This window comes from Actinomadura sp. GTD37 (assembly GCF_041951365.1).
In the GTDB taxonomy this organism is placed as follows: Bacteria; Actinomycetota; Actinomycetes; order Streptosporangiales; family Streptosporangiaceae; genus Spirillospora.
In genome coordinates this window covers 171859-285822 of the sequence record NZ_JBGNUS010000003.1, presented here as the reverse complement: position 1 = coordinate 285822, position 113964 = coordinate 171859, and the positions used below count along the sequence as shown (strand labels likewise).

The window sequence follows — 113964 nt, the reverse complement described above, 5'->3', positions numbered from 1 at the left end:
AGCAGGCGGCGGCGCCGGAGGCGTCGTCCAGCGCGAGAAGTGCCTCACCCTGCGAGACCAGCGCCATCGCCATGCTGCGGCGGTCACCGAACCGTTCGAAGGTCTCGACCGCGCGCCGCAGCCGCGGCTCGGCGTCCAATGCCCGCCCTTGGACGAGCAGGGCGGACCCGAGTGGGAGCGCCCCCCACGCTTCACTCCACTGGTCGCCCAGTTCAGCGAAAACGGCCAGGGCACGCTCACCGAGTTCCACAGCCTCACCGGCATCGACTGCGCAGCGGCCCAGGCTCAGCAGTGCCATGCCCTCGCCACGCCGTATCCCGTGCTCCTGGAAGACCCGCAGGGCCGACCGGAAGTGCTCGGTCGCCACCTCGGTCTCGTGGCGTTGCTCATGAATCAGGCCGATGCCGCGGGATGCGAAGCCCTCGAGCCATGCATCGCCGAGTTCCCGGCTCAACTCGACGGCCCGCCGATAGTCGGCGAGCGCCTCCTCGTACCGGCCGCCGCGCCAGTCCGCGTCACCGAGGCACAAGAGATTGGACGCCTCGCCGAGGGCGTCGCCGAGCTCCTGCGCCGCCCGCAGCCCGAGCCTGTGCACGTCCTCCCAGTCGGACCAGTATGAGCCGAGCTCGAAAAAACCGTCGGCGACCACGGGCAGTTTCCACGCGATGTCGTACTGCCCGAGGTCGACAGCGAGGCGTAGCGCGGCGAGGACGTTGGGCCGCTCCCGCTCGAACCACTGCGCCGCCTCCTGCGCTGAGGCGAATTCGGGCACGTCCATACCTTCGGTGGGGACGAGCGGAATCGCGTGGGAGTAGGGCAGGATGAGCCGCCGTCCGGCGTCGACAGTGAGCAGGTACCAGGCGAGCATCCGCCTTACGGCACGCGTCCTCTCCTGCTGGGGGTCCTCTGCGGCGGCTCGTTCGCGGGCGTAGGCGCGCAGCAGGTCGTGGAGATGGAAGCGGCCGTTCGAGGTCTCGCGCAGCAGGTGGGCGGCGGTGAGTCCGCGCAGCCGGCGGCCCGTCGCGGCCGGGTCCGCGCCCAGCAGCGCCGCGGCGGCGCCGACGCCGATGTCGGGCCCGGCGTGCAGGCCGAGGAGCCGGAACGTACGGCGCAGGGGTTCACTCAGGGCGCGGTAGGACCAGGAGAACGCACCGCGCACGTCGCTCAGCTCGTCTTCTTCGGTCGCCAGGGCGTCGAGCCGGTGCCGTTCGTCCTCCAGTTCGGCGACCAGCCCTGCGAGGGACAGTTCCGGTCTGCCCGCCGCATGCTCGGCGACGACGCGCAGTGCCAGCGGGAGGTGGCCGCTGAGTTCGGCGACGCGGAGGGCCGCTGGGGGGTCGGCCGCGACCCTGCCGGTGCCGAGCACGGTCGCGAGCAGGTCGACGGACTCCTCGGGCGACAGTACGTCCAAGGTCACTCGCGCCGCTCCCTCTCTGGCCACCAGCCCCGCGAGTGTACTTCGGCTGGTGATCAGCGCGAAGCACCCGCGCGACCCGGGGAGCAGCGGCCTGATGTCGGCGGGCGACGCGGCGTTGTCGAGGACGACCAGCATGCACTTGCCGTCGAGAAGCGTCCGGTAGATGGATGCCCGCTGGTCCGCGTCGGCGGGGATGGCCTCCGGCGGCGCGCCGAGGGCGCGAAGGAACCCGTCGAGGGCCTCGCCCGCCGTCATCGGACGACCGGGGCCGTGGCCGCGCATGTCCACGTAAAGGTCGCCGTCGGGGAACCGCGATCTGGACCGGTGCGCCCAGTGCAGGGCGAGCGCGGTCTTGCCGATGCCTGGCGCACCGGACACGGCGGACACCACGACTGCGGGGACGACGTCGGGGGCCGTGGCCGCCGCCTCCGTCGTGGTGTCCGTGAGCAGGGCGTCCAATGCCCGGAGACTCGCCTCCCTGTTGACGAAGCCGGAGACGTCCAGCGGCAGTTGCCGCGGCGGTGGCAGAGTGCGGCGCCCGCCGATGCGGATACCGCCCTGGACGCTCTGAGCTTGGACGACGGTGCCGGCGTCTCCCTCGAACTCGTTCGCCGCGATCGGGTTCTCGCCGGACATCAGCCGGACGCCGGCAGGAACCGGCCGCCGTACCGGGCGGCGAACTCGCGGTACCGGACGGCGCGGTTCACCGCGAGGTCCCGCCAGTAGTTCGCCTGGACGATCTTTTCGGGATCGTCGACGATCTCCGCCGCCGCGAACGCCCCGTCGTCCTCGTAGTGCATGGTGACGAGGCGGCAGGAGTCGAAGAGCCAGTAATCGTAGTGGGGCAGCCCTTCAGGCCACTCGCCCCGCCGCACCGGGATGATCCGCACGTCCTCTCCGGCCGGCACGGTGTGCTGGTAGGACCAGGCGCACTCGAACCGGACGTAGTCTGACAGCGGCTCCTCGACGATATGGACCCGGCGCATGCGCTTTCCGGCTTTCTCCGCCGGTCGCACGCTGCTTTCTATCCAGTCGGCGATTCCTGGGAATTCTCCACGCTCCTGGCCGGCGAGGAAGAGTGCGAACTCGTCCTTCTCGTAGGAAACGTCGTAGCTTTGCAGAGACTCCAGACGGTATGCGGTGTACTGAAAGTCCTCGAAGAGCTGGTTGAATCCCTTGTCGGCGAGTGAGTGGAAGATCCGTCCCACCTAGCACTCCTCCCGCACGGCGCGCAGCCGCTCGATAGCGCCCTTGAGGACGTCCGGCGCGATCCGGACGGCGTTCTCGCCCGGCAGCACGTTGGCCAGCTCGGCGAAGGTGTCGTCGTCCACCGCGTGCCCCTGGACGACGAGGTCCCCGTTCTCCGCCAGATAGACCGATGGGCATCCGTTCCCACCGGAACCTTGATCTTTGTAAAGCATGACCAATTTCATGATCTGCCCTCCCTGGGAAGTCTCCTCATAGGATGCCCTCTGCCAGGTTAGCGACGCATCTATGCCCCTGCCACACAGATGAGATAACGGCACGACCTGGTGTCGATTTACCGATGCCCAATAATCGGGCCATGCACAGCTATGTGGAAAAGTAGACACATGTGCGCGAACTCACGGATTACGCGGAGGAGCGGTTGCCCACCCTGCGAGCTCGTCGCAAGCCCAACACGCGGCGGGTGATTCAGTTCTTGCCACCCGCGGCTGCTCGGCCGTTTCCTCAAGCGCGGAACACATCGCGGCGCCCTACGGATCAGCAGGTGTTGATCGGCGGCTCGAGGCGGCTGAGGCGGGCGGGGTCGGCGTAGATGTCCAGTTCGGCGATCTTGTCGTTGACTACGGTGAAGGCCATGACCGCGATCGGTTCGTCTTCGGTGGCGACGATCAGGCCGGCGGTGCCGTTGATCAGGGCTGGGCGGGCGAACTCCGCGCGGAACGAGAAGGCGATCGCGCGCTGGGCGATCTCTTGGGCGCCGCGAATGTGCAGGAACTCGCCCTCGGCCTCGGCGCGCAGGACGATGTCGGGCGCGAGGGTCGCGACCAGGGCCTCCAGGTCGCCGTTCTTGGACGCGGTCAGGAAGGCGTTCACGACGGCTCGTTGGCGGCTCATGTCCGGGTCCGGGACGGGGGCCGAGCGCACGCGGCGGCGGGCCCGGCTGGCGAGTTGCCGGGTCGCCGTCGGCGTCCGGTCGAGGATGCGGGCGATCTCGTCGAACGGCATCTGGAACAGGTCGTGCAGGACGAAGGCCAGGCGCTCGGCCGGTGTGAGGGTGTCCAGGACGACGAGCATCGCGACGCCGACTGCGTCCGCGAGCAGCGCCTGTTCTTCGGGGTTCGAGCCGTCCTGGCTGATCAGCGGCTCCGGTAGGCGTTCGTCGAGCGGGTCTTCGCGGCGGACGTCCGGGTCCGCAACATGTCTATGCAGATGTGAGCGACGATCGTCGTCAGCCACCCGTTGAGGTTCTCGATGCGGTCGGCGTTGGTTCTGGACAGGCGCAGCCACGCCTCCTGGACGGCGTCGTGTGCCTCGGTGGGCGAGCCGAGCATCCGGTAGGCGAGCGCGGCCAGGCGCGGACGATTGGCCTCGAACCGTTCGGCGAGCTGCTCGTCGTCCACGGTCACATCCTTCCCCCGGGGTCCGTCGTGTCTATGACGGACTGTTCGGGGCAAATGTGACCGCATCGGGAGGACACATGACTGCTTTCATGAACACCATCGAGATCAACCGGTCGGCGGACGAGGTGTTCGCCTACGTGGTCGATCCGGCGAAGTTCCCGGAGTGGCAGCGTGATGTGGCGAATGTGGACGTCCATGGGGCCGAGGTCGGGTCGCGCTTCACCACCGTCCGGAAGATCGGCGGTACGGAGCGGACCATGACGCAGGAGATCACCGAGAGCGTGCCGCCGCGCGCGTGGGCGGCCCGGGGCGTGGACGGGCCGATCCGTCCGAACGCGACCGTCGACATCGAACCGCTCGCCGCCGACCGGTGCCGGGTGACCTTCGGGCTCGACTTCGACGGACGCGGGATGGCCGCGGCCGTGGTGCCGATGGTCCGCCGCATGGCCGCGAAGGTCGCGCCCGCGAGCCACCAGCGCCTGAAAGAGCTGCTTGAGGGCGACAAATAGGAGGACGATAACCGGGTTAGCGATTCGGGGGCGCCCTCCGCAGCCGACGTCTCTACCGCCTGGCAGCAAGGGTGAGCGCCGCCAGCCCGCCGCTTCGGCTCGGTGGCGCTACGCCTTCCCTTGCAGCCATCCAACGGCTCTTAAGGTTGGGACGGAGGTGGGTGTGGTGCTGACGCCTGAGGAGGTGCGGCGGCTTTCGGCCGAGCAGCGCACCGAATTGTTGCGGACGCTCATCGCGGCAGAAGACCTCGACCCCCTGGAGGAGCCCCGGAACCGGCGGCGGCGTGTGCTGGCCATCGTCCTGCTGGTCGCCTGCTGCGTCTGGCTCATCCCTTGGACGGTTGTGCTCGCTTTCACGCTGCCGCAACACTTCACCGCCGGGCAGTGGGCGGTCGCCTGGATCGGCTTCGACGTCGGATTGACACTGGCGATCGCGGCCACCGCATTCGCCATCTGGAAGCGGCTGCAGATCGCCATTTTCGGGCAGATCGTCGCCGGGACGCTCCTCATCTGCGATGCCTGGTTCGACGTCTGGCTCTCCTGGGGATCGGGAGAGTTCCCGCTGAGTCTCGTCACAGCGCTGTTCGGAGAACTTCCATTGGCTGCGCTGCTCTTCTTCGGGGCTCGGCAACTCGTGCTGCTGACCGTCCATGCCCTCTGGGTGCGCGAGGGGCGGATCGGCCCTGAACCCAGGCTTCGGCAGGTGCGGCTCTTCGCCGCCGACCGGCCCGCGCGACATCGATAAGGCCATCTCCGGGCAGGTGTTCAGCCCTCCTCCGTTCACATGCTCGTTCATTCGTGTCGATAGCCAGGGAGTGTGCGGCACTTTCTGATAATTTCGGCCCTCGTCATTGGCCTTGCGGGGTGCGCGACCGCGAGCGCGTCCATTCCCGGTGGGGACGTCATCGTGGTCGGGGTCAAAACCGACCAGCCCGGACTCGGCCGCGAGGAGAACGGCGTCTTCCGCGGCTTCGAGGTCGATGTCGGCTACTACATCGCCCGTCAGCTCGGCGCTTCACGCGTGACCTTCAAGGAGGTCAGGTCGGACGACCGCGAGGAGAAGCTCAACGAGCACTCGGTCGACCTCGTGCTCGCCTCCTACTCGATCACTCCCGATCGAGCGCATCTCGTCACGTTCGCCGGCCCCTATTACGTCGCGCACCAGGACGTCATGGTCCGGCGCGGCCGGACCGGAATTCGGAACGTCCGCGACCTGGCCGGACGGCGGATGTGCCAGGCGAGCGGGTCCGTGTCCACCGAACGGGTGGTCAGCGGCCTCGGCATTGCCGCCAGACTCGTCCCCGCCTCGTCCTATAGCGATTGCGTGGCGAAACTGCGCGCGGGCACGGTCGACGCGGTTTCCACCGGTGATCTGGTGCTGGCCGGGTTCGCGGCACCGGACCTGGAAATCCTCAACGCGCCGTTCACCGACGAGCGTTACGGCATCGGCCTGCGGAAGGGCGACATCGACACCTGCGAGAAAGCGAACCGGGCCGTCACCACCATGTACCAGGACGGGACGGCGAGCCGGCTGCTGCGCAAGTGGTTCGGGTCCAGCGGGTTGAAGCTGGTCGAGGAGGTCCCTCAGTTCGAGGGCTGCTCGTAATGTCACTCCCCCTCCCTACAGTGGACACGTGGCTGAAGACCGGGTTGCTTGGGACGAGCTCTTGGCGGCGGGTTTCCTGCACGGGGTGCGGGAGGCGCACCGCGAGGCGACGCGCGCCCTGTTCAACGGATTGAGCCGTGAGGCGGGCTTCAAGGAGCGGACGTACGGCGTCGGCGCGTTCGAAACGCTGGCACACCACCTCGACCGCGTTCTCGGCCGGGGCGAGATGGCGAAGCAGGTCGTCCGGGACGACCTGAACGGCTCGCCCGGCTGGCGCTACGGGCGTTATCGCGTCCTGCTCAAGCGGCACGAGTTCGGCAACGTCCGTGGCATCCGGTGGGACCGGGCCAGCCCCACCAAGCAGGCCGTCGCCCGCCAGGGATACGTGGACGACCCGCAACTGACGCTGCCGCTCGGCCTGGAGGCTCACGACACGCCCGGCGTCGTGACCTTGGTCCTCGCGCACAGCGCCACCGAGGACCCCTTCGAAATGGAGCTCTTCCTGGGCCGTCCCAGGTGGAACGCGGACGGCGGGACGGCCTGGCACTGGGTGAAGCAGCTGGACGACACCATCGGGCCCGATCCACGCCGTAAGCTCGTCGAGCGGACGATGCCGCTCTGGGACGACAAGGAAGACGACGTCCCCATGCGGCTCCGCGGGGAGACGAAGACGGCCTAAGCAAAGGGTGGCGCAGGGTGCTGTTCGACTGCGAGCGGCTGACGCTGGCCCGACGGCTCAGAGGCTTGCGGAAGAACCAGCTCGCGGACGCCGTCGGGACGACGCCGAAAGCGATCGGACGGTACGAGGCGGGCGTCCAGCCGCCGGACGAGCTGGCGCTGAAACGGCTCGCCATCGCGCTCGGCGTCCCGGTCGAGTTCTTCCAGGCCGGCCGCAGCCCCGTTTCCATGGACGGCGCCCATTTCCGTTCGCTCAGGTCGACCAGCCAGATCGAGCGGGACCAGGCGCTCGCCTACGGACGCATCGCCACCGACGTCGTCGCCGCCCTTGAGGACCTCGTCGACTTTCCCGAGGTCGACCTGCCCGAGTACCCGGTGTCGCCGGACGAGATCGCCGGCCCCGGCCCCGTCGAGGCGGCCCGGCTGACCAGGAAGTCGCTGCTGGCGCAGGCGGGGCCGGTGCCGCACGTCGTCCGGCTGCTCGAAACGCACGGCGTGATCGTCCTCGTCCTGCCGCAGGCGGCGGAGCGTGTGGACGCGTTCAGCGTGGGCGTCCATCCGAGGCCGATGGTGTTCTTCAATCCGGCCAAAGGCGACTACTGGCGTAATCGATTCGACGCGGCGCATGAACTGGGGCATCTGGTCATGCACGCCGACGCCGAGCCCGGCGAAAAAGTCGTCGAAGACCAGGCGCACCGATTCGCGGCCGAATTCCTCATGCCGGAGCAGGATATCGCTGGCGAATTGCCCGGCACCGCCGATTGGGAGCGCCTGACCCGGCTCAAGACGACGTGGGGCGTCAGCATGGCGGCACTTCTCTACCGGGCCCGCACGCTCGGGATCATGCAGGAGACCGCCTACCGGAACGCGATGGGCGCGATGGGCTCACGCGGCTGGCGGCGGCACGAGCCGGGGCCGGCGAAACCCCTGGAACAGCCCACGATGCTGACCCGGGCGATCGAGATCGTCGGCCAGGCCGGCACCGACCGCGACCGCGTCGCCGAGTGGGCGCGGGTGCCGCGGGCCGATCTGGATCTGCTGGTGCCGCGGCGGTGACGCCTTATTTGGAACGGTCCACAATGCTCCTGCGGGGCATGGCCGAGTGACATACCTCTGTCCGGAGGTTTCCTGCGCGTCCGCCATTGCCTGTGAGACCCTCCGATGGTTGTCGGGACGTACGAGAAGCGCTGGAGATCTTGTGCTGGACAATCGTCAGGCAGATCCGAGTCCGACGGCGCTGCGCATGCAGATAGGGGCGCGGCTCCGGCGTATGCGGGAGGACAAGGGAATCGGACGGGCCGAGGCCGGGCACGCGATTCGCTCCTCGGCGTCCAAAATGAGCCGGCTTGAGCTCGGCCGGCACAGCTTCAAGGCCCGGGACGTTCTCGACCTTCTCGACCTGTACGGCGTCCACGACGAGGACGAGCGCGCGAGCTTCCTGCAACTCGTCCAGGAGGCGAAGAAGCCCGGCTGGTGGCATGGCTACGGCGACGTGGTGCCGAGCTGGTTCGAGCAGTACCTCGGGCTGGAGCAGTCGGCGACGACGATCCGCAGCTACGAGGTGCAGTTCATCCCCGGCCTTCTGCAGACACGCGACTACGCGCGGGCCGTCATCGGGCTCGAACACCACGACTCCGCGTACGGGGGCATCGAACGGCGGCTCGCGCTGCGGATGACCAGGCAGCGGATCCTGCACCGGCCGGTCGGCGCGGCGACGCTGTGGGCGGTCCTCGACGAGGCGGCGCTGCGCCGGCCCATCGGCGGACCGGACACCATGCGCGGCCAGATCGAGCACCTCATCGCGGTGTCGGAGAGCATGGCCAACGTGCGGTTGCAGGTCCTGCCGTTCTCGGCGGGCGGGCACCTCGCCCTCGGCGGGCCGATCACGATCGTCCGGTTCGCCGAACACGACCTGGACGACGTGATCTACCTGGAGCAGCTGACCGGCGCCCGCTACGCCGAGGGAGCAGAGGCCGCCCGCTACCAGAAGATCATGGATCTCGTCGCGATCCGCGCCGCCCGCCCCGCCCGCACCACCGCCTTCCTGAAAGACCTGCTCAACGACCTCTGACCCCCCTCGTCGCACGCGCCGGACCGCCGCTCCCCGCCACCGCCTCACCCCGCCCGGCTGCCCGCACCGGGCGCCGCCCGTGCGGGCGGCGCCTCAGCCGGACCCGGCGTCAGAAGTGGTTGAAGCTGCGCCAGGTGCCGATCTTCCACGAGGTTTGGCCTACCGGGAGCGGCATGCCTTTTCCTTTGCAGTTGTACTGGGGATAGACGATCTGCTTCTGGTTGGTGTAGTTCACCGCGCTGGTCCAGGGCGCCCGTTCCAGGTTGTAGCAGCGGTACGTCGCGTGGTGGACCAGTTGATCGTTCGACGGTTTGTGGAAGCAGATGAGGCCGTCGCGGCACTGCTCCCGTGCGGATGAGGGCTGGGACGCGACCGAAGCGGGCGCCGCCGCGACGGTCAGCGCGACGACACCGAGTATCGCCCCGGGAAGGGTTGCGATGCGCATGAATTCTCCACCTTTTCGCAGTGGGTCAGGAAGGTCCGGGAACGCGCTTGCCGACGATCCCGGTACTGTGGTCTAGGTGTGGCTGAAGCTGCGCCACGGGCCGGGGAATACCGAGGTGTGACCGGGCTTGATGATTTCGCTGGTGCCGTGGCAGTTGTGCTGGCTCCACAGCACCTGGTTCTGGTTGGTGTAGTTCTCCACGTTGGACCAGGGCGACCGTTCCAGGTTGTAGCAGCGGTACGTCGCGCGGTGGACCAGTTGATCGCCCGATGGCTTGTAGAAGCAGATGTACCCGGCGTCGCAGCGCTCCTTCGCCGCGCGCGATTCCTGCGCGTTCGCCCGTGCGGTGTGGGTGCGGCCGGTTCCCGGCGATGCGGTGGCCGACGCCGCGGCCGGCGCGCTCGCCGTTCCGGCGACCGAGGTCGCCGCGACCAGGGCGCCGACGCTTGCCCTCAGGACGGTTTTTCGTGTGAAATTCACCAATTCCCCCCGTGTTGTGGGTTTCGCGTTCTGCTGACTCTCCCGAGGGTCGCAGTGAATGAACGGCCAAGGCCAGGCATTTGCGCGCTGACGCAATGACGTTGACAGATCTCGTAAGACGGGTACGCAAGCAGTCGTGAGGTTGCGTATCTTCTTCGGGCCCGAAGATATGAAGCGGACTCAGGTCTCGGCGCGTCCCGATGCGCTCTGGGAATTGGTGCTGAGCCTGCACCCGCTGCGGGGGCCCCGCCCCGGATTCGGGCCGCCCGCGGACGTCGCGCGATGGCGCTCCGACACGCTGACCGTCCTGTCGAAACGGCCGCTCGGCGCGGCCGTGGGCCGGTGCCTGCTGCCGCTGGTGCCGGTCTCCTCGTACTGGCCCGACTTCCTCACCCCGCACACCGGAACCGACGGCCTGGAACCGGCACTCGACACCCTGCTCTCCACCCCGCGCGCACGGATCGGCCAAGAGCTGGGCAAGCTGACCAGCCGCAGCGGAGCACCGAGCTGGGGCGCCGAACTGGCGACCGGCGACTCCAGCGCACTGGCCGTCCTGCGCGACCATCTGCGGTCCTACTTCTCCGCCGCGCTGGCCCCCCGCTGGAGCGACATCAGCAGACACGCCGCCACCGAACACACCCGCCTCACCGGCGTCTCAGCGAACGGCGGGCCCGAGGACCTTCTGGCGAACCTGCCGTGCGCCGTCTGGCACCGGGCCGACCGGATCCTGGAAGCCCGCTACCCCGTCCCTGTCGACGTCCACCTCGCGGGCCGGGGCCTGCGCCTGATCCCCTCCTGGTTCTGCGCCACCACACCCGTGGTCCTGGCCGATACCGACCTGCCGCCCGTGCTGGTCTACCCGGTGGCCCACCGGCCCCCGCCGGCCGCCGACCCGAACGCGCTGGCCAAGCTCCTGGGCCCCACCCGCGCCCGCATCCTCGCCACCATCACCGTCGCCACGCCCACGGCCACCATCCACCGCGAGACCGGAATCTCCCCCGCACAGATCTCCCGCCACACCACCGTGCTGGCCGCCAACGACCTCGTCCTCCAGGCCCGCCACGCCGGACGCACCTTCTACACCCGCACCCCACTCGGCGACGCCCTCGCCACGCGGCGATGACGCACCCTCGGGACGTTCGAACACATGTTTGACCGAGAACGGTACGATGACGGCATGTTCCAAGGCTCGCTGCTGGACTCCACGGACGAGAGCGACCCGCGCCCGCTGACGTCGGCGCGGCGGACCCGGCTCGCCCACGGCGCCTGGGTGGACGTCCTCCCCGGCTGGATCCCCGGCGCGGACGCACTGTTCGAACGGCTGCTCACGTCCGTCCCCTGGCGGGCCGAGAGGCGGCGCATGTACGAGCGCGTCGTGGACGTCCCTCGCCTGCTCGCGTTCTACGACGAGGACGCGCCCCTCCCCGATCCCGTCCTGAACCAAGCGAAAGCCGTGCTGGACGACCACTACACCGACGAACTCGGTGAGCCGTTCCGTACCGCGGGCCTCTGCCTGTACCGGGACGGCCGCGACAGTGTGGCGTGGCACGGCGACACCATCGGACGTGGCGCCACGCACGACACGATGGTGGCGATCCTGTCGGTCGGCACGCCGCGGAGCCTCCTGCTGCGTCCGCGTGGGGGCGGCCAGACGATCCGCCATGAACTTGGGCATGGCGACCTCATCGTGATGGGCGGGAGCTGCCAGCGGACCTGGGAGCACGCCATCCCGAAGAGCGCCCGAGCGACCGGCCCCCGCATCAGCATCCAGTTCCGCCCCCGCGGCGTCCGCTGACCCAGCCCGACGACGCGAGACGCGCGGAGACGAGCGAGTAGATGCCGATCGATGACACCCCGGACTTCGCGTGATCGCCCTCGACGAGATCACCGCGGCCACCCGGGCTCTCCTCGCGTCCGCCGCGCGGCTCGACGACGCCGACGTCCGCGCGCCGTCCCTGCTCCCCGGCTGGACGCGCGGACACGTCCTCACCCACGTCGCCCGCAACGCCGATGGCGGCGCCCGCCTCCTCACCTGGGCCCGCACCGGCGTCGAGTCCTACGAGTACCCGAGCCTGGAGGCCCGCGCCGCCGAGATCGAGGAGGGCGCGAACCGTCCCGCCGGCGCCCTCCTGGACGACGTCCGGCAGAGCGCGGACAGGTTCGCCGACGCCTTCGCCCTAATGCCGGACGAAGCGTGGGGGCGAACCGTCCAATGGACGACGGGCGCCCGGCACCCCGCCGTCCGAGCCGCCGACGCACGCCTCACGGAGGTCCTCATCCACCACGTGGACCTCGACGCCGGTTTCACACCCGGCGACTGGCCGACCGGCTTCACCGCCCGCATGCTGACCAGCGTCACCGCCTCCTTCGCCCGCCGCGAAGGCGGTCCCGACCTCCGCCTGCACGCCACCGACACCAACACCCACCACGGCAACGGTGATGTCCTCGTCACCGGCCCGGCGACGTCCCTCCTGGCCCGGATCCTAGGCCGCTCCTCCGGCGCCGCCCTGACCGGAGCCGACGAAGTCGAAATCCCCTTCCTCTACTAAGGCTCGGAGGTGGCGGCGGTCTTGTGGAGGCGCGGCAGGGATCCGATGCGGAGCGTCTCCGGGTCAGCTCCGAGACGGCGAGGCCCCACTGCGCGGCGCTGGGCGCGGCGCAGCGGGGCCATCCTTAGAGAGGCGGGGGGCGGCGGGGGCGGTTGTCAGAGATCGCCGGTAAAGGCGTCAGGGAGCCGCAGTGGTCGACAATTCTTCAGAGAAGCGGTGGAAATGAGTCTCGTGACTCAGCGTCGATCCAGATCGCCGTCCCGGATGGCGTCCACGAAGGCATTCCACTGCGCGCGGCCGACGGCGATGACGCCGGCGGAGTGGTCGCGCGAATCGCGGACGAGTATCGACGGGCCTAGCGCCGCCACTTCGACACAGGCGCTATCGTCGCCGCTCACGCTACTCTTTCGCCAGCTCAACGCGGCTTCGCGAGTCGACCGGTAGACCATCCAGCAACCTCCGTCCATTGCCGGCGGGGACCGTCTCGCCAACCGATCGGCCGAGAACACCCACCGGACGAGCACCGAGCAGGGCACGACAAACCACGACCTTGTGGATAATTTCCCGATCACGAGTGTAAACGGTTCTAGTTACCCCGCCTACAAGGGAACACAAGATCACGCTGCGTGTTATGACGGCCACTCGCCTTGTCGGATGTTCGCCGCGGCCTTCACCTCCGGTCGAGTTGCGGTGCCTGAGTCAGCCCATGAGGTCTTCGGCGGCCTTCCGGATCAGCGCGACCGACTGGTCGGCGGGCAGCGCCTGCTCCAGCAGGAGTTCGAAGGTGTCGCGGTACTCGGTGATCTTGTCGTCCTCACCGGTGATCATCACGCTGGCGCCCGGCCGCCCCTCCAGGTAGAGGACGTCGTCGAGGTCGCCGTCGAACTCCAGGATGGTGAACGGGCCTTCGAGGCCGAGGTGCGCCCCCGTGTTGAAGGGGATGATCCGCACCGTCACGAGATCGTCCCGCTCGGCGAAGTCGGCGATGTGGTTGAGCTGGGCCGGCATGATCGCCGGGTCGACCTTGATGCCGACGTGCCGGCGGATGACCGCCTCGTCGATGATGTAGTGCTGGCGCGGCGGGTTCTCGCGCTTGGCGAGCTCCTGCTGCCGCTGGATGCGCAGTTTCGCCGCGAGCACCTTCGCCCTTTCGGACGCCTTTCCGGTCGAGAGCACCTCGGCGTACTCGGGCGTCTGGATGAGCCCGGGAACGACCGTCCCATGGAACTGGCGGATGAAGGCCGCGCCCGCCGAGTAACCGACGTAGTTGAGGAAACTGGGGTCGAGTTCACCCCGGTAGGTGTTCCACCAGGCGGGTTCGCGCGCGCCGCGGGCCAGCGTCTGCAACCGCTCCTGACGCCCCTCCGAAGTGACGTCGTACACGCCCAGCAGAGCCTGCAAGTCGGTCCGGGTGATGGCGTTCTTTCCGCCCTCGACCCGGATGAGCTTGGACGGGGACCACTCGAGCTGCCGCGCCACCTGCTCCTGCGTCAGCCTCTTCTCCTTGCGCAACCGGACGAGCTCCGCCCGCAGCAGCGCACTCTGAACTATCGGCCCCTGGTCACTGGACATCGTATTCGCTCACTCTAAGTAGTTAACGCCACCAGCCTGGATGCTACATGGCATACCGGGACCTGACATCCCACTTGCCACCACTGCGCTACATGTCTTGGTCATGCGATCTTCGCTCCACGCGCCAGACCCCGCCATAACGCCCAAAACCCGCTCCGGAAGCTTCCAGACTGCTGCATCCCTCGGGACTATGTTGTAATGTGCTATGTAGCAGATTACCAGACGCCGACTTGCAACAGGACGCGGTGCCACCTGGGAGCAACAACCGGTCTTGACGCAGGGTGAGGGGCCTGGACGGGACGCGTGTCCCCCCGGCCGGGCACTCGCCGCCGGCGGACACGGGCGGCCGGGCCACGGGGCACCGCCGGCCACCGGGAAGGACGAGGCGGGGCACGCATCGAACGGGGAGGCCAGCCGCGACGCGAAGACTTCTGCATTGCCAGCGAGAACGACCAGAACCGGCCACAACGACAGAGTCGCCCGCCACTTCCACCGATCACCGGTTGGCAGCCAAGACGATCGACGGAAAGTGGAGAGCGACTTCCGGAGCCGCGCGACAACGCGCCGGCGGGTCTGCGCAGAACACCTGCGAAAACGCAGAAAGATCGGGCTGACCTGCCAAAACGTTTTCTGCGGACTCACCCAGTCTAACCGCGATCACGCGGTACGGGCTATAGGTGATGTGACTTCGGCCACCCGAATTCGGCGCCGGGCGATCCCGGCGCCGCACCCGGAACCGAAGTCGCGAATCGAGACATGGGGTCCCTGACATGTCAAGACAGCAGATTCTTCTCCCGACCTTCGACGTCCACCCCGCGCACACCACCGCCCCCGCGAACGCCGTCCGATGGATCACGGGACGGGTGAGCTGATGGACGAACACGCCCACCGGCACGACCCGGACCAGATCGTCCGCCCGGCGAGCCGGGCCGTCCGTCCCAGGCGGGCGCACGGCGAACCCCCGGCCGAGGGCACGGGCCTCGTGAGCAGGCACGCGGCACCCACGGCGCACGTCCAGCAGGCCGGACCGTCCCAGGGGGGCGGGTTCTGGAACTCCCTGACCACCGTCGAAAGGGCCGAGTTCCTCGCGACCGCGCGGGAGGTCGTCTATCACGCCGGCGCCGTGCTGTGGGAGGAGGGCGACCCCGCCGACCACACCGTCGTGCTCAAGTCGGGCTCGGTGCGGGTCTGCGTCGAGCGCGACGGGCGCGAGCGCATCATCGCCACCCGCGGCCCCGGCGACATCATCGGCGAGCGCGCCGCCCTGATGCTGCGCCGGCGCTCGGCCACCATCGTCGCGATGGAGCCGCTGCACGCGCTGTGCCTGACCACGCAGCAGTTCTTCACCTATCTGAGCAACCACAGGCGCGTGATCGCCGTGATGGAACGCGAGATGTACGAGCGACTCACTGAGCAATCGGGATTCATGCACGACCCCCAGTTCGCCGAACCGGGAATGGAGCAGTACCGGGCGGCGCACTCGTATAGGGCGGCCGTCCAATACGGCACGGCCCAGCCCTACGCGACGGTCTACCTTCCGATACCGCCCCCAGGGCCGTATCCCCCGTACGCGGTGCACGTCGCGAACACGATGGACCGCCCATACGCGCCCGCCATCCCGTACGCGACGTCAGGCGCACCGGGAGTATCCGGCCCGCACACGGCAATCAGCCCGCGAGTGGACTCCAACCCCTACGCACCGTCCAGCCCCTATACGGCCTCCAGCCCGTACGCGATGTCCACCCCGGCGATCTCCACCCCATACGTGATGTCCGCCCCGTACGCGGCAACCGGGCCGCAGGGGGCGCCCGAGGCGTATGCCGCACCCGGTTGGCATGCGGCCAGTGGCGGCTCGTCGCGGTTCCGGGCGATGGCCGTCTCCTCGACCAGTGCCGCCGAGCCCTCGTGGACGGGGCGCAACTGCACCGTCGTGTACACCGACATCGCCGGTTTCAGTTCACGCGTCCGCGGCGAGAACGACCGGATCGCGGTGCGGCGCGCCATGTACGCCGTCCTGCGGAAGTCCTTCGAGGAGTCGGGTGTCCCGTGGGACGCCTGCCACCTCGAGGACCGCGGCGACGGCGCGCTGATCGTCATCCCGCCGGAGACGCCGACCGCCGCCGTCGTCGACCCCATGATCGCCCTGCTCGGCATGCGGCTGCGGCGGCACAACCACCGGTCGAGCGAGGCCGTCCGCATCCAGCTCAGGATCGCGGTGGACGTCGGCCCGGTGGCGTCCGACCCGCCCGGAGTGTCCGGCTGGACGATCATCAACGCGGCACGGCTCCTGGACGCCGCGCCGCTGAAGAAGAGACTCGCCGCGACGGGCGCCGACCTCGGCTTCATCGCGTCGCGTTTCGTGTACGACTCCGTCATCGCCCACAGCCCCGGCTACGTGAACGCCGACGAGTACGAGCCCATCGGCTGCAAGGTGAAGAAAATGGACGTCGAGGGCTGGATCCACCTGCGCGGCCTCCCCGCCAGATCAGCTACCTGACCATTGCCCACCGCCGATGGCCCGTCCCCCGCACGGGCCCCGCAAACCCCGTCGCGACCCCGCGCGCACCGAAGCCGCGGGGCTTTTCGCGTCCCTCCGCCGCCCGCCCCCGCCCCGCCCCGCTCAGGGACGCCGGCCGGCCCGTTCTGGAACGTTCCGAGGGATGCGCAGGACGAACCGCGCGCCGCGCTCGCTGTCCTCGATCGTGAGCGTGCCGCCGTGCAGCCGCGCGATCTCCCGGGCGATGGGCAGGCCGAGGCCGGTGCCGCCGGGGTCGCGCGCCTTGCTGGCGTCCAGCCGCGCGAACCGCTGGAACACCAGGTCACGGTGCTCCTCCGCGACGCCCGCCCCGTCGTCCAGCACCTCCAGGACGGCGTGGCCGTCCACGCGCGCCACCGTGATGTCGATCCGCGACACGGCGTGCCGCTCGGCGTTGTCCAGCAGGTTCGTGAAGAGCCGGACGAGCCGGAGCCGGTCCCCGCGCACCGTGACGCCCTCCTGGAGATGCGGGACGACCCGCTTCGTCCGGTCCGACCTCGCCATCTCGATGGTGACCATGGCGGCGAGGTCGATCGTCTCGACCTCCTTCCAGGCGGCGGCGTCCAGCCGGGCCAGTTGCAGCAGGTCCGTCACGATGGCCTGGAGCCGCTCCAGGCTCTGCAGGACGGCGCGTCCCGTCTGCGGCCAATCGACCTCGTCCGGAAAGAGGAGCGCCTCCTCGATCTGGGTGCGGGCCGCGGCGATCGGGCTGCGCAGGTCGTGGGACGCGTCGGAGGTGAAGCTGCGCTGCCGTTCCAGGGCGCTGTCGAGGCGGTCGAGCGTCGCGTTCGCTGCCTCGGCGAGCCGCCTGATCTCGTCCCGGTTCTCCGGCACCGTCACCCGCCGGCCGGACTGCTGCGCGGTGATCTCCGCCAGTTCGGCGCGGATCGCGTCCACCGGGGCGAGGGTCTGGTCCACCGTCCCCCAGGCGCGCAGGCACGCCAGCAGGATCATCAGCAGCGAGACGCTGACCAGGAGCATCATGAGGCCGGGATTGACGTACCAGGGGACGCTCGGGGCGGCGGCGTAGACGAGCCAGTCCCCGCCCGGCTGGTAGATGCGGAAGGCGACCACCCAGGCGCAGCCGCGGAGGTTCGCCGACGAGCACACGTCGCGGGCGGAGTACACCTCGGCCCGGGACGGGAGGAACCGTGCGATCGGCGGCCCGTCCAGCGACGGGCCCGGCGTCCCCGCGATCACCGCCCGTCTCGCGTCCATGACCTGGAGGACCACGTCGCCCGGCGCGTCCAGGTGGCCCCGCACCTCGCCGCGCCGCATCTCGTAGGAGACCCGCAGCGCCGCGGCGGTCGCCTGGCTGTGCTTGGACTCGGTCTCGGAGCCGCGCACCTCCGCGAGGATCAGCGTGGTCACGATCACGCAGATCATCGCGGTGACCATTCCGGCAATCACGGTCATCCGCACCCGTATGGACCATGTGCGCCGTCCGAACACCCGACCTCCCGCAGGTGGGGTACTTACCGCCCAGACCGGAAACAGTCCTCTGAACAGCAGCGACGCACCCAAGAGAGTCCAAAGAAATGGTTTCCGGCACTCTCTGCCCCCATGCGCGCGCAGCCGGCCCGGCGGCGTTGCGGCAGAAGCCATCGCGCTGGACAGGTACGCGGCTAGCATGGCCGGTTATGGAGCTTCGCCAGCTTGAGTACTTCGTCGCGGTCACCGAAGAGGCGAGCTTCACCAAGGCCGCCGCCCGGCTGCACGTCGCCCAGCCGGGCGTCAGCGCCCAGATCCGGCAGCTGGAGCGGGAGCTGGGCCAGCCGCTGCTGGACCGGTCCGGGCGGACCGTCCGGCTCACCGAGGTCGGCGCCGCCGTCCTCCCCTACGCGCGGGCGGCGCTCGCGGCCGTCGACGGCGCGCGGCTGTCGGTGGACGAGCTGACCGGGCTGCTGCGCGGGCACGTGACGGTCGGCACGGTCGACTGGATCAGGTCGCTCGACCTCCCCGGCATGATCGCCGAGTTCCACCGCGACCATCCGGACGTGGAGATCACGGTCATCCAGGAGGACACCGCCACCCTGACCGAGGGCCTCCGCACCGGACGCGTCGACCTCGCGTTCCTCAGCCTCGGCGCCGAACCGCCCGAGGGCGTCGCGACCAGGGTCGTCATCGAGCAGGACCTCTACGCCGCCGTCGGCCGCGACCACCGCCTGGCGCGGCGCTCCACGATCACGCTGCGGGCGCTCGGCGACGAGGCGCTGATCAGCCTGCCGAAGGGCACCGGGCTGCGCGCCGTCCTGGACGCGGCGTTCGCGGACGCCGGGCTGCGCCCGCGCATCGCGTTCGAGGCCGGCGAACCGCCCGTGCTGGCCCAGATCGCCGCGCACGGCCTGGGCGTCGCCGTCCTGCCCGAGTCCGCCGCCCGCGGCCTGCCGGACGCGCTGCACGCTATGCCGATCGTCCGGCCGCGGCTGAGCGGGCGGATCGCGCTGGCCTGGCGGGCGGAGGGGCCGCGCAGTCCGGCGGCGCGGGCCCTCACCGCCCGCGCGCGCCGGCTGCTCCCCTGATCAGGCCGCTTCGGCGGGCCGGGTCGTCCGGGTCGTCCGGGTCGTCCGGGTCGTCCGGGTCGCCGTGAGCACGGTGCGCAGGACGTCCGGCCTGTTGGTGATGATCCCGTCCACGCCGAGGCGGACGGCCTTCTCCATGTCGCCGCGGTCGTTGATCGTCCAGGTGAGGACGTCCATGCGGGACGCGTGCACCTGCTCCACGTACGACTCGGTCAGGTCGCCGAACGTCGGGTTGATCTGGTCGGCGTAGGAGGCGAGTCGCGGCAGGTCCCCGGCCTTCGGGGTGCCGAGCAGGCCGGTCGGCACGCGCGGCATGGCGGCGTGGAAGCGGCGCACGGACTCCCAGTCGAACGACTGGACGGCGAGGCGCCGCTCGCGCGGGTCGTACCGGAGCCAGGACGGCGAGCGCCGCAGCGCCGCCGCGATGCGGTTCTCGATGCCCGGGTAGAGCGCCGGGCTCTTGATCTCCAGCAGCAGGCCGAGCCCCTGGCCGCGCATCGCGGTCAGCACCCGGCCCAGCGTCGGGACGCGCTCGCCCTCGTACTTCGCCGCGAACCACGACCCCGCGTCCAGCTGCTGGATCTCGGCGAGGGTGAAGTCGGCGACGTTCCAGGGCGACCGGTCCGGGTAGAGCTCCTCGGCGTCCGTCGTCCTGGCGAGCGTGGTGTCGTGCATGATCACGAGCTGGTGGTCCTTGGTCTCCTGGACGTCCAGCTCGAACACGTCCGCGCGCTGGGTCTTGGCCAGCTTGAACGCGGCGAGCGTGTTCTCCGGCGCGTACGCGGACGCGCCGCGGTGCGCCACGTTCACGATCGCGTGGTTCGCCGCGGTCTCGGCGCGCGGCCGCGGATCGGGGGTGGCGGCCTGCGCCGGGCGGGGCGGGGCGGGGTCGGCGGTGGCCGCCGCGGCCGGGACGACGATCGCCGTGGTGGCCGTGACGGCGATGAGCGCGAGACGATTCCGTCGGTGCATCTGTCACCTCTCGGGAGCCGGGGCTGTCCGCCCCAACCCTGGAGCCGTCCGGTGACACCGAAGTTACGGGCCGGTAGCAGACCGTGTACTGTCGGCGACGATACGCATCCGGACCGTCCGGGACGGGGACGACACGGCGGCGGCGCGGCGCTTTCGGCGCAACGGCGGCGACGCTACTCGGGCTCGTCGGACTTGTCCGGCATACTCGCGCCCTCCGCCGCCGTGGCGCCCTTCTCCGGGGCGCTCGCGCCCTTGTCCGGGGTGCCCGCGCTTCTGGCCGCCTTCGAGAGGATCAGCGCGCCGAGCATCAGCCGCCTGCTCCGCCGCAGCGGACGCGGGATGCGCACCCGGCGCACCGACCGCCCGACCTCGGCCGCCGGCGCCGGCGCCGGCACGGACGGACGGCGCGGCGTGCCGAGCCGCGTCGGACGGCTCCGGCCGCGCAGCGTCACCGACCGGCCGACGTCCCACTCGTCCGACTCGGCCAGATGCGCCAGGTCGAGGACGGCCGCCGAGGCCAGCACCCGTCCGTCCTCGCCCTTCGCCAGGTCGCTGAGCCGCGCCGCCTCGTTCACCGGATCGCCGATCACCGTGTACTCGTACCGCTCCTCCGCGCCGATGTAGCCCGCGACGACCGGGCCCGCGGACACGCCGATCCCCGCGTCCAGCATCGGCACCTCGGCGCGCAGCCGCACCGCCAGCTCGCGGGCCGCGCCGAGCGCGCCGCCGGCCGAGTCCTCCAGCTGCGTCGGCGCCCCGAAGATCGCCAGCGCGGCGTCGCCCTCGAACTTGTTGATCCAGCCGCCGTGCTTCGCCACCACCGTCACCACGACGCCGAAGAACCGGTTGAGCAGCCCGACGACCTCGTCCGGGCTCCGCGTGTCGGCGAGCCTGGTGGAGCCGGTCAGATCGACGAACAGGACCGCCACCTCGCGCGTCTCGCCGCCGAGCGTGATGTCGCCGCGCTCCAGCGCCAGGTCGGCGACCTCCTCGCCGACGTGCCGTCCGAACAGGTCGCGCAGCCGCTCGTTCTCGCGGAGCCCGGCGACCATGTGGTTGAAGCCCGCCTGGAGCTGGCCGACCTCGCTCGCGTCGTACACCGCGACCTCGGCGCGGAGATCGCCCCGCTCGACCTGCGCCATCCCCGTCCGGACGGCCTTGATCGGGTCCGCGATCGCCTGCGTCGCCATATAGATGACATAGACCCCGGCCAGCAGCGCCACGCCGCCGAGCCCGAGGATCGTGACGGCGAGTTGCTTGACGTTGATGTCCGGCGCGGCGAGGGCGGCGATCGCGACGCAGATCAGCCCGAACACCGGGATCGCCGTCCCGAGCGCCCACGCGAGCATCATCCGCGTCGTCACCCCCGGCAGCCGGAACCGTTTCGGACGTTCCGCGCCCAGCACCAGCGCCGCCGCCGGCCGCAGCAGCCGCTCCGACAGCAGGTACACGATCGTGCACGTCGTCGCCGCGCCGAGCAGGCAGGTCAGGCCCGTCTTCACCGCCAGCCGCCCGGTGAACAGGACGATGTCGAGCACCGCCCAGCCGAGGGCGCCGACCGCCCACAGGGCGCCGACGAGCAGGGTCAGCCGCAGCGGCCCCAGCAGGACGGCCCGCCGCTGCCGCCGGTCGGGGTCTCCCCCGTCCCGGACGAAGGTCACGACGGGCCGCCACAGCCACAACCCCATGAGCAGCGCCACCGGGGCGGCCACCACCGGGTAGCCGAAGAACGCCACCGCGTTCACCGTGCGGGCGTAGTCGCGGTCGTCCAGCGGCGGATCGGGCAGCACGAACGTCGCGAACAGCAGCACGACCAGCGAGCCGATGGCGTTCGCGACGCCCACGACGACCAGCAGAACCCAGCGCACACGGATCTCTAGCCTGCTGGTCACGTGCGCCTCCGGAGGGATGGAACCGCCTGGAGGAATCATCCCATGACGGTCAGGCGCTGCTGCTCTCCACGGCGACCCTCATCTCCGCCTCCTGCGAGTTCCGCCGGACGAGCGGCCAGCCGAGGACGATGAGCGCGCCCCAGGCGGCCATCGCGTACAGCGCGATCCGCGTATCGGCCTCCCACGCGATCGTCACGGTGACGAACGCGAAGAACGCCAGGACGAGCCAGCTCGTGTAGGGCGCCCAAGGCATCCGGTAGGGCGACTTCGGCAGGACCCCGGCCGTCGCCCTCCGCCGGTAGACCATGTGCGAGACGAGGATGACCGTCCACACCAGGAGCGCACCGCCGGTCGACACCGAGGTGATGTACTCGAACGCCTTGTCCGGAACGAGCGCGTTGATGACGACGCCGACGCCCATGACGAGCGCCGAGATGACGACCGTCAGAACGGGCACGCCGCGCCCGTTCAGGCGTCCGAGCACCTTCGGCCCGTCGCCGTTCACGCCGGCCGTCCGGAGCATCCGGGACGTCGAGTACAGCCCGCCCGCGTTGCAGGACGACAGGGCCGCGGTCAGCACCACGAAGTTGACGATGTCCGCCCCGCCCGGAATGCCGATCTTGTCGAAGGCCAGGACGAACGGGCTCGCGCCGCCCTTGAACGCCGTCCAGGGCACCACGGCCAGGATGACCAGCAGCGACCCGAGGTAGAACAGCGCGAACCGCAGCGGCAGCGCGTTGATCGCCCGCGGGATGTTCTTCTCCGGATCCTTGGCCTCGCTCGCCGTCACCCCCACGAGCTCGACGCCCAGGTAGGCGAACATCACCATCTGCAGCGTCATGATCGTGGCCGAGTACCCCTCGGGGAACACGCCACCGTGATCCCACAGGTTCCCGACGCTCGCCGTGTCGCCCGCGTCGCTGAACCCGAAGGCCAGCACCCCGATGCCGACCAGGATCATCATCACGATGGCCGCGATCTTGATCATCGCGAACCAGAACTCCAGCTCACCGAAGAGCTTCACCGAGATCAGGTTCACCACGAACAGCACCAGCAGCGCCACCAGCGCCGTCTGCCACTGCTCGACCCCCGGCCACCACTTCTGGATGTACGTGCCGGCCGCGGTCAGCTCCGCCATGCCGGTCGTCACCCAGATGATCCAGTACGTCCAGGTCGTGGCGTATCCCCAGAACGGGCCGAGGAACTCCCGGGCATACCCGGCGAACCCGCCCTCCGTCCGCCGGTACGTGAGCAACTCGCCGAGCGCCCGCATGACGAAGAACAGCGCCAGCCCCGCCACGGCATACGTCAGGATCAGGCTCGGCCCTGCCTTGGCGATGTTCTCCCCGGCGCCCAGGAACAACCCGGTCCCGATCGTCCCGCCGATCGCCAGCATCTGGATCTGACGGGTGCCGAGTCCTCGCTGGTAGCCCTCGGCGCTCTGGTCTGGGAGCTTTGCGACCACGCCGGCCTCCCTTCTATGCCACCCTCTGGTCACGCACAGTCGCGCAACCCGGACAGACTAGGACCCCCGGCCACAAACTCGCAGCATCCAGCATCACTCAGTACTGGTCCGATATCTCTCCGTTACGCTCTATCCCCCACCGCCTCCCGCCTTAACGAGTTGGCGCGTCCCTCGGGCATCGCGTATGCTCTCGGACGTGCCGAAGGCCGGGTCACCACCGGCCGAGACACCCTCCCGGAGCCACTAGGCTCGGAGCAGCAAGGTCCTGTGGAGCAGCTAGGAGTGCTCGCCACCCTGTCAAGGTGGAGGCCGCGGGTTCAAATCCCGTCAGGACCGCCAGACGCGCCGACGCGCGTCCTGGGCAGGTAGCTCAGTCGGTACGAGCGTCCGCCTGAAAAGCGGAAGGTCGGCGGTTCGACCCCGCCCCTGCCCACACCTATCACCAGCACAAACGCCCCGGAGCCAACAGGCCCCGGGGCTTCGTTCTTGACAGCAACGAGCGATGCCCCACGGCGGACGATCGAGGGTTCGCAGCCCCCCGACCAGGGCCATCCACGTATCCAGGCTGGACAGACTCGGTTTCGAGACTTACCGTCGATGGTATATATCATCAATCGTATGTTCGAGATCGAGATGGAACCTGAGGTCGTCACGTGGCTGGACACGCTGACGTTCGCCCAGTATCAGCGCGTCATGCGCAACGTGGACGACTACCTGGTCGACCGAGGTGACATGCTCGATGGAGACCACACCAAGGCACTACGCGACGGCGTCCGCGAACTACGCCTCCACCTGGAGGACACGGCCTGGCGAATCACGTACTGGCTACCGACCGGGCCTGGCCGCCTGATCGTGTTACTGACGGTGTTCCAGAAGGTTCGCAACGACGCTCAACCGCGGGACGTGGAGCGAGCAGTGAACGCACGACGGGTCTGCGAGACGGCCCACACAGGACCAGCAGACCATGCCTACGAGAGGAGCGAGTGATGGCCGGGCACACCCGTTGGAAGCTTGACCGTGAGCAGCGGCTGCGTGAGGGAGCACCCAGCCACCCCGAGTACGACCTTGCCGGCCTTGACCTCCGGCTCGGCGACATGATCCGCGAGCGCCGCAGAGAACTGGGGCTCACCCAGGCAGAGGTGGCCGAGCTCGCAGGCATCACACAGCCCGCGCTGTCGCGCATCGAGGGCGGTGGAGGTGTGCCGACCCTGGCGATGCTGGACCGGATCGCCAAGGCCATGCACACCACGTTCACCATCACCGTTGGCGAGCACGCAGCAGCGTGACCCAGCCACCTCAGGATGGGCTCCGAGTCGGCCCGGTGTCGCAGAGCCAAGCCAGGTGACAGCAACTGTGACAGCGGCAACCAACCGCGCCCCTCGGCACACCTCACCCACCGTCCAACCTCGGCCAACCTTGGCCCGGAAGGGGTGATGTCATAGCTGAAAAGCGGAAGGTCGGCGGTTCGACCCCGGAGCTGCAACCTCTCGCGCCGCCGAGAAGCCAGGATCCGCGCCGGAATTCTCGCAACGTCAACTTCAGAACGTGATCTGAGCATGATGGCGGCATGAGCACTACCGCGGACGCAGTGACCTTCTCCGACTTGTCCCGTAACCCGAAGTCCGTAGCCGAGCGCGCCGCGCGCCTCGGCCGGCTGCGTGTCACCCACCGCGACGCTCCCGATTTCTACCTCACGGCCGCCGACCGCGAAGAGCAGCGCGATGAGAGTCTGACGACCGCATCACGGATCTTCCTGCGCTCATGAAGCATGATCCGAGCGCTCGGGCATTGCTCGTTGCCATGCCGGACGTGTTCCCCTGGATCCGACAGCTGAGCACCGACGAGGTCCGCGCCTTCACCGTGGAACTGGTCGACGTCCTGTCCGACGCTACCGAACTCGATCTCGACACGAACGCTCAAGAGGTCATCACCAGCTGGCGCGCCACAGCACGGATCAGAGCAGACCGCACACAGCACGAGGAAGCTCTTCGGCCGACCTCCGGCGACTTCGGTCCAGTCGAGGTAACGCCATGAGTCCCAGCGAGGCGATCGGGTCACCGTCCCGCCGCCGGACGACGAATGGGATGTCAGCCAGGCCGAACTTGTCGCGCATCTCGTCGTGCCACCGCACGGTGAGGCCCGCAGAACACACGATGATCATCGTGCGGGCGCGGTGGCGGAGCATCAGCTCCTGCATCACCGGTCCGGCCTCGCACGTCGTCCCTGCAACGTCCCGACGATGACCGCAGTGTTAGCACCGGAGGAACGCCCGGTCAGTACGAATCGCTGAAATTCCCCCCTTTGCATGACTTGTCGTTGACCGACCTCACCCCTCGCGCCACCCGCCCTTCGAGCGCGGCCAAGGGGCGGGCGCGCTTGAGCGGCGCGTGATCATCGAGCGCTCTCACCGGCGAGTCGGTGCCGCCTATTCGACTCAGGGTCAACGCGCGGTCAAGGTGCGTCGGCATGCAGCCCCACTTCTGGCACACTGCAAACCGTTCGACGCCGAGCAAAGACTCATGTATGGGCTACAGTTGGCCCCTTTCTCGGATATCGGTCTGACCAGTACCGAGCCCCCGGAGACGCACATGCGCAAGCACGGCAGCGAAGGCCCGCACAGGTTGATGACGTTCCTCAGGCCGCGGCGACAGCGAGGCACGGTCGGGCAGGCGGCCTCTCTCGGAAGCCCATAACGAAGCGCGTTCAGTCGCGCTCGTCACGTTCCACGGAGTTCGGGAAGGAATCGATGGCGGAGAAGCAAGCCGGGCCGTACCCCATAGCCCATCTGCACCGTGCGGTGCAGTTGGAGATCGCGGCGATCCTGCACGACGACATGACGAATGCCGAAAAGGTGTCGCTGCGCGACGGTCGGCTCGTCCAGCAGTCCGGCGCCGAGCGGGAGTACCTGTTCACCTGCAAGGGGTGGAAGGAAACCTTCGGCAGCAAGGATCTGCTGATCCGGATGTCTCGGTCCCGCGGCCCGTGGGAACGCGCCGAAGCGGCACGGTCGCCTGACGGGAAGATCCGGGTGACCACCGAGGCCGAGCTGGGTACCGCGCCGGCGAACGCGCAGCTGGTCGAGGACGACACCGCGGGCCTCGTGGTGCTGACCGAGCGGCTGGAGCAGATGGGCGCCGGGGCACCGGAGACGAATCTCACCGCCGCAGGGTGGCTGGTCGATCAGGGCAAGCCGAAGATCGGCCGGTGCGCCGACACGGAACGATTCGTCCCGGGGTATCGGAACCGCCAGCTGAACACCCGGCAGCGACGCGCCGTGGAACAGGCGCTCGGCAGCGAGCTGACCTTCGTTTGGGGACCGCCGGGCACCGGAAAGACCGAAGTGGTCGCAAGCATCGTCGAGGGCTGCTACCGGCAGGGCCTGCGTGTGCTCTTTCTAGCGCCCACGCACGTCGCGGTCGACCAGGCGCTGCTGCGGATGTGCGACCTGCTGGCCCGGGAACCCGAGTTCGACTCGGGACTGGTGCAGCGCGCCGGGGACATCGCCGTGGCGTCACTCGCCGAGAAGTACGGGGAGCAGATCGACCGGAGCCGCATCGCCGACCGGCTGGCCGGCGAGCTGGACGCCGAGATCGCGCGGGTCACGACAGAACTCGCCGCGATACGCGGAGGCATCGCCCGCCACGAGGAGGCGGCGCGCGCCACCGCCGAGCGCCATGAACTCGGGCGGCGGCTGGCGGCCACCGGCCAGTCCGTCCTCGATGCCGAGGCGGGAGTGAATGCTGCCGCCAGGCAGATCGCGTGGGTCCAGGAGCAGATGGCCCAGATCGGGATCCCCTCGGGGCTGTTCGCCCAACGCAAGCAGGCGAAGCTCGATGCGCTCGACAACGAGCTGTATCACCATCGCCATGCTTGGGAGGCCTGCTCGCAGCGACTCGGAGTCGCTCGGGCCGACTATCAGCATTGCGAAACCGAACTGGCCGCCATCGACTCGGCCTTGCCAAGCATCCTGGCCCGAGTACAGGGGCTGGCTCCGGAGGCGCGGCTGCGGGAGGACGCCGGCCTCCTGCAGCAGCAACTCGACGACCTGCAAAAGAAACGCCAGAAAATCGCGGACACGGTGCGGAGCCGCTGCCGGGTGCTGGGCACGACGGTGTCCAAGGCGGTTCAGACCCGCCGGCTGCTGGACGAAACCGATGTCGTGGTCATCGACGAGGCGGGGATGGTGAACCTGCCGTCCGCCTGGTACACGGCGGGCCTGGCCCGCAAGCGGGTCGTGCTGGCCGGTGACTTCCGGCAGTTGCCCGCCGTCACCCGCGGTTCGAACAACCGCAAGGCACCGGCCCAGGACACCGAGCACTCACGGCTGTGGATGGACCGGGACGCGTTCCACGCCGCCGGGCTCGTCGATGCGCAGGGCGGCGCCCGCGTCGGCGACTCCAGGATGATCGCGCTCAACGAGCAGTACCGCATGCGCCGGGCGATCTGCGCGGTCGTGAACGAAGTCGCCTATCCGGACGCGCCGCTGCTGACTGGTCGGCAGGAGGGGACGCGATTGCCGCCCTCACCCCTGATCGAGGGCCAGCTGGTGCTCATCGACACCTCCAGCCGGGTCCCGGACCGGGGAAGAAGGAACGCTCACACCACCAACGCCGTCCATGAAGCCGTGATCCACGAGCTGATCCGGGGCTTGCAGTACGACACGGTCCTAGCCGCTCGCAAGCACACCGTGCACGCTGAAGGGGAAGGACCGGCCGACCGACTCGCCGTCATCTGCCCTTACAAGAACCAGAAGAAGGCGCTGAACACGAGCTTGACCCACCGCTTCGGCGAGACCTACGACGGTGTGGTGGACACCGTCCACCGCTTCCAGGGAAGCCAGCGCCCGCTCGTGGTGATCGATACCGTCGCGGGAGCCGGCGACCGGCTCGGCTACTTCTACGAGGGTGTCGGGCTGTCCTCGGCAACCTGCCGGTTGCTGAACGTCGCGCTGAGCCGCGCACAGGACCATCTCGTCCTGGTCGCCAACACCGAGTTCATGCACCGCCGGCTCAGCCCCGCAAGCGAGGCCGCCCGGATGCTCGGGTACTTCGAGAAGCACGCCCAGCGGCTCCCGGTCGAGGAACTCGTCCCGGTGCGCAGCGCAGCCGACCTGAGCGGCCTGGCCCCTGAAGAACTGGCGCGGCCCGCATTCTTCCCCGCCGACGAGGTCTCCCGCGGCGTCGAATGGGACATCACGCGCGCCCGCCGCAGCATCGACATCTACTGCGCCTTCCTCTCCGCGAACCCGGTGAGGTACTGGCTCCGGCGTCTCGAACCGCGCATCGCCGCCGGCGCGCGTGTCACCGTGCACACGCGGCAGCACGAACCCGGCACGAAGGAGGCAGACCTCGTCGCGACACTGCGGTCGGCCGGCTGCCAGATCGAGGCCCGCGAGCGCATGCACGAGAAGGTCCTGATCGTCGACGACACCGTCCTCTGGCACGGCTCCCTGAACCTGCTGGCCCACGGCGGCTCGACCGATCTGATGATGCGGATCACCGACCCGACGTCCTGTGAACGCGTGCGGCGCATCGTCGACCGCGCCCGCATGGACCGGCCCGCCCGCTCTTGGCCCCAGGCGACCCATCAATCCGCGAAGACAGCACCGGCAGATGGGATCTCCCCCGGCGACGTGGTCGATGGCCGCCTCTACCTGCGTGTGCCATATGACGAGAAGGATGAGGCCAAAAGTCTCGTGCAGGCGAGGTGGGACCCCAGGCACCAGCTCTGGCACGTCGCGGTGAGCGTCCCGAGGGCCCGCTTGAGCCGCTGGCTTCCCGAGGGCACGTGACACGCGCAAGTCGCCCCGTCTCCAACGAGGCTTGCCGATCGGTCACAGCGCAGTAGCCGGTGCGCCAGCCTGAAGCCGCCTTTTTTGCCAAGCTGACAAAAGGCAGCTTCGCCGCCTGACCGACGACCACTGGACGCCGCCGACCGTGATGCTCGCGGTCGACTTGGTGATCTTGACGCTGCGCGATTCGCGTATGCACGTCCTGCTCGTGGAGCGTGGCGTCGAGCCGTTCAAGGGAGCCTGGGCGTTGCCCGGTGGCTTCCTGCGCCATGCGGAGGAGGACCTCACCGCCGCCGCTCATCGTGAACTGGCGGAGGAGGCCGCCATGGACGTTGAGACGCTGCATCTGGAGCATTTCGGCGTCTACGGCACCCCGGGACGCGATCCGCGCGGTCGGGTGGTGTCCGTCGCTTATCTGGCGATCGCCCCTGGGCTTCCGGAGCCGACCGCCGGCACGGACGCGGCGGGTGCCCGCTGGCAGCGCACCGATCAGGTGCTGTGCGGAGAGTTGGCGCTGGCCTTCGATCACCAGCGGATCATTGAGGACGGCGTCGAACGCGCCCGGGCCAAGCTCGAACGATCGTCCCTGGCCACGGCGTTCTGCGCCCCGACCTTCACGATCACCGACCTGCAGCGGGTCTACGAGGCGGTCTGGGGGATATCGCTCGACCCCCGGAATTTCTATCGCAAGGTCCAGAAGTCCAGCGGCTTCATCGTCGCGGCGGACACAGATCGCAAGATCACGACCGGACGTCCTGCACGGCTGTTCAAGGCAGGCGCGCGCAAGGACCTGTATCCCCCCATGGTCCGGCCGACCGAATCTCCCGACACGAATGGGTCAGAAGGATGAGTGGCAGCACAATCGTTGTGCTCACGGCATTAGACCTTGAGTACGACGCCGTCCGAGAGAAGCTCCGCAGCCCGCGCTTGCATCGGCATCCACAGGGAACCCGCTTCGAGGTCGGCCAGCTCGACGGCGGTCGATGCCAGATCGCTCTCGGGCTCGTCGGCAAGGGCAACCAATCCGCGGCAGTACTGGCCGAACGCGCCATTGCCCAGTTCTCCCCCGCAGCACTGCTGTTCGTGGGGGTGGCGGGAGCCCTGCACTCCCACATCGCACTGGGCGACGTCGTCGTGGCGACCCATGTCTACGCCTTCCACGGCGGCACCAGCGAGGATGACGGCTTCACCGGTTATCGGCTTCTCGAGTGACCAGGGTTTTCGCAGGTCAGTACAGCGCTTGGACGTTGTGACCTGAAAAGCGGAAGGTCGGCGGTTCGACCCCGCCCCTGCCCACACCACTCACCAGCACAAACGCCCCGGAGCCAACAGGCCCGGGGTGTTGAGACGCTCCGCGCTTACGTGACCGCGCTCGGCGGGCACGTGGACATCACCGTCAGCGTCGGTCCCCACTCAATCAAAGTCGCCTGACAACACCGACCGGTGACGGCAACCCAGCGCGACGTTCTGTCCGTGGTCGTCGGCGACCAGCGCGAGCGCCGGGTCTAGGCACGTGCTCAGCCCGGTGCCCGTCCACACGTCGCCGTTGCGGGTGGAGACCGGGTCGGCGTCACCACGGTGTCGGGTGCTCGGCGGGGAGTTGGTCGGCGGTGGGCCAGTGCGTCGTAGCCTGCCCACGAGCGGACAGTTCGTGGCAGAGTGGCGGAATGCCTGGCGCGCGGTACGGGATGGATGCGCCCTACGGCTTCGGCTTCGTGGGCTTGGTCGTGCTGGGGTTCTGGGTGACCGGGCTGGTGATGGCGGTCACCGCCGATCTGGCCGCCGCGCTGCCCGCGCTGGTCTCCGGCACCCTGCTGGCGGGATGCCTGGCGCTGAGCCTGCACGCCACGCTGCGCGGCAAGTTCCTGGTCTGGCGGGACGTGCTGGACGAGCTGGACCTGCGTGGCGACGAACGGCTGCTCGACCTCGGCTGCGGACGCGGCGCCGTCCTGTTGGCCGCCGCCCGGCGCCTCCCGCAGGGCCGGGCGGTCGGCGTGGACCTGTGGCGCGGACGCGACCAGTCCGGCAACACCCCGGCGGCGACCCTGCGCAACGCCAGCGCCGAAGGCGTCGCCGACCGCGTCCACGTGCAAGGGGGTGACCTGCGCAGGCTCCCGTACGCGGAGGCGAGCTTCGACCTGGTCGTGTCCAGCCTGACGGTGCACACCATCTTCGGCGCGAACGCCCGCGCCCAAGCGATCGCCGAGGCGTACCGGGTGCTGCGGCCGGGCGGCCGCCTGCTGATCGCCGACCTGGCGCGGACCCCCCGCGAGTACGCTGCGGTGCTGGCCCGGCTGAACGCCCAGGACATCAGCGTGCGCGGCCTCGGCTGGCGCGCGTGGTGGGGCAGTCCGTGGGTCCCGACTCGCCTGCTCACCGCCCGCAAACCAGCCACCCCCTGAACACGCCTACCGGCACGATTCAGGCTCCGTGGTCACCTGGCGTCCGGCGAGCGCCTTCGATTACAACGAGTAGCCAGACGTGTGTTTCCACGGCTTTCGGAAGGTCGTCCTCCGTCTCATCGACAGGACCGCCATCACCGTCATCGCGGTGTCGGCCGGGTCACGACCACCGCGCTCACAGCAGCAACTGCACCGACTCGATGAGGCCGCTCAGCGGCAGATGAGTGCGTTGTGGGGTGGTGGCCCGGCGGTTAGGGAACGACCACTACGGCGCCTCGCACGCCGCCTTGGGCTAGTCGGGTGTGGGCCGCCGCGGCGTCGGCGAAGGAGTACTCCGCGGCGACCCGTAGCGGAATGTCTCCGTGCTCGACCTGTTGGACCAGGTCGCTCAGCCGGGACCCGTCCGGTAGTACGTCCAGTGCGAACGTCCGGATTCCCCGCACCGGGTCGGGGCGCAGCGGGGGTGAGGCGGCCACATAACCGCCGCCGTCCTTGACCAGTTCCATCAGTGAGGGGCCGATCACCGCGAGGTCGACGACCGCGTCGAAGAGGTGCGGCGCCGCCGCGACCGGATCGTCCGAGCGTGGCATGAACACCGCGCCCTGCGACTCGACGAACTCGCGGTCGCCGGGCCCCGCGAGTGCGGTGGCGTGCAGGCCGGCTGCCCGGGCCAGTGCCAGAGTGAACCCGCCGACCTGCCCTGCGGCACCGGTGACCAGCAGGGACGAGCCCGCCGGAAGCGCGAGCAGGTCGAGGGCCTGGGCAGCGGCGAGGCCGTTGGTCGGCAGGGTCGCGGCCTCGGTGGCGGGAATCCCGGCGGGTGCGGAGGTCAGCCAGGCGGCCTCCAGCACCACGTACTCCGCGTGGGTGCCGACCGTGGTGCGTATCCATGGTGAGAAGCCGATGACATCGTCACCAGCAGTGAGATCGTCGACGGACGGGCCCACCGCGTCGACCGTGCCCGCCACGTCCCAGCCGGGTGTGTAGGGCAACTCGGTCGGCAGCGGTGCGGGGAAGCGGCCCGCGCGAATCATGAGGTCGACCGGGTGCAGAACGGATGCGGCGACCCGTACTCGCACCTGCCCGGGCCCTGGCTCCGGTACCGGTAGGTCCGCCGCCACGTACAGGACCTCCGGCTCACCGAACTGTGAATAGCTGACTGCGCGCATCGTGGTGCCTCCCGCTGTATGTCGTGGTTTCTTCACGGTAGGTACGATCGGGCACCGCTAGGAAGTAGGTACCTTGGAGTGCCTAGGGCACCGGTATAGGAGGTGGCACATGGCGACGACGACCGCCGTGCAACGTCGAGAACAGGCCAAACGCGACTATGACGCGTTCTTGGCAGGCTGCCCGACCCGGGAACTGCTGAACACGCTGACCGACAAGTGGGCGGCGCTGGTGATCCCGGCACTCGCCGGCGGCCCGCAGCGGCACAGCGAACTCGCCCGCCGCATCGCCGGCGTCAGCCAGAAGATGCTCACCCAGACCCTGCGCAAGCTGGAACGCGATGGGCTGGTCACCCGCACGGTGACCGCATCGGTGCCGGTCCGCGTCGACTACGCGCTCACCCCACTCGGCCAGGACCTGTTCCCGCTGATGGTCGCGATCAAGACCTGGGCGGAGACGCACATGGATCGCGTCTTCGAGGCCCGCACCCAATTCGACGCCCGCTGATGAAACCGGTGGACGCCCGACCTCCCGGATCCGCCCACCGCACGAGCGAATCATCCTTCGGTGCGGGCGGCGAGTCTGCGCTGCTCGTCCTTTGCCCGCTGTTCGGTGCGGTCGGGCATGGTGGCATGGTCGATCTCGGCGTCAGGGTCGAAGTCGGGGTAGGCGGCGGCCAGCGCAGGACGTATCGAATCAAGGTGGGCGCCCTGGTTGAGCAGCCACCAGAGCACGTCCTCCGGGTCGACGTGGCCGAATTCCTCGTCGACGTAGGCGAACGTCGACCAGTCAGCTCCCCGGCGCCAGCCGATCAGCACCCGGTCCGGGGTCTGCGGCGAGATCTCGACTTCGACGTTCCCCGACAAATCCATGAATGGCTCCGCTGTACTGAGGCTGCTGCGCCGTGAGCCGTCCGCCGAGCCCCGACCGCTTGTCCACCTTGGCCTTCTCGCCTATACGTGGGCGTCCTTCGGCGTGCTCGGCATGAGTTTCAGTGCGCCGTGGGGGACGCCAACGCACAGCGCTGCAGGAACGAGCATCGTGAGCGCGGCCGGTCTGGAATCTCGTAGGCCCTGAGATGGTTGGTGTCGGCGTGAAGAACATCGGTTTTCTCTCGTTCGGACACTGGAGTGACAGCGCGGGCTCGCAGACCCGGTCGGCGGCGGACGCACTGCTGCAGTCGATCGATCTGGCCGTGGCCGCGGAGGAACTCGGTGCCGACGGCGCCTATTTCCGGGTGCACCATTTCGCCAGGCAGCTGGCCTCTCCCCTGCCGCTGCTGTCCGCGATCGGCGCGAAGACCTCGCGCATCGAGATCGGCACCGGGGTGATCGACATGCGTTACGAGAACCCGATGCACTTCGCCGAGAACGCCGGGGCCGCCGACCTGATCTCCGGCGGACGGCTGCAACTGGGCATCAGCCGGGGATCGCCGGAACAGGTCGTCCACGGGTGGCGGTACTTCGGGTACGAGCCGTCCGAGGGCGACACCGATGCCGACATGGCGCGCAAGCACACCGAGGTGCTGCTCACGGTGCTGCGGGGCAAAGGGTTCGCCGAGCCGAATCCGCGGCCGATGTTCCCCAATCCACCCGGGCTGCTGCGCATCGAGCCGCATTCCGAGGGGCTGCGCGACCGCATCTGGTGGGGTTCGAGCTCCAACGCCACCAGCGTGTGGGCGGCCGAGCTGGGCATGAACCTGCAAAGCTCCACGCTCAAGGACGATGAGAGCGGCGAGCCGCTGCACGTCCAGCAGCGCAAGCAGATCGAGGCCTACCGGCAGGCGTGGAAGGACGCCGGACACCAGCGCCGGCCGCGCGTGTCGGTCAGCCGCAGCATCTTCGCGCTGACCAGCGATCTGGACCGCGCCTACTTCGGCCGGAACGCCGATTCGGGCGACCACATCGGAATGATCGACGAGAACACCAGGGCCATCTTCGGACGCTCCTACGCCGCCGAGCCGGACGTGCTGGTCAAGCAGCTCGCCGGCGACGAGGCCATTCAGGCCGCGGACACGCTGCTGCTCACCGTCCCCAATCAGCTCGGTGTGGACTACAACGCGCACGTCCTGGAGGACATCCTGACCCACGTCGCGCCCGAACTCGGCTGGCGCTAAAGGCGCAGCCACCCCCGCCCGGGGGAGCATCGAGCGCGCGGCGTGAGCGCGTAGCCGGATTTGTGGCGGACGGGCATCGGAAGCCGGGTCGGCGGTCATCAGGTCAGCAGGATGCCGATCATGATCACGAGCGTCAGCGCGATGAGGGGCCCGAGAACGAGTATCGCGAGCTGGAGGAGGCAGCCGGGCTGCCTGACCGTGCCGGGGGCGCCGATGGCGCCCGCGAGGTACAGGGCGGCTGGGCCACGGTACTCCAGCTCAGATGGCTGCTCCGGGGTGAGAACCGTGGCGGCGACGCCGACCTGGCCGCCTCCCTGCGACACGGCAATGTGCACTGGCTTGTCGGCCGGGATTTCGAAGGCCGCCCTTCCCCAGCGCTGGTGGTAGTGGGCGCCGTCGATACCGACGTTGACGCCCGCCTTGGCGATCACACCACGGCGTGTGTGGAGCTGCAGGACCCGCGTGGGGCCGTCGTGGGCGCCGGCGTAAGGGACGGGTGTCTCGCTCATGCTCGACATCGCTACCACAGGCCCTCCCGCCGAACCACCCTTCGCGCCACCGTCGGAACGCCCCGCATGGGGCCGTCAATGGCCGGCTGGGGCAGGGCCGGTGAATCGGGCAACGGCCACGCGGCCGTTGCGGAGTGATCGACTGTGCCTGGTGGGTGAATCGAGGCGGCGGGCGAGGTGCAGCAGGTCGACGTCCTGCTCGACGGCGAAGCCCTGCGCGGTCAGGAGTCCGGCCATTCCAGCGGGGCGGGCGGCCAGGGCGACCATGGCGCGGCCGAGGCCGGCCGTCAGGGAAGGGGTCTGGTAGTTCACCACTCGTCGGGGTGTCGGCAGACGGCTGCCGGAGAATTCTCTGCAGGATTCTGGGGAGGCGGTGTCGGATCGGGGCAGCCGCGTTCGTAGCAGGGGTGAGGACGTCGACCGCGCCGCGCGGTCGTCCGCCGACAGGGGCGGAGGCCCTCCCGACTACTGACTAGGACAGGAACGATGACCGATTCGACGGCGAGTGGCGGAACCAGGCCCTTCCGGTTCGGGGTCGTTGCCCCGCTCAGAACAGATCTGCCGACGTGGCGAGACCAAGTGCGCCGCGTCGCCGACGACGGATACTCCACGCTGCTGATGCCCGACGTCCCGCGCTGGCAGCCGGCCCCGGGGCCCACGCTGGCCGTGGCGGCCACCATCACCGACCTGCGGGTCGGCTCCTGGGTGTACGCCTCCCCGCTGCGCCGGCCGTGGAGCACCGCTTGGGAGGCGCATTCGCTGTCGGTGCTCACCGAGGGACGTTTCGAGTTGGGCATCGGCACCGGCAGGCCCGGCATCGAGGACGAACTCCGCGACCTCGGGCTGCCCATCGTGCCACCGGGCGAGCGGCTGGCCCAGGTGGACGAGACCGTGAGGGCGCTGCGCGGTCTCGACGGCGCCGCCCAGCGCACGCCTGTGGTGATGGCCGTGCGCGGGCCGAAGGCGCGGGCGCTGGCGGCCGACCTCGCGGACACGGTCGCCTTCGCGCTGATGCCGGGTGACGACCGGACGGAGATCACCCGGGTGGTGCGCGACTTCCGCGCCCTCGCCACCCGCGACGTCGAACTCGCGCAGCACGTGGCGGTGATCGGCGATACCGTCGCGCCGTTCATGGCGTCCCCCGACACCGACGCGGCGGCGCTTCGCGCGGCGGACTCGCTGGCGGTTCTTCCGGACGATCCCGCGGCGGCCGCCGAGGAGATCCAGCGGCGGCGGGAGGAACTCGGCCTCTCCTACTTCGTCTTCGGCGCCGCCTCCGCCGGCGCGCTCGCCCCGGTCGTCGCCGAGCTGGCCGGGCGTTAGGCAGGCCGGTCACTGGACGGGCGGCACGTCGGCGCCCACGTCCGTGCGGGTCTTGGCAGTATCTCCGGCGTAGGACGACCGTCGGGGCAGAGGTGTTCGCAACCGAGGCGCGGCGGCCCGCACGGGCCGTCCAAAGGAGATGATCTTCAGATGCGGTACCTGGTCTCCGTGATCGACGACAAGAGCAATCCCGGCAGTACGGACAGGCAGCCCGCCATCAGCGCGTTCAACGAGCGGCTGATCGCCGAGGGCCACTGGGTCTTCGCGGGCGGCCTCGCGGACACCGGCGCGGCCACGGTCGTCGACAACCGGGGCGAGCAGGCGGTGTTCAGCGACGGGCCCTTCGTGGAGTCCAAGGAGTACCTCGCCGGCGTCTGGGTGTGGGAGGCGCCCGATCTGGACGTGGCGCTCAAGCTCGCCGCCGAGGCGTCCGAGGTCTGCGATCGGAAGATCGAGGTGCGGCCGTTCCTGTGAACGACGCAGGCGTCCGGGAGGCGATCACTCGCACCCACCGCGCGGAATGGGGACGCGTGGTCGCGTCCCTGACCAAGCGTTTCGGTGACCTGGACGTCGCCGAGGAAGCGGCCGCCGAGGCGTTCGCGGCCGCCGTCGAGCGATGGCCGGCCGACGGCGTGCCGCCCAACCCCGGCGGCTGGCTGACCACCACCGCCGGCCGCAAGGCCATCGACCGGATCCGGCGCGAGAACAAACGCGACGACAAGCACAAGGAGGCTCAGACGGTGTACGACGACGACCCGCCCGAGCCTGTCGGCGCCATCGACGACGACCGGCTCCGGTTGATCTTCATTTGCTGCCACCCGGCGCTGGCCATGGAAACCCGCGTGGCGCTGACGCTGCGCATGGTCGCCGGTCTCACCGTCCCGGAGATCGCCCGCGCCTTCCTCGTGCGGGAGACCGCCATGGAGCAGCGGATCACCCGCGCCAAGGCCAAGATCAAGGCGGCCCGCATCCCGTACCGGGTGCCGTCCGCCGAGGATCTCCCGGCGCGCCTGTCCGGCGTACTCGCCGTCCTGTACCTCGTCTTCAACGAGGGCTACCTGGCCACCCGCCCCGGCGCCGGCCCCCTGCGCCACGACCTGACCGCCGAGGCGATCCGGCTCACCCGCCTGATCCGGGCTCTGCTGCCGGACGACGGCGAGACGGCCGGCCTACTGGCGCTGATGCTCCTCACCGAGGCCCGTCGCGCCGCCCGGGTCTCGGCCGGCGGCGAACTGGTCCCGCTGGCCGAGCAGGACCGCGGGGCCTGGGACGCGGCTCTGATCGCCGAGGGCCACCGGCTGGTGCGCGAGCGCCTCGCCGCTGCCGCCGCCGGAGCCGCCCCGGGCCGCTACCAGATCCTCGCCGCGATCAACGCCGTGCACACCTCCGCCCGCGACATCCGCGACACCGACTGGACGCAGATCCTCGCTCTGTACGACCACCTCGTCCGCCTCGACCCCTCGCCGGTCATCGCCCTCAACCGGGCCATCGCGGTCGCCGAACTCGACGGACCGGACGTGGCGCTGGCAGCCGTCGACCGCCTTGACGACAAGCTGGCCGGCTACCACGCCTACCACGCCACCCGCGCCGACCTGCTGCGCAGGCTGGGCCGGAGCCGGGAGGCGCGCGCGGCGTACGACAAGGCCATCGAACTGGCCGGCAACACCGCCGAAACCGCGCACCTGACCCGCCGCCGCGACCAACTGGGATAGCGGCCACAGGCCCCGGGCGGCACCCCGCACACCACGTCGACCGGAGCGGCCCAAGACCCGCGCGAGGTCGTCAGCCTCCAGGTTGCCACCTCGTTTCGGGGCTGCCACGCTTCGCCGATGACTCCGATGCGGTTCGTCGAAACCAGGCCCGGGAAGTTCTCATTGCTGCTGGACGCGGGGACGACACAAGTGGACGGACTCGTAGAGCAGCTTGGTCACGAACCGAACGGATACTTCTGGGAGGGCGTCGCGCGGTTCCTCGTGAAGACCGAGGCCCCGGCCCTCGACGGGCGGTTCGGCTACGACCCCGAAGGCGGCATGTTCTGCGCGTACGGCGAGGACCGAACCGCGCTCCAAGAGCTGGCCGAGCTGATCATCCCCGTCACCACCGACGGCGATCGCATGCGCACGCTCATCGCCTCGGCGGAGGCCGCCGGCTTCGAGTTCGACGACTAGCCTCAGCCCATCATCGTGGATCGCGGGCGCGGGTCGCCTCTGCGAATCGTCCGGCCGGTTCGGTGAGCATCTCGTGGGCCGCTTCGTACTCTGCGGGCACGGAAGCCTGATGGGGTGCCCCGCCGCGCGGGCTACCGCTTCACCCGGGCGGCGAGGCGGTCCAGGGCGGCCTGGGTTTCCGGGTGGTCGAAGAGCGTCGCCTGGGCGGCGTGCTCGGCGCGCAGCTGATCGACCAGGTCGCCGCGCACGGACCGGCGCAGCAGCCGCTTGCTCGACTGGACGCCGAGCGGGGGCATCGAGGAGATCCGCTGCGCGAGTTCCATCGCGCGATCGAGGAGCCGGTCGTCGGGGACGGCCTCGGAGACGAGCCCGAGCCCCTTCGCCTCAAGCGCCCCGACCAGGCGGCCGGTGAAGAGGAGGTCCGCCGCCGCCACCGCGCCGACCATGCGGGGCAGCAGGTGGCTGATGCCGAGTTCGGCGGTGAGGCCGAGCGGCGCGAACCCGGCGCCCAGCCGGGCGGACTCCCCGGCGATCAGGATGTCGTGCAGCAGCGCGATGCCGAAACCGCCGCCCACGGCGGACCCGTTGACCGCGGCGATCGCCGGTTTCTCCAGCTCCCACATCCGCAGCGTCCAGCGTCCGGCGTTGCCGAGGTCGTCCAGGCTCCGGCCGTGCGGGGACAGCGGCGGCAGGCCCTTCTCGCCGCCGACCGCGTCGCCGGTGAGCAGTTCGCGGGCCGGCGGGCGCGTCCCGCTGCCCAGGTCGGCGGCGTCCGCGCCGGCCGAGAACGAGGCGCCCGCGCCCGTGGTGACGACGACGTGGACGGTGTCGTCGGCGGCCGCCTCGTCGAACGCGGCCAGGAGGTCGCGCAGCATCGTGCCGCCGATGGCGTTGTGCCGGTGCGGCCGGTTGAGGCGCAGCAGGAGCACGCCTCCGTGGCGCTCGGTGAGGACGTCCGGCCCGGTGCCTTCGCTCATGCGCTCTCCTCAAGGTCCCACATCGCCTCGGTGACGCCCTCGTCGCGCAGGACGTGCTTCATGACGCGGCTCAGCGCGTTGACGGGAAGGTGATCGCGGACGTCCACGAAGCGGGGGATCGCGAAGTAGGCGACCTTGTCCTCCATGAACTCGCGGAACTCCCCGGGTTCCAGGGCCGCCCCGTCCGCGAGCACGATGCTCGCCTTGATGTCGTCGTCGCCGAACGGGCCCGGGACGGGGGACACGGCGACGTCGGCGACCGCCGGGTGCGTCCGGATGACGTTCTCCAAAGCCAGGGCGGAGACGTTCTCGCCGCGCCTCCGCAGCATGTCCTTCTTTCGGTCGACGAACGTGACGAAGCCGTCGGCGTCCAGCCGCCCGAAGTCGCCGGTGTGGTGCCACAGGTTGCTCCACGCGGCCAGCGTGATGTCGGGCTTCCCCCAGTATCCGCTGTACATCGCGTTCGGCGCCTTGGGCCGGACGACGATCTCGCCCGCCTCACCGAGCGGCACTTCGTTGTCGGCGCCGTCCACGATCGCGACCTCAAGCAGGGGCGAGACGAGACCGGACGTCCCGCGGGCCCGCACCCCGTCGGGCGCGCTGACGGTGATGGGCACGCACTCGGTCTGCCCGTAGCCCTCGGAGATGACCGGAGTGGCGAACCGCTCCTCGAATCGGCGCTGCTCGTCCTCCCCCATCGGCACCCAGACGGCCAGCCGGAAGGGGTGGGCGCCGTCCGCCGCGCTCGGCGGCTGCGCCAGCAGCAGGTTCCCCATCACCCCGACGCCCACGAGCGTGGTCGCGCCGTCGGCGGCGGCGTCGGCGACGAACGTCGAGGCGTGGAACTCCGGCGCGATACTGATCGACGCGCCGTTCACCAGGGCCGTCATGAAGGCGACCATCTGCCCGCTGGTGTGGAACATCGGGAAGCCGGTGTACATCCGGTCCTCCGGGACGCACCACTCGCGGACGCCGTAGGCGCGGCCGACCGACACGTAGTAGCCGGTGGACAGCATGCACCCCTTGGCGGCCGCCGTCGTCCCGGACGTGTACATGATCGACAGGAGGTCGCCCGGCGCGGAGACGGGCTCGAACGAGCGCCGCTCGCCCAGCAGGTCCGCGTAGGGGATCGCGGAGGCGGGGGGCGGGTCGTCCACCGCGACGCTGTGGACGATCGCGGTGCTCGCCAGGAGATCCTTGGCCGCCGCGTATCCGGGACCGTCCGCGATGAGCACGCGCGCACCGCAGTCGCCGAGCTGGTATTCGAGGAACTCGCCCTTGAGCCAGTAGTTCAGCGGGGCCTGCACCGCCCCCAGCTTCGCGACCGCCAGCAGGATCTCGACCGTCTCGATCCGGTTCGGCAGGAGTGTGGCGACCATCGCGCCCCGCCCCACGCCCAGGGACGCCAATCCGGCCGCGAGGCGGTCGGAACGGTCGTCGAGCTGGGCGAACGTGAGCCACTCGGAGCCGCACTTGACGAACTCCGCGTCCGGTTCGGCGGCGAGGCGCTCGCGGAAGACCTCGTCCACCGTCGCGCCGGCCGCGACGGTGCGTGCCTGATGGGGCGCCATGCTCACTCCTCGCTCAGCGTTCTCGTTCGGGTCGTCGGGCCGGTCACCGCCATCGCCGGTGAGCGGGGCTCGGAGGCGGCGTTCAGGCGATGTCGCCCGCCGACCTCAGCCGGACGATCTCGGCGGCGTCGATGCCGAGGTCGCCGAGGATCTCGTCGGTGTGCTGCCCGGACCTCGGAGGCGGCCCGCCGATCGCGGCCGGCGTCCGCCCGAAGCGCGGGGCCGGGCCGGGCTGGACGACCCCGAAACTCTCGACGAAGGTGCCGCGTTCCGCGTTGTGCGGGTGCTCGGGCGCCTCCCAGGGCGACAGCACCGGGGCGAAGCAGGCGTCGGCGCCGGCGAGCAGGTCGGTCCACTCCGCGCGGGTGCGGGTGCGGAAGACGGCGGCGAGCTTCTCCCGGAGTGCCGGCCAGGACGCCTCGTCGTTCTGGGTCTCCAGGTCGATGTCCAGGCCGAGGCGCGTCACCAGGTTGCGGAAGAACTTCGGCTCGATCGATCCGACCGACACCCACGCGCCGTCCGCGGTCTCGTACGTCTCGTAGAACGGCGCCCCGGTGTCGAGCAGGTTCCGGCCCCGCTCCGCACCCCACTGGCCCATGGCGCGCATGCCGTACATGAAGCTGTTCAGCAGCGCCGCCCCGTCGACCATGGCGGCGTCGATCACCTGCCCGCGGCCGGACGACGCGCGCTCGGCGAGCGCCGCGCAGACGCCGGCCGCCAGCAGCATGCCGCCGCCGCCGAAGTCGCCGACGTAGTTCAGCGGCGGGACGGGCGCGTCGCCCGCGCGGCCGATCGGCCACAGCACCCCGGCCAGGGAGATGTAGTTGATGTCATGGCCGGCATGCGCCGCCCATGGACCGTCCTGGCCCCAGCCGGTCACCCGGCCGTAGACGAGCCGCGGGTTCCGCGCCAGGCAGACGTCCGGCCCGAGGCCGAGGCGCTCCATGACGCCGGGCCGGTAGCCCTCGACCAGCACGTCGGCCCGCTCCACCATGCGCAGGACCAGCTCGGCCCCGCCGGGCCGCTTCAGGTCGACCGCCACCGAGCGGCGGCCGCGGGAGAGGACGTCGGCGGGCGGCTGAGCGCCGTCCCCGTCGTTCCCGTCGTCCGCGCCGACGCGGTCGACGCGGATCACGTCGGCGCCGAAGTCGCTCAGCATCATCGCGCAGAACGGGCCCGGCCCCATCGCCTGGATCTCGAGCACCCGGACGCCTGCCAGCGGCCCCGTGGCCTGGGCTGTCATCGGCACACACTCCACCTTAACTAACCAACCATTGGGTTGATTAAAGCAAGACTCCTGGACCGATGGCAACACTCGCGATCCGGCCGCTCCCGGTTTTCGTCAACCTTATGGTTGGCTTACCGGAGCCGGTCGCCGCTCATCCGGGCGGCGCCGGACAGGAGGTGCGAATGACCGAGAGCGACAGACCGCAGCCGCACGTCGCGATCCCGTTGAACGGCTACTGGACGGAATGGAGCGCACGCGCGGCACGAAACGCCGCCCCGGGCTGGGCCGACCTGGTGGAGGAGATGGCCGGCCTCCAGGACGCCTTCGCCGCCGCCGCGCCGTCCCCGCAGGCCGTGGCGCGGGTGCGCTCGCTGGTGGAGCAGGCGCGGGCGGTACTGGCGCGGCACGAGGTCGGCGACGACGACCAGCTGTTCGGACGATTCCTGCCGGAGCCCCACCGGGGGCAGACCTTCAGCCCCCCGATCCGCCTGACCGCCGTCACCGAGCGCGCCCTGACCGGGGAGACGGTGTTCGGACGGTTCCACTCCGGCAACAACTCCGCGGCGCACGGCGGCGCCATCGCGCTGCTGTTCGACGACCTGTTCGGCCGCCTCGTCAGCGTCGGGGACATCCCGCCGGCCCGGACGGCGAACCTGTCGGTCAACTACCGCAGCGTGACCCCGCTCGGCGAGCCCCTCGCCGTCGAGGCGAGCATCGCGGACGTCGACGGGCGGAAACTGACCCTCACCGGCACGCTGCGGCACGGCGACCGGCTGTGCGCCGACGCGACGGCGCTGTTCCTCACCCTGCGCCCCGAGCAGATGTCGCCCGCCGGGGCCGGGGCGCCGCCGCCGTCCTGACGGGCCGCCGTCCTGACGGGCCGCCCGCGCCGGGGCCGTCAGCGGGCGGGCGCGCTCACGACCGGCCGCCGCGCCCGCCGGTGACGGCGCCCGAGCGGCGCGCCGGCTTCCGCGGCGCAGGCGGCGCCGGCTCGGCGGACGGCACCGCGATGATGCCGTTCATCACGAAATCGGTCAGCTCCTGGACCAGCGTGAGCTGGGCCTTTCCGGTCGAGGCGCGGAACCAGACCGGCACGTAGGCCAGGATGCCGACCACCGACGACATGATCATGGCGACGTCCACGGGGCGGAACTCCCCGGACCGCACCCCGGCGGTCAGCAGCTGCTTGGTGAAGTGCTCGTACCGGCGGACGCGGCGCCGCAGGTCGGCCGCCTGCTCGGGCGGCAGGTGCTTCTCCACCCAGGGCAGTTCCTGGAAGAACACCACGACCTCGTCGTGCTTGCTGGACACGTGGTCGACCTGGAGGCGCACCAGCTCGCGGGTCCGCTCGGTGATCGTGCCCTCGGCCGGGACCAGGTCGAGGAAGTCGAGCGTCGCGTCGACCTGCTTGGACAGCAGCTCGTAGAGGATCGCGCTCTTGGCCGGGTAGTAGTGGTACAGCGTCCCCTTGTTGAGCCCGACCTCGTCGGCGATCAGGTCCATCGTGGCTGAGCCGTAGCCGTACTCGCGGAAGAGCCGCGCCGCGGTGGCGCACACTTCCGAACGGCGGGACGGTCGTGGCAAGGGAGTCCTCCTGGCGAGCCCCCGGCCGCTGCGCGCCGGGGCCTCTCGCTGACTGCTGGTGAAGCCGGCGGGAAGGGGCACCCTTGCCAACCGACTGGTCGATATCTTACACCGGCGGGGCATCGGCTCAGGCGGCTATGACGACGCTGCTCCACGGGTCGACGGCGGCCGACTGGCCCGGCCGCAGGACGAGCGTGGTGTCGACGAACTCCACGATCGCCGGACCGGTCACCCGGGCCCCCGGCCGCAGCAGCCCGCCGTCGTGGACGGGGGTCGGCCGCGGAGCGGCGCCGAGTTCGTACCAGACCACGTCGCGTCCGCCCGAGGGCTCGGCGTCGTAGGGCTCGCCCGCGCCCGCGGCCGCGAGCCGGTCCGCGCTCACCCGGGCGCGGGCGCTCACCCGGATCGCCGTGATCATGAATCCGGCCTGCGGGTACCCGCTGCCCTGCCCGTAGAGCAGTTCGTACTCGCGCTCGAACGCCGCGATGAGCCCGCGGACCTCCGCGTCGCCGTAGACGCCCGGCGGAGCGGGGATCCGCAGCTCGTTGACCTGCAACCGGTAGCGCATCTCCACGAAGCGCTCCAGCACGACGCCGGTGTCCGGCGGCGACTCCGGGAGCGCCGAGCGGACCTTGTCCTCCAGGTGCTTCCACGCCGTGTTGAGCGCCTCCGGGTCGAACGGCGACGGGGTCAGCAGCGGCATGTCCTGCACGATCATGGCGTCCGCGGACGCCACGCCGAAGGCGGACCAGCCCGCGGCCAGGTCGCCGAGCGGCATGACCACGGTCCTGATGCCGAGCTTGCGCGCCACCATCGGGCAGTGGACGGCCCCGGCGCCGCCGTAGGCGTACATGACGCAGGCGCGCGGGTCGTAGCCCTGGTGGATGCTGGACAGGCGGATGGCGTCCGCCATCTGGTCGTCGACGATGCGCGCCGCGGCGGCGGCCGTCTCGACCGCGGTGAAGCCGAGCGGCCGGCCGGCGCGTTCGAGCGCCTCCCGGGCCGCGCCCACGTCCAGGTCGAGCGCGCCCCCGAGGAAGAAGTCGGGGTTCAGGTAGCCGAGCAGCAGGTCGGCGTCGGTCACGGTCGCCTGGGTCCCGCCGCGCCCGTAGGCGGCCGGGCCGGGGACCGCGCCGGCGCTGCGCGGGCCGACGCGGAGGCTGCGCGTGTCCTGGTCGTAGGCGACGATGGACCCGCCGCCCGCGCCCACCGAGCGGACGTCGAGCGTCGGCACGAAGTACTCGTACTGCCCGTACCGGGTGGTGGACCTGGTCACCGGCTCGCCGCGCCGGATCACCCCGACGTCGAACGTCGTGCCGCCGACGTCGCCGGTCAGCACGTTGACGGCCGTCCCCGCGCCGGGCGCCACGGCGCGCGCGAGCCGGCCCGCGCCGATCAGCCCGGCGACGGGGCCCGATCCGATGGTCAGCAGCGGCATCCGGCGGGCGTGGGCGACGTCGATCAGGCCGCCGGTGCAGGTCATGACCGACAGCGCGCCCGCGAACCCCAGCGCGCGCAGCTCCTCCTCCAGGCGCGCGAGGTAGCCGCTGGTGACCGGGCCGATCATGGCGTTGATCAGCGTCGCGACCGTGCGCTGGTACTCCCCGACCCGGGCCACGACGTCCGACCCGACCGAGACGAAGGCCGCGGGCGCCTCCTCGGCGACGATCCGCGCGAGGGCCCGTTCGTGGACGTTGTTCGCCGTCGACCAGAGCAGGGAGACGGCGAACGCCTCCACTCCGTCGGCGGCCAGCCCGCGGACGGTCTCCCGCGCGCGGTCCTCGTCCAGCTCCACGACGACCTCGCCGTCGGAGGCGATCCGCTCGTCGATCTCGGCGACGAGCGACTTCGGGACGAGCGGCTCCGGCTTCATGTGCCCGGCGAGGTGCGCGATCTCGCGGGGGTCCGATCCGACGAGCCGGTGCCCGGCCTGCATGGTGTAGGTGGTGTCCCGGTGCCCGGCGGTGGTCAGCAGGGCGACCTTCGCGACCCGCTTCTCCACGAGCGCGTTCGTGCCGACGGTGCAGCCGTGCAGGATGTCCTGCGCTTGGGACAGCAGCTCCGCGCGGGTGACGCCGAGGCGCTCGGCGACCGCCTCGATCGAGGCGACGAAGCCGCGGTGGAAGTCCGGCGGGGTGGAGGCGACCTTGCCGATGGCGATGCCGCCGTCGCCGTCCACGGCCACGCAGTCGGTGAACGTGCCGCCGATGTCGATCCCGATCGTGTAAGTGCTCATTGACCGTGCCGTTCGTCGCAGGGGCGGAGGTGCTTCACAGGAACCGGATCTCCTCTAGGGCGGGCTCGGAGCGGCGGGCGACCTCGCAGGTCATGAGCGTCCGGCAGCCGGGGCAGCAGTAGCGGCGCAGCACCATGTCCTCGTCCAGGAAGTCGCGGGGGTCGCCGCCGCGCGGGATGATCTCGACGCTGGTCTCGCTGATGCACAGGCCGGCCTTGTAGTCGCCGCGGTAGCCGGCGAGGACGGTCTCGCAGCGGGAGCAGGCGAGGACCCGGCGCCCGCCGTCGTCCCTCGCGGTGACGTATTCGTGGACCTCGCGGGGCGGCTCGCCGGTCGCGGGGGCGGACGGCGGCTCGGGCCACGGGCCGAAGCGGTCGGCGGCGCGCGGCCAGGTCCGCCGCTCGGCCTCGATCTCCGCCCGCCGCGCGGCCGTGGCGGCCTCGTCGACGGTCCCGTCGTCGCGGACGGCGACGCCGTACACGTCCAGCGCCGCCGCCCGGGACACGTAGTCGCCGACGACGTCGCGGGCCACGAGGGCCGGTTCCCGCTCGACGGGGTCGCCGTATCCGCCGCCGCCGCACACCACCAGCATCAGGACGTCCCCCGAGGTCAGGGGCGTCCCGTTGGACTTGGCGCGCAGCCGCAGGTGCTCGGCGCGGGACAGTTCCGCGACGCCGCGCGGCATGCGGCCGTCCTGCCACCGGGCTGCGACGTCCGTGCCGGTGAACACCTGGTAGTGGGCGGTCGGCGAGGGGTAGCCGCCGAACAGGCCCATCCCCTGGTTGGTGGAGATGCCCTGGCCGCCCGCGTTGGTGATCGCCTCGATGCCGAGCGCGCGGTAGGGGGTGAACGCGACCTCCATGCCGGCTCCCCCGCGCCACCGGCCCGCGCCGCCGCTGTCGCGGGCCTCCTTCCGGTAGAGGATGAGCAGGGGGTAGAACTGCTCGGTCTCCTCCACGTTGGGCATCCTGATCAGGGGGTCGATCGACAGGCCCGCGGAGTCCACCCCGTCCGCGTGGGCGCGTGCGCCGCCGCCCGCGCCGGCGCCCTCCAGCATCGCGGTGCCGAAGTAGTTCCCGCGGTCGTCCATGCCGGCGAGGACGAGCAGCGGATGGTCCGGCCCGGAGACCACCAGGTCCTGCTTCACCTCGGGGTCGCACGCCATGATCCGGGCGAAGAGGTTCTGCAGGCGTTCGAAGGCGCTGATGATGTTGAGGACGCCGCCGCTGACCGCCGCCGGGTAGTCGCAGCAGGTCAGCGTGCCGGGCAGCGGCCGGAAGTCGATCTGCCGGTCGGCGCCGCCGATCGAGAAGGTGTGCTCGTGCAGCAGGGTCAGCCCGGAGACGCCGAGGACGATCCCCATGAAGTTCATGAACGTGAACCCGTTGGGGCCCTCGCTCTGCTCCTCGGTCCCCTCGTTGTCGACGATCAGCCGGGAGCCGCGCTTGGTGACGTTGAACTGCACCCGGTGCGTCGTCCGGTCGCCGGGCAGCTTCTCGTCGAAGTAGAGCACCTCGCTCAGCGTGCAGTCCGGGATGCGCTCCAGCTTGCGGGCGAACGCGGCCTGCGCGTTGTCCATGATCCGGCGCATGGCCGCCTTCACCGTCGCCGCGCCGAACTCCTCGCAGGTCTCCTTCAGCCGGCGGGCCGCGAACCGGCAGCCGGCGAGCTGCGCCCGCAGGTCCAGCGCGACCATGTCCGGCATCCGGGACTGCCGCCGGTACATCTGCTCCAGGTCGTCGCGGAGGACGCCGCGCTCGATGAGCTTGAACGGCCGGAAGACGATCGGGTCGCTGAAGATGTCCGGCGCGTTCTGCGGCCAGCCGCCCGGCACGATCCCGCCCAGGTCGTACTGCTGCGCCGCGTTGGACACCCACGCGAACAGCTCCCCGCCGACGAACACCGGGGCGGCGATGCACACGTCCATCTGGTGGGACGCGCCGATCCACGGATCGCTGGCCAGGAACACGTCGCCGTCGTGGATGCCGGGGGATCCGCTGAACTTCTCCATCAGGTAGCGGACGACGAGCGGCGAACCGGTGTTGAGGTACTGGATGAACGGCGCGCTCATCACGATCTCGCCGTCCTCGGTGAGGACCGACATGTTGAAGTCGAGGCCCTGGAACACCGGCGAGCCGGACATCCGCGTGAGGGTGTCGCCGTGCGCGAGGTTGATGCTCCAGAGCCGGTTGCGCAGCACCTCGAACGTCACCGGGTCCATGTCGTCGTCCACGTCCGCGGCGAACCTGAGCTCGGGCGACACGCGGGTCTTCCAGTCCGCCGCCGGCCGGTAGCTGTGGACCAGGCCGTCCCAGACGATGTCGTCGTAGGCTTCGTCGTTCGGGCTCCGCACTTCGAGGGCCATCGCGCTCACGCTCCCGCGAGATAGTTCGACCGGATAGTTGGTTGGTATCGGGTGCCGTCGCGGCCCGCCGCCGAGGGGCGTCGCACGGCCGCTACGGGGCGGGTTCGGCCAGGTCGGCGGTGAGGGCCGTCATGCGCGTCCCCGCGTCGTCCCGCTCAGCGTCTTGCGCGCGTGCTCCAGCCAGGTGGCGGCGGCGGTGACGAACTTGGAGGTGTCGTAGTCCTCGCCCATCGCGCCGGATTCGTACCGCGTCCAGCTGCGCAGCCCCGTCGCGGCCAGCCGCCAGCACGCGAACGCCCGGTAGAACGCGATGCCGTCCAGGTCGGTCCCGGACAGCCGCGTGTAGTGGTCGAGGGCCTCGTCGACGGTGATCGCGCCGCGGGCGGCCGTGGGCATCCGGATGCCGAGCATGGCGTCGGCGGGCGGATCCCAGAAGGCCGCCATCATGCCGACGTCGGCCAGCGGGTCGCCGAGGGCGACCAGCTCCCAGTCGAGGACGGCGCGGATCGTGCCGTCCTCGCCGGTGATCGCGTTGCCGAGCCGGTAGTCCCCGTGGACGACGCCGCCGGGGCGGTCCGGCGGCATCCGGCGCAGCAGCTCGTCGCGCGTCGCCTGGAACAGCTCGATGACGCCCGTGCCGTCGCGGAACGGCAGGTCGTCGAGCACGCCGCTCCAGCGGCGGAACTGCCGCCGCACGTAGCCGGTGCGCGGGCCCAGGTCGCCGAGGCCGACGGCGTCCGGGTCGACGGCGTGCAGGGCGGCGAGCGCGGCGACGACGTCCCGCGAGGCGGCCGCGAGCGCCTCCGGGGTCACGCGGGCGGCGGCCTCGTCCGCGTCCGCGAGGACGTGCCCGGGGACGAAGTCGGTGACGTGGCACGGCAGTCCGAGCGGGTCGCCGGCGGCGCCGACGGCCCGCAGCCGCGGCACGGGGACCGGGGTGTCCCAGAGGGCCGCCATCGCGCGGGCCTCGCGGGCCGTGTCGTGCGCTCTGCCCCGGTGGGTGCCGGGCGGGCCGTGGCGCAGCACCCAGCCGTGCCCGGCCTGGTCGTCGAACCGCCAGGTGAGCATGGAGAAGCCGCCGGCGATGCGGGTGAACGCGAACGGCGGAACCGCTTCGGGGAGCGCGTCCGCCAGCCAGCGGGCGAGCGCGGGCGGGACCTCGTCCGCGAGCGAGCGGACGCCGGCCGTCAAGAGGCGCCCCGTCCGGTCGCCCGGCGGGCGTCCGGAAGGTCCGGGGAGGCGTTCATCTCCTCCTTGACCTGGACGCGGCGGTACTTTCCCGCCGCGGTCATCGGCAGCTCGTCGACGAGGCGCCACACGCGGGGGATCTTGAAGTGGGAGATCCGCTCCGACAGGAAGGTCTCGAACTCCTTCGGGTCGACGGGGTCGCCCCGCAGGACGACGCTCGCGCCGACGAGTTCGCCCCAGTCCGGGTCGGCGACGCCCACCACCGCGCAGGCCGCCACCTCGGGGTGCTCGGACAGCGCGGCCTCCACCTCGGCCGGGTAGATGTTCTCCCCGCCGCGGATGATGACCTCCCGGCTCCGGCCGCGGATCACGACGTTGCCGCCCGCGTCCATGGAGCCGAGGTCGCCGGTGCGCAGGAACCCGTCGCCGGGCAGGACCTCAGCGGTGTGCTCCGGCCTGCGGAAATAGCCCTTCATCACCATCGGCGACCGCACCAGGATCTCGCCGGTCTCCCCCGGCGCGACCGCTTCGCCGGTGGCCTGGTCGACGATGCGGACCTCGGTCGCCTCGACGGGCCTGCCGGCGGTGGTGGCCAGCGTCTCGGGGTCGTCGGACGGGGTGCTGCACGTGATGATCGGGCACTCGGACTGGCCGTAGGTGGTCAGCACGGTGGCGCCGACCTCGTCCAGGATGCGGCGGACGAGCCGCGGGCTGATGTCGGCGCCGCCCAGCGCGACGGTCTCGACCGTCCGCGCGGCGGCGCGGAGGCCGGGGCGGTCCAGGACGCGCTCGATCATGATGGGCACTCCGCCGAGGTGGGTGACCCCGGCGAGGGCCACCAGGCGGACGGTCTGGTCCGGGTCGAACCGGTCGACGACGACGAAGGCGCCGCCGCTGGTGAGCGCGCCGAGGACGACGTAGAGCGACCCGCCGATGTGGTGGTAGGGCACGCTGTTGAGGCACACCCCGCCGGTGGCGAGGTCGCGCCGTTCACGCAGGTGGGCGCTGTTGAGGACGGCGCGGTGGCTGAGGAGGGCGCCCTTGGCCCTGCCGGTCGTGCCCGAGGTGAACTGCATGAGGAACGGCGCGTCGGACGGGACGGAGACCGCCGAGGGCGGCGCGTCCGCCCGGCCGGACAGCTCCGCCAGCGGGCGCACGCCCGCGCCGCCGGCCAGCAGCCCGGCACGCTCCTCCAGCGGGACGCCCCGGCCGTCCTCGCCGGTGAACACCACCGACGGCTCGGCGAGCTCGATCGCCGCGGCCGCCTCGCCGTTGGTCCACGCGGTGTTCAGGGGCGCCAGCACCAGGCCGCGGAGGGCGCAGGCGTACTCCAGCAGCACCCACTCGACGCTGTTGCGGCCCCAGACGGCGACCCGGTCGCCGGGCTCCAGATCGCGGAGCCCGTGCGCCACCGCGTTGGCGCGCGCCTCCAGCTGCCCGTAGGTCAGCTGGCGCAGCGCCCCGCCCGCCTCCCACAGCACGGCCCGGCGGTCGCCGTCGACCCGCGCCCGGCGTTTCAGGACGTCTCCGATCGACTCCTCCAGCAGTGCCTCGCCCTCGGCGCCGGACCTTTCCGCTGCGCTCATCCCGGTGTCCTCCCCCACGCTTTTATCAACCTCGTAGTTGGTTATTCTGCGCTGACCTCGGCTGCCGGTCAACGGTCCCGGACGGCCCGAGGCGCAGCAGGACGGCGCGGGCCAGCCCCGGGTCCGGTCCGATGACCGAGATCACCGGACGTGTGACGCCCGCGCCGACGTAGTCGGCGAGGCCCGCCCGGACCTGCGCCTCGTCTCCGGTCAGGAACAGCTCGTCGACCAGTGAGTCGGGCACGGCGGCGACGGCGCCCCGCCGGTCGCCGGCCCGCCAGGCCCGCGCCATGGGCTCCAGGACGTCCCCGCGGCCGAGCCACGCGTGGTAGGCCGCGTAGACGCCGGAGTTGAGATACCCGGCGATGTGCCTGCGGGCGTACTCGCGCGCGGACTGCCGGTCCGCGGCCGCGACGACGAACAGCCGGGCGACGATCTCCGCGTCCGGGTCGCCGTCCAGCACGAAGGGCGCCACCTTCCGGACGTCGTCCGGGCTGAGCCAGTTGAGGACGACGCCGTCGGCCTCCGTCCCGGCCAGCCGCAGCATCTTCTCCCGCAGCGCGGCGACCAGGACGCGGGGCCGGTGCGGCGGCGTCCGCGCCAGCCGGAAGCCGTCGATGTCGAAGCTGGCCGAACGGAAGGTGACGCGGCCGCCCTCGAACGCCTCGCGCAGGAACCGCACGGTGTCCGCGACCCGCGTGTACGGGCGGCGGAACGGGACGCCGTGCCATCCGGCGACGACGGCCTCGCTCGACGCGCCGACGCCGACGAAGACCGGCTCGGCGCTGGCCTCGGCCAGGCTGAGCGACTGCATCGCCAGCAGGCCCGGGGAGCGGGTGAAGACGGAGGCGACGGCGGTCCCGAGCCGCAGCCACGGCCTGCCCGCCGACGCCGCGAGCAGCGGCGCGAAGGCGTCCGAACCGGTCAGCTCGCTCGTCCACAGCTCCCGGTAGCCGGCCGCGGCGAACTCCTCGACCAGCCCGCCGACCTGGGAGAGCCGCTCGTCCGCCCCGGTCATGCCCACGGCGGGGCGCGCCGTCACGACGGCACCGCCCCCGGCGTGCGCGGCTCGCCGCCGCCCAGGTAGGCCGCCTGGACGGCCGGGTGCCGCTCGATCTCCTCGGGCGTCCCGACCGCCAGCGTCCGGCCCAGGTTCATCACCTGGACGCGGTCGCAGACCGTCAGCACCATCTCCATGTGGTGCTCGACGAGGACGATGGCCATGTTCCACTCGCGGGCGAGCCGCCGCAGCAGGACGATGAGCTCCTGGACCTCCGCCGGCCCGAGGCCCGCGGCCGGCTCGTCGAGGAGCAGGACCGAGGGGGCGCTGGACACGGCGCGGGCGATCCCGACGAGGCGGCGCAGGCCGAACGAGATCTCGCCCGGCATGTCGGCGGAGCACCGTTCGAGCCCGAACAGGCCCACCGCCGCGCGGCCGGTCGCCGACAGCTCGCTGCGGGCCGGCCGGACCAGGTCCATGAGCAGGCCGCCCAGCCGTCCGCCCTCGTGCCCGACCATGACGTTCTCGCCGACCGTCAGGTCGTCGAACAGCTCGATGCCCTGGAACGACCGGGCGAGGCCGCTTCCGGCGCGGCGGTGCGGCGGGCGTCCCGAGATGACCTCGTCGCCGAGGAGCACCCGGCCGCGCGCCGGGACCAGGCCGGTGATGGCGTCGATCGCCGTGGTCTTGCCCGCGCCGTTCGGGCCGATGAGCCCGAGGATCTCCCCGGGCCGCACGGTCAGCGACAGGTCCTCGACGGCCCGGACCTCGCCGAACCGGACGCCGAGATCCTCGACCCGCAGTTCGAGCGGCCGTACGCGGGTGACCACCGGATCCGCGTCCCCGGCTCCGTCCCCGGCGGAGGCCGCGCGCCGCCGGAGCGGCCGCACCGCCGCCGGGAAGCGTCCGGCGAGCAGGGCGCCGATCCGCCGCCAGGCGGTGAACGTCTCCGGGACGATCCCGCTCGGCTGCAGGACGAGGGTCAGCATGAGGGCCAGCCCGCTGATCAGGGGCAGGTAGTCGGTGATGCCGCTGAAGCCGAGCCAGGTGGACACGATGCCGCCGGTGGCCATGACGCCGCCGACGACGGCGCCGCCGACGTAGCCGACACCGCCCAGCACGACGGTGCCGACCAGCAGGATGGAGGTGAACGCGCCGAAGCCGGAGAAGGTCGCGACTCCGGTCTGGAACGAGGCCAGGACGCCGTAGAGCCCGGCCATGGCCGCGGCGAGCGAGAAGGCGACCAGCTTGGCCGACCGGACGCTGATGCCGATGGAGGCGGCGGCGCGCTCGTTGCCCCGGACGGCCAGGAGCTGGCGGCCGAAGGCCCCCTTGCGGATGTGGACCATGAGCAGCCCGGCGAGCAGGAGGAGCACCAGGACCAGGTCGGTGTACCGGACGGGGTGCAGCGCCGTGTCGACCGACCAGCCGAAGACCGTCAGCGGCCCGGTCGTCAGGCCGGTGAAGCCGCCCGTCCACTCCACGTTGTTGAACGCGACGTCGTTGACGACGACACCGAGGGCCAGGGTGATGGCGGCCAGGCTCGCGCCGCGCGTGCGCAGGGCGGGGACGGCGACCAGGAGCCCGGCAGGGACGGCCGTGACCGCCCCGACGAGCAGGCACGGGACGAGCGACCAGCCCCAGGACTGCGCGGCGTTCGCCGCCAGCAGCGCGCCGATGCCGCTCAGCGCGTACGGCGCCAGGGTCAGCTGCCCCGCGTACCCGGTGACCAGGACGATCGACAGCGCGACGATGGCGACCATGCCCGTCGTGGTGATGGGGCCGACCCAGGAGGCCGGTCCCAGGTGGGCGGCCAGGAACAGCGCCGCCACCGCCGCGAGGACGCCGGTACGCCCGAAGGCGGCCCGGCCGACCTTCGGCAGGGCCTCCTGGATCTCGGCGCGCACCGGCAGGCTCCGGCCGCGCGCCACGAACAGGACGGCGATGCCGAGGAACGGAACGGCCTGCGCCCAGCCGGGGGTGGAGATGTAGTTGCTGACGACGGACTCGGCGGCCCCGATCACCAGTCCGGCGGCCAGGGCGCGGGGGAAGGAGGAGAACCCGCCGGCGATGGCCGCGGCGACGGCCGGCACCACCAGCATGGGCAGCGTCTCGGTCTGCAGGCCGGTCAGCGGGACGATGAGGCAGCCGCACAGCCCGGCCAGCCCGGCGCCGACCCCCCAGTTCGCGGCGGCGACGAGGCGGGGCGAACCGCCGAGCGCCCCGACCGCGTCGGGGTCGTGCCACACGCCCGCGGTCAGCCGTCCGAACTGGGTGAACCGGTAGGCGTACCAGGCGATGGCCGTCACCGCGACGGCGATGGCCAGGAGGATGAGGCGGTCCGCGCCGACCGCCGCACCGCTCCACAGGTGGACGGCGAAGCTCGGCAGGTAGCTGTCCACGAGCCGGCTCTCCGTGCCGTAGTGCAGCGCGACCGCCGACTGGAGGGTGATGAACAGGCCGAGGGTGGCCGCCACGCGCGCCAGGGCCGAGGCCCGGCGCATCGGCGTCATCACGAGGAAGTGGAAGAGCACGCCGAAGAGCGCGGCGAGGACCGTGACCATGGCGACGGACGCCGCCGCCGGGATGCCGAGCCCGGTGCGCAGGTCGACGAACAGGTACGCGGCGGCCATCGCGATGGCGCCCTGCGCGAAGTTCAGCACGCCGGAGCTGCGGTAGACGGCGACGATCCCCTGGGCGAGCAGCCCGTAGACGGCTCCGCCGCCCAGGCCGATGATCGCGTAGAGCAGGACGTTCATCGCGGCCTCGCCTCGCCTGCGGCGGCGACCGTCAGCCGCTCGATCTCCTCGGTCCGGTTCCGGTGGTCGGCCGACCGGCCGGCCAGGGCGACGGCGCCCTGGCGCAGGACCAGGAACCGGTCGGACAGGGCCAGCGCCCGCCGCAGCACCTGCTCGACGAGCAGGACGGCCGTCCCGTCGTCCGCGGCCTTGCGCAGCAGCGCCGAGACCGCCTCCGCCGCCAGCGGCGCCAGCCCCTGGCAGAACTCGTCGACGACCAGGACGCGCGGGCGGCGGGCGAGCGCCCGGCCGACGCTCAGGAGTTGCTGCTCACCGCCGGACAGCAGCCCCGCCCGGCGGCTCAGCAGGGGCTCCAGCTGCGGGGCGAGGGCCACGACGGCGGCGGCGTCCACCTTGGCCAGCCGGAGGTTGTCCCGGACGCTGAGCGCCGGGATCAGCGACCGGTTCTCGGCGATGTAGCCCAGTCCCGCGCGGGCGCGGGCGTGCAGCGCCGCCCGCGTCACCTCGCCGAACAGCCGCACCTCGCCGGCCAGGGGCCGCTGCAGGCCGACGACCGTGCGCAGCACCGTCGTCTTGCCCGAGCCGTTGGACCCGAGCAGGGCCGTGATCTCCCCTTCGCGGACGGCGAGGTCGACGCCCTCGACGACTCGGAGGTCCCCGTAGCCGACCGCCAGCGCCGTCGTCTGGAGGACGGCCCCGGCGGGCGGCGGGACGCCGTCGCCGGGGGGCGCGTGCCGCAGAGTCGCCACCGTCTCCCTACTCCCCGCCGTAGACACTGACGAAGGACGTGCTCACGGGGGTGCGCTTGCCGTCCGCGGCCACGTAGTCGATCACGTACGGGTCGGTGATCCGCGGGTACTGGGGCAGCGGGCCCGGCTTGGCGAAGCTGATCGATCCGCCGGTGAGGCCGTGGGTGGCGATGGCCGGCACCGTGTTGAGCCGGCGGATCAGCGTGGCGCTGGTGAGCGGCGTCTGGCCCTTGAGCACCTGGGCGATCGCGTAGGTGCCGAGCCAGGCGCCGGCCGAGATGCCGTCCCGCCTGGCCTTCGGGTCGTAGTCGCGCATCTGCGTGAAGAACATCGCCGCCTTGGGGTCGCCGGGGTCGGCGATGTCGCTCGGCGTGTAGGTGTTGTCCGCCAGCCGGCCGAGGTTCTGGATGTCGGTCTCGAGCAGCGTCGGGTATCCGGCGGTGAACACCTTGGAGAACCCGGCCTGCCGGACGGCCTTCAGGATGCGCGCGCCGTCGCCGGCGTTGCAGGCGCAGGCGATCGCGTCGGGCCGCTTGCCGATGGCCTGGGCGGCGGCGGGCGCGGGGTCCGAGTTGCCGATCTTGGAGACGATCTGGCCCGCGACCGTGCCCCCGGCGGACGTCACGCCCGCGGCGATGAGGCCGGCCACGAAGGTGGCCTGCGGGTTCTCGTGCTTGACGATGGCGACCTGCTTGCCGCCCTTCTGCACGGCGAGCCGTCCGGCCTGGTAGAAGCCGGTCACGGTCCCGCCGGTCATCGGGTACGACATGGGGTTGGTGGCCTGGTCGGCCGAGATGACGTCGATGCCGACCCAGGGGATGCCCGCGGTCTTGAGGGTGGGCCAGAGCTGGGCGGTGAACAGGTCGATGCCGCCCACCATGGCGACCACCTTCTCCCGCGCCGCCTTCCGCACGCAGGCGAGCGCGGTGGACGGGTTGAGCTGGTCGTTGCACTGGACGACCTTGATGGGGTGGCCGTCGATGCCGCCCGCCTTGTTGATCGCCTGGGCCGCCGCCAGCGCGCCGGTCGCGGTCTGCGGGTACGAGAGGTTCGGGCTCGACAGGGTGCCCGACACCATGATCGTCACCGGCGAGTCCGCCGCCGACGCGGCGCCGGATTCGGAGTCTCCGCAGGCCGTCGCGAGGCCCGCGATCAGCACGCAGGCCAGGATTGGGGTGGTCGTTCGTATCACGGGCATTCGTCTCACGGGCGTTCCTCTCGCCGTCGGGACATGACCCAACTGACCGGTCGGACAAGATCTCGATGGCGGGACGGCCGCACAATCCCCGTCCCGCCCCGAGTGGCGATCGATCCCGCATCACCAACTAACCGGTTGGCTGGGGAAGCTAGCAACACCGCAGGCAGGCGTCAATGCCCAGCTCAAGAGAACCTGGCCGAACTGGCCCCGGCGGCGACAGGGCCAGCCTCGAAGGCGCCGCCGACTTCTTGCTTTAATCGACCAAGCAGTTGAGAATAGGCAACCCGGATCGACTGACTCCGACACGGCGGTGAGGGCGATGGACGACAGGGGCGCCGGGGTGGCGGCGGACCGCCCGGCCGCCGGCGTGGTCGTGCTGACGCTCGACCGGCCGGCCAAGAACAACGCGCTGTCGGCCGCCCTGCTGACCGAGCTGGCCGCGCTGCTGCGCGCCGCGTTCGACGATCCCGCGACCCGTGCCGTCGTGCTCACCGGAACCGATCCGGCCTTCTGCTCCGGCGTCGACCTCGACGCCATCGCGGAGGGGGCCGACTTCCCGCTGGACGCGATCCGGTATCTGCGGGCGGCGCCCGTCCCGGTCATCGCGGCGGTGAACGGCGCGGCGGTCACCGGCGGCCTCGAACTCGCGCTGGCCTGCGACTTCCGGATCGGCAGCGAGCGGGCGCGCTTCGCCGACACCCACGCCCGGCTGGGCTTCGCGCCCGCCTGGGGGATGACGGCGCGGCTGCCGCAGGCCGTGGGCCAGGCATGGGCGCGCCAGATCTCCCTCACCGGGTCGTTCGTCGACGCCGCCACGGCGCTGCGCATCGGGCTGCTCAACGAGCTGGTCGCCCATGATCGGCTCGTCGGCCGCGCCGTCGAGCTGGCCGTCATGATCGCGCGGACGGATCCGGACGCGGCGCGCCGCGTCCGCGACCTGTACGGAGTCGCGCGGGACGCGTCCGGGCGCGAGGCGCTCGAAGCCGAGGCCCAGGCGCCGCACGTCACCCCGGCCGATCTCCGGGCGTGACGCGAGAGCACCGAAAGGGGACGCCATGTCCATGTTCGCCGAGTCCATCGGCCCCGTCCACGAGTACCGGCACGCGCCGGACGAGACACCCGCTTACAACGAGTCCACCTACTACAACTTCGCCTCGCCGGACTCCGGGGTCGTCGGCTGGCTGCGCATCGCCGTCCAGCCGAACCGGCCGGCCGGGCAGGCGACGGCGCTGATCTTCCTGCCCCACGGCGAGACCTTGGCGGCGTTCAGGCGGGTGGGCGCGACCGGGGCGGACGCGCTCGCCGTGGGCCCGATCGAGATCGAGATCCAGGAGCCGCACCGCAGGCAGCGGCTGACCTTCGCGGACTCCGTCTCGGTCTTCTCCGACCCGCGGGCGCTCACGGACCCGGGCCCCGCCCTGCGCCGCGCGCCGGTCGCGGACGTCCGCGTCGACCTGACCGTCACCGGCAACGGCGACTCCTTCGGGACGGACGGGGACGATCCGGCCAACGTGCTGGAGGAGAGCATGGCCCTGGGCCACTACGAGCAGTTCGTCCACGTGGACGGCAGCCTCCGTGTAGGCGACCGGGAGTACCGGATCAAGGGCGGCGGGTTGCGCGACCACTCGTGGGGGCCGCGCGATTGGGCCGGGCCGCTGTACTACCGGTGGATCTCCGCCTCCTTCGACGACGGGCTCGCCGTCATGGGGCTCCAGGTCGCCCAGCGGGACGGGGGCATGACCCTGCGCGCGGCGATCGCCTCGGACGGGTCGGCGTACGAGGCGGAGCTCGGCGAGGTGACGATGGAGTGGACCGACGACGGCTTCTGCCGCCGCCTGTCCTGCCCGGTCAGGAGTCCGCTGGGGGACCTGGTGCTCACCGCCACCGCCCGCGCGCCCGAGCAGTTCGTGCCGCTGCGGCACCACCGGCCGGAGGACGGAACGTCGGAGGGGGTGACCCGGATCGGCTACTCCCCGTACGACTTCGAACTCGGCGACGGGCGCCGCGGCCTGGGCATCATCGAGGTCCTCGACCGCCTGGTCGACGGCCGGCCGGTCTCGATGACCGGGTAGCCGGGCGGCGCGGGGCCGCCCCGGGCTTTGTAGTCAACCAATCGGATGGTTATACTGACCGGGTGAGCGATTCGAGCATGGTTGGCCGCGACCTCGTCTTCCTGTGCGCGGACACCGGCGCCGTCGTCGCCGTGACCTGGACAGGCGACGAGCGGCCCGCGCTGGAACGGGCCGTCGTCTTCCTGGCGTCCGGCCAGACGTACTGGGTAGATCCCGCGTCCGGCGGCCTTCGGGCCGCGCTCGCCGTGCTGGACCGCCGCGCCGGCGGCCGGTACGACCTGCGGTTGTCCGCGCAGGCGCGGCCGATCGCCGCACCCGGCCGCCCGATCGACCGCGAGACCACCGCGGGACCGTACGTGCCGGTTGGCATCGACATCGCCTTCGAGCCGGCCTCCCAGCCCCTGGTGCTGGCTCCGGGAGCGCCGTCGGCGGAACGCGTGGCCCTGGCCCGGGGCACCGGCTCGGTGGCCGTGGGCAGCGTGATCCACCGCGTCGAAGGGTCCGCCTGGTCGGCCGCCGGGTCGGGCGGGCCCGCGGACTGCCGGGCGCGCGCGGTCTTCCAGGACGGGTCGGCGCTCTTCGTGTCCGCGGCCCCCTCCGGGCCGGTCGCCGCGCTCGTCCGCAACACCCGCATCCGCGCGGTGGCGCTGCAAGGCTTCGCGGTGCGCGGCGCGGAGTCCGGGCGGCTCGGCCGGACGGTCTCCTGGACGGGCGACGGCCGGTCCCCCGCCGGCGCCACCGCCGAGATCCGGGACCCCGATCAGCGGCTGACCGTCACGAGCGCGGATCCGGCGGGCCCGGACCGGCTGTCATGGAGCTGCGCACCCTTCGTCTTCGTCCGGTCGGGCATCACCGGCCTCGGCCTCGTCGAACGTCGGACGCGCGTCGCGCCGCCGGACTCGGCCACCGCCGCGACAGCGGCCGAGCCCGCCGACGAACTGCCCGACCCGTTCTGACCGTCCCCCTCGCGCATCGCCCTCAACAACGATCCACGAGGGAACCACCCCCGCCCAGCGCGGGCCCGGCATGGCGCGGGCTCAAGCAAGGCGCGGGGCCCGGCGTGGCGGGACGGTCAGAGGCGCTCGATGAGCGTGGCCGTGGCCATGCCGCCGCCGGTGCACATCGTGACGACGCCGGTCGACAGGTCGCGGCGCTCCAGTTCGTCCAGCAGGGTGGCGAGCAGGATCGGGCCGCTCGCGCCGATCGGATGGCCCAGGGCGATGGCGCCGCCGTTGACGTTCACCTTCGCCGCGTCCACGCCGGTCTCGCGCAGGAACCGCAGGACGACGGACGCGAACGCCTCGTTGACCTCGAAGAGGTCGATGTCCGCCGTCGTCATCCCGGCGCGGCCGAGGCACCTCAGCGTGGCGGGGCCGGGAGCGGTCAGCATGACCACCGGTTCCGCGCCCATGCTCGCCGTGGACAGCACGCGGGCGCGCGGGCGCCAGCCGCGCTCGCGCGCGGTCTCCGCGCTGGCGAGCAGGACCGCGGCGGCGCCATCGGCGAGGCCGGACGAGTTCCCCGCGTGATGGACGTGGTCGACCTCCGTCACCTGGGGGTAGACCTCCCGGCACATCTCGTCGAAGGGGCGGTCGTAGCCGTCCAGGACCGCGCCGCCCATCCGCGCGAAGGCCGGCCGGAGCCCGGCCAGGCTCTCCGCGCTGGTCTCGCGCGGCAGTTCCTCGTGGCCGAGGACGACGGAGCCGTCCTCGGCCAGCACCGGGACCATCGATCCGGCGAACCGGCCGTCCGCGATCGCCGCGGCGGCCCGGCGCTGCGACTCCAGCGCGTACGCGTCGACGTCGGACCGGCCGACCCCGTCGAGCGTCGCGATCAGGTCGGCGGAGACGCCCTGCGGAACCAGCGGGTGGCGGGAGCGGAGCTTCTCGTTGCCGCCGTCCAGGGTGAGGGCGCCGCCGGCCGGATAGCGCGACATCATCTCGACGCCGGAGGCCACCACGGTCTCCGCCTGCCCGGCGGCGATCATCATCGCGGCGGTGTTGACCGCCTGCTGGCCGGAGCCGCAGAACCGGTTCAGCGTCAGGCCGGGCACGTGCTGCGGCCAGCCCGCGGCCAGCACCGACAGCCGGGCGACGCAGTCGCCGTGGTCGCCGACGGCGTTGGCGCACCCGGTCAGCACGTCCTCGACATCGGCCGGGTCCAGCCCGGTGCGCCTCTCCAGCTCGCGGAGCGTCCCGGCGAGCAGTTCCTGCGGATGGATCCCGGACAGCGCGCCACCGGGCCTGCCCTTGCCCCGCGGCGTGCGGACGACATCGACGATCACGGCGTTCTGCATGGCGCCGACCCTACCAAACCGACCAGTTGGTTGGCTATGATGTGCCCACCACATCTGGAGGAGGTTCGGTGAGCGAGGAACTGCGTTACGACGACCGGGTGGCGATCGTGACCGGCGCCGGGAGCGGGCTGGGCCGCGCCCACGCGCGGCTGCTCGCGGCCCGCGGCGCCGCGGTCGTCGTCAACGACGTCGACCGGCCGGGCGAGGACGGGCGCACGCCCGCCGCGGCCGCGTGCGAGCAGATCACCGCGGAAGGGGGCGCGGCGATCCCCTTCGACGCCTCCATCGCCGAGCCGGGCGCCGGCGCGGAGGCGGTGGAGACCGCCCTCAAGGCGTTCGGACGGGTCGACATGGTCGTCAACAACGCCGGGATCGTCCGGGACCGGTCGTTCGCCAAGATGTCGGAGGAGGAGCTGCGGGCCGTCCTCGACGTGCACCTCCTCGGGTCCTACCGGCTCACCCAGGCGGCTTGGCCCCACCTGGTGGAGCGGCAGTACGGCCGCGTGGTCATGACGACGTCCGTCGCCGGCCTGTTCGGCAACTTCGGCCAGGCGAACTACTCCGCCGCCAAGGCCGGCCTCGTCGGCCTCGGCCGGACGCTCGCCATCGAGGGCGCGCGGAAGAACATCAAGGTCAACATCGTCTCGCCGGGCGCCGCGACCGACATGACGTCCGCGGCGCTGCCGGCGGAGTTGCACGCGGCGATGTCCCCCGACCGTGTGGCGCAGCTGGTCGGCTACCTGTGCCACGAGTCCTGCGCGACCACGGGCGAGATCTTCTTCGCCGCCGCAGGGAACTACGCGCGCAACCTGATCATCCAGACGGCGGGGTACCGGAACCCGGACGCGACCGTCGAGGACATCGCCGCGAACCTGGGCCGGATCATGGACACCGCCGAGTGGACCGTCCCCACCGACGCCTTGGCCGCGCCCGAGGTCTGATCCCGGCCGACCCCGCGGCCCGGGAACAGGCCGGGAAGGCGGCCTGCCTCCTCCCCTGCCTGTTCTCGGTCCGCCGTCGCGTCCCACAGCCTCCGGTCAGCACGGGTGTTCTGGTCAGCGGGGCATGCCCAGGCCCTGGGTGGCGATGATGTCGAGCTGGATCTCGTTGGCGCCGCCGCCGAACCGCCACACCGGCGACGATTGCAGCCCGTGCTCCAGGTGGCCGTGCGCGGGGGCGTACTCCGAGCCCGTCGCGATCGCGCCCTCCTCGCCGATCAGGTCCAGACCGGTGTCGCAGATCCGCTGGCGCAGCTCCCCCCACCAGATCTTGTTCATCGACGCCTCGGCGTAGGGGACCTTCCCCGCGGCGAGCATGCGCGCCCCGCGCAGCGCGAACAGGCGGCAGATCTCGACATCGACGGCGTGCTCCCCCATCACGACCTGGAGCGCGTGCGCCTCGGCGTCGTCGCCGTCCAGGAGCCCGTTGGCGGAGGCCCACTCTTCGAGCTGGCGCAGCTCCCACCTGGGCTCGTTGTGGTAGAACATCCGCTCGAAGTTCAGCGCGGCCGTGACGGCCTTCCAGCCGCCGTCCTCCTCACCGATCATGGCCGACGCCGGGACGCGGACGTCGTCGAGAAAGACCGTGTTGGTGCGCTCGCCCCCCTGCGTGATGATCGGCGTGATGCTGATCCCCGGGGTGTCCATCGGGACGACGAACAGGCTGACCCCCCGGTGCCTGGCCTCCTGCGCGCCGGTCCGCACCGCCAGCCAGAGGTGGGTCGCGACGGACGCGCCCGTGGTCCAGGTCTTCTGCCCGTTGACGACGTAGTGGTCCCCGTCGCGCACCGCCCGCGTGCGCAGCGCCGCCAGATCGCTGCCCGCGTCGGGCTCGCTGTAGCCGATGGCGAACTCGAGTTCGCCGCCCCGGATCCGCGGCAGCAGCTCCGCCTTCTGCCGGTCCGTGCCCATCAGCATCAGCGTCGGGCCGATCGAGTTGAGCGTCAGCAGCCCGTTCGGGAGGCGGCGGTCGTAGAGCTCCTCCGCGAAGAGCCACTGCTCGATCGGCGTCCGGCCCTGGCCGCCGTACTCGCGCGGCCAGGAGATCCCCAGCCAGCCGTCCGCGCCCAGCCGCTTGAGGAAGCGCCGTCCGTGCTCGCGCGGCTGCATGGGGTCCTCGGTGTTCTCCGCGCGGGTCGCCTCGATCAGCTCGGGGTCGAGACCGTCGAGATAGGCGCGCAGCTCCGCGAGGAACTCGAGCTGCCGCGTCCCGATCGCCGTCTCCATCGATCGTCCTCCCCACTTTAACCAACCAAACGTATGGTTGATTTACGACGTGTTCGGATCCTACGATGCCCGCATGAGCATCGAGTTCGAGAGCGCGGACGGGATCGCCCGCGTCACCCTGGCGGCGCACGAGCGGCGCAACGCCCTCACACCGGACGAGTTCGGCGAGCTGCGCGACATCCTCGTCTCCATCGCGTCGGACCCGGCCGAGCGGGTGGTGGTGCTCACCGGCGAGGGCACGGCCTTCTGCGCCGGCGCCTTCCTGCCGCCCGACGGCCCGCGGACCCCGCCGATCGTCCTGATGCGCCGGATCAACGAGACCGCTCGCGCGCTCCACCGCATGCCGCAGCCGTGCATCGCCGCCGTCAACGGCCACGCGGTCGGCGCCGGCATGAGCCTGGCCCTCGGCTGCGACCTCGTCGTCGCCTCGACCGCCGCCACGTTCGGGCAGGTGTTCGTCAAGCGCGGCCTGTCCCCAGACTTCGGCAGTTCCTGGCTGCTGCCGCGGATCGTGGGCCTGCACACGGCCAAGCGGCTGGCGCTGCTCGGCGACAGCATCGACGCGGACGAGGCCGCCCGCCTCGGGATCGTCACCGAGGTCGTGCCGCCCGGGGAGCTCGCCGCGGCCGCCACGCGCCTGGCGCGGCGGCTCGCGGACGGCCCGCCCATCGCGATGTCCCTGACGAAGGACCTGCTCAACCAGTCCTTCACGACCGGCTTCGACGACGCCCTGGACCGCGAGGCGACCGCGGCGGCGACCAACATGGCCGCCGGGGACGCCGCCGAGGCGTTCGCGGCCGCGCGGGAGAAGCGCGCGCCGGTCTTCAAGGGCCGCTGACGGCGGCCCGCCGGGCCGCGGCGGCGCGCCGGCGGGCCGCCGCCCGCCGCGCCCGCACCCGTGCCGGACGGTGCTCTCAAGCCGACTCGGGCTCGCGCACCGCTTCCGGCGCGTTCTCGTAGAACTGCCGCGACCAGCGGCGGAACCGCGCGTAGTGCTCCTCTTCGCCGCCGGCGAAGGGCGGGTGCTCGACGTACCGCTGGTTCTCCCAGATCGCGAAGTCCCTGCGGATCTGGCCCTTCTGGAACTCGATCATCCGGGCGGCCGTGCCGGTCGGCTCGGCGTCCTCGCTGCCCGGCTCCCGGGAGCAGGTGATCGTGTCGAAGAGCTGCGAGTGCTCGCGGTCGACGGGGGTCGTGGCGGTGAGCTGGGAGGTGATGAAGCCGTTGAGGACGAACCGGGCGTTCGACAGGCCGAGGCCCCACGCCTCGGTCTCGATCTCGCCGGTGAGCGGGCCGTCGGGGGTCAGCCAGGTCGACTCCTTGCCGTGCCCGAACACGAACCCGGTGCGGGTGTGCAGGAAGTGCCCGTCCTCCTCCCACAGCAGCGGCTTGCCGGGCTGGCCGGCGCCGTGGACCCACATGAAGTGGTAGTAGTCCGGGGTGTTCTCGACCGGGGACTGCGGGATGATCTTCCGGATGCCGATGTGGTCGGCGCCCTGCGGGTAGATCGGGTAGCAGCCCGCGGTGTCCTTGAACTCCCGGATCCCGGGCCACTCCCACCAGGGGGCCCGGCCGAACGAGTCGTACCAGACGAGGATGAGGCCGTCGATCTCCCGGGTCCGCCACGCGTCGAGGCTGACGCGGCGCGTCTCCTCCGGCGCGTAGGGGATCTGCTCCAGGGCGCCCTCCGGCGTCCACAGCCAGCCGTGGAACGGGCACTCGATGCACTCGCCCTTCACCGTGCCGCCGTACCCCAGGTGGGCCCCGAGGTGGCCGCAGTAGGCGTCCAGCAGGGCCACCTCGCCCTCCTCCGTACGGAACAGGACGAGGTCCCGGTCGAAGTACTTCACCGGGCGCACGTCTCCGGCGGCGAGCTCGGCCGTGTACCCGATCTGGTACCAGCCGGTCGGGAAAACGTCGTACGGCCAGTCCTTCATGCGCACTCTCCGATCGTCTGTAATCAACCGTCTGGTTGGTAATGTAGGCAAGCCGCAGGTCCGCGTCAACCTTTGCGACGGATGGCTGTAAAACTGACCATTGAGGGCGTGGGAACCCAGGTCACGGCACCATGGCACCGTTTGCGTTATTCAACCGCCTGGATGGTTATCCGGTCGGTGGAGAAGATCGCGGCGGCCGTGCGGTCAGAGCGTCTCGCCGCCGTCGATGCCGACGGTCTCGCCGGTGATGAAGCCGCAGGCGTCGCCCGCGAGGAACGCCACGAGCGCGGCGAGCTCCTCCAGTTCGCCGGCACGGCCGGCGGGCACCCGGCGGAGCATCGCCTTCAGCGTCCCCTCGTCCTCGAACTGGGGCCTGCTCATCGCCGTCTCGAAGTGACCGGCGGCCACCGCGTTCACCGTGACCCCGTAGCGGCCCCACTCGCGCGCCAGCGAGCGGGTCAGCTGCACGAGGCCGCCTTTCGCCGTGTCGTAGCCGACGGTGTACGGCACGGTGCGGCGGACGACGTTGGAGGCGATGTTCACGACGCGCCCGTAGCGGCGCTCGATCATCCCGGGCCCGAAGACGCGCAGCAGCCGGATGGCGCCTCCGAGATGGACCGCGAGGATGTCGTCCCACTCCTGGTCGGTGATCGCCTGCTCCCATCCGGGCAGCGCGGCCTCCTTGCCGGGCAGCGGCACGAACGGCTTGTACAGCACCGTCCCGGCGTTGTTCACGACGACGCTGACCGCTCCGAGCCGACCCTCGATCTCCTCGCGGGCGTCTTGGACGGCCTGCGTCGAGGTGACGTCGGTCCGGAGGGCGAGCGCCCGCACACCGCAGGAGCGGGCCTCCTCCGCGACGGCCTCCACTTCGGCGAGCGAGCGGGCGAGGACGGCCACGTCGGCGCCGTCGGCGGCCAACCGGAGCGCGACCGCGCGGCCGAGCCCGCGCCCGCCGCCGGTGACCACGGCGACCCTGCTGCGCTCAAGCCCCATCGTTCCTCCTCGTGCGCGGTCCGGCCGGCGGGCCCGGCGCGGCTACCACAGGCTGCTCTCGTGGCGCACCACGAGCGCCCGGTGGATCTCCCTGAGCCGGGCGGCCGGCTTCCCGGAGCGCAACTGCATGGCCTTCGCGCGCCGGAAGTGGTGGTGGAGCACATGCTCGGTCGTGGTGCCGACGCCGCCGTGGACCTGCGCGGCGGTGAGCACGGCGGACGTGTACGAGCGGCCGGCGGCGAACAGCGCCACGGCCCCGATCGCCGTCGCGTCCTCTCCCGCGTCCGCGCGGGCCAGCGCGTCGTTGCAGGCGAGCCGCGCCGCGTCGGCCGCGATCGCGATGCGCGCCGCGTGGTGGCGCACCGCCTGGAACGCGCCGATCACCTGGCCGAACTGGGTGCGTTCGAGGGCGTAGGACACCGTGCGCTCCAGTACCGCTTCGCAGCCGCCCACCATCGAACTCGCCCGCAGGAGGCCGGCGCGGGCGAGGGCGTTCTCGGCGGTCGCCGGAGTGATCTCGACGAACCGGGCGGAGCCCGGCGCCGGCGCGAAGCCGTCCAGGTCGAGGCGGGCCATGCGCTCGTTGTCGATGCTCGGCACGGCGGTGCTCCGGCCGTCGAGCCCGCCGCGGCCCATGACGGCGCACAGCCACGTGCCCGCGTCCGGGACGGGCGCCAGGAGGACGACGTCCTCGCTCTGGCCGAGCCATTCCACGATGGCCGGCCCGCCGGAGAACCGGTAGCCGCCGTCCGCCGCCGCCGCGCTCAGCGTGCGGTCCGGCGGCGCGATCAGCGCGGCGGGCGTGCCCTGCGCGATGCGGGCGAGCACGTCGTCGAAGCGGTCGCCCTGGTCGAGGCCGAGCAGGGCGACCGCGGCGCGGGCGGACTGCAGGAGCGGCGAGGCGAAGGCGGCGCGGCCGCACTCGCGGGCGACGACGGCCGCGTCGGCGAGCGTCCCGCCGCCGCCGCCGACGCGCTCCGGGAGGTTGACGCCCGCCCAGCCGAGGTCGCGCAGCTGCTTCCAGCGCTCTCGGTCGTAGCCGTCGTCGGACTCCTCCTGGAGGTTCAGGTAGGCGTTGTCCACGAAGTCGTCGAAGTAGGCGCGCACCGACTCGGCCAGCAGCGCCTCGTCCTCGGTCAGGTCGGTGTCGGTCAGGGCCGTTCTCACTCGGTCTCCTCTCGCCGGGCACCGGGATGCCCGTGTTCCGCTCCGGACGGGCGACGGCCCGCACCGCCGCTCTCCTCGCGCGGAGCGGACGCAGTGGAGCACCGCGAGTATAGCCAACCAACCGGTCGATTTGGTACCTCGGTGGAGCCGACCGCGGCGCACACCCTCGGACGGGCCGGACCTCGAAGGCGTGCGCCGGGCGGACGAGTGTTACTCAGAGATCCGGTCGGGTAAGAGGCGTCGCCGGGCCGCGCTCCTTCCCGGGTCGGGCATCGGCCGCGGGCCGGTCAGCGGTTGAGGGCGCCCAGGTCGACGGGCAACTGCGCGCCGGTGATGTACCGGCCCTCGTCGGACGCCAGGAACGCGACCATGTTCGCGATGTCCTCCGGCTCGACCATCGAGTAGGGCAGGGCCGGCATGTAGAGGGGGCCCAGCAGCGGGGCCCCTTCCAGCAGCTCGTTCAGCGCGCCGCCGGTCATTCCCGTCCGGACGCCGTGCGGGTGGATCGTGTTGACGCGGATGTCGTGCTCTCCCAGCTCATTGGCCAGGACCTTCGCCAGCCCGACGACGCCGTGCTTGGAGCTCGCGTAGTGCGCCAGGAACGGCAGCCCCTTCAGGCCCGCCACCGAGCTGGTGATGATGACCGAGCCGCCCTGGCCCTGCTCGACGAGCGTCGGGACGGTGGCCTTGACCGTCTTCCACACCCCGGTGAGGTTGGTGTCGATGACGTCCTGCCATTGGTCCTCGTCCAGCTCCCAGGTGCGCCCGTAGTTGACGATCCCGGCGTTGGCGACGACCACGTCCAGCCGGCCGAGCTCCGCCACGCCGTCCCGGACGGCCGCCTCCAGCTCGCCCAGGTTCCGCACATCGGCCCTGCGCGCCACGACGCGCCGCCCCTGGGCCTTCACCAGTTCGGCGGTCTCGTCCAGATCGGCCTGCGTGGAGGCCCCGTAGCGGACGAACCCGCTCGCCGGGCCCGCGATGTCGGTCGCGATGACGTCCGCGCCCTCGGCGGCCAGCCGGACGGCCTCCGCCCGCCCCTGCCCCCGCGCGGCACCGGTGATGAAAGCGACCTTGCCCGTCAGACGTCCCATGGGTTCCCTCCACGTTTGCCTTGGCCCGGCGGCATGGCGGACGCCCGCGGAACGCGCTGACCGCCGCCGATGAGCCGGGCCGGTATGTAGTACGAGCATGATCGCACCGGATGCCGGACCGGCTCGCTCGGCGGACGCGGCGCATCGCGCCACTCAGCGCCGCCGGGCACGTCAGGCATCAGAAACCGACTGACCGGATGGTCGATTCGTCACCGCCCCCGGCACCGTGCCCGACGTCCGACTTCTGCGCGGATTCCCACGACGACCACTTGTCACCAACCAGATAGTTGATTATAAAGAGGCGACGGGCCCGTCGGGGCACGGCGTGCGGGACGAGGACCGGAGGGTCGCGTGGACCTGGGGCTGACTGCCGAACAGCGCGATGTCGCGGCGGCCTTCGAGCATGTGCTCGACCGGGAATCGTCCATCGAGCGCGTGCGAGCCGCCGAGGACGCGGGCTTCGACCCGGCGCTGTGGAAGGCGCTGTCGGCGATGGGCGCGGTCGGCGCGGCCGTGCCCGAGGCCGCCGGCGGCAGCGGGCACGGCGTCCTGGAACTCGGTTTCCTGACCGAGAGCCTCGGACGGCACCTGGCCTGCGCTCCCCTGGTGGAGGCCGCGACGGCGGCGATGCTGCTGGCGGACGCCTCCGGCCAGGACGAGACGCTGGCGCAGATCCTGGCCGGAGGCGCGCCGGTCGTGTTCTGCCCGCGGCCCGCGGTCGACGGCACCGCGATCCTCGTACCCGGTGGGAGCGAGGCGCAGGCGGTCGTCGCTCTCGACGGGGACCGGCTCGTCCTCGCCCGGGGGGCGCCGCCGGAGGCGCCGGGGGACCTCGGCTTCGCGGCCTGCGCCGACCGTCCGCTCAGCGGGGACGCCGTCGAGCGGACGGTCGTCGCGGACGGCGAGCGCGCGGAGCGGCTGTGGCGGAGCGCGCTGGGCCGCTGGCGGCTGGGCACGGCGTCCGCGCTGGTCGGCGTGGCCGACCGGGCGCTCGCGACGGCGGTCGACTACGCCAAGGCGCGGGAGCAGTTCGGGGTCCCGATCGGGTCCTTCCAGGCGATCCAGCACTCGCTGGCCCAGATCGCCATGGCGGTGGACGGGGCGCGTCTGCTGGCGCGGGAGACCGCGTGGCGCCACGACAACGCGGACGGCGGGTGGCGCGACGCGGCGGACATCGCGTTCGCGCACGCCGCCGAGACCGCCGTCCGGTCCGCCGAAACGTGCCTCCACGTGCACGGCGGCTACGGCTACGCGCTGGAGTACGACGCCCAGCTCTACCTGCGGCGGGCGAAGGCGCTCCAGCTCCAGGCCGGCGACCCAGAGGTGATCTGGGAGTCGATCGGCGCCGCGACCATGAGGAGGGTGCGCTGATGGACTTCGCCGCCGACCGCGAGACCGAGTCCCTCAGGGCGGAGGTGCGCGCGTTCGTTCGCGAGCACCTGACGTCCGACGTGCGCGAACGGGTCGCGTCCACGGGCGACTACCACGACCGGGAGTTCCACACGGCGCTCGCCGAGCGGGGATGGGTGGGCGCGCACTGGACGGTCGAGGAGGGCGGTCGCGGCTTGGACCGCGCCAAGACCGACGTCGTCTACGAGGAGCTGGCCTCCGCGGGCGCCCCGACCGAGGGCCTGGCGATCACCCAGATCGTGGGCGAGGCCGTCCGGCGCGTCGGGACCGCGGAGCAGCGGGAGCGGCTGCTCGCGCCGATCTGCCGCGGCGAGCTGGTGCTGGCCCTCGGCTACACCGAGCCCGGCTCGGGCTCGGACCTGGCCTCCGTCCGCACGCGGGCGGCCCGCGACGGCGCGGGATGGGTCGTCGACGGCCAGAAGATCTTCACCACGCTCGGCAACGTCGCGGACTACGTCTTCCTCCTCGCCCGCACCGACCCGGACGCGCCGAAGCACGCGGGGCTCACGACCTTCCTGGTCCCGACCGCCTCCGCGGGCTTCTCGGCGGCGCCGATCCTGACGCTGAGCGGCCAGCGGACCAACGTCACCTACTACTCCGGCGTCCGCGTCGGCGACGACGCCCGGGTCGGCGAGGTCGGGCAGGGCTGGGAGATCGTCAACGTCGCCCTCGCCTTCGAGCGCGGCGGCGAGTTCGCGGCGCAGCTGCGCCGGCTCGTCGACGCCGCGGTGGCGTGGGGCCATGACGAGGAACGCGGGGACGAGACGCGGTTCCGGGGCCGGCTCGGCCGGGCGGTCGCGTCCGCCGAGGTCTCCCGCCTGCTCGGCGTCCGGGCCTCGTGGTCGCGGGGCAGCGCCGAGGCGGGCGCCGTCGAAGGGGCGATGGCCAAGGTCTACGGCACCGAGGCCCTGCTCCGCGAGAGCCGGTCCCTGCTCGACGCGACCGGCGTCCAGGGGGTCCGGAACCGCGGCACGGCCGGGGCCGCGGCCGGCGGCGAGCTCCAGCACCTCTACCGGGAGTCGCAGATCGCGACGATCTACGGAGGCACCTCGGAGGTCCTGCTCACGCTCATCGCCCAGCAGCGCCTCGGGCTGCCGCGCGGGCGGCGCCGACCTCCCCCGTAGCTCGGCGGCGGGACACGCGGCAGTGGTCAAGGCGTTCGGACAGGGAAGCCGGCTCAGCGAGGGGACACGGATGGGCATGTCGGAGTTCGACTGGAACCTGGCCACGGTGTGGGAGACGATCGCCGAAGAGATCCCGGACGCCCCCGCCCAGGTGCACGGCGAGCGGACGTTCTCGTGGGCCGATTTCGAGCGGCGCTCGAACGGCCTGGCCGCCGCCCTGCTGGACGGCCGGGCGAGCAGGGACGACCGGGTCGCGCTGTACCTGCGCAACAGCCCGGAGTACATGGAGGTCCAGCACGCGGCCTTCAAGATCGGGATTCCCGCGGTCAACACCAACTACCGCTACCGGGACGAGGAGCTGCGCTACCTCTTCGACGACGCCGACGTGACGTCCGTCGTGTTCCACGGCTCCTTCACCGAGACCATGGAGGGCATCCGGGAGACGTCGCCCCGGCTGCGGCGGCTCGTCCACGTCGACGACGGGACCGAGCCCTGCCCAGACTGGGCCGTCCCGTACGAGCAGGCGGCCGCCTCGGCGGACGGCCCGGTGCGCTCGCCGTGGGGACGCGGCGGCGACGACCTGTTCCTGCTCTACACCGGCGGCACGACCGGGATGCCCAAGGGCGTCATGTGGCGGGTCGAGGACATGCTGCGCCAGGTCAACGACGTCGCCGGGGCGTCCTTCGACCTCGACGAGGGGGTCGCCGGCATCCGCGCCGCCCTCACCCGGTCCGGCCCGGCGCACGTGTCCTGCAGCCCGCTGATGCACGGCAGCGGCTGGTTCGGGGCGGCCATCGCGATGCACCAGGGCGGCAGCGTCGGGTCGCTCGCACGGCCGGGCCTGGACGCGGCGGAACTCCTCGACCTGATCGACCGCCTCGGGGTGTCCAGCCTCACCATCGCCGGCGAGGTGTTCGCCCGCCGGATCCTGGCGACGCTCGACGAGTACCCCGGCCGCTGGGACAGCACGTCCATCCGGCACGTCCTCACCTCGGGCGGCATGCTGAGCGAGGCGAGCAAGCGCGGGCTCCTGGAGCACTGGCCGCAGTCCTCGATACTCGACGGGTTCTCGTCGTCCGAGGGGTTCGGCATGGGCTGGTCGGTGGCCACCAAGGACGACGTCCCGCCCACCGGAAGGTTCAGGCCAGGGGCCGGGCTGCGCGTCCTGGACGAGGACGGCCGGCCGGTCGCCGCGGGCTCCGGAACCGTCGGCAGGCTCATCGTGAGCAACAGGCTGCCCCTCGGCTACTACAAGGACCCGGAGAAGAGCGAGCGCACCTTCCCGGTGATCGACGGCGTGCGGTCGGCGGTCCCCGGCGACCACGCCGTCGTCCTGGCGGACGGCTCCATCCAGCTGATGGGCCGTGACTCCCTCTGCATCAACTCCGGCGGCGAGAAGGTCTTCACCGAGGAGGTGGAGTCCGTCGTCCTGGACCACGAGGCGGTCGCCGACGTCCTGGTCGTCGGCGTCCCCGACCCGGAATGGGGCCAGGTCGTGGCCGCCGTCGCCAGCCTCGCGCCGGGACGGTCGCTCACCGCCGCCGACGTGATCGCGCACGTGAAGGACCGGCTCGCCGCCTACAAGGCGCCGAGGCGCGTCGTCTTCGTCGACATGGTCCCCCGCGGCCCCAACGGAAAGCCCGACTACCCCACCGCCCGGGAAATGGTCACCGGCGCGGACAGCACAACGCGCCTTCGCTGAACTGCCGATTACGGACTTCCCAAAATGATCGGCGGGAGAGTCTTATCCGTCCGCTATTTCTGCGGCGCCCGGCGACCGACCTGGGCACTCGCGAAATGCGTTGGCCATTCCGCTACCGCCTGAGGCAGCATGGGAGAACGGCGGCGTGGAGGGCGGGTGGCTGTGCTGGGGGTACGGGGCGGCTCCGGGGACGGCCAGTCGGACCGGCGGCGGGCGGTTCTGCTGGCACTGCGCTATTACTGGGACGTACTGCGCCGCCAGTGGCGTATCTCGGTTCCGGCGATGACCTTGCCGGCGCTCGGGAATACGTGCCTTTTCTACCTGACGCCGCTGGTGGTGGCCGCACTGGTGGGGCAGCTGGCCGGCGGCGGGGAAAGCGACCTCGCCGCGCTCGCGCCCTACGTCCTCGGCTTCGCCGGCCTCATGCTGGCGGGCGAGGCGCTGTGGCGGGTGGGGCTGCACTTCCTCAACCGGACGGACGGCCGGGGAATCGAATGGCTGGCCATCACCGGCATGGACGAGTTGCTCGCCAAGGACACCGCGTTCTTCCACGAGAACTTCGCCGGTTCGCTGACCAAACGGATACTGAGCTTCTCCGGCGGATTCGAGAGCTTCGCCGACACCCTCACTTTCTCGGTCGTGGCCAACGTGATCCCGTTGTCCTTCGCCTCGGTGATCCTCTGGCGGTACCACCCGCTCCTGGTCGTCGTCCTCGTGGGACTGATCGTCCTCACCGGGCTGCTCGTCGCCCCGTTCATCCGCCGCCGGCAGGCCCTGGTGGACGCGCGCGAGGCGGCCAAGGTGCGGGTGTCGGGCCACGTCGCCGACGTGCTGACCAACATGGAGACGGTCCGCGCGTTCGCCGCCGAGGAGCGGGAGGCCGCCGAGTTCCGCGGCCGGGTCGTCGAGCAGCACCGCCTGTCGCTGCGCTCCTGGGACTACGGCAACCTGCGGGTCGACACGATCGTCGCTCCGATGTCGGTCCTGACCAGCGCCCTGGGGCTGCTCGTCGCGGTGGCGCTGCGCGGCGGGCTCGGGGTGGAGGCCGTCGTGGTGACGTTCTCCTACTACACCAACGCGACGCGGATCATGTTCGAGTTCAACCAGATCTACCGGCGGATCGAGAGCACGCTCACCGAGAGCGCGCAGTTCACCGAGTTGCTCCTGATGCCGCCGTCCGTCGTCGACCCGCCCGACCCGCAGCCGCTGCGCCCGGCCGACGCCGCGGTCCGCTTCGAGCGGGTGCGCTTCGCGCACGGCGCCGGCCCGCCCCTGTTCGAGGGCCTGGACCTGGACATCCCCAGCGGCGCCAAGATCGGCCTGGTGGGACGGTCCGGCGGCGGCAAGACCACCCTCACCCGGCTGCTGCTGCGCCTCATGGACGTCGACGGCGGCCGGATCCTCGTCGGCGGCCAGGACATCGCGCGGCTGCGGCAGAGCGACCTGCGCGACCTGATCGCGTACGTCCCGCAGGAACCCGCGATGTTCCACCGGTCGGTGCACGACAACATCGCCTTCGCCCGGCCGGGCGCCACCGAGACGGAGATCCTCCAGGCCGCGCGGGCGGCGCACGTCACCGAGTTCGCCGGGAGCCTCCCGGACGGGTTCGACACGCTGGTCGGCGAGCGGGGCGTCAAGCTCTCCGGCGGGCAGCGGCAGCGCGTCGCCCTCGCCCGCGCCATCCTCCGGGACGCCCCGATCCTGCTGCTGGACGAGGCGACCAGCGCCCTGGACTCGGAGAGCGAGCTGCTCGTCCAGGAGGCCCTGTGGCGACTGATGCGCGACCGCACCGCCCTCGTCGTCGCGCACCGCCTGAGCACGGTCGTCCGCATGGACCGCCTGGTCGTCCTCGACCGGGGCCGCGTCCTCGAAGACGGCTCCCACCGGGAACTCCTCCAGTCAGCGGGCCCTTATGCCCGGCTCTGGCACCACCAGTCCGGCGGCTTCCTCACCGATGAGGCCGCTCTGGACGCGCCGAGCGGGAAAAATGGTTCGGCAGGGGCGCGTTCGGGTTGATAGCTTTCCCGGAGCCGTGACATCACGCGAGGAGGTGAAACCCATGAACGCTGTACGAACGTGGGTGCTCCCCTCGTCGGCACGGTCGGGCGATTGACGTAGGGGTCGCCGGGAGCGCCTCACCATCGAGGAACTCCCGAAAGGCAACACCTATGCATTCTGTGCTTTTCACCACGCGGGCATCGTCGAATGGCGTCCTCGAACGCGACTTCACCGTGGGCGACGTCCCCGGTGTGCTCTGGTCGCCCGCGTCCGGCTCCGCTCACGCCCCGCTGGTGCTGATGGGCCACGGCGGCGGGCTGCACAAGAAGACGCCCGCGCTCGCGGCCCGCGCCCGCGCCACCGTGACCGCCCACGGCTTCACCGTGGTCGCCATCGACGCGCCCGGACACGGCGACCGTCCGCGCACGGAAGAGGACGAGCGGGCCCGCGCCGACCTCAAGCAGGCCATGGCGGCGGGCGACACCGAGCAGGTCGCGTCGATCACCGTCCGGTACGGCACCGCTCTGGCGGAGCGCGCCGTGCCGGAATGGCAGGCGACCCTGGACGCCCTCCAGCGGCTCCCGGAGATCGGCGCGGAAGCCCCGATCGGCTACGGCGGCGGCATCACGCTGGGCACCGGAATCGGGATACCGCTGACGGCGAGCGACCCGAGGATCGCCGCCGCGGTCTTCGGCGGCGGATTCGTCGTGCGGGACGCCCTGATCGAGGCGGCGAGGCGGATCACCGTCCCGGTCCAGTTCCTGCTCCCGTGGGACGACGAGCACGTCGACCGCCAGTCCGCGCTCGCGCTGTTCGACGCCTTCGCCTCGACGGAGAAGACGTTGCACGCCAACCCCGGCGATCACCGCACCATCCGCTGGGCCGGGCTCGACGACGGGTTCCTGGCCCGCCATCTCCGCCGGGCCGAGACGGCGCCGGCCTGACCTGACCGGTATCGGCGTCCGGCGGCGGCGCTCAGGCGCCGTCGCCGGGCGCGACCCGCAAGGCGAAGATGGTCGACCGGATCTGCCGGATCGTGCCGTCCAGGTCGTCCATCGCCTGTTCGAGCCGCACGGCCACGTCCGGGCTCCGCGTGATCGTCATTGTGCCCGTCAGCGTCATGGCGGTGGCGAACAGCCGCTGGATGACGGTGTCGTGCAGTTCCCCGGCGATGCGGTCGCGGTCCTCCAGCAGGGCCGGCCGCTCGGCGTCGCGGCGCCGAGCGGCCAGTTCCAGCGCGACCGCCACCTGCGCCGCGAAGGTCTCGACCAGCCGCTGCGCGGTGTCGCCGAACGGCCCGGACGCGGCCGTGCCGACCAGCGCCACCGCGCCGCGCGGCCGGGTCGCGCCCAGGGGCACGATGAGGAGCGGACCGGCCGCGACCTCCCCGGGCAGGTCGAGACCCCACCCGCCCGTCCGGGCCTCCGCCAGGCACAGCGAGACGCCGGTGCGGTGAACGGCGGCCGCGCCGGCGAGGGGGACGCGGAGGTCCGCCGGGTCGCCGTCGTGGACGCCGTCCGCGGCCGCCAGCGTGAGATCGTCCAGTTCGTCGGACAGCCACACGGTGGCCAGGGCGGCGCCGCCGATCCGGCGGGCGCCCCGCGCGACCAGGCCGGCGACCTCGCGGGCGTCGGCGCCGGACAGCGACGCCGTGATCACTTCCGCCAGAGCCTCGCGGCGACGCGCCTCCCCCTGCGGGTGGGCGTTCCCGGACGGTTCAGGGCGCTCGTCCTGGTTCAGCGGCCACAGCGCGAGGGTCCGCTCGACGACGGCGGTCATCGCGTGCACGGCCGCCGGGCCAGGGGGCGGGTCGGCCTGCCGCAGCACGGTCACCGCCGCTGGCCGCGGGTTCGACCGTGCGTTCCGTCCAGCGGTCATCGGCTCGGCGTCCGGCATGGAAGACCTCCCGGGGATCGGCTGCGGAGGGGCCCGCGCCCTTCTAGGACAGGCCGCCCGCCCGGGTTGTGACAGCGGCCCGGCGAATTCCGCGGGACGCGGCGGAACTGTCACAGAGCGGCGGACCGTCCTGTCATGCCTGGCGACCCGGAGCGCACCAGATGCCCTGGGGCGGTCAGAAAGGCGCTCGTCATGGAAGCCGAAACGAGACACCAGTGAATGATTCAGCGCAGCCGATGATCACTTCCGTGCGCGGCGCGACGCTCGAAAGCCTGCGTGCGCACCTCCAGTGGGCGATCGAGCTGGAACATGCGACCCTCCCGCCATATCTGTGCGCGCTCTATTCGCTCGACCCCGCGCGCAATCCGGACGCCGCCGGAGTGATGCGCGGCGTCTTCGCCGAAGGAATGCTGCGCATGGCGCTGGCGGCGAACCTGCTCAATGCCGTCGGCGGCAGGCCGCGAGTGGACACGCCGCGAATGCTGCCGCCTCATCCGCGCCCGCTTCCGCACGGCGACGGCTCGGTGGAACTGTCGTTGAGGCCATTCGGGCCCGCGGCGCTGGAGATGTTCCTGCGTGTCGAACGGCCCGCGCCCCCCGGAGGCGGGGGCCACCGGACCATCGGGCGGTTCTACGGCGCCGTCGAAGAGGAGTTGCGCCGGCTGTGCGCCGGACTCGGCGAACGCCTGGTCTTCCGCGGCGATCCGGCCCGGCAGGTCACCGCCGGGCGGCTGACCGCCGTCCGGGACCTGGCCTCGGCGCTGGCCGTGCTGAAGGAGATCGCCGGACGGAGCGAGGGCACCGCCCACGGCGGGGTCGCGCCCTACCACCGGTTCCTGGAACTGCGCGTCGGCCGGCGCCACCGGCGCGGTGACACCTCCCGATCGGGCCCCACCGGCGAACCCCTGCGCGTGGACTTCACCGGCGTGCATCCCATGAGGCCCGATCCTCGCCCGAGCGACCACGCTCCCACCAGCCCGATCCGCCTGGCCCAGGAGGAGTTCGACCGCACCTACTGCGCCGTCCTCCACCTGCTGGACCAGGCGTTCGACGGCAGCCCGGAGATGTTCGCGGACGCGACCGGCGCCATGAGCCAGCTGGAGGCGCAGGCTCGGGCCCTCATACGGGTGCCCGACGTGGGGGGCACGACCGCGGGCCTCACATTCGAGTACTTCCCGCCCGAACAGCGCCGCCGCCCGATCGGCCCGCGCCGCCGCGACGTCGTCCTGCGCGATGGCCACTCCGTCGTCCACGGCCGGGTCCCCCGGCGGCGCAACCGCGTGAACGTCGCGGACGGCGCGCTCACCCAGCAGGCATGAGAGAGGAGAGACCCATGAGCGACCAGGTCGATGTGGCGGTGGTGGGGCTGGGGCCCGGCGGCGAGTTCGCCGCCGGAGCGCTCGCCGAGGCGGGGCTGGACGTGGTCGGGATCGAGGCGGAACTCGTCGGAGGCGAGTGCCCCTACTGGGGCTGCATCCCCAGCAAGATGATGATCCGCGCGGGGAACGTGCTCGCCGAGGCCGGCCGCGTCCCGCGCCTGGCCGGTGCGGGGAAGGCGGTCCCCGACTGGAGCCGGGTCGCCGACCGCGTCCGGGCGGAGGCCACCGGCGGGTGGGACGACCGGACGGCCGCCGGACGCCTGGAGGCCAAGGGCGTGCGGCTCGTCCGCGGGACGGCGCGGCTCGCGGGCCCGCACCGGGCGACCGTGGGCGACCGCACGTTCCAGGCCCGGCGCGGCATCGTCCTGGCCGCCGGCTCCCGTCCGCGCGTCCCGCCGATCCCGGGCCTGGCCGCGACGCCGTACTGGACCAACCGGGACGCCATCGCGGCCGAGGAGGTCCCCGCGTCCATGCTCGTGCTCGGCGGCGGCGCGATCGGGGTGGAACTCGCCCAGGTCTTCGCCCGCTTCGGATGCGCGGTCACCATCCTGGAAGGTCAGGACCGGCCGCTCGCCCACGAGGAACCGGAGGCGGGGGAGCTGGCCGCGCGGGTGCTGCGGGCCGACGGCGTCACCGTGCGCACCGGCGTCCGAGCCGTCGAGATCGGCCATGACGGCACGACCTTCGAGGCCCTGCTCGGCGGCGGCCTGGAGCCGCTCCGGGCCGAACGCCTCCTGGTCGCGACGGGCCGCCAGAACGACCTGGCCGCCCTGGCCGTCGACACCGTCGGAATCGACCCCGCCGCGCCGGCCCTGCGCACGGACGGGCAGATGCGGGCCGGGGAGGGGCTCTGGGCGGTCGGCGACATCACCGGCCACGGCGCCTTCACCCACGTCGCGATGTACGAGGCGCGGATCGCCGTCCGCGACATCCTGGGCAGCCCCGGCCCGGACGCCGACTACCGGGCGCTGCCCCGCGTCACCTTCACCGACCCCGAGATCGCGGCCGTGGGGCTGACCGAGCGGCAGGCGCGCGACCAGGGCACACGGGTGCGCACCGGGCTGGCGCCGATCGCCTCGTCCGCGCGCGGCCTGATCCACGGGCCCGGCAACGCGGGGTTCGTCAAGCTCGTCGAGGACGCCGACCGCGGCGTCCTCGTCGGCGCCACCTCCGCCGGTCCGGCGGGAGGCGAGGTGCTGTACGGGCTGAACGTCGCCGTCCACACCGAGGTCCCCACCGGTCGCCTCAAGCACATGATCTACACGTATCCGACCTTCCACCGGACCGTGGAGGCCGCGCTGGACGCCCTCCGCTGACAGCGCGTCCGGCGCCGGGAGTCAGCCGCCGGACGCCGCCTGGTCGAGGTCGGCGAGCGCGGTCTTCAACTCGGCGCGCCCCTTGACGCCGAGCTTCAGGAAGACCTTGCGGAGGTGGTACTCGGCGGTGCGCGCGCTGACGAAGAGCCGCGCGCCGATGTCGCGGTTCGTCAGCCCCTCGCGGGCCAGGCGCGCCACGTTGAGCTCCTGCTCGGTGAGCCGCGCCGCCGTCCCGGGCGCGCGGACGCGCGGGGCCTCGCCGATCGCGCCCAGTTCCCGCGCGGCGCGCTCGGCGAACCCGTTCAGGCCGCAGCGGGACAGCACCTCGTGCGCGGTCCGGAGCTGCTCGCGCGCGTCGGCGTCCCGGCGCGCGCGGCGCAGCTCCTCCCCGTACAGCAGGCGGCAGCGGCCCACCATGATCGGAATGAGCTCGTCCTCGAAGCGCCCGATCGCGTCCAGGTAGCGGGCCTCGGCCTCGGCTCCCTCCTGGAGCTGCGCCTTGGCCATCTCCAGGACGGCGATCGCCCAGTTGGTCCCCACCGGACGCGTGACGCCCGCCAGCTGCTCGAACGCCTGCTCGGCGAGGTCGCGCTCACCGGTGTGGACGGCGGCCTCCACGAGTTCGAGCAGCGTGCGCATCGCGTGGTTCAGCTCGCGGGTGTACGGCAGCTCGCGGCGTCCGGACTCCACCGCCTCGGCGAAGCGCCCGAGACCGTTGTAGAGGATGGCCTCCGCGAAGTTGACGGCGCTCAGCCCGTAGCCCTCGCCGCGCGCGTTCGCGTCGGCGCGGATGCGCTCCGCCCAGCGCTCCGCCTCGCCCGCCTGCCCCCGGTACGCCGCGAGGAACATCCGCCCGTACTGCGGCAGCGGGTTGCCGGTGACGTCCTTGATGGCGTCGATCTCGTCGCAGGACGCCTCCGCCGCGTCGAGGTCGCCGTCGACCGTCTGCGCCAGCATCAGCAGGCTCAGGGCGATCGGCAGCACCGTCACGACGCCCGCGGCGCGGGCCAGCTCGACCTGCCGGTCGGCGAGCGCGCGCAGCGACCGGGCGTCCCAGAGGTCCTGCGCGGCGCGGGAGGCGAACCACATCCAGTGCAGTTCGAGCGCGTCGGGGGCCTCGTCGAGGAACGCCCGCTGCGCCCGGCGCAGGGTCTCGATGGCGGCCTCCTGCCCCTTCGCCGCGAGCAGCGCCTGGCCGCGCAGGATCAGGTCCCGCGCGCGGCCGGAGTCCTCTCCGCCGGTCGCGTCCAGGATGGCGTTCGCGACGGCGGCCACCTGCTCGGCGTCGCCGAGCCTGCCGCCGTAGACCGCGGCCGTCAGCGCCTCGATGTAGGTGTCGCGGGCGAGCACCGGGTCGAGCCCTTCGAGCCGCTGCGCGGCGGCGAGCAGCAGCCGCGGCCCGCTGCTGTCGCGGCGCTGCGCGTATCCGGCGCGGGCGCGCAGCCGGGCGACGAGCGCCTCCTCCAGCGGCGTGAGCGGATGGGCGGCGGCGATGTCGAGCAGGCTCAGCGCCGCCGCCGGGGCACCCGCGTCGTGCTTGGCCTCGGCGGCCGCGATCAGCCGCCGCGCACGCCGTCCGGGCGCCGGCGTCAGCTCCGCCGCCCGCTCCAGGAACGCGCCCGCCGCCGCCGCGCCGCCGCGGGTCCGCGCACGGGCCGCGGACCGTTCGAGGGCCGCGGCGACCTCCTCGTCCGGGAGCAGCGTCGCGCTGGCCCGGTGCCAGGCCCGGCGGTCCGGGTCCTGCTCGGCGCCGGTGGCGCCGGCCAGCGCGCCGTGGACGCGGCGGCGGTCGTCCGGCGAGGCCGCCCGGTAGACGGCGGACCGCACGAGCGGATGGCGGAAGCCGACCCGCGCGCCGACGACGAGCGCGTCGGCGTCCTCGGCGGCGTCGACGTCGCCCGGCCCCAGCCCCAGCGCGGTGCTCGCGCGCCGCAGCAGCCCGGGATCGCCGGTCGGGTCGGCGGCCGCCAGCAGCAGCAGGAGGCGCGCCGACCCGGGCAGCGGTTCCAGTTGGGCGACCAGGCTCTGCTCGATGCGGCTCTCCAGCGGCATCGAACCGGTGAGGGCGAACCCGCCGGCGATCTCGGCCGGGCTCAGCGCCCTCGGCAGTTCCCGCAGCGCCAGCGGATTGCCGCGCGCCTCGGCGATCAGCTGGTCGCGGACCCGCCCGTCCAGGCCGCCGGGCGTGGCGAGGCGCAGCAGTTCGCGCGCGTCGTGGTCGCCCAGCCCTTCGAGGACCAGCTGCTCCAGCCCGGCGAACGCGTCGCCGACCGTCCGCATGACGAGGACGACGGCGATCCCCTCGGCGTCGAGGCGGCGGGCGGCGAACGCGACGACCCGCGCCGACGCCTCGTCCAGCCACTGGGCGTCGTCGACGACGCACAGCAGCGCCCCGTCCCCCGCGGCCTCGGTGAGCAGCCCGAGCAGGGCCAGCCCGACGAGGAACGGGCTCGGCGCGGCGGCGCGGCGCAGCCCGAACGCGGCCTCGATCGCCTCGCGCTGCGGGGCGGGCAGGCTCCCGGCCGAGCCCATCATGTGCCCGCACAGCTGGTGGAGGCCGGCATAGGCCAGCTCCATCTCCGATTCCGACGCGACGGTGCGCTCGACCCGGACGCCGCCGCGGGCGGCGGCGCGCGCCGCCGTCCGGTCCAGGAGGGCGGTCTTGCCGACGCCCGCCTCGCCGGAGACGACCAGCGCACCGCTGCGGCCGGCGCGGGCCCGTTCGACCAGGGCGTCCAGTTCGGCCAGCTCGAGAACGCGTCCCCGCAAGGGCACGGCTTCGGTCACGGTGTCACCTTCGCGGGGTTCTTCGACGATCGGAGTCTTCGCCGCCGAAACTCTATGCGGAGAACCGCCGGTGCGGCCGCGCCGGATCCCCGCCTGCCGGAGTGACGAGGATCACAAGTGCGCAAGGGACGCCGGGCGGACCGCGAGGGATTGGATATTGCATCAGATGAACGATCCATCCCGGTCCGACCGGGATGCGGGGGGGCGGCGGGTGTTGGTGACGTGACGGACGGCGAGCCCGGGAACAGGTCCCCGCTCCTGGGCAGGCAGGCGGAGTGCGCCGCCCTCGAACGGCTGCTCGCGGACGCCCGCCGCGGCGAGAGCCGGGCGCTCGTGCTGCGCGGCGACGCGGGCGTCGGCAAGTCGGCGCTGCTGGAGCACCTCGTCGCGCGGGCGGCGGACTTCCAGGTCGCGACCGCCCTCGGCGTTCAGTCGGAGATGGAGCTGCCGTTCGCGGCCGTCCACCAGTTGTGCGCGCCGATGCTGCCTCTCCTCGACGCCCTGCCGGAGCCGCAGCGCGACGCGCTCGGCACCGCGTTCGGGATGCGCCCGGGTCCCGCGCCCGACCAGTTCCTCATCAGCCTCGCCGTGCTCAGCCTGCTCGCGCAGGCCGCCGACGAGCGCCCGCTCGTCTGCGTCGTCGACGACGCGCAGTGGCTCGACCGCGCCTCCGCCCAGGTCCTCGTCTTCGTGGCCCGCCGCCTCCTCGCCGAGAACGTGGCCTGCGTGTTCGCCGTCCGCGACGCCGGGGACGGCGACGTCCTGCCGGGCCTCCCGTCGCTGGAGGTCGGCGGGCTGCCCGACGCCGACGCCCGGACGCTCATCGGCGGGGTCGCCGCGGGCCCGCTCGACGAGCGGGTGCGCGACCGCATCCTGTTCGAGGCGCGCGGCAACCCGCTCGCCCTGCTCGAACTGCGGCGCGCCGCGTCGCTCGGCGGATACGCGGCCGGGGCGGGCGGGCAGTCGCTGTCGGGCCGGCTGGAGGACGGCTTCCAGCGGCGGCTGGGCGGTCTCACCGCCGACGCGAGGATGGTGCTGCTGCTGGCCGCCGCCGAACCTCTCGGCGAGCCGGTGCTGCTGTGGCGCGCCGCCGCCGCGCTCGGCCTGGACGCCGCGGCGGCCGACGAGGCCGACGAGCTGGTCGACTTCGGCCACCGGGTGCGGTTCCGGCATCCGCTCGTGCGGTCCGCGGTGTACAACGGGGCCGCCGCGGGCGAGCGCAGGCGGGCCCACCGGGCGCTGGCCGAGGCCACCGACGCCGCCGCCGACCCGGACCGGCGGGCCTGGCACCGCGCGCACGGCGCGGCGGGCCCGGACGAGGACATCGCGGCCGAACTGGAACGCTCCGCCGGGCGCGCCCTGGCCCGCGGCGGCCTGGCCGCCGCCGCGGCCTTCCTGGAGCGGGCGGTCGGCCTCACCCCCGGCCGCCGGCGCCGGGCCGAGCGGGCCTTCGACGCGGCCCGGGCCATGTACCTGTCCGGCGCGCCCGACGCCGCGCTGGCGCTGGTGGCGGTGGCCGAGTCGGGCCCGGCGGACGAACTCCGCCACGCCAAGGCCGACGCCCTGCGCGTCGAGATCGCCCTGACCTCGAACACCGGCATCACGGGGCCCGCGCTCCTCCTGGAGGCCGCCCGGCGGCTCGCGCCGCTCGACGCCGCCCTGTCCCGCGACACCTATCTGCAGGCCCTCGCCGTGGCGGTCGCCGTCCTGCCCGGCTGGGACGCCGTCGCCGAGGTCGCCGAGGCCGCCCGGGACGCGCCGCCCGCGCCCGCGCCGCCCCGCCTCACCGACCTCGCCCTCGACGCCTTCGTCCCGTTCCACGCGCGGGGGACCGCGGCGGCCGCCCCCGCCCTGCGGCGCGTCATCGCCGCCGCCCTGGACGAGGAGTCCGACCGCGCCGAACGGCTCCGGTACCTGTGGGCGGTCAACTTCGCCGCCATGATCCTGTGGGACGACCACGCCTGCCACGAGGTGGCCGGCTACTACCTCCGCCTCGTCCGCGACTCGGGCGCTCTCGCCATGCTGCCCGTGGGGCTCACCAACTCCGTGCTGCTGCATCTGCTGCAGGGCGACCTGGCGCAGGCCGAGGCCCTCGACGAGGAGGCGAAGGCGCACGCCGCCGCCGCGAACGCCCGGTCCACCACGGGGGGCTCGGTGCAGCTGCGGGGCGACCTCGGCCTGGCGGCATGGCGGGGACGGCGCGAGGAGACCGAGCGTCTCGCGGAGACCATCACGCGGGAGGGGGCGGCCAGCGGCGAGGTGCGGACGGCCGAGATGTGCGATTGGGCCAGGTCCGTCCTCTACAACGGGCTCGGCCAGTACGAGAAGGCGCTGGAGGTGGTGCCCCGGGCGACCGTGCCGGACGGAGGCGCCGTCCACTGGGCGCCCCTCGAACTGATCGAGGCCGCCGTGCGCACCGGCCGCCCCGACCTGGCCGCCGAGGCGCTGGAACGGCTCTCCCGCGCCGCGCGGGCGGGCGGCGCGGACTGGGGCCTCGGCCTGGAGGCCCGCTGCCGCGCGCTGCTCAGCGGGGGCGAGGCGGCCGACCGCCTCTACCGCGAGGCCGTCGACCGGCTCGGCCGGACCCGGATGCGGCCCGACCTCGCCCGCGCCCACCTGCTCTACGGCGAGTGGCTGCGCCGGGAACGCCGCCGCGTCGACGCCCGGGAGCACCTGCGCACCGCCCACGACCTGTTCACGGAGATCGGCATGGGGGCGTTCGCCGACCGGGCCGCCCGCGAGCTCCTCGCGACGGGCGAGACCGCCCGCAAGCGGACCGTCGAGACCACGGCGCAGCTCACCCCGCAGGAGACGCAGATCGCCCGGCTCGCCCGCACCGGCCTCACCAACAAGGAGATCGCCGCGCGCCTGTACGTGAGCCACCGGACGGTCGAGTACCACCTGAGCAAGGTGTTCGCGAAGCTCGCGATCACCTCGCGCCACCAGCTCGAACGCCTGCCCTGACACGTCCCGCAGGGCGGTCGAGGCTCCGCGTTCGGGGCAGAATGCCTGCATGACTCGGACTGTGAACCTGCCCGGCGGTACCGCACTGCCGTTGATCGGCTTCGGAACCTGGCAGCTGGAGCCCAAGACGGCGTACGAGTCGGTGCGCGCGGCACTCGATATCGGTTACCGGCATGTCGACACCGCAACGCTGTACCAGAACGAGGCGGACGTCGGCAGAGCCGTGATGGACAGCGGCGTGGGCCGGGAGGAGGTCTTCGTCACCACCAAGCTGCGCCCGCAGGACGCGCGGCACGCCCGCCGCACCCTGGAGTCGAGTCTCCGCCTGCTCGGCACCGACTACGTGGACCTCTGGCTGATCCATTGGCCGACCGGCGAGGACGAACTCGTCCCGACATGGCGGGACCTGGTGTCGGCGAAGGAGGCGGGGCTGGCCCGCAACGTCGGGGTGAGCAACTACAGCCCGGCGCAGATCGACCTGCTGGCCGAGGCCACGGGGCAGCGGCCGGCGGTCAACCAGATCCCGTGGAGCCCGGCGCAGCACGATCCGGCGCTGCTGGACGAGCACCGCCGCCGCGGGGTCGTCGTCGAGGGATACAGCGGCCTGAAGAACACCGATCTGCGCGATCCGGTCCTCACCGAGATCGCGCAGCGGTACGGCGTCACCGCCGCCCAGGTCGTCCTGCGCTGGCACCTGGAGCACGACATCGTGATCCTCCCCAGGTCGGCGCGCCGGGAGCGCATCGCCGCGAACTTCGACCTGGAGGGCTTCGACCTCACGAAGGAGGACGTCGCCGCAATCGACGCCCTCGCCTGAGCATCGGGCCGGGGGGCGGGGGCGCCTGCGCTTCCGGGATCGTCCGGCGGGCGGGGAAGTAGCCTTGGGCGGTGTTCTCGCCTCAAGGACCGTCCCCGCGCGAACTGGCGATCCAGGCCATGTCGTCGGTCGAGCACGGCTACGACCTGCTCGCTCCGAAGTTCGACCGCACGCCCTTCCGCACCCCCGACGGCATTCTCGACGCGACCGCCGGGGCGCTGCGCCCGCTCGGGCCGTTCGGGGACGGGCTGGACGTGTGCTGCGGCACCGGCGCGGGCATGCGGGCCCTCCGGCCCCTGTGCCGGGGACGGGTCGCGGGCGTCGACTTCAGCACCGGCATGCTCGCCCGGGCGCGCGGGGCGCACCCGGACGCCGAGTGGGTCCGCGCCGACGTCCGGGCTCTGCCGTTCGCCGGCGCCTTCGACCTCGCGGTCACGTTCGGGGCGCTCGGGCATCTGCTGCCCGCCGAACGTCCCGCGCTCTTCGCGGGGGTGCACCGCGCGCTGCGGCCCGGCGGGCTGTTCGCCTTCCCGCTCGGCGCGCCGCCGCCCCTCGCTTCGGGCTGGTACTGGGCGCTGCTCGGGTTCGACGCGGCCATGCGGGTGCGGAACGCCTTGTGGCGTCCTCCGTTCGTCATGTACTACCGCACCTGCCCGCTGAGCGCGGTCCGCGACGACCTGGCGGCTGCCGGGTTCACCGTGACGACGACCCCGTTGGCTCCCCTGGGGCGGCGTCAGGACGACAGCCCGCGCTACCGGCTCGTCCTCGCGCGCAAGCCCGGCGGGAGTTGAACACGGTTCAGAAGGTGATGGCGACCTTGCCCCGGGCGTGGCCGCCCGCTAGGTAGCGGAGCGCGTCGGGGATCTCGGTGAACGGGTAGGTCCGGTCGATGACGGGGACGATCTGCTCCTTCTCCAAGAGTTCCGCCAGGAACCGGAGGTCGCCGGCGTTGGGCTTCCAGCTGACGGCGGCGATGCGCCGCCTGACGAACGGCGAGGTCAGGGCGCCGCGGACTATCTGCCCCGCCGGGCCGAGCAGCCCGCCGCGCGGCGAGGCGATGCCGCCCACGATCACGAGCGTGCCGCGCGGGGTCAGGGGGCGCCGCAGCCGCGCCAGTGACCGGTCGCCCACGATGTCCATGAGCAGGTCGTACCGTCCCTCCCGCGTGGTGAAGTCGTCGCGGGTGTAGTCGACGACGTCGTCCGCGCCCAGGGAGCGGACCAGCTCGACGTTGCGGGTGCTGCACACGCCGGTGACCTCGGCCCCGAACGTCTTGGCGAGCTGGACGGCGAACGTGCCGATGCCGCCCGACGCGCCGTTGACGAGGACGCGCTGCCCGGCGGAGATCCCGCCGACGTCCCGCAGACCTTGCAGCGCGGTGTGCGCGGCCATCGACACCGACGCCGCCTGCGCGAAGCCGAGGCCGGCGGGCTTGACGGCCAGCCTGTCCCGCGGGACGGCGACGGCCTCGGCGAACGAGCCCAGCCGGACCTCCCCGAAGACCTCGTCGCCGGGACGCAGCCCGGTCACTCCGTCGCCGACCCGCTCGACCACGCCGGCGAGGTCGGCGCCGGGGATCAGGCCGGGCTTCGGCCGCCGCAGGCCGACGCTGAGCCGCACCAGCTTCGGGTCGGCGCCGACGTGCCGCCAGTCGTAGGGGTTGACGGAGGCGGCCCGCACCCGGACGAGCACCTCGTCCCGTGCGATGGCGGGTTCGTCCATGTCCTTGAGGGTCAGCACGTCGGGCGGTCCGTAGCGGTCCCAGCTCCAGGCTCTCATCACGGCTTCCCTTCCCGGCACGGCGTCGTACGCCGTAAGGTTGTCATACGCCGTAAGGTAATCGTACGGCGTAAGGCAGTCAAGGGTCCGGCGCCAGTGAGGCCGGTGGCAGGGAGCGATGGGACGGGCGCGCTCAGCCGCGCGCGGCAAGGGTCAGGAACCGGCGGCGCGGCGCCGCTCCAGCCCCTCCAGGATCAGGTCGAGCGCGAACTCGAACTCGAACTGGTCGTCGCAGAAGCTCAGGGTGCCGCCCGGATCGTCGTGGAGGGCGTCCGCCAGCATCCCGACGATGCTCGGGTACCGCTCGGCCATCTGCTCCATCATCGCGGCGGCGGCGTCGTTCGCCGTCTGAGCGCCGTCGGGCTGGAACAGCTCCTGGGTGAACCCGAGGGCGCGGCTGCCCAGGACGTGCAGCGCCCGGTGCGCCAGCTCGTAGGAGAACCCGCCCGCCCGCAGGAGGGCGACGACGTGGTCGAGGTACCCGATGACCTCCGGGCTCGCGTCGGTGCGGGTTCCGAGCAGCCGTGGGGCCCAGCGGTGGCGCAGCAGCACCTGGCGGGCGGCGAGGATCCGCGCGCGCAGCGCCGCCTGCCAGTCCTCTTCCGGGGACGGCGCCTCGACCTCGTCGACCGCCGCCATGATCTCCCCGAGGACCACCTCGACGACGCCGTCGAACACGGCCTCCTTGTTGGCGACGTGGTGGTACAGCGACATCGCCTCGACACCGAGCTCCTGCGCGAGCCGCCGCATGGTGAGCGAGTCGAGCCCGTCGCGGTCGGCGAGCCCCGCGGCCGCGCGCAGCACCCGCCGCCGGCTCAGCGGAACGCGGGGCTGCTCGGTCAGCTCGTCGGCGCCGGTCCGTGGGGTCATCGGTCTTCCTCCCCGCGCAGCCTACCCGTACACGGTAAGGCGAACGCCCGGCGGACGAGGCCCCGCGGACGTCCCGGTGTACGGGACGTCCCTCGCGGCGCTGCTGGAGGCGGCCCTCGACTCCGGCGGCGACATCTCGCACCTGGAGACCGGGCGCCTCGACCGGCTCGACGCCTCCGTCAGCTGACCGGCACCAGGTCGGCGGCTTCGAGGATGGTCGTGGTGACCGCTTCCGGCTCGGAGACCGCGAGCGCGTGGGACGCGCCGAGGATCTCGCGGGTGCCGCGCGAGGACGCGCGCTCGGCCAGGAACTGCATCAGCGCGGCCGGGATGTTGCGGTCGAGTTCGCCGAAGACGAACCAGGACGGTGTGGTGCGCCACGCCGGCTCGTCCACCGACAGCGCTCCGGTCAGCGCGCGTTCGGTCACCGGGCGCTGGGTCGCCGCCATCAGGGCGGCCTGGCCGGCGTCGACGTCGGCGCAGAACTGGTCGTGGAACTTGTCGTCGGCGATGCGGAGCTCGTTGCCGCCGGAGGAGACCGGGTAGGACTCCAGCGCGGCGCCGAGCGTGCTGCCCTCGAACTTCTCGGACAGCTGGAACGCGGTCTCCTCCGGTTCGGGCGCGAAGCCCGCGACGTAGACGAGCGAGCGGACCGCCGGGACGCCGGCCGCCGCCTCGGTGATCACCATGCCCCCGTAGGAGTGGGCGACCAGGACGACCGGGCGGTCCAGCCCGGCGATCACGTCGCGGACGTAGGCCCCGTCGCCCGGGACGTCGCGCAGCGGATTGCCGACCGCGACGGCGTCCAGGCCGGCGGCGCGCAGCCGCTCGATCACGCCGTTCCAGCTCGCCGACTCCGCGAACGCGCCATGGACCAGGACGACGATGGGCTGTTCGCTGCTCATGAGTTCTCCTTCGTCAGGACCGCTTTGAGGACGTCGATGGCCTGCGCGGTGGCGGCCTTTGCGGCGTGGGTGTCGCGGACGGTGTTGAGCATCATGAAGTCGTGCAGGATGCCGTTGTAGCGGACGCTGGTGGTGGGGACGCCCGCCTCGGTGAGGCGGCGCGCGTACGCCTCGCCCTCGTCGCGCAGCACGTCGTTCTCATCCACGATCACAAAGGCGGGCGGGAGTCCGCGCAGGTCGTCCAGGGTGGCGCGCAGCGGGGACGCGGTGGCCTCCGTCCGCTGGACGGGGTCGGGGGCGTAGGAGTCCCAGTACCACTCCATCGCCTTCGCGGTCAGGTTCGGGCCGTCGGCGAACTCGCGGTAGCTGGCGGTGTCCTGCCCGGCGTCGGTCACCGGGTAGTACAGCGACTGCTGGACGAACCGCACGTCGCCGCGCCGCTTGGCCATGATCGCCAGCGCGGCGGTCATGTTGCCGCCGACCGAGTCGCCCGCGACGGCGAGGCGGGACGCGTCCAGCCCCTCGTCCGCGCCGTGCTCGGTGATCCACCGGGCGGTGGCGTACGCCTGCTCGATCGCGACCGGGTACCGCGCCTCCGGTGACCGGTCGTACTCCACGAACACGACGGCCGCGCCCGTCCCGGCGGCCAGTTCGCGGACGAGCCGGTCGTGCGTGCCCGCGTTGCCGAGGACCCACCCGCCGCCGTGCACGTACAGGACGACCGGCAGCGGACCGGACGCCCCGGCGGGCTTGACGATCCGCACCCGCACGTCCCCGACCTCGGCCGGCACCATGATCCACGTGTCGTCCGCGTCGGGCATCGGCACCGGCACGGCTTGCAGGTCGTCCAGGACCTTGCGGGCCGCCTCCGCGCCCACCTCGTACAGGAACGGCGGTTTGGACGTCGCCTCCGCGAACTCTTGCGCGGCGGGTTCCAGAATGTGGTTGCCCATGCGCCCCTCGCTTCCTCCCTGATTGGGCCGTTTCCCACCACTCTCGCCGGACGCGCGTCGCCCGGGACCAGGGTGAGGCACGTGCCCTACCCCTGGCCCCGGGCCCACTAGGCCCCGCCGGTGGACGGGGTGCGCTGGAGCTGCCTGCGCGAGGTGATGCCGAGCTTGCCGAACGTCTTGCGCAGGTGCCATTCGACGGTGCGCGGGCTGATGAAGAGCCGCGCGCCGATCTCGGGGTTGGTCAATCCCTCCCGGACGAGCCGGACGATCTGCGCCTCCTGCGGGGTCAGCTCGCCCGCGTTCTCGGCGGACCGCCTGCGGACGTGCTCGCCCGTGGCCGCCAGCTCCCGCGCGGCGCGTCCGGCGAAGGCGTCCATGCCCATCGCGGTGAACGACTCGTGGGCGGCGCGCAACTGCTCCCGGGCGGCGCGCTGCCGGCGGCGGCGGCGCAGCCACTCGCCGTACAGGAGGCGCGCCCGCGCCAGCTCGCCGCCGACGCCGGCGCGTCCCAGCAGGTCGATCGCGTCGCGGTAGTGGTCCTCGGCCGCCGTGTCCTCGCTCAGGAGCGCCCGGGACCGGGCGTGGACGCCGAGCGCCCAGTCCGTCCCGGCCGGGGCGGTCGCCTCGCCGAGCCGGCGGAGGGCGACGGCCGCGTCCGCGAACCGGCCGCCGCGGGTGGCCGCCTCGATGTACTCCACGAGCGCCCACGGTCCGCTGCCCAGGTCCGCCGGGCGGTCCTCGGCGGCCTCGGGGACGGCGTCCAGCGCGTCCCGGTAGCGGCCGAGGCCGTTGCACAGCAGCGCCTTCGCCCACGCGCCGACGGTCAGCCCGCTGCCCTCGCCGCGGCGCCTCGCCTCCGCCGCGACGGTCCGCATCAGCCGGGTGAACTCGGTCTCGCGGCCCTGCCACGCGGTGACCAGCAGGCCGCCGTAGGGCGGGTCGGGGATGCCGGTCGCCTCCGACACCGTCGTGACCTCCTCGACCAGCGAGGCGGCGCCGGCCAGATCCCCGGCGAACACGTCCACGGCGATGTGCTGGGTCAGCGCGAGCGGCAGCGCGGCGGCCTGGCCGGACTCCCGGGCGAGCCGGACGTGCCGCGCCGCGACCAGCCGCCACGCCTCGTGGTCCCACAGGGCCGCGGCGGTCACGCCGGCCAGCCAGAACCAGCGGAGGCCGTCGTCCTCGGAGAGGTCCGCGCCGCGGAAGGCGTCCAGTGCGGGCCGCAGGATCGGCGCCCCGGCGGCGAGGCCCTCGCTGATCCGCGTCGCCAGGCCGTCGAGGAGGAGGTCGGCCGGACGCGGCGGGTCCGGCGGCGGCGGCGCGGACCGGGCGGCCGCGGCCGTTACCCGCTGCCCGGCGCCGTCGGCCAGCGGACCGGCGAACAGCGCCGCGCTGATCGCCTCCAGGTAGGTGTCCCGCGCCAGCGGCACGTCGTGCGGCGTGAGCCGCTCCGCCGCGGCGAGCAGCAGGCCGGGTGCGTCGCGCCCCCGGTCGACGGCGAAGGCGATCTCGGCGCGCAGCAGGGCGACCTCGCCGCGCAGCCGCTCGCCGGGCGGCCTGACCTCGGCGACCGACAGCAGCCGCAGCGCGGCGCCGGGCGTCCCGGCCCGGTGCGTCGCCCACGCGGCGGCCAGGGCCCGCTCCTGGCGCCGGACGGGATCCGGCGTCAGCTCCACCGCCCGGGTCAGGAACGCCGCGGCCGCCGCCAGCCCGCCGCGCGCCCCCGCGCGCCCGGCCGAGCGTTCGAGGTCGGCGGCGACGTGCTCGTCCGGCATCGGCGCGCCCTGCGCCGCGTGCCAGGCGCGCCGGTCGGGGTCGGCCCGCGCGTCGGTGACCTCCGCGAGGACGCGGTGGGTGCCGCGGCGCTCCTCCGCCGTCGCGGCCCAGTAGACGGCGGAGCGGACCAGCGGATGGTGGAACCGCACCCGGTCGCCGATCTCGACCAGCCCGGCCGAGACGGCGGGCGTCGCCGCCTCGATGCCGATCCCGAGCCGGTCGGCCGCCCGCCACAGCAGCACCGGCTCCCCGCCCGGCTCCGCCGCCGCGACCAGCAGCAGCCGCCGCGTCGCCCCCGGCAGGCCCGCGACGCGCCGCTCGAAGATCTCCTGGATGCGTCCCGCGAGGGCCCCGGCGCCCGGCACGCCGAACCCGCCCGCGAGCTCCGCCGGCGTCGCCTCCTTCGGCAGCTCCAGCAGGGCGAGCGGGTTGCCGCGCGCCTCCGCGACGACCCGTTCGAGGACGCGCTCGTCCCAGGGGCCGGTCACGACGGAGCGCAGCAGCGCCCGCGCCTCGTCGTCGGGGAGGCCGCCGACGGCCAGTTCCGGCAGCCCGCTCAGCTCGCGGGTACCGTCCGGCCCCCGGGCCGTGAAGACGATCGCGACCGACTCCGCCAGCAGGCGGCGGGCGGTGAACGCGAGCGCCTGCACCGAGGCCCGGTCCAGCCAGTGCGCGTCGTCCACCACGCAGAGCAGCGGCTGCTCGCGGGCGGCGTCGGCGAGCAGGCCGAGGACGGCGAGGCCGACGAGGAACCGGTCGGGAGCCCGTCCGGCGCTCAGCCCCAGCGCGGCCCGCAGCGCGTCGCCCTGCGGGGCGGGCAGCCGCCGGAACCGGTCCGCCATCGGCGCGCACAGCTGGTGGAGGCCGGCGAAGGCCAGCTCCATCTCGGGCTGCACCCCGGTGACCCGCACGATCCGGAAGCCCGGCGCCCGGTCGACCAGGTACTCCAGCAGCGCCGTCTTCCCCGCGCCCGGCTCGCCGCGGATCACCAGCGCCCGGCTCCGCCCGCCGCGGACGGCCTCGAGCAGGCCGTCGAGTTCGGCGCACTCGTCGCGTCGGCCTCGTAACACCGTCACCACCGCCACTGGGTCAGCCGACCGCCGGGCGCCGTACGCGGACTGCGGCCCGCACGCGGCGTCCCGGCCATGACGGCCGTGTACCGCCCCATTCCCGAATCACTCGGACCGGCGTAGCCGCAATACCCGGTCATGGGGGCTTCGTGGGGACACGGCGACCTTCCCGTCCGCGCCGTGATCGGGCGGTTGCCTCTCCGCTACGCCCCCATGCCCTGGTCCTCGGCCCCTGCGGGGGACGACATACCTGGTCGGGGCAAGGGCAGTAGTGGTGGGTGGCACCGGGGCGGACCGCGCGGTCGTGGAGGCGGGTCCGCACTGCCCTGGCGGACCGGCTCGGCGGCGGGCGACGGGCACGGGTCGTGGTGCTGCTGGCGTGCGTGCTCGCGCTGAACACGGCCGACACCGGGGTCGTCGGGGCGATCGTCCAGCAGCTGCGTCACGCGCTGGACGTCGGCAACACCCAGGTCGGGATCCTCACGGCGGCGCCGGCCGCGGTCGGCGCGGTCGCGACGCTGCCGGTGGGGCTGCTGACCGACCGGTTCCCGCGGGTGCCGCTGCTGGCGGGCAGCATCGTGCTGTGGAGCCTCGCGATGATCGCCGGCGGGCTGGCCGGGTCGTACGAGTGGCTGCTGGCGTCGCGGGTGCTGCTGGGCGCGGTGACGGCGACGGCCGGGCCCACGGTCGCGTCGCTGATCGGCGACCTGTTCCCGCCCGGGGAGCGGGCCGGGACGTGGGGCCGGATCCTGGCCGGCGAACTGGTCGGCGTCGGGTTCGGGCTGATCGCGGGCGGCAACATCGCCGCGGTCCTGAGCTGGCGGGTCGCGTTCTGGTTCGTCGCGGCGCTCGGGCTCGTGCTGGCCGTGCTGCTGTGGCGGCTGCTGCCCGAGCCGGAGCGGGGCGCGCAGGGCTCCGTCACCGGCCGGGACGAGGAACCGGCGCAGCGGCAGGTGGACGAGTCGGACGTGGCGCCGGACCCCCGGATCGTCCTGGACACCGATCCGGAGCGGATGACGCTGGCGCAGGCGGCCCGGCACGTCCTCCGGATCCGCACCAACGTGATCATCATCGTGGCGTCCGCGATCGGCTACTTCTTCTTCGCGGGGCTGCGCACGTTCGCGATCGTCTTCGTCCAGGAGCGGTACTCGCTCGGCCGCGCCGAGCTGTCGGCGTTCATCCCGGTCATCGGGCTGGCCTCGCTCGCGGGCGTGCTCGCCGGCGGGCGGCTGGCCGACCGGCTGGTGCGCGGCGGCACGGTCACCGCGCGGGTCACCGTGCCGGCGGCGGCGTTCGCCGCGTCCGCGCTGCTGTTCGTGCCCGGACTCCTCACCCGGGAGGCGGCGATCGCGCTGCCGCTGTTCACGCTCGCCGCCGCCGCGCTCGCCGCCGCGAACCCGCCGCTGGACGCGGTGCGGCTCGACGTCGTCCACTTCCGGCTGTGGGGGCGCGCGGAGGCGATCCGGACGATCGTGCGCATGTCCGCGGAGGCGGCGGCGCCCGTGCTGTTCGGCTGGCTGTCCGGCGTGCTCGCGCCCGGGGACGCGACGGCGACCGGCCTGGACCGGACGTTCCTGCTGGCGCTGCTCCCCCTGCTGGTCAACGGCCTGCTGCTGACCCGGGCCCGGCACAGCTACCCGCGGGACGTCGCGTCCGCGCTGGAGTCCGAGCGCCGGTACGGCGACGGCCGCCGGTGACCGCTTTCAGGGAGTTCTCAGAATCCGGAGGTAGACCGGGGGCCATGAGCGTGACACGGCGCGGGTTCCTGCTGTCCGGCCTGGTCGGAGGGGCGGCGCTCCTCAGCGGGGCCGCGGCCGGCCGCCCGGTCAGTCGTCGTCGTCGGCAGGCTGGTCGTTCAGGACGCGGTAGCGGTCGAGGATGCGCTCCAGCTCGCGGCGGTCGCGCTTGGTGGGACGTCCCGCGCCGCGCTCGCGGCGGCCGACCGGGACGAGCGCCTCGCGCGGCGGCGGGGGCGGGCTCTTGTCGATCAGGCATTCCTCCGCGGCGGGCGCGCCGACCCGCTTGCGGACGATCTTCTGCACGACGACGATCCGCTCCCGCCCGTCATGGCGGAGCCGCACCGTGTCGCCCGGTTTCACCGTCGTGGACGGCTTGGCGCGCTCGTCGTTCACGCGGACATGGCCCGCCCGGCACGCCGTCGTCGCCATCGAACGGGTCTTCAGCAGCCGCACGGACCAGATCCACAGATCGACCCGCACGGACCCCTCGTCGCCCATGCGTCCATGATGTCACCGCGGCGCGGCCGCCCGGTTCGCGCTGATCCAGGCGTCGGCGCGCTCCCACTGCCCGTACAGCCAGTCGACGCGGGCGTCCCGGCCGTCCGGGACGTCCTCGGCGGGGATGCGCCACCAGCGGGCGTGGACGGGGCCGGTGAGCGGGATCCGCCGCCAGACGTCGCCGGCCGTGGCCATGTGGTCGAGGCCGATGTGCGCGACGAACACCACGTCGGCGGACGGCGCCGAGTCGAGCGCGGCCAGCACGCCGCCGGGCCGGGGCGGCATGAGGTTGCGCATCGCGGCGGCGCGGGCCGCCTCGCCGGTCCGCCGCAGCCTGGTGAGCCGCCGGATCGCGCGCCGCCGGCGCTCCGGGGTGAAGTTGCCGCCCTCCGGGAAGATCAGCAGCGCGTCCCGGGGGCCGAGGCCCTCGGCGAGCCGGCCGATGTCCTCGACGGCGCCGCCGCCGGGCGTGACGAACACGTTCGGCAGGCGGTTCGCGGCGATGTCGATGCAGGGGTCGAACTGGAGCTGCGCCTTCATGACCACGCGGGGCCGCCGCCGGTAGTCGGTCAGCAGGTGGTGGACGAGGAGGAGCGCGTCCCCGGGCCCGGCGTGCCGGCTGAGGACGATCAGCGGCCGGTCGCCGGGCGCCGCGCTCCCGCCTCCCTCGATCTCGACCCGGAGGCCGAGCCGCCGCTGCGCCACCGCGTACAGCCCGGCGACGTAGCGGCGGACGACGTCGTAGTGCCGGTCGTCGCGGCCGCGACCGCGCAGCCACAGCCAGCCGCACTCCAGCACGGCGGCCGACTCCCGCGTCCCCCAGGCGAGCGTGAACCACAGCAGCCGGAGGGCGCGCCCGCGGTCGCGTCCGATCAGGGCCGTCACCGCGAACGCGACCGGGAACAGGACGACGACCAGCAGGGTCAGCAGGAACAGCAGCGGCGTGAACACCAGCCGGCGGACGAAAGGGGGAGGCAGCATCTCACGCTCGTTCTTTGAGGTACTCCAAGGATGCCTGGTAGGCGCGCTCGATGTGAGCCCGGATCCCGGACACGTTCCTGTAGCGCATCTGCGCGAGGTCCACGCCGGCCTTCTGCGGCTTGCCGCCGGCGGGCAGGATGTGCACGGTCAGGCCGTCCGGGAGGGACGCCATCTCCTCGAAGAACCGGTGCCTGCGCGCGATCTCGAACGCGACCATGCCGACCTCCCACGGGCGGCGCGGCGGCAACAGGTCGCGCTCGATGCGCCCGACGTGCAGGACGTAGATGGTGGTCGCGCCGAGCATCACGGCCCGCCCGACCGGGATGCTGTGGACGAGCCCGCCGTCGAAGTAGTGCGCGTCCCCGATCCGGACGGGCGGCAGCAGGCCGGGCGCGGCGCACGAGGCCAGCACCGCGGGCGGCAGCGGCCCGGACGTGAACCAGTGCGCCATCGCCGTCTCGATCCCGGCGGCGACGCACTGGAACGGGACGTCCAGCTCCTCGAACGTCCGGACGGGGAGCAGTTCGTGCAGCATGCGGCGCAGCGGCTCGTTGGAGTGCAGGTGCGTGCCGGAGCGGGCGAGCGTCCACAGCCGCGCGAACATCCGCGCGCCGAACACGTCGCGGACGGAGTCGTCCGACCAGAGGCTGGTGAGGCGCTCGACGGCCGTCTCGGGGTCCGCCGCGACGAACACGCCGTTCAGCGCCCCGATCGACGTCCCGACGACGAGGTCGGGCCGGACGCCGGTCTCCTCCAGCGCCCGCAGCATGCCGACCTCGTGCGCGCCGAGCACGCCGCCGCCCCCGAGCACGAACGCGGTCCGCGGCCCGCCGTCCAGATCGTCCACGGGGGCAGCCTCTCCCCTGCAAAGCGGGATAAACAGGACCGGCCGCCCCGGTGCGTGGCGGGCGGCCGGTCCATGGCGTGCACGCCCGGTCAGCGGTGGGTGCGGGTGCTCAGGCCGTAGCCGTAGGGGAACAGCGGCTTGTAGTCCCGGTCGCCGACGTTGATCGGCTCCTGGCCCTCGCTGCGCGGCCACGTCACCGGCAGGCGCCCGGTGAAGGGGCGCTTGCCGAACAGGACGTCCGCGACGCCCGCGCCCTCGCTGCCCGGCAGCCAGGACATGACGAGCGCGTCCATCTCCGGCAACTGGCCGGTGACGATCTGCGGCCGTCCCGCGACGTCCAGGACGACGCACGTCCGGATCGCGCCGCACACCTTGTCGACATTGGCCTCGTCGGCGTCCGACAGGTTCAGCGTGTGCCCGTTGCCGACGTCGCCGACGCCCTCCGCGTACGGGGTCTCGCCGACCACGACGATGCCGACGTCACTGCCCGACGTGGGCGCCGACGCGTCCTTGCTGTAGGTGACGTGCGACGAGTTCTGCTCGATCCCCTCCAGGATCGTCGTGCCGGGGATGATGTCGCCGGACGACCCCTGCCAGGTGACCGTCCAGCCGCCCGCCTGGTTGCCGATGTCGTCGGCGTTCGCGCCCGCGACGTAGATCCGCTCGTTCCCGCGCAGCGGCAGCGCGCCGCGCGAGTTCTTCAGCAGGACCTGCGACTTGGCGACGGCCTCCCGCGCGACCGCCCGGTGCTCCGCCGACCCGATCGTCCCGGCGAGGCCGCGGTCGGTGTAGGGGTGCTCGAACAGGCCCAGCTCGAACTTCGCCTTGAGGATGCGGCCGACGGCGTCGTCGACGCGCGACGTCTTCACCCGCCCGGCGCGCACCTCCGCCAGCAGCGTCTGGACGAACTGCGGGGCGCTGTAGGGCTCCATGAACATGTCCATGCCGGCGTTGACCGACGTCCGGACCTGCGTAGCGTAGTCGCCCGGGATCTGGTGGATGGCCTCCCAGTCGCTGATCAGGAACCCGTCGAACCCGATCTTCTTCTTGAGGACGTCGGTCAGCAGCTCGGTGCTCGCGCTCATCTTGACCGGGTTGCCGACGCCGTCCTCCGTCCAGTCGACGCTGGAGAACGACGGCATGATGCTGCCGACGCCGTACTTGTGCACGGCGGTGACGTACGGCGCCAGATCGATCTTCGCGAACGTCTTCCGGTCGGTGACGGTGACGCCCTGGTCGATCGTGTACGTCCCGCTGGTGGACGAGCCGAACACCGTGTCGCCGTCCCCGGCGTAGTGCTTGGCCGTCGCCAGCACGTGCCGGCTCGTCGCCATGTCGCGCTTGTGCCGGCCCTGGAAGCCCTCGATGCCGACGGCCATCTCGGTCACCAGCCGCGGGTCCTCGCCGAAGGACTCGTAGGCCCGGCCCCAGCGCACGTCGCGGGTGACGCAGACGCAGGGCGCGAACACCCACTGGGGTCCGGTCGCCTTCGTCTCGATCGCCGTGATCTGCTCCTCCGCCCGGACGAGACCGGGATCGCGGGTCGCGCCCATCCCGATGTTGTGCGGGAAGACCGTCGCGCCGACGAGGTTGTTGTGGCCGTGCACCGAGTCGATCCCGTACAGCAGCGGGATCTTCAGCCGGGTGGCGAGCGCCCTGGACTGGTAGGCGTCCACCATGTCCGCCCAGCCGGACGGCGTGTTGTCGGCCGGCACCGACCCGCCGCCCGAGAGCACCGACCCGAGGGCCAGGCTCGTGATCTGGTCGCGGTCGCCGTCGATGGCGCCGCGCTCGGCCTGCGTCATCTGGCCGGCCTTCTCCTCCAGCGTCATCCTGGCGAGCAGGTCGCTCACCCGTTCGGCGACGGGGAGCCGCGCGTCGAGGTAGGCCGGGGAGGCGTCGGCCAGCGCGGGCTGCACCGCGACGGCGGACGGCAGGGCCGCGATGGTCGCGAGCGCGACCAGGGATCGCCCGATCCGGGTGGCGATGGCGCGTCTGTGGGGGTGTCGCAAGTCGTCCCTCCTGGGTCGCTCCGAGGACGCCGCGCGGCCCGGCGGACCGCGCGCGGCCGGGCGCGGAGGTCATGGCACGCCCGGACGGCCACGACCTCCGCGCTCGGCGACGTCGTCTCCCAGGAACCTCCCCCGGCTTCCCGCTACCTGTCAACAAACCTGCCTATTGCCGACCGGGCCCTTGCGGAAACTATGGAAGAGGGCTTGACGGGTACTGAACTCACACGTCGGGTCACGTTCCGAACAAAGCCGGTCGGACGGGTGGGGCCGAGAACGCCGCCGCCCGTCCAAGGCTGCGCGGCCGCCGCGGCGGCCGCGCACCACCCGCCACGGTGGCCATGTCCGGCCACACGACACGTCCGGCCACACGAAACGGGCCACACGAAACGCCCGGGCCGGCCGGCGGGTGAACGGCCGGCCCGGGCGCTCGCTATCCGGTGTGGCGCATGCTCGGGACCGAGTCGTCATGGCCCGGCGGGCCGCGGCGGCGGATCGCCGCCCCGCCCGCCGGGGACGAGGGGCTCACGTGGACGGGCGGCCGCGCTCTCCGCGGCCGCTCCGCCGCTCGGCCGCCGTCTCCTCGTCGCGGGTGACCTCGATGCGCTCCTTGCGCAGTTCGCCGCGCACCGTCTGCTCGTCCTGCACCTGCTCGGTGCGGACGTGCACGCGCTCGACGGGGACGGTCTCCTTCGCGATGACCGGACGCTCCTCGTAGAGGATGATCTCGTGGTCGTCCTCGGCGATCGTGATCTTCGGGTTCGGCTCGCCGCCCACGATCGGCTCGCGGTCGATCCTGATCTCCTCGTGCGAGACGGGGACCGTGCGCTCGACCATCTCCGTCTCGATGAACTTGTGCACCCGGACGCGGCCGGCCTCGTGCCGCTCGGTGCCGATGCGCATCTGCTCCTCCGACCGGGTGATCTCGGTCATCGGGGCCTCCGCGCCCTCGCGCGCGGACTGCGGCGGCATGGCCTGCCCGCGATCCGTCCGCTCCGTCCGCTCCGTCCGGTCTGTGCGGTCCGGGCGGACGGCCATCCCGGCGGCGCCCGCGGTGCCCGCCGCAGCAGCCGGGCCGGTCGTCCCGGCCTTGCCGGTCGCGGCCTTGCCCTCGCCGGCCTGCCCGCGTTCACCGGCCGTCTCGGCCGTGTCCTCCTTCATGTCCCCCTTGCCGCCCTCGCGGCGGCCGCCCGGCGGACGTACGCCGTAGTGGCGGTACAGGTCCACGATCTGGGCGTGCGACAGGTGCTCGTCCGCGTCGACGTTCGGAGCGCCCTTGATGGTCTCCTTGTCGTAGGGGACCTGAAGCATGTCCTGGTTCTTGCGGGAGCCGGACAGCGGGACGAAGCTCTCCCGCATCCCGAACCATCCGGTGTGGACGGTCACCCACTCCGGGGAACCGGAGTCGTCGTTGAGGTAGACCTGCTTGATCGTGCCGACCTTGGTCCCGTTGGTGTCGGTCACGCTCATGCCCATGAGTTCCCGCACCTGTGTCTGCGTCTGCACGTTGAACACCTCTGCTTCCGTGAACGCTGCCGGGCGGACGGGGGGCCGGGGGGAGGTGGGTCTGCGCCCGCCTCCCGGCAACGGTGTTCTGTTTGATCCCGAGTTGCCGGATTACATGCTGCTTTTCCGTATGAGGGCGCAATAAACACGTTTGCACGATTATGGGGGATGATTTACCCAAGTCTTACACCAAGCCCCGGCGAACCTGTCAGCCATTTCTCGATAAATGCCGCTCAGTGCGGTCAACCAGGAATACCGCCGCGGTCGAGATGGTGATCATTTTAGAATGCGCCGGTTTCCCTTTCCCCGCCGCACGAAAGACTGCCAGGGGACGTTCCCCGCACATCGGAGAAACTGTTATGCGCGACTATCCACGGGCGGCGCGGCGGGTGGGCGCGCTGGCGGCCGCGTCCGCGTTCGCCGGCACCGCGTTCACTGGCACCGCCTTCACCGGTACCGCCCTCGCAGGCACCGCCTTCGCGGCCACCCCGTTCACCGGCACCTCGGCGGCCGGGACCGTGCCGCCGACCCGGCGTCCGCCCGCCTGGTGCAGGCCCGCCGGGTCCCTGTCCGCCCGCACGCTGCCGCAGCGGGTGCGGATCACCGACTGCGACCTGCGCGGCCGGACGGTGCGCGGCGCCAACGGGCTCGCCGCGGTCGTCCCGTCCGACGGGACCTCGCTGGCGGCGCACGAGCTGCGCACCGACGGCGGCGCCGAGCTGCGCATCCGGGTGGACGAGCGGGCCGGCGTGATCACCATCGGCACGAGCGGCGGCCGGGTGCCGCAGGGCCGGCCGCGCGGCTTCCGGGCGCCGGGCGCCGCGTGCCAGGACGGCGTCCACCGCACGAAGGCGAGCAAGTGGCCGAAGGGCGCCACCGTCCAGTGGCGCTACTACGCGGGGCCGTCCGGGCTGCCGAGGAGCGCCGTCGCCAGGGGGGTCGCCAACATGGCCGGCGCCCGCACGGACTGCAACGGCCGGGGGCGCTTCACCCCCGCCCCGGACATCGGCGAGCACAACGCCGGGCCGGCGAGCGCGCCGCCGAACCTCACCGGCGCGGCGGCCTGCGGGGCCCGGGACCGGGTCAACACGTTCGGCTGGCGCGCCATGCCGAACGCCGACCGGGAGGTCCTCGCGGCGACCTGCACCTGGTTCAGCGGCGCGACGACGGTCGAGACCGACATGGCGTTGCAGGCGCGGGGCAAGCGATGGTGGACGGGCGGCGCGTGCCCGGCCGGGAGCTACTCCGCCGAAGCCGTCGTCACTCACGAGGCGGGCCACGTCTTCGGGCTGGCGCACGTCGCGGGGACCGAGCACGAGAACCTCACGATGGCGCCGTCCATCAGGTCGTGCGACAACGGCCCCGCCACGCTCGGCAAGGGCGACTACGACGGGCTGATCGCCCTGTACGGGCGGACGCTGAACGGCGGACGCTGAACGGCGGATGCCGGACGGTGCGGAGCCGCTCCGCACCGTCCGGCATCCGCCGTCCGCCGGAGCGGTCAGCGCCCCGGCTGGAGCTTGCCGACGACGACGAGGCGGCGCCGGTCCGAGCCCTTCGGGGTGCAGGTGATGAGCGTGACGTACTGGCCGTCCGGCGCGCTGCGCCGCTTGAACGGCACCGGTTCCAGCGCCCGCCGGTCGGCCGGCTTGATGACGCGCTTGATCCGCACCCGGTACACGTACGTCTTCCGGCCGACGCGCAGGACGATCCGGTCGCCGCGCCGCATCCGGTCGAGCTTGTTGAACGGGTGCAGCCAGGTCGTCCGGTGGCCGAGCAGCACCGTGTTGCCGTCGCGGCCGGGCAGGCCCGTCCGCGGGTAGTGCCCGGCGGCGCGCCGCAGCACCGCCTGGCCGACGCCCTCCCGGACGTCGGCCTTCAGCCCCATCCGCCTGATCCTGATCTTCCCGATCAGCGCGCCCGTCCTCGGCCGCGCCACCGCCGCCGCGGGCGCCGCCCGCACGAGCGTTTCGGCCCGCGCCTGCGGGACGCCCAGCACGGGCGCGCAGCACAGCGCCGCGACGGCCACCGCGCCGAGGGATTTTCGGTCGAGCATTCGTTTCGTCTCCATCGAACCGGAGTGCCGCTGACATGGGGAAGGGGCGGCACGTCTGCCGCCCCTCGCCTCGGATCGCCGGCCGCGGGTCGTCACCCGGGCCGGCGAGCGGTCACTTCAGGACCGGGGTGCCGACCCGCACGGGCGCCCCGGCGCCGTTCGGGAGCTGCGGCCCGAGCTGGCCCTGCTGGACGTCCACCCCGGGCACCTTGACGACCTTGCCGACCGCGCGCAGCAGGTCCTGGACGGCGGGCATGCCGTCGGCGGTGCGGTAGTTCGCGCCGCCGTCCGCCATCCGGCGTCCGTCGGCGCGCATGGTCGACGGCAGCTTCTTGTGCTTGGCGGCCGGACGGTGCTTGGACGGCTTGTACGGCTTCTTGTGCTTCTTCACCGGCGGCGTGCGCAGGGTCGGCGGTACCTCGTGGTCCCCGCCGTCGCCGACGGACGCGCCGCCCTTGCACTGCGCCTGCGCGGCGGCCAGCACCGCCGCGACGGAGTTGCCGCACACGTCGATCGGGATGCTGATCGGGATGAAGAGCTGGTTGCCGTTCAGCAGGCCGATGTTGCCCGCGCTCTTCATGTCCACGTCGCGGCCGCCGGACCGCTTGACGGACGCGCCGCCCTTGCACTGGGCGTCCGCGAACGCCAGCACCGCCGCGACGGAGTTGCCGCACACGTTGACCGGGACGCTGATCGGCGCGTACGCCTGGTTGCCGTTGGCGGCGCCGATGTTGAGGAACGACAGCATGTCGACGCTCTTGCCGTGGCCCCCGCCACCGCCGTCCCAGCCGCCGTCCGCCCGGTAGCCCCGGTCCGCCTCGTAGCCGTCGCCCGACCGCTGGGACGAGACCTTCGCGCCGCCCTCGCACTGGGCCTTGCTGAGCCCGGCGATGGCGATCGCGTTGCCGCAGACGTCGATCGGGATGCTGATCGGCGCGTACGCCTGGTTGCCGTTCAGCACGCCGAGGTTGCCGGCGGACAGCATCGTGACCTTGCCGTCGTGGCCGCCGCCTCCGTAGAAGGCGTTGGCGGGGGCCACCGCGGCCGCTCCCACGGCGAGGGCGCCCGCGGCCACCAGGGCGGCGCGGGAGGTGTTCTTTGCCCACATGCGCATGATGTGTTGCTCCTGTCTGTTGCATCGTGGTGTTCGCTGCGCGACACCGTCCCGGCGGGCGCAGCGCTGGCAGCGGCCGGGGCTCGGCCGTTGCGCGTGGAGAAAGGTTCCGAGAGGGCGGACGGCGTGCCTCACGCACGCGGTTCGCCGAGGGCCGGCCGCTCAGGGCCGGGTGGATGCGCCCCTAGTCGGGGACGACGGACGGGCCGCCCGGCGCGGCCACGTCGGTCAGCGCCGTGCGCGGGAACGTGCTCGCGTACACGGCGGGCGGCGCCGCCGGGGAGCGGCGGCTCGGCAGGTCGGCGACCGGCGTGAGCGGGTGCCCGCCCGTCGAGCCGCCGCCGCCCTGCGGGGCGTCCTGGCCGGGCACGGCGGGACTGTGCGCGGGCGCGCGGTGGCCGCCGCCGCAGCGCGGGCAGTCGTCCGCCTTCGTGCCCGCGGACGTCCCGGCGGCCGCGTCCGTGCGGCGCGCCGCGGAGACCTCGTCCTCGGACGCCGCCCTGCCGGGCGCGCCGGCGTCGCCGTGCTCCTCCGGCCGCTGGTGAGCGGCCGGCCGCTGCGCGGGACGCGGGTCGGTCGCCCGGTGGACGAGGTCGCGGATGACGGGCCGCTCCCGCCGCACGTCCGGGATCCGGACGTGCGGGACCCCGGCGCGGTCGGCGAGTTCGCGCACCTGGCGGACGGCCTGGTCCTTGTCGTGGAACAGGTCGTGCCGCCGCGACCGGACGTACCGCACCGGGTCGTCGCCGGCCTCGCGCACGGCGTCGGTCATCGCGCGCCGGACGCCGGGCCCGGCCGTGAAGTGCCGGAGCGTGGACGGCCCCGTCGCGTCCGCCTGCGCGGGGTGCGGCGCGGGCCGCTCCGCCGCGAACGCGGGGTCGCTCAGCGCGGAGAGCGCGAGCCAGCCCGCGAACACGAAGCCGGCGACGGCGGCGAGTCGCAGGAGAACGGGCACGAGGGCATGCCGCGGCCGACCCTGGAGGCGAATCGCCTCGCGGTGGATCGGTACGGAACGCATCGCCGTTTCCCCTTGTCGCCGGATCGAGGTCGGGTTGAACGTAGCATCGCGACCGGCGTGCGCAAGGAGTCGTTGTCTTTTCGCGGGCGTGTCCCGGGATTGTTTACCGGCCCGTGAATCCGCCTTTTACCGCACGCGGTTTCCGTCCATTCAATGCCCCCTTTGCCGGACCTGGCCCATTTATCGAGCCTTCCACCCGGATGCGGGAGAAGTATGGCGGGCAGTATCGAATGCGCTACAGTCGGTGAACGTCCGGTCACCGGACCGCCCACGGAGGAGCCCCCATGCGCAACCCCTCGTCCGCGATCACGCGTCTCCGCCCGCTCCGCCGGCGCCGCGCCCCCCGCCGCGAGACCCACCGCTTCATCACCCGCGCCGACCTCAACCTCATCGTGCTCTCCAGCGTCCCCCCAGATCAGAGCCCGAAGAGCCGCCGCGGATGGTCGTCGGCATGGACGCTGTACTGGCGCTGCCAGTGGTCGGTCGCCACCGCCAGAGCCGAGCGGGCCCGCCGCCGCTCCCGCATCGCGCGGTACTAGCGGACCCATCGGGCGGCCGGTGCGCGAACCGCCACGGCCCGGGAGGAGAATCCTCAACCCCGAGGCCGGTCAGCGCCGGAGGCGGAAGCCGTCCGACCGACGCGAACGCCCGCCGGTGGGCCGGCGGGCGTTCGCGTCTCGCGTGCTCGGCTGCTCCGGCCGGTCCCGCCCGCATCCGGAGGCGGGCGTTCCCCGGAAGGGGAGCCGGGCGGTCGCCGGTGTGCTCGGCGCTACTGGCGGGTCGTGTTCGGCTCCAGGACGTCCGCCAGGCGGGCCGCCGTCGGGCGCATGCGCGGCATCCGGCGGATGATGTGGCCCGCGATGCGGGTCGCGGCGAAGTCGGCGCCGTGCACGAAGCGCATGACGGGGCCGAAGGTGGAGGCCGCGGCGAGGCCCGCGAAGTAGAGGCCCGGCGTGGACGCCTCGAAGTCGCGGCTGAGGACCGGCGCGCCGAGGCGGGTCGTGATGCGGCCGCGCAGCTCCGGGGCGAGCATGCCGAGGCGGGCGACGTCCGGGACGTAGCCGGTGGCGGCGATGACGTGCTCGACCTCGGTGACGGCGCGGCCGCCGGAGCGGTCGACGGTGGTGAGCGCGATGCCGTCCGCCAGCTCCGCGGCCTTCACCGGGCGGCGGCCCGTCGAGACGCGGACGCGCTCGTCCAGCCGGTCGCGCAGCCACCAGGAGCCCGCGGGCGGGAGCGTCTCGCGGACGATCCGGCGGCGGGTGCCCTCCGGCAGGTAGCGGACGAGGCCGGGCCGCTCGGCCCACAGCCAGGTGCGGTAGCCGGTGCCGAGGCCGGAGCGGGGCCCGCCGAGCACCCGGTCGCGCAGCGAGCGGCGCTCCTCGGGGACGGTGTTCCAGTCGAGCCGCTGCCGCCGGGCGATGACATGCGGGTGCGCGCCCGCGTCGGCCAGCAGGACCGCCGTTTCGAGCGCGGACTGCCCGGCGCCGATGACGGCGACCTCCTTGCCCGCGAAGAGGGTGAGGTCGCGGTGGGCGCTGCAGTGCGAGACGAGCCAGGACGGCAGGCCCGCCAGCTCGTCCGGGATGTGGGCGAACGGCCCGACGCCGACCGCGACCACCACGGCCTTGGCCGTGATCGTCTCGCCGGTGGACAGCGTGACGGCGTAGCCGTTGCGGCCGTTCTGACCGGCGCGCTCGACGTTCACGACCTGCGCGTCCTGGTCGTCCGAGCGCAGCGGGACGCCCTCGGCGGCGAACCAGCGGCCGTACTCGATGAAGGTCTCCAGCGGGATCGGCTGGCCGATCCGCCATCCGGGGTGCAGGTCGGTGAAGCGCATCCCCGGCTGCGGCGACCCCAGGTTGGACGCGAACGGCTCGGATTTCAGGAACATGCCCTCGGGCATGTTCGCCTCCCAGAACCGCATCGGCTCGCCGATGATCCGGATGTCGAGCCCCAGGTGGCTCAGGTGCGCGGCGGTCGACAGGCCGTAGGGCCCGGCGCCGGCGATCACGACGTCGCTGGCCGAGTCGCTCATGTCTCATTCCCCCCTGTGATTGTGGTGTTACCTGGTCCGCAGCCGCTCGACCGCGCGGAGCACGCTCCGCCGGCCCATCGCGAGGAAGGGCGGCAGGTCGTCCGCGGCGTACCAGGCGAACTCGTCGGCCTCGCGCAGCGGGCGGAGGGTCCCCGCGCGCAGCAGCGGGCGCCCGGCCGCCTGCTGGAGGAAGTGGTTCTCCACCAGGAGGGTGCGGCCGAGCGCCGGGCGCACGTCCGGGACGCGGCGGCCGGACTGGTCAAGGTGCAGGGCGCGGGCCAGGTCGAGCCCGTTCTGGTCGGTGAACAGGCGGAACTGGGCCCCGATCCGGGGGTTGAAGTCGAGCAGGTGGTAGCCGCCGGTGGCCTCGTCGAGGCGGAAGTCGAGGTCGACGAGACCGCGGCAGCCGAGCAGCCGGACGATCCGGATCGCGAGCCGCTGGAGATCGTCGGCGGCGACCCATTCCCCGGCGACCGTGTGCCCCGCCTGCGGCGGATGCGCGAGGTGCTTGCGGCCGACGCCGCCGAACAGGCAGTCGAGGTTCGCGTCGAAGTAGCCCTGGAAGAACCAGTCGCCGCCGGACGGCGGGATGCGGCGCTGCAGGATCAGCGGACCGGCGTCGCCGTCCGGGTCGCGGTCGCGGGTGGCGGCGAACAGCCGGTGCAGTTCGCCGAGCGTGCCGACCAGCGTGGTGCTGCGCATCCCGGGGCGGAGCCGCCAGGGCCGCGCCCACTTGGCGATCAGCGGCAGGCCGAGCGCCTCGGCGGCCTCGTCGACGTCGGCGGCGGACGCGGGCGTCCGGCTCGGCGGGCAGGTGACGGCGTACTTCTCGCACGCGTCCCGCAGCCGGGCCTTGTCGGCGACGCCGCGGGGGACGTCCGGGTCCTGGTGGGGGAAGACGAAGCCGGGCCGCAGCGCGTCCGCGTGCTCGGCGACGAAGATCGCGCCGGCGTCGTCCATCGGGACGAGCAGCGTCTCCCGGCCGATGCGCTCGCCGATCGCGCGCAGGTGGCTCAGCAGGCCGGCCGGGTGCTCGACGGACGGCGCCCACGGATGCCCCCGGTACAGGTAGCGGGAGCGGGACGCGGGGTTGGCGCGCCCCTCCATGATGGCGTGGACGGGCACCCCGGCGCGGCCGAGGCTCCTGATCGCGGCGAGCGTCCCGTGGTGGAAGAAGTTGCGGTCGGTGCGCAGCAGCAGGACGGGAAGGCCGGGATCGAGGCGCGTCCGCGGTGGGGTCCGGGTGTCGAAGAACATGTCTTCAGGCGCATTCCCAGGGATGGTGGCGCACAACAACCTTCCTAACGTAAATTCTCTGCTTGATCTGTCCGTACGGCTTTTTCGCGACGCACGTCCAAGGGCATACGATACGCATGCGAGCTGCGGATATCCATTCAGCCGGGCGGCCATTCGGGCGGCGGCGGGAAAGGCCGCTTCCCTTCTGTCCGCTCCCGGTGCTTCTGGCGGCTTTCGCCATGCTGGTGACGGTCACCGCGTCGACGGTGGCCACCTGGTCGCAACCGCAGGCAATCCAGAAAAAGGAGTCATATGTTCCTTTAGGAGCATTTCTGGGTTCGGGTCCGGAGGGGGTGGCCAGGGTCGAGCGGTTCCAGCAGTGGCTCGGCTCGACGGTGACGGTCGGGCGCACGTACCTGCCGGGCGACGACTGGCAGGGCATCGAGGGCCCGCGGGAGATGATCGGGCCGTGGGCCCGCTGGAAGGCGGCCGACCCGCGGCGCATGCTGGTGGTGAACGTGCCGATGGTGGCGCCGAACGAGATATCGGCCCCCGGGCCGGTGCTCGGCTCGGTGCTGCGCGGCGGCGCGTCGGGCGCGTTCGACGACCACTACCGGATCCTGGCCGGGCGCCTGGTGTCGGCCGAGGCGGGCGACGCCGTCATCGTGCTCGGCTGGGAGATGAACGGGGAGTCCTACGGCGGCCGGTGCGCGGCGAACCCCGAGGCGTGGAAGGCGTACTGGCGGCGTATCGCCACGGCCATGCGGTCGGTCAAGGGCGCGCGTTTCCGTTTCGATTTCGCGCCGACGCGGGGCCCGGACGCGATCCCGTGGCCGGAATGCTATCCGGGTGACGACGTCGTCGACATCATCGGGTCCGACAGCTACGACCAGCCGGCCGGCAAGTCGTTCGGCGATTTCGTGGACGAGCCGTACGGGCTGCGCGCGCAGGCCGATTTCGCCGCCGCGCACGGCAAGCCGATCTCGTTCCCCGAATGGGGTCTGTTCCGCAATTCCGACAACCCCGATTATGTGCGGGGAATGCACGACTGGATCATGTCGCACGATGTCGTGTACCAGTCGATCACCGACTACTGCCCGCACGGCGTCTGGTCGTGCGGCGCGAACGCGCGGTCGTCCGCCGCCTACCGGGAGCTGTTCGGCGGCGTGACGGCCCCGCCGGCGAGCCCCGCCGCTCCCGCCGCCCCGGCCACCCCGGCCAAACCGGCGTCCCCGGAGAAACCGTCCGAGACCCCGACGAGGCCCGCGTGGACGGGCGCGCCGGACACCGCGCGGGCGTCGTCCAGGGCGATCTCCGGAGCCCCGCCGCACCCGCCGACCTCGCGGGTGACGGCGGCGAGCAGCGCCATCGTCCCGGTGACGTCGTAGCCGGCCGCGGCGGCGGCCGCCGCTCGTCCCTCCCGCTCGGCCGTGCCGGGGCACAGCAGCCGGGCGGCGATCTCCTCGGCGAGCGCCGCGGGATCCTCCACGGGCACGAGCGCGCCGAGCCCCGGCCCGACGATCTCGGCGAGGCCGGGAACGTCCGCCCCGACGATCGGACGCCCCATCGCGAGGGCCTCCAGCGCGGTCAGCGGCAGCCCCTCCCACCGGGACGGCAGGGCGACGACGTTGGACGCCGCGAGCCAGTCGCGCGGGTCCGCCACCGGCGGGACGAACCGGACGCCGGGCACGCGCTCGCTCCGCAGCCGCGCCAGGTCCTCGCCGTCCCCGACGATCGCGAGCAGCGCCGACGGGCACTGCGCGGTGACGGCCGGCCACGCCGCGACCAGGACGTCCTGCGCCTTCTGCCTGGTCACCCGGCCGACGCAGACGACGAGCGGCACACCGGCGGCCAGCCCGAGCCGGGTGCGCGCGGTGCGCCGGTCCGCCGGGGCGAACCGGTCCCGGTCGACGCCGTTGCGGACGAGCCGGTAGGCGCCGCGCACCCCCGCGTCCGCGCCCTGGCCCAGCTCGCCCGCGCCGACGCAGACGAGCGCGTCGCTCCAGCGGGCGGCGAGCCGCTCCCAGCGGCGGCTCGCGGCGTCCTGCCGTCCCGTGGCGGCGAGCCAGGACCAGCCGTGCGGCTGGAAGATCACGGGCTTGCCGCACGGGCGGCGCAGCAGCCGCCCGGCCAGGCCCGCCTTCGAGGAGTGCAGGTGGACGACGTCGGGCGCGAACGTCCGGACCACCCGGCGCAGGCCGAGGGACTCCAGCAGGGTCCGCGGGCCGGGGGTGCGCGCGGCGTCCCAGTTGAGCCACGGCACCCCGGCCGCCATGCACCGCTCGGGCAGGTCGCCGCCCGGCGGGCACGCCACGGCCACGTCCCAGCCGCGCCTGCGCTGGTCCATGGCCGCCTGCCCGACGTAGACGGCGACCCCGCCGGCGTTGGGCTGGCTGACGTGCAGGACGCGGAGCGGCTCAGCCACGGCCGGCCTCCGCGCGGTGCCGCCGGGCCGACAGGTACCCGCGGGTCCGGGCGAGGCCGGCGAACGCGGCGGCCGGCGCCGACCGGCCGAGGATGATCCGCTCGTTCCGCACGGCCGCCGGCCGCCATTTCAGCTTGTACGGCTCGTCGCCGCGCAGCAGGCTGACGCCCTGCCGGTGCCGGTCCCGCGCGATGGCGAGGTTCTGCCGCAGCATCATCAGCGAGACGTCCACGCAGTCGCGCAGGTCGGGGATCGCCCCGTACAGGTAGGCGCCGACGTACCGGTGGCCGATGAGGACGAGGTCGCCGGCGACGAGCCGGCCGTCCCACCGGTACTGCAGGACGGCGGCGCGCCCGTCGCGGACCATCCCGCTCGCGGCCTCCGCCAGGTGCCGGCGGAACCGGGCCCGGGTGTGCTCGGGGTTGATCGGGCGGCCCTCCCACTGCCGGGCGTGCAGCTCCAGCAGCGCGTGGACGGCCTCCGCCGCCCGCTCCGCCGGGACGCTCTCGGCCGTGATGCCGCGCACGTCGATCTTGCGGAGTTTGGCGCGCATCTTCCCGGCGGTGCGGCGCGGCAGCCGGCCGAGGACGTCGTCGATGCCGCCGGCCGGGAGTTCGAGGCACACCGACGAGGGCGTCCGCCACGTCCCGCGCGGCCACCGCTCGGCGACCAGGTGCGCCGCCGAGCCGGGCCGGACCTCGCGCAGGTCGATCGCGCAGCATCCGCGCTCGTCCAGCAGGGCCCGGGTGAGGTGCCGGACGGCGCCGTCCGCGTACACGGGGTCGAGGAGGAAGTCGCTGAAGTCGCTCTGCTCCCCGGCCAGCGGCACCAGCACCGGGAACCCGTAGCGGGCGCTCGCCATCAGCGGCGCCGCCGCGACGAGCCGCCCCCGGCACCGGACGAGGACGAGCCGCAGCCGCCCGCGCGTCCCGTACCAGCCCCACCACGCCTTCAGCCACTCGTAGGTCTGGAACGGCGTCGCGGCCGGGCTGCGGTCGTACAGGTCGCGCAGCTCGTCGCCGAGGCCGAGGAGCGACTGCTCGTCCCGGTGGACCTCGACCGACCATTCGGCGGCCGGGGTCGCGGGACGGGCGGGCGCGATCGCGGTCATGACGTCACCTCCATCCGGTCGGCGGCCGCCGGGGCGGGGACCGCGGCGCGCCGGGCCGGCGCGCTCCGGCGGCCGCGCCGCCCGCTCAGGACGGCGGCGCTCAGCCCGGCGAGCAGGACGCCGGACGCGGTGCCGGCGGCGACGCCGAGCGGCAGGTTCGGCGACGACGGCTCGGCGGGCGGCTCGGCGAGCGTCATCAGCGCGACGCGCACGCCGGTGTCGGCGCGGTGCTGCGTCCCGTACCGGACGAGCGCGTCGGCGGCGGCGTTGGCGAACGCGGCGGCGTCCCGGCCCGTCCGGGCGCTGCCGGCGAGCCGGATCAGCGGCGTGTCCGGCGACGTCGACGCCTGGACGTGCTCGCGGGTGTCGCCGGCCGCGTGCGCCGGCAGCGGGAGCGAGGAGTTCGCGAGGGTCTCCGGCAGCGGCGCGAGCCGCCCGAACGCCTGCGCGAAGCTGACCGCCGCCGGGCCGGATTCGCCGCCGTCCTCCACGACGAGGACGAACGCGGTCGCGGTGTAGGTGGTCGGCGCGAACAGCGCGTAGCCGAGCCCGCCGAGGAACCCGGCGAGCACGAACGCGGCGGACAGCCCGAACCGCCGCAGGAACCCGGTGAGCGGCCGGCGCATCCGCCGGGCGGCGGCGTCGAGCGCGCCCTTTCGTCTCCTGGCGTCACGTTGCGGCATCCTGAGCCCTTTCTCTCGGTGGAACGACCCCGCGCGCGGCCGGCTCGGGCGAGTAGAGCCGGGCCAGCTCCGCGGCCTGCTCGGCGATGGCGTAGCGGGCGACGACGGGCGGCACGCGCGTCCGGTCCCACGGGGAGCGCAGGACGCCCGCGAGTTCCGCGCTCCAGATCCCGGCGTCGGTGGGGAGGCGGCGGGCGCCGGGGGCGTCGCCGGGCGGGAGGTCGTCGAGGGCGGGGCAGGCGGTGTAGCGGACGGGCAGCCCGGCGGCGAGGCCCTCCAGGACGCCGAGCCCGAACGTCTCCTGGACGGACGGCGCGGCGAGCACGTCCATCGCGGCGAGCGCGCCCGGGACGTCCGACGTCCCGCCGGTGAAGACCACCGGGACGCCGCGGTCGTGCGCCAGCCGTTCCAGCGCGCCGCGCATCGGCCCGGCGCCGACGAGCAGCAGCCGGACGCCGTCCAGCCGCGCGACGGCGTCGACCAGCAGGTCGAACCGCTTGGTCGGGACGAGCCGTCCGACGGCGCCGACGACGCGTTCGTCCGCGCCGATGCCGAGCCGGCGGCGGGTCGCGGCGCGGCGCGCGGCGTCGAACGCGAACGCGGCGGCGTCGATGCCGTTCGGGATCACCACGATCCGCCCCGGCGGCACGCCCCAGCCGCGCAGCCGGGCGGCGACGGCCGGCGACACCGCGACGGTCGCGGACCCGAGCCGCTCGGTCGCCCGGTACAGCGCCCGGACGCCGCGCGTCGTCGCGCGCCCCTCGATGTGCCCGACGCCGAGCGAGTGCTCGGTCGCGATCACGCGGGCGGTCCCGGCCAGGCGGGCGGCGATCCGGCCGTACACGCACGCCCGGTACAGGTGCGTGTGGACGACGTCGTAGCGTCCGCGCCGGATCAGCCGCGCGAGCCGGGGCAGCCCCGAGAGGTCCCGGT

At 72.6% G+C, this 113964-nt stretch carries 100 protein-coding genes, 2 tRNA genes and 1 pseudogene (2 of these 103 cut by a window edge); 47 read left to right on the top strand and 56 right to left on the bottom strand.

Annotated features, from left to right (window positions below; genetic code table 11):
* The 5 genes from ACA511_RS19710 to ACA511_RS19690 all read right to left on the bottom strand — a co-directional run.
* Positions 1–2053 carry the 5' portion of a tetratricopeptide repeat protein gene (locus ACA511_RS19710; RefSeq protein WP_375025861.1) on the bottom strand. 83 nt of this gene lie to the left of the window's left edge, so 2053 of the gene's 2136 nt are visible here — the first part of the coding sequence; it begins with the start codon at positions 2051–2053; its stop codon lies beyond the left edge, outside the window.
* On the bottom strand, positions 2053–2625 hold the full coding sequence (locus ACA511_RS19705) for a DUF6879 family protein (protein ID WP_375025860.1): 573 nt from the start codon (positions 2623–2625) through the stop codon (positions 2053–2055). The genes ACA511_RS19710 and ACA511_RS19705 overlap by 1 nt, the downstream gene beginning before the upstream one ends.
* Positions 2626–2850, bottom strand: a complete 225-nt coding sequence (locus ACA511_RS19700) for a hypothetical protein (protein ID WP_375025859.1) — start codon at positions 2848–2850, stop codon at positions 2626–2628. It lies immediately after the preceding gene.
* 310 nt (positions 2851–3160) lie between these two features.
* Positions 3161–3859: a sigma factor-like helix-turn-helix DNA-binding protein gene (locus tag ACA511_RS19695; RefSeq protein WP_375025858.1), complete on the bottom strand. Its 699-nt coding sequence runs from the start codon at positions 3857–3859 to the stop codon at positions 3161–3163.
* Complete coding sequence (locus tag ACA511_RS19690; protein ID WP_375025856.1) at positions 3760–4023, bottom strand: sigma factor; 264 nt, start codon at positions 4021–4023, stop codon at positions 3760–3762. The genes ACA511_RS19695 and ACA511_RS19690 overlap by 100 nt, the downstream gene beginning before the upstream one ends.
* A gap of 77 nt (positions 4024–4100) precedes the next feature.
* Between ACA511_RS19690 and ACA511_RS19685 the strand changes: the two genes are divergently transcribed.
* From ACA511_RS19685 to ACA511_RS19660, 6 genes are all read left to right on the top strand, one after another.
* The gene (locus ACA511_RS19685) at positions 4101–4532 is read left to right on the top strand and encodes an SRPBCC family protein (protein WP_375025855.1); all 432 of its coding nucleotides are present in this window, start codon (positions 4101–4103) and stop codon (positions 4530–4532) included.
* A gap of 157 nt (positions 4533–4689) precedes the next feature.
* Positions 4690–5277 (top strand): hypothetical protein, encoded by a 588-nt coding sequence (locus ACA511_RS19680; RefSeq protein ID WP_375025854.1) that lies wholly within the window; start codon positions 4690–4692, stop codon positions 5275–5277.
* Positions 5278–5349: 72 nt separating this feature from the next.
* Positions 5350–6138 carry a glutamate ABC transporter substrate-binding protein gene (locus ACA511_RS19675; protein WP_375025853.1) on the top strand — a complete coding sequence of 263 codons (789 nt, stop codon included), beginning with the start codon at positions 5350–5352 and terminating at the stop codon, positions 6136–6138.
* Positions 6139–6166: 28 nt separating this feature from the next.
* On the top strand, positions 6167–6817 hold the full coding sequence (locus tag ACA511_RS19670) for a hypothetical protein (protein WP_375025852.1): 651 nt from the start codon (positions 6167–6169) through the stop codon (positions 6815–6817).
* A 17-nt stretch (positions 6818–6834) separates the two neighbouring features.
* Positions 6835–7872 (top strand): XRE family transcriptional regulator, encoded by a 1038-nt coding sequence (locus ACA511_RS19665; RefSeq protein ID WP_375025851.1) that lies wholly within the window; start codon positions 6835–6837, stop codon positions 7870–7872.
* Between the two features lie 187 nt (positions 7873–8059).
* Entirely contained in the window at positions 8060–8887 is an 828-nt protein-coding gene (locus ACA511_RS19660; protein ID WP_375025849.1) for a helix-turn-helix domain-containing protein, read from the top strand.
* Between the two features lie 109 nt (positions 8888–8996).
* Here ACA511_RS19660 and ACA511_RS19655 read toward each other — a convergent pair whose 3' ends face one another.
* Both ACA511_RS19655 and ACA511_RS19650 read right to left on the bottom strand, forming a co-directional pair.
* A complete protein-coding gene (locus ACA511_RS19655; protein WP_375025847.1) occupies positions 8997–9332 on the bottom strand; it encodes a hypothetical protein in 336 nt (111 codons plus the stop codon).
* A 72-nt stretch (positions 9333–9404) separates the two neighbouring features.
* Complete coding sequence (locus ACA511_RS19650; protein WP_375025846.1) at positions 9405–9812, bottom strand: hypothetical protein; 408 nt, start codon at positions 9810–9812, stop codon at positions 9405–9407.
* Positions 9813–9948: 136 nt separating this feature from the next.
* Between ACA511_RS19650 and ACA511_RS19645 the strand changes: the two genes are divergently transcribed.
* From ACA511_RS19645 to ACA511_RS19635, 3 genes are all read left to right on the top strand, one after another.
* Positions 9949–10935, top strand: a complete 987-nt coding sequence (locus ACA511_RS19645) for a hypothetical protein (protein WP_375025845.1) — start codon at positions 9949–9951, stop codon at positions 10933–10935.
* 54 nt (positions 10936–10989) lie between these two features.
* Positions 10990–11607 carry an alpha-ketoglutarate-dependent dioxygenase AlkB gene (locus tag ACA511_RS19640; RefSeq protein ID WP_375025844.1) on the top strand — a complete coding sequence of 206 codons (618 nt, stop codon included), beginning with the start codon at positions 10990–10992 and terminating at the stop codon, positions 11605–11607.
* A gap of 70 nt (positions 11608–11677) precedes the next feature.
* Complete coding sequence (locus tag ACA511_RS19635) at positions 11678–12361, top strand: maleylpyruvate isomerase family mycothiol-dependent enzyme (RefSeq protein ID WP_375025843.1); 684 nt, start codon at positions 11678–11680, stop codon at positions 12359–12361.
* Between the two features lie 236 nt (positions 12362–12597).
* Here the strand turns inward: ACA511_RS19635 and ACA511_RS19630 are convergent, their stop codons facing one another.
* Both ACA511_RS19630 and ACA511_RS19625 read right to left on the bottom strand, forming a co-directional pair.
* The gene (locus tag ACA511_RS19630; protein WP_375025842.1) at positions 12598–12810 is read right to left on the bottom strand and encodes a DUF397 domain-containing protein; all 213 of its coding nucleotides are present in this window, start codon (positions 12808–12810) and stop codon (positions 12598–12600) included.
* A gap of 250 nt (positions 12811–13060) precedes the next feature.
* A complete protein-coding gene (locus tag ACA511_RS19625) occupies positions 13061–13933 on the bottom strand; it encodes a helix-turn-helix domain-containing protein (RefSeq protein WP_375025841.1) in 873 nt (290 codons plus the stop codon).
* Between the two features lie 871 nt (positions 13934–14804).
* On the opposite strand from ACA511_RS19625, the gene ACA511_RS19620 reads away from it, so the two are divergent.
* Positions 14805–16430 (top strand): cyclic nucleotide-binding domain-containing protein, encoded by a 1626-nt coding sequence (locus tag ACA511_RS19620; RefSeq protein ID WP_375025840.1) that lies wholly within the window; start codon positions 14805–14807, stop codon positions 16428–16430.
* Between the two features lie 123 nt (positions 16431–16553).
* Here ACA511_RS19620 and ACA511_RS19615 read toward each other — a convergent pair whose 3' ends face one another.
* The gene (locus ACA511_RS19615; protein ID WP_375025839.1) at positions 16554–17885 is read right to left on the bottom strand and encodes a sensor histidine kinase; all 1332 of its coding nucleotides are present in this window, start codon (positions 17883–17885) and stop codon (positions 16554–16556) included.
* A 224-nt stretch (positions 17886–18109) separates the two neighbouring features.
* Here ACA511_RS19615 and ACA511_RS19610 point away from each other — a divergent pair, with 224 nt between their 5' ends.
* Positions 18110–18991: a LysR family transcriptional regulator gene (locus ACA511_RS19610; RefSeq protein WP_375025838.1), complete on the top strand. Its 882-nt coding sequence runs from the start codon at positions 18110–18112 to the stop codon at positions 18989–18991.
* Here the strand turns inward: ACA511_RS19610 and ACA511_RS19605 are convergent, their stop codons facing one another.
* From ACA511_RS19605 to ACA511_RS19595, 3 genes are all read right to left on the bottom strand, one after another.
* Entirely contained in the window at positions 18992–19963 is a 972-nt protein-coding gene (locus ACA511_RS19605; RefSeq protein ID WP_375025837.1) for a glycerophosphodiester phosphodiesterase, read from the bottom strand.
* A gap of 173 nt (positions 19964–20136) precedes the next feature.
* Positions 20137–21855 carry an adenylate/guanylate cyclase domain-containing protein gene (locus ACA511_RS19600; protein WP_375025836.1) on the bottom strand — a complete coding sequence of 573 codons (1719 nt, stop codon included), beginning with the start codon at positions 21853–21855 and terminating at the stop codon, positions 20137–20139.
* A 49-nt stretch (positions 21856–21904) separates the two neighbouring features.
* Positions 21905–23320, bottom strand: a complete 1416-nt coding sequence (locus ACA511_RS19595; RefSeq protein WP_375025835.1) for an amino acid permease — start codon at positions 23318–23320, stop codon at positions 21905–21907.
* A gap of 261 nt (positions 23321–23581) precedes the next feature.
* Between ACA511_RS19595 and ACA511_RS19590 the strand changes: the two genes are divergently transcribed.
* The 10 genes from ACA511_RS19590 to ACA511_RS19545 all read left to right on the top strand — a co-directional run bounded on the left by ACA511_RS19590 (position 23582) and on the right by ACA511_RS19545 (position 31513).
* A tRNA-Asp gene (locus tag ACA511_RS19590) sits at positions 23582–23659 on the top strand.
* Between the two features lie 20 nt (positions 23660–23679).
* Positions 23680–23753, top strand: a tRNA-Phe gene (locus tag ACA511_RS19585).
* A 185-nt stretch (positions 23754–23938) separates the two neighbouring features.
* Entirely contained in the window at positions 23939–24307 is a 369-nt protein-coding gene (locus tag ACA511_RS19580) for a type II toxin-antitoxin system RelE/ParE family toxin (RefSeq protein WP_375025834.1), read from the top strand.
* Positions 24307–24606 (top strand): helix-turn-helix domain-containing protein, encoded by a 300-nt coding sequence (locus tag ACA511_RS19575; protein WP_375025833.1) that lies wholly within the window; start codon positions 24307–24309, stop codon positions 24604–24606. Before ACA511_RS19580 ends, ACA511_RS19575 begins: the two co-directional genes overlap by 1 nt.
* A gap of 281 nt (positions 24607–24887) precedes the next feature.
* Positions 24888–25085: a hypothetical protein gene (locus ACA511_RS19570; protein ID WP_375025832.1), complete on the top strand. Its 198-nt coding sequence runs from the start codon at positions 24888–24890 to the stop codon at positions 25083–25085.
* Positions 25082–25354 (top strand): hypothetical protein, encoded by a 273-nt coding sequence (locus ACA511_RS19565; RefSeq protein ID WP_375025831.1) that lies wholly within the window; start codon positions 25082–25084, stop codon positions 25352–25354. Before ACA511_RS19570 ends, ACA511_RS19565 begins: the two co-directional genes overlap by 4 nt.
* 712 nt (positions 25355–26066) lie before the next feature.
* Positions 26067–29111 (top strand): AAA domain-containing protein, encoded by a 3045-nt coding sequence (locus ACA511_RS19560; RefSeq protein ID WP_375025829.1) that lies wholly within the window; start codon positions 26067–26069, stop codon positions 29109–29111.
* Positions 29112–29259: 148 nt separating this feature from the next.
* Complete coding sequence (locus tag ACA511_RS19555; RefSeq protein WP_375026286.1) at positions 29260–29961, top strand: NUDIX domain-containing protein; 702 nt, start codon at positions 29260–29262, stop codon at positions 29959–29961.
* Entirely contained in the window at positions 29958–30323 is a 366-nt protein-coding gene (locus ACA511_RS19550) for a hypothetical protein (RefSeq protein ID WP_375025828.1), read from the top strand. Before ACA511_RS19555 ends, ACA511_RS19550 begins: the two co-directional genes overlap by 4 nt.
* 455 nt (positions 30324–30778) lie before the next feature.
* On the top strand, positions 30779–31513 hold the full coding sequence (locus ACA511_RS19545; protein WP_375025827.1) for a class I SAM-dependent methyltransferase: 735 nt from the start codon (positions 30779–30781) through the stop codon (positions 31511–31513).
* Positions 31514–31764: 251 nt separating this feature from the next.
* Here ACA511_RS19545 and ACA511_RS19540 read toward each other — a convergent pair whose 3' ends face one another.
* On the bottom strand, positions 31765–32682 hold the full coding sequence (locus tag ACA511_RS19540; protein WP_375025826.1) for an NADP-dependent oxidoreductase: 918 nt from the start codon (positions 32680–32682) through the stop codon (positions 31765–31767).
* Positions 32683–32791: 109 nt separating this feature from the next.
* On the opposite strand from ACA511_RS19540, the gene ACA511_RS19535 reads away from it, so the two are divergent.
* Positions 32792–33187 (top strand): winged helix-turn-helix transcriptional regulator, encoded by a 396-nt coding sequence (locus tag ACA511_RS19535; RefSeq protein WP_375025825.1) that lies wholly within the window; start codon positions 32792–32794, stop codon positions 33185–33187.
* A 50-nt stretch (positions 33188–33237) separates the two neighbouring features.
* Here ACA511_RS19535 and ACA511_RS19530 read toward each other — a convergent pair whose 3' ends face one another.
* Positions 33238–33552 carry a hypothetical protein gene (locus ACA511_RS19530; protein WP_375025824.1) on the bottom strand — a complete coding sequence of 105 codons (315 nt, stop codon included), beginning with the start codon at positions 33550–33552 and terminating at the stop codon, positions 33238–33240.
* Between the two features lie 221 nt (positions 33553–33773).
* Between ACA511_RS19530 and ACA511_RS19525 the strand changes: the two genes are divergently transcribed.
* Positions 33774–34796: an LLM class flavin-dependent oxidoreductase gene (locus ACA511_RS19525; RefSeq protein ID WP_375025823.1), complete on the top strand. Its 1023-nt coding sequence runs from the start codon at positions 33774–33776 to the stop codon at positions 34794–34796.
* Positions 34797–34894: 98 nt separating this feature from the next.
* Here the strand turns inward: ACA511_RS19525 and ACA511_RS19520 are convergent, their stop codons facing one another.
* Positions 34895–35305, bottom strand: coding sequence for a hypothetical protein (locus ACA511_RS19520; RefSeq protein WP_375025822.1), 411 nt, complete (start codon positions 35303–35305; stop codon positions 34895–34897).
* 75 nt (positions 35306–35380) lie between these two features.
* On the bottom strand, positions 35381–35617 hold the full coding sequence (locus ACA511_RS19515) for a hypothetical protein (RefSeq protein ID WP_375025821.1): 237 nt from the start codon (positions 35615–35617) through the stop codon (positions 35381–35383).
* Between the two features lie 174 nt (positions 35618–35791).
* Here ACA511_RS19515 and ACA511_RS19510 point away from each other — a divergent pair, with 174 nt between their 5' ends.
* From ACA511_RS19510 to ACA511_RS19495, 4 genes are all read left to right on the top strand, one after another.
* The gene (locus ACA511_RS19510) at positions 35792–36628 is read left to right on the top strand and encodes an LLM class flavin-dependent oxidoreductase (RefSeq protein WP_375025820.1); all 837 of its coding nucleotides are present in this window, start codon (positions 35792–35794) and stop codon (positions 36626–36628) included.
* A 150-nt stretch (positions 36629–36778) separates the two neighbouring features.
* The gene (locus ACA511_RS19505; protein WP_375025819.1) at positions 36779–37102 is read left to right on the top strand and encodes a YciI family protein; all 324 of its coding nucleotides are present in this window, start codon (positions 36779–36781) and stop codon (positions 37100–37102) included.
* Positions 37099–38340 carry an RNA polymerase sigma factor gene (locus tag ACA511_RS19500; RefSeq protein ID WP_375025818.1) on the top strand — a complete coding sequence of 414 codons (1242 nt, stop codon included), beginning with the start codon at positions 37099–37101 and terminating at the stop codon, positions 38338–38340. The genes ACA511_RS19505 and ACA511_RS19500 overlap by 4 nt, the downstream gene beginning before the upstream one ends.
* A 117-nt stretch (positions 38341–38457) precedes the next feature.
* Entirely contained in the window at positions 38458–38796 is a 339-nt protein-coding gene (locus ACA511_RS19495; RefSeq protein WP_375025817.1) for an Imm51 family immunity protein, read from the top strand.
* A gap of 131 nt (positions 38797–38927) precedes the next feature.
* On the opposite strand, the gene ACA511_RS19490 is transcribed toward ACA511_RS19495, so the two are convergent.
* The 3 genes from ACA511_RS19490 to ACA511_RS19480 form a co-directional block, all read right to left on the bottom strand.
* A complete protein-coding gene (locus ACA511_RS19490; protein ID WP_375025816.1) occupies positions 38928–39773 on the bottom strand; it encodes an enoyl-CoA hydratase/isomerase family protein in 846 nt (281 codons plus the stop codon).
* The gene (locus tag ACA511_RS19485; RefSeq protein ID WP_375025815.1) at positions 39770–41344 is read right to left on the bottom strand and encodes an AMP-binding protein; all 1575 of its coding nucleotides are present in this window, start codon (positions 41342–41344) and stop codon (positions 39770–39772) included. The genes ACA511_RS19490 and ACA511_RS19485 overlap by 4 nt, the downstream gene beginning before the upstream one ends.
* Positions 41345–41426: 82 nt before the next feature.
* Positions 41427–42587, bottom strand: a complete 1161-nt coding sequence (locus tag ACA511_RS19480) for a CaiB/BaiF CoA transferase family protein (RefSeq protein ID WP_375025814.1) — start codon at positions 42585–42587, stop codon at positions 41427–41429.
* A 167-nt stretch (positions 42588–42754) separates the two neighbouring features.
* Between ACA511_RS19480 and ACA511_RS19475 the strand changes: the two genes are divergently transcribed.
* The gene (locus tag ACA511_RS19475) at positions 42755–43432 is read left to right on the top strand and encodes a PaaI family thioesterase (protein ID WP_375025813.1); all 678 of its coding nucleotides are present in this window, start codon (positions 42755–42757) and stop codon (positions 43430–43432) included.
* Between the two features lie 55 nt (positions 43433–43487).
* On the opposite strand, the gene ACA511_RS19470 is transcribed toward ACA511_RS19475, so the two are convergent.
* The 9 genes from ACA511_RS19470 to ACA511_RS19430 all read right to left on the bottom strand — a co-directional run bounded on the left by ACA511_RS19470 (position 43488) and on the right by ACA511_RS19430 (position 57237).
* Positions 43488–44156 carry a TetR/AcrR family transcriptional regulator gene (locus ACA511_RS19470; RefSeq protein WP_375025812.1) on the bottom strand — a complete coding sequence of 223 codons (669 nt, stop codon included), beginning with the start codon at positions 44154–44156 and terminating at the stop codon, positions 43488–43490.
* Between the two features lie 127 nt (positions 44157–44283).
* Positions 44284–46392, bottom strand: coding sequence for a hydantoinase/oxoprolinase family protein (locus ACA511_RS19465; RefSeq protein WP_375025811.1), 2109 nt, complete (start codon positions 46390–46392; stop codon positions 44284–44286).
* Between the two features lie 34 nt (positions 46393–46426).
* A complete protein-coding gene (locus tag ACA511_RS19460) occupies positions 46427–48757 on the bottom strand; it encodes a hydantoinase B/oxoprolinase family protein (protein ID WP_375026285.1) in 2331 nt (776 codons plus the stop codon).
* A gap of 129 nt (positions 48758–48886) precedes the next feature.
* On the bottom strand, positions 48887–49948 hold the full coding sequence (locus ACA511_RS19455) for a phosphotransferase family protein (protein WP_375025810.1): 1062 nt from the start codon (positions 49946–49948) through the stop codon (positions 48887–48889).
* Positions 49945–51531 (bottom strand): class I adenylate-forming enzyme family protein, encoded by a 1587-nt coding sequence (locus ACA511_RS19450; protein ID WP_375025809.1) that lies wholly within the window; start codon positions 51529–51531, stop codon positions 49945–49947. Before ACA511_RS19450 ends, ACA511_RS19455 begins: the two co-directional genes overlap by 4 nt.
* A gap of 25 nt (positions 51532–51556) precedes the next feature.
* Positions 51557–52573 (bottom strand): LLM class F420-dependent oxidoreductase, encoded by a 1017-nt coding sequence (locus tag ACA511_RS19445; protein WP_375025808.1) that lies wholly within the window; start codon positions 52571–52573, stop codon positions 51557–51559.
* Complete coding sequence (locus ACA511_RS19440; RefSeq protein WP_375025807.1) at positions 52570–55290, bottom strand: ATP-binding cassette domain-containing protein; 2721 nt, start codon at positions 55288–55290, stop codon at positions 52570–52572. Before ACA511_RS19440 ends, ACA511_RS19445 begins: the two co-directional genes overlap by 4 nt.
* The gene (locus ACA511_RS19435; protein WP_375025806.1) at positions 55287–56039 is read right to left on the bottom strand and encodes an ABC transporter ATP-binding protein; all 753 of its coding nucleotides are present in this window, start codon (positions 56037–56039) and stop codon (positions 55287–55289) included. Before ACA511_RS19435 ends, ACA511_RS19440 begins: the two co-directional genes overlap by 4 nt.
* Before the next feature lie 7 nt (positions 56040–56046).
* Positions 56047–57237, bottom strand: coding sequence for an ABC transporter substrate-binding protein (locus ACA511_RS19430; RefSeq protein ID WP_375025805.1), 1191 nt, complete (start codon positions 57235–57237; stop codon positions 56047–56049).
* A 319-nt stretch (positions 57238–57556) separates the two neighbouring features.
* On the opposite strand from ACA511_RS19430, the gene ACA511_RS19425 reads away from it, so the two are divergent.
* From ACA511_RS19425 to ACA511_RS19415, 3 genes are all read left to right on the top strand, one after another.
* Positions 57557–58267 carry an enoyl-CoA hydratase gene (locus ACA511_RS19425; RefSeq protein WP_375025804.1) on the top strand — a complete coding sequence of 237 codons (711 nt, stop codon included), beginning with the start codon at positions 57557–57559 and terminating at the stop codon, positions 58265–58267.
* Between the two features lie 25 nt (positions 58268–58292).
* Positions 58293–59309, top strand: a complete 1017-nt coding sequence (locus ACA511_RS19420) for a hypothetical protein (protein ID WP_375025803.1) — start codon at positions 58293–58295, stop codon at positions 59307–59309.
* Between the two features lie 62 nt (positions 59310–59371).
* Positions 59372–60265, top strand: a complete 894-nt coding sequence (locus tag ACA511_RS19415) for a hypothetical protein (RefSeq protein ID WP_375025801.1) — start codon at positions 59372–59374, stop codon at positions 60263–60265.
* A gap of 116 nt (positions 60266–60381) precedes the next feature.
* On the opposite strand, the gene ACA511_RS19410 is transcribed toward ACA511_RS19415, so the two are convergent.
* Positions 60382–61605, bottom strand: coding sequence for an acetyl-CoA C-acyltransferase (locus ACA511_RS19410; protein ID WP_375025800.1), 1224 nt, complete (start codon positions 61603–61605; stop codon positions 60382–60384).
* 68 nt (positions 61606–61673) lie between these two features.
* Here ACA511_RS19410 and ACA511_RS19405 point away from each other — a divergent pair, with 68 nt between their 5' ends.
* Positions 61674–62546 (top strand): SDR family NAD(P)-dependent oxidoreductase, encoded by an 873-nt coding sequence (locus ACA511_RS19405; RefSeq protein WP_375025799.1) that lies wholly within the window; start codon positions 61674–61676, stop codon positions 62544–62546.
* Between the two features lie 114 nt (positions 62547–62660).
* On the opposite strand, the gene ACA511_RS19400 is transcribed toward ACA511_RS19405, so the two are convergent.
* Positions 62661–63830, bottom strand: coding sequence for an acyl-CoA dehydrogenase family protein (locus ACA511_RS19400; RefSeq protein ID WP_375025798.1), 1170 nt, complete (start codon positions 63828–63830; stop codon positions 62661–62663).
* Between the two features lie 73 nt (positions 63831–63903).
* Between ACA511_RS19400 and ACA511_RS19395 the strand changes: the two genes are divergently transcribed.
* On the top strand, positions 63904–64668 hold the full coding sequence (locus ACA511_RS19395) for an enoyl-CoA hydratase-related protein (protein ID WP_375025797.1): 765 nt from the start codon (positions 63904–63906) through the stop codon (positions 64666–64668).
* A gap of 76 nt (positions 64669–64744) precedes the next feature.
* Here ACA511_RS19395 and ACA511_RS19390 read toward each other — a convergent pair whose 3' ends face one another.
* From ACA511_RS19390 to ACA511_RS19375, 4 genes are all read right to left on the bottom strand, one after another.
* Entirely contained in the window at positions 64745–65767 is a 1023-nt protein-coding gene (locus ACA511_RS19390) for a Rieske 2Fe-2S domain-containing protein (protein ID WP_375025796.1), read from the bottom strand.
* A gap of 204 nt (positions 65768–65971) precedes the next feature.
* Positions 65972–66763, bottom strand: coding sequence for an SDR family NAD(P)-dependent oxidoreductase (locus tag ACA511_RS19385; protein ID WP_375025795.1), 792 nt, complete (start codon positions 66761–66763; stop codon positions 65972–65974).
* A 42-nt stretch (positions 66764–66805) separates the two neighbouring features.
* Positions 66806–67930, bottom strand: coding sequence for an acyl-CoA dehydrogenase family protein (locus tag ACA511_RS19380; RefSeq protein ID WP_375025793.1), 1125 nt, complete (start codon positions 67928–67930; stop codon positions 66806–66808).
* A gap of 287 nt (positions 67931–68217) precedes the next feature.
* The gene (locus ACA511_RS19375) at positions 68218–69024 is read right to left on the bottom strand and encodes a mycofactocin-coupled SDR family oxidoreductase (RefSeq protein WP_375025792.1); all 807 of its coding nucleotides are present in this window, start codon (positions 69022–69024) and stop codon (positions 68218–68220) included.
* A gap of 351 nt (positions 69025–69375) precedes the next feature.
* On the opposite strand from ACA511_RS19375, the gene ACA511_RS19370 reads away from it, so the two are divergent.
* The 5 genes from ACA511_RS19370 to ACA511_RS19350 all read left to right on the top strand — a co-directional run bounded on the left by ACA511_RS19370 (position 69376) and on the right by ACA511_RS19350 (position 76202).
* Positions 69376–70395, top strand: coding sequence for an acyl-CoA dehydrogenase family protein (locus ACA511_RS19370; protein WP_375025791.1), 1020 nt, complete (start codon positions 69376–69378; stop codon positions 70393–70395).
* Positions 70395–71558: an acyl-CoA dehydrogenase family protein gene (locus ACA511_RS19365; RefSeq protein WP_375025790.1), complete on the top strand. Its 1164-nt coding sequence runs from the start codon at positions 70395–70397 to the stop codon at positions 71556–71558. Before ACA511_RS19370 ends, ACA511_RS19365 begins: the two co-directional genes overlap by 1 nt.
* Before the next feature lie 70 nt (positions 71559–71628).
* Positions 71629–73260 (top strand): AMP-binding protein, encoded by a 1632-nt coding sequence (locus tag ACA511_RS19360; protein ID WP_375025789.1) that lies wholly within the window; start codon positions 71629–71631, stop codon positions 73258–73260.
* A gap of 156 nt (positions 73261–73416) precedes the next feature.
* The gene (locus tag ACA511_RS19355; protein WP_375025788.1) at positions 73417–75276 is read left to right on the top strand and encodes an ABC transporter ATP-binding protein; all 1860 of its coding nucleotides are present in this window, start codon (positions 73417–73419) and stop codon (positions 75274–75276) included.
* A gap of 152 nt (positions 75277–75428) precedes the next feature.
* Positions 75429–76202: an alpha/beta hydrolase gene (locus ACA511_RS19350; RefSeq protein ID WP_375025787.1), complete on the top strand. Its 774-nt coding sequence runs from the start codon at positions 75429–75431 to the stop codon at positions 76200–76202.
* A gap of 31 nt (positions 76203–76233) precedes the next feature.
* Here the strand turns inward: ACA511_RS19350 and ACA511_RS19345 are convergent, their stop codons facing one another.
* Positions 76234–77154: a histidine kinase gene (locus ACA511_RS19345; RefSeq protein ID WP_375025786.1), complete on the bottom strand. Its 921-nt coding sequence runs from the start codon at positions 77152–77154 to the stop codon at positions 76234–76236.
* A 236-nt stretch (positions 77155–77390) separates the two neighbouring features.
* Here ACA511_RS19345 and ACA511_RS19340 point away from each other — a divergent pair, with 236 nt between their 5' ends.
* Complete coding sequence (locus ACA511_RS19340; protein WP_375025785.1) at positions 77391–78473, top strand: ferritin-like protein; 1083 nt, start codon at positions 77391–77393, stop codon at positions 78471–78473.
* 14 nt (positions 78474–78487) lie between these two features.
* A complete protein-coding gene (locus tag ACA511_RS19335; RefSeq protein ID WP_375025784.1) occupies positions 78488–79849 on the top strand; it encodes a dihydrolipoyl dehydrogenase family protein in 1362 nt (453 codons plus the stop codon).
* Between the two features lie 21 nt (positions 79850–79870).
* Here ACA511_RS19335 and ACA511_RS19330 read toward each other — a convergent pair whose 3' ends face one another.
* A complete protein-coding gene (locus ACA511_RS19330; RefSeq protein WP_375025783.1) occupies positions 79871–82636 on the bottom strand; it encodes an AAA family ATPase in 2766 nt (921 codons plus the stop codon).
* A 222-nt stretch (positions 82637–82858) separates the two neighbouring features.
* On the opposite strand from ACA511_RS19330, the gene ACA511_RS19325 reads away from it, so the two are divergent.
* From ACA511_RS19325 to ACA511_RS19315, 3 genes are all read left to right on the top strand, one after another.
* Entirely contained in the window at positions 82859–85600 is a 2742-nt protein-coding gene (locus ACA511_RS19325) for an AAA family ATPase (protein ID WP_375025782.1), read from the top strand.
* A gap of 49 nt (positions 85601–85649) precedes the next feature.
* Positions 85650–86417, top strand: a complete 768-nt coding sequence (locus ACA511_RS19320; protein WP_375025781.1) for an aldo/keto reductase — start codon at positions 85650–85652, stop codon at positions 86415–86417.
* A gap of 71 nt (positions 86418–86488) precedes the next feature.
* Positions 86489–87208, top strand: coding sequence for a class I SAM-dependent methyltransferase (locus ACA511_RS19315; protein ID WP_375025780.1), 720 nt, complete (start codon positions 86489–86491; stop codon positions 87206–87208).
* 7 nt (positions 87209–87215) lie between these two features.
* Here the strand turns inward: ACA511_RS19315 and ACA511_RS19310 are convergent, their stop codons facing one another.
* The 5 genes from ACA511_RS19310 to ACA511_RS19290 all read right to left on the bottom strand — a co-directional run bounded on the left by ACA511_RS19310 (position 87216) and on the right by ACA511_RS19290 (position 93776).
* Positions 87216–88196, bottom strand: coding sequence for an NAD(P)-dependent alcohol dehydrogenase (locus tag ACA511_RS19310; protein ID WP_375025779.1), 981 nt, complete (start codon positions 88194–88196; stop codon positions 87216–87218).
* Positions 88197–88349: 153 nt separating this feature from the next.
* A complete protein-coding gene (locus ACA511_RS19305; protein WP_375025778.1) occupies positions 88350–89066 on the bottom strand; it encodes a TetR/AcrR family transcriptional regulator C-terminal domain-containing protein in 717 nt (238 codons plus the stop codon).
* Between the two features lie 179 nt (positions 89067–89245).
* On the bottom strand, positions 89246–89971 hold the full coding sequence (locus ACA511_RS19300) for an alpha/beta fold hydrolase (protein WP_375025776.1): 726 nt from the start codon (positions 89969–89971) through the stop codon (positions 89246–89248).
* Positions 89968–90924 carry an alpha/beta hydrolase gene (locus tag ACA511_RS19295; protein WP_375025775.1) on the bottom strand — a complete coding sequence of 319 codons (957 nt, stop codon included), beginning with the start codon at positions 90922–90924 and terminating at the stop codon, positions 89968–89970. Before ACA511_RS19295 ends, ACA511_RS19300 begins: the two co-directional genes overlap by 4 nt.
* A 107-nt stretch (positions 90925–91031) precedes the next feature.
* Positions 91032–93776, bottom strand: coding sequence for an AAA family ATPase (locus ACA511_RS19290; protein WP_375025774.1), 2745 nt, complete (start codon positions 93774–93776; stop codon positions 91032–91034).
* A gap of 272 nt (positions 93777–94048) precedes the next feature.
* Here ACA511_RS19290 and ACA511_RS19285 point away from each other — a divergent pair, with 272 nt between their 5' ends.
* A complete protein-coding gene (locus tag ACA511_RS19285) occupies positions 94049–95467 on the top strand; it encodes an MFS transporter (protein WP_375025773.1) in 1419 nt (472 codons plus the stop codon).
* A gap of 129 nt (positions 95468–95596) precedes the next feature.
* Here ACA511_RS19285 and ACA511_RS19280 read toward each other — a convergent pair whose 3' ends face one another.
* The 5 genes from ACA511_RS19280 to ACA511_RS19260 form a co-directional block, all read right to left on the bottom strand.
* On the bottom strand, positions 95597–96007 hold the full coding sequence (locus tag ACA511_RS19280; RefSeq protein ID WP_375025772.1) for an RNA-binding S4 domain-containing protein: 411 nt from the start codon (positions 96005–96007) through the stop codon (positions 95597–95599).
* Between the two features lie 12 nt (positions 96008–96019).
* Entirely contained in the window at positions 96020–96988 is a 969-nt protein-coding gene (locus tag ACA511_RS19275) for a 1-acyl-sn-glycerol-3-phosphate acyltransferase (protein ID WP_375025771.1), read from the bottom strand.
* A 1-nt stretch (position 96989) separates the two neighbouring features.
* Positions 96990–97835 (bottom strand): patatin-like phospholipase family protein, encoded by an 846-nt coding sequence (locus ACA511_RS19270; RefSeq protein WP_375025770.1) that lies wholly within the window; start codon positions 97833–97835, stop codon positions 96990–96992.
* 89 nt (positions 97836–97924) lie between these two features.
* Positions 97925–99847, bottom strand: coding sequence for a glycoside hydrolase family 3 protein (locus ACA511_RS19265; protein ID WP_375025769.1), 1923 nt, complete (start codon positions 99845–99847; stop codon positions 97925–97927).
* Between the two features lie 522 nt (positions 99848–100369).
* Positions 100370–101350 carry a PRC and DUF2382 domain-containing protein gene (locus ACA511_RS19260; protein ID WP_375025767.1) on the bottom strand — a complete coding sequence of 327 codons (981 nt, stop codon included), beginning with the start codon at positions 101348–101350 and terminating at the stop codon, positions 100370–100372.
* Positions 101351–101709: 359 nt separating this feature from the next.
* Here ACA511_RS19260 and ACA511_RS19255 point away from each other — a divergent pair, with 359 nt between their 5' ends.
* Positions 101710–102786: a matrixin family metalloprotease gene (locus ACA511_RS19255; RefSeq protein WP_375025766.1), complete on the top strand. Its 1077-nt coding sequence runs from the start codon at positions 101710–101712 to the stop codon at positions 102784–102786.
* A gap of 65 nt (positions 102787–102851) precedes the next feature.
* Here ACA511_RS19255 and ACA511_RS19250 read toward each other — a convergent pair whose 3' ends face one another.
* The 3 genes from ACA511_RS19250 to ACA511_RS19240 form a co-directional block, all read right to left on the bottom strand.
* Complete coding sequence (locus tag ACA511_RS19250; RefSeq protein ID WP_375025765.1) at positions 102852–103406, bottom strand: class E sortase; 555 nt, start codon at positions 103404–103406, stop codon at positions 102852–102854.
* Positions 103407–103518: 112 nt separating this feature from the next.
* The gene (locus ACA511_RS19245) at positions 103519–104520 is read right to left on the bottom strand and encodes a chaplin family protein (RefSeq protein WP_375025764.1); all 1002 of its coding nucleotides are present in this window, start codon (positions 104518–104520) and stop codon (positions 103519–103521) included.
* 184 nt (positions 104521–104704) lie between these two features.
* A complete protein-coding gene (locus tag ACA511_RS19240; protein WP_375025763.1) occupies positions 104705–105475 on the bottom strand; it encodes a hypothetical protein in 771 nt (256 codons plus the stop codon).
* A gap of 347 nt (positions 105476–105822) precedes the next feature.
* Between ACA511_RS19240 and ACA511_RS19235 the strand changes: the two genes are divergently transcribed.
* The gene (locus ACA511_RS19235; protein WP_375025762.1) at positions 105823–106077 is read left to right on the top strand and encodes a hypothetical protein; all 255 of its coding nucleotides are present in this window, start codon (positions 105823–105825) and stop codon (positions 106075–106077) included.
* A 230-nt stretch (positions 106078–106307) separates the two neighbouring features.
* Here the strand turns inward: ACA511_RS19235 and ACA511_RS19230 are convergent, their stop codons facing one another.
* Positions 106308–107576, bottom strand: a complete 1269-nt coding sequence (locus ACA511_RS19230) for an FAD-dependent oxidoreductase (protein ID WP_375025761.1) — start codon at positions 107574–107576, stop codon at positions 106308–106310.
* Positions 107577–107603: 27 nt separating this feature from the next.
* Positions 107604–108833 carry an ATP-grasp domain-containing protein gene (locus ACA511_RS19225; RefSeq protein ID WP_375025760.1) on the bottom strand — a complete coding sequence of 410 codons (1230 nt, stop codon included), beginning with the start codon at positions 108831–108833 and terminating at the stop codon, positions 107604–107606.
* Positions 108834–108949: 116 nt separating this feature from the next.
* Between ACA511_RS19225 and ACA511_RS19220 the strand changes: the two are divergent.
* Positions 108950–109666 (top strand): annotated as a pseudogene (locus tag ACA511_RS19220) (hypothetical protein); the annotation flags it as partial.
* Between the two features lie 290 nt (positions 109667–109956).
* Here ACA511_RS19220 and ACA511_RS19215 read toward each other — a convergent pair.
* The 4 genes in view from ACA511_RS19215 to ACA511_RS19200 are tightly spaced (each overlapping or abutting the next) and all read right to left on the bottom strand, a layout consistent with a single transcriptional unit that may run on beyond the window.
* Entirely contained in the window at positions 109957–111237 is a 1281-nt protein-coding gene (locus ACA511_RS19215) for a glycosyltransferase (protein WP_375025759.1), read from the bottom strand.
* Positions 111230–112348, bottom strand: a complete 1119-nt coding sequence (locus ACA511_RS19210; protein ID WP_375025758.1) for a GNAT family N-acetyltransferase — start codon at positions 112346–112348, stop codon at positions 111230–111232. Before ACA511_RS19210 ends, ACA511_RS19215 begins: the two co-directional genes overlap by 8 nt.
* Complete coding sequence (locus ACA511_RS19205; protein WP_375025757.1) at positions 112345–113031, bottom strand: Wzz/FepE/Etk N-terminal domain-containing protein; 687 nt, start codon at positions 113029–113031, stop codon at positions 112345–112347. The genes ACA511_RS19210 and ACA511_RS19205 overlap by 4 nt, the downstream gene beginning before the upstream one ends.
* Positions 113018–113964, bottom strand: the 3' portion of a protein-coding gene (locus tag ACA511_RS19200; protein WP_375025756.1) for a glycosyltransferase. The gene runs 181 nt beyond the window's last position; 947 of the gene's 1128 nt are visible here — the last part of the coding sequence; the start codon falls outside the window, past its right edge — the gene reads right to left on this strand; it ends in the stop codon at positions 113018–113020. Before ACA511_RS19200 ends, ACA511_RS19205 begins: the two co-directional genes overlap by 14 nt.

What these genes read in the sequence shown, in the direction of transcription:
- ACA511_RS19700 (WP_375025859.1), bottom strand. Translation starts at nt 2,850, where the DNA reads ATGAAATTGGTCATGCTTTACAAAGATCAAGGTTCCGGTGGGAACGGA.
- ACA511_RS19685 (WP_375025855.1), top strand. Translation starts at nt 4,101, where the DNA reads ATGACTGCTTTCATGAACACCATCGAGATCAACCGGTCGGCGGACGAG.
- ACA511_RS19660 (WP_375025849.1), top strand. Translation starts at nt 8,060, where the DNA reads ATGCAGATAGGGGCGCGGCTCCGGCGTATGCGGGAGGACAAGGGAATC.
- ACA511_RS19655 (WP_375025847.1), bottom strand. Translation starts at nt 9,332, where the DNA reads ATGCGCATCGCAACCCTTCCCGGGGCGATACTCGGTGTCGTCGCGCTG.
- ACA511_RS19640 (WP_375025844.1), top strand. Translation starts at nt 10,990, where the DNA reads ATGTTCCAAGGCTCGCTGCTGGACTCCACGGACGAGAGCGACCCGCGC.
- ACA511_RS19630 (WP_375025842.1), bottom strand. Translation starts at nt 12,810, where the DNA reads ATGGTCTACCGGTCGACTCGCGAAGCCGCGTTGAGCTGGCGAAAGAGT.
- ACA511_RS19625 (WP_375025841.1), bottom strand. Translation starts at nt 13,933, where the DNA reads ATGTCCAGTGACCAGGGGCCGATAGTTCAGAGTGCGCTGCTGCGGGCG.
- ACA511_RS19620 (WP_375025840.1), top strand. Translation starts at nt 14,805, where the DNA reads ATGGACGAACACGCCCACCGGCACGACCCGGACCAGATCGTCCGCCCG.
- ACA511_RS19615 (WP_375025839.1), bottom strand. Translation starts at nt 17,885, where the DNA reads ATGACCGTGATTGCCGGAATGGTCACCGCGATGATCTGCGTGATCGTG.
- ACA511_RS19610 (WP_375025838.1), top strand. Translation starts at nt 18,110, where the DNA reads ATGGAGCTTCGCCAGCTTGAGTACTTCGTCGCGGTCACCGAAGAGGCG.
- ACA511_RS19605 (WP_375025837.1), bottom strand. Translation starts at nt 19,963, where the DNA reads ATGCACCGACGGAATCGTCTCGCGCTCATCGCCGTCACGGCCACCACG.
- ACA511_RS19580 (WP_375025834.1), top strand. Translation starts at nt 23,939, where the DNA reads ATGTTCGAGATCGAGATGGAACCTGAGGTCGTCACGTGGCTGGACACG.
- ACA511_RS19575 (WP_375025833.1), top strand. Translation starts at nt 24,307, where the DNA reads ATGGCCGGGCACACCCGTTGGAAGCTTGACCGTGAGCAGCGGCTGCGT.
- ACA511_RS19570 (WP_375025832.1), top strand. Translation starts at nt 24,888, where the DNA reads ATGAGCACTACCGCGGACGCAGTGACCTTCTCCGACTTGTCCCGTAAC.
- ACA511_RS19565 (WP_375025831.1), top strand. Translation starts at nt 25,082, where the DNA reads ATGAAGCATGATCCGAGCGCTCGGGCATTGCTCGTTGCCATGCCGGAC.
- ACA511_RS19560 (WP_375025829.1), top strand. Translation starts at nt 26,067, where the DNA reads ATGGCGGAGAAGCAAGCCGGGCCGTACCCCATAGCCCATCTGCACCGT.
- ACA511_RS19555 (WP_375026286.1), top strand. Translation starts at nt 29,260, where the DNA reads ATGCTCGCGGTCGACTTGGTGATCTTGACGCTGCGCGATTCGCGTATG.
- ACA511_RS19550 (WP_375025828.1), top strand. Translation starts at nt 29,958, where the DNA reads ATGAGTGGCAGCACAATCGTTGTGCTCACGGCATTAGACCTTGAGTAC.
- ACA511_RS19545 (WP_375025827.1), top strand. Translation starts at nt 30,779, where the DNA reads ATGCCTGGCGCGCGGTACGGGATGGATGCGCCCTACGGCTTCGGCTTC.
- ACA511_RS19540 (WP_375025826.1), bottom strand. Translation starts at nt 32,682, where the DNA reads ATGCGCGCAGTCAGCTATTCACAGTTCGGTGAGCCGGAGGTCCTGTAC.
- ACA511_RS19535 (WP_375025825.1), top strand. Translation starts at nt 32,792, where the DNA reads ATGGCGACGACGACCGCCGTGCAACGTCGAGAACAGGCCAAACGCGAC.
- ACA511_RS19530 (WP_375025824.1), bottom strand. Translation starts at nt 33,552, where the DNA reads ATGGATTTGTCGGGGAACGTCGAAGTCGAGATCTCGCCGCAGACCCCG.
- ACA511_RS19520 (WP_375025822.1), bottom strand. Translation starts at nt 35,305, where the DNA reads ATGAGCGAGACACCCGTCCCTTACGCCGGCGCCCACGACGGCCCCACG.
- ACA511_RS19510 (WP_375025820.1), top strand. Translation starts at nt 35,792, where the DNA reads ATGACCGATTCGACGGCGAGTGGCGGAACCAGGCCCTTCCGGTTCGGG.
- ACA511_RS19505 (WP_375025819.1), top strand. Translation starts at nt 36,779, where the DNA reads ATGCGGTACCTGGTCTCCGTGATCGACGACAAGAGCAATCCCGGCAGT.
- ACA511_RS19495 (WP_375025817.1), top strand. Translation starts at nt 38,458, where the DNA reads ATGACTCCGATGCGGTTCGTCGAAACCAGGCCCGGGAAGTTCTCATTG.
- ACA511_RS19490 (WP_375025816.1), bottom strand. Translation starts at nt 39,773, where the DNA reads ATGAGCGAAGGCACCGGGCCGGACGTCCTCACCGAGCGCCACGGAGGC.
- ACA511_RS19485 (WP_375025815.1), bottom strand. Translation starts at nt 41,344, where the DNA reads ATGGCGCCCCATCAGGCACGCACCGTCGCGGCCGGCGCGACGGTGGAC.
- ACA511_RS19480 (WP_375025814.1), bottom strand. Translation starts at nt 42,587, where the DNA reads ATGACAGCCCAGGCCACGGGGCCGCTGGCAGGCGTCCGGGTGCTCGAG.
- ACA511_RS19475 (WP_375025813.1), top strand. Translation starts at nt 42,755, where the DNA reads ATGACCGAGAGCGACAGACCGCAGCCGCACGTCGCGATCCCGTTGAAC.
- ACA511_RS19465 (WP_375025811.1), bottom strand. Translation starts at nt 46,392, where the DNA reads ATGAGCACTTACACGATCGGGATCGACATCGGCGGCACGTTCACCGAC.
- ACA511_RS19460 (WP_375026285.1), bottom strand. Translation starts at nt 48,757, where the DNA reads ATGGCCCTCGAAGTGCGGAGCCCGAACGACGAAGCCTACGACGACATC.
- ACA511_RS19450 (WP_375025809.1), bottom strand. Translation starts at nt 51,531, where the DNA reads ATGAGCGCAGCGGAAAGGTCCGGCGCCGAGGGCGAGGCACTGCTGGAG.
- ACA511_RS19440 (WP_375025807.1), bottom strand. Translation starts at nt 55,290, where the DNA reads ATGAACGTCCTGCTCTACGCGATCATCGGCCTGGGCGGCGGAGCCGTC.
- ACA511_RS19430 (WP_375025805.1), bottom strand. Translation starts at nt 57,237, where the DNA reads ATGCCCGTGATACGAACGACCACCCCAATCCTGGCCTGCGTGCTGATC.
- ACA511_RS19425 (WP_375025804.1), top strand. Translation starts at nt 57,557, where the DNA reads ATGGACGACAGGGGCGCCGGGGTGGCGGCGGACCGCCCGGCCGCCGGC.
- ACA511_RS19420 (WP_375025803.1), top strand. Translation starts at nt 58,293, where the DNA reads ATGTCCATGTTCGCCGAGTCCATCGGCCCCGTCCACGAGTACCGGCAC.
- ACA511_RS19410 (WP_375025800.1), bottom strand. Translation starts at nt 61,605, where the DNA reads ATGCAGAACGCCGTGATCGTCGATGTCGTCCGCACGCCGCGGGGCAAG.
- ACA511_RS19400 (WP_375025798.1), bottom strand. Translation starts at nt 63,830, where the DNA reads ATGGAGACGGCGATCGGGACGCGGCAGCTCGAGTTCCTCGCGGAGCTG.
- ACA511_RS19395 (WP_375025797.1), top strand. Translation starts at nt 63,904, where the DNA reads ATGAGCATCGAGTTCGAGAGCGCGGACGGGATCGCCCGCGTCACCCTG.
- ACA511_RS19390 (WP_375025796.1), bottom strand. Translation starts at nt 65,767, where the DNA reads ATGAAGGACTGGCCGTACGACGTTTTCCCGACCGGCTGGTACCAGATC.
- ACA511_RS19385 (WP_375025795.1), bottom strand. Translation starts at nt 66,763, where the DNA reads ATGGGGCTTGAGCGCAGCAGGGTCGCCGTGGTCACCGGCGGCGGGCGC.
- ACA511_RS19375 (WP_375025792.1), bottom strand. Translation starts at nt 69,024, where the DNA reads ATGGGACGTCTGACGGGCAAGGTCGCTTTCATCACCGGTGCCGCGCGG.
- ACA511_RS19365 (WP_375025790.1), top strand. Translation starts at nt 70,395, where the DNA reads ATGGACTTCGCCGCCGACCGCGAGACCGAGTCCCTCAGGGCGGAGGTG.
- ACA511_RS19360 (WP_375025789.1), top strand. Translation starts at nt 71,629, where the DNA reads ATGGGCATGTCGGAGTTCGACTGGAACCTGGCCACGGTGTGGGAGACG.
- ACA511_RS19350 (WP_375025787.1), top strand. Translation starts at nt 75,429, where the DNA reads ATGCATTCTGTGCTTTTCACCACGCGGGCATCGTCGAATGGCGTCCTC.
- ACA511_RS19345 (WP_375025786.1), bottom strand. Translation starts at nt 77,154, where the DNA reads ATGCCGGACGCCGAGCCGATGACCGCTGGACGGAACGCACGGTCGAAC.
- ACA511_RS19340 (WP_375025785.1), top strand. Translation starts at nt 77,391, where the DNA reads ATGATCACTTCCGTGCGCGGCGCGACGCTCGAAAGCCTGCGTGCGCAC.
- ACA511_RS19335 (WP_375025784.1), top strand. Translation starts at nt 78,488, where the DNA reads ATGAGCGACCAGGTCGATGTGGCGGTGGTGGGGCTGGGGCCCGGCGGC.
- ACA511_RS19320 (WP_375025781.1), top strand. Translation starts at nt 85,650, where the DNA reads ATGACTCGGACTGTGAACCTGCCCGGCGGTACCGCACTGCCGTTGATC.
- ACA511_RS19310 (WP_375025779.1), bottom strand. Translation starts at nt 88,196, where the DNA reads ATGAGAGCCTGGAGCTGGGACCGCTACGGACCGCCCGACGTGCTGACC.
- ACA511_RS19305 (WP_375025778.1), bottom strand. Translation starts at nt 89,066, where the DNA reads ATGACCCCACGGACCGGCGCCGACGAGCTGACCGAGCAGCCCCGCGTT.
- ACA511_RS19300 (WP_375025776.1), bottom strand. Translation starts at nt 89,971, where the DNA reads ATGAGCAGCGAACAGCCCATCGTCGTCCTGGTCCATGGCGCGTTCGCG.
- ACA511_RS19295 (WP_375025775.1), bottom strand. Translation starts at nt 90,924, where the DNA reads ATGGGCAACCACATTCTGGAACCCGCCGCGCAAGAGTTCGCGGAGGCG.
- ACA511_RS19280 (WP_375025772.1), bottom strand. Translation starts at nt 96,007, where the DNA reads ATGGGCGACGAGGGGTCCGTGCGGGTCGATCTGTGGATCTGGTCCGTG.
- ACA511_RS19275 (WP_375025771.1), bottom strand. Translation starts at nt 96,988, where the DNA reads ATGCTGCCTCCCCCTTTCGTCCGCCGGCTGGTGTTCACGCCGCTGCTG.
- ACA511_RS19255 (WP_375025766.1), top strand. Translation starts at nt 101,710, where the DNA reads ATGCGCGACTATCCACGGGCGGCGCGGCGGGTGGGCGCGCTGGCGGCC.
- ACA511_RS19250 (WP_375025765.1), bottom strand. Translation starts at nt 103,406, where the DNA reads ATGCTCGACCGAAAATCCCTCGGCGCGGTGGCCGTCGCGGCGCTGTGC.
- ACA511_RS19245 (WP_375025764.1), bottom strand. Translation starts at nt 104,520, where the DNA reads ATGCGCATGTGGGCAAAGAACACCTCCCGCGCCGCCCTGGTGGCCGCG.
- ACA511_RS19235 (WP_375025762.1), top strand. Translation starts at nt 105,823, where the DNA reads ATGCGCAACCCCTCGTCCGCGATCACGCGTCTCCGCCCGCTCCGCCGG.
- ACA511_RS19230 (WP_375025761.1), bottom strand. Translation starts at nt 107,576, where the DNA reads ATGAGCGACTCGGCCAGCGACGTCGTGATCGCCGGCGCCGGGCCCTAC.
- ACA511_RS19225 (WP_375025760.1), bottom strand. Translation starts at nt 108,833, where the DNA reads ATGTTCTTCGACACCCGGACCCCACCGCGGACGCGCCTCGATCCCGGC.
- ACA511_RS19210 (WP_375025758.1), bottom strand. Translation starts at nt 112,348, where the DNA reads ATGACCGCGATCGCGCCCGCCCGTCCCGCGACCCCGGCCGCCGAATGG.
- ACA511_RS19205 (WP_375025757.1), bottom strand. Translation starts at nt 113,031, where the DNA reads ATGCCGCAACGTGACGCCAGGAGACGAAAGGGCGCGCTCGACGCCGCC.